Annotated in this window: 101 protein-coding genes and 2 pseudogenes (2 of these 103 running past the window's edge); 51 read left to right on the forward strand and 52 right to left on the reverse strand. The window is 63.3% G+C overall.

Annotated features, from left to right (window positions below; translation table 11 throughout):
* Positions 1-277, reverse strand: partial view of an acyl-CoA thioesterase gene (locus ACNFIC_RS08640; protein WP_138220741.1) — the 5' portion only. Its footprint begins 209 nt before the window's first position; the window shows 277 of its 486 coding nt (coding positions 1-277); it begins with the start codon at positions 275-277; its stop codon lies beyond the left edge, outside the window.
* Between the two features lie 324 nt (positions 278-601).
* Here ACNFIC_RS08640 and ACNFIC_RS08645 point away from each other — a divergent pair, with 324 nt between their 5' ends.
* Positions 602-2,362: a cation:proton antiporter gene (locus ACNFIC_RS08645; protein WP_138220740.1), complete on the forward strand. Its 1,761-nt coding sequence runs from the start codon at positions 602-604 to the stop codon at positions 2,360-2,362.
* Between the two features lie 139 nt (positions 2,363-2,501).
* On the opposite strand, the gene ACNFIC_RS08650 is transcribed toward ACNFIC_RS08645, so the two are convergent.
* The 3 genes from ACNFIC_RS08650 to uvrD form a co-directional block, all read right to left on the reverse strand.
* The gene (locus ACNFIC_RS08650) at positions 2,502-2,909 is read right to left on the reverse strand and encodes an SMI1/KNR4 family protein (RefSeq protein ID WP_138220739.1); all 408 of its coding nucleotides are present in this window, start codon (positions 2,907-2,909) and stop codon (positions 2,502-2,504) included.
* A gap of 114 nt (positions 2,910-3,023) precedes the next feature.
* Positions 3,024-3,875 (reverse strand): Tim44 domain-containing protein, encoded by an 852-nt coding sequence (locus ACNFIC_RS08655; protein WP_138220738.1) that lies wholly within the window; start codon positions 3,873-3,875, stop codon positions 3,024-3,026.
* A 173-nt stretch (positions 3,876-4,048) separates the two neighbouring features.
* Entirely contained in the window at positions 4,049-6,232 is a 2,184-nt protein-coding gene (gene uvrD, locus ACNFIC_RS08660; RefSeq protein ID WP_416780782.1) for a DNA helicase II, read from the reverse strand.
* A gap of 254 nt (positions 6,233-6,486) precedes the next feature.
* Here uvrD and ACNFIC_RS08665 point away from each other — a divergent pair, with 254 nt between their 5' ends.
* Positions 6,487-9,345: a putative bifunctional diguanylate cyclase/phosphodiesterase gene (locus tag ACNFIC_RS08665; protein ID WP_416780981.1), complete on the forward strand. Its 2,859-nt coding sequence runs from the start codon at positions 6,487-6,489 to the stop codon at positions 9,343-9,345.
* 5 nt (positions 9,346-9,350) lie between these two features.
* Here ACNFIC_RS08665 and zwf read toward each other — a convergent pair whose 3' ends face one another.
* Complete coding sequence (gene zwf, locus ACNFIC_RS08670) at positions 9,351-10,793, reverse strand: glucose-6-phosphate dehydrogenase (RefSeq protein ID WP_416780784.1); 1,443 nt, start codon at positions 10,791-10,793, stop codon at positions 9,351-9,353.
* A gap of 103 nt (positions 10,794-10,896) precedes the next feature.
* Between zwf and hexR the strand changes: the two genes are divergently transcribed.
* Both hexR and ACNFIC_RS08680 read left to right on the forward strand, forming a co-directional pair.
* Positions 10,897-11,763, forward strand: a complete 867-nt coding sequence (hexR, locus tag ACNFIC_RS08675) for a transcriptional regulator HexR (protein ID WP_138220734.1) — start codon at positions 10,897-10,899, stop codon at positions 11,761-11,763.
* A gap of 179 nt (positions 11,764-11,942) precedes the next feature.
* Positions 11,943-12,164 carry a PA3496 family putative envelope integrity protein gene (locus tag ACNFIC_RS08680; RefSeq protein ID WP_138220733.1) on the forward strand — a complete coding sequence of 74 codons (222 nt, stop codon included), beginning with the start codon at positions 11,943-11,945 and terminating at the stop codon, positions 12,162-12,164.
* Here the strand turns inward: ACNFIC_RS08680 and ACNFIC_RS08685 are convergent.
* A complete protein-coding gene (locus ACNFIC_RS08685; protein WP_416780982.1) occupies positions 12,106-13,053 on the reverse strand; it encodes a LysR family transcriptional regulator in 948 nt (315 codons plus the stop codon). The two genes, ACNFIC_RS08680 and ACNFIC_RS08685, sit on opposite strands and share 59 nt — an antisense overlap.
* Before the next feature lie 204 nt (positions 13,054-13,257).
* Between ACNFIC_RS08685 and ACNFIC_RS08690 the strand changes: the two genes are divergently transcribed.
* Both ACNFIC_RS08690 and oadA read left to right on the forward strand, forming a co-directional pair.
* Positions 13,258-14,673: an acetyl-CoA carboxylase biotin carboxylase subunit gene (locus tag ACNFIC_RS08690; protein ID WP_138220731.1), complete on the forward strand. Its 1,416-nt coding sequence runs from the start codon at positions 13,258-13,260 to the stop codon at positions 14,671-14,673.
* Positions 14,674-14,771: 98 nt separating this feature from the next.
* Positions 14,772-16,580, forward strand: a complete 1,809-nt coding sequence (gene oadA / locus ACNFIC_RS08695) for a sodium-extruding oxaloacetate decarboxylase subunit alpha (RefSeq protein WP_138220730.1) — start codon at positions 14,772-14,774, stop codon at positions 16,578-16,580.
* Between the two features lie 92 nt (positions 16,581-16,672).
* Here the strand turns inward: oadA and ACNFIC_RS08700 are convergent, their stop codons facing one another.
* The 3 genes from ACNFIC_RS08700 to ACNFIC_RS08710 are packed head-to-tail and all read right to left on the reverse strand — an operon-like array spanning position 16,673 to position 18,443.
* Complete coding sequence (locus tag ACNFIC_RS08700; RefSeq protein ID WP_416780787.1) at positions 16,673-17,347, reverse strand: GNAT family N-acetyltransferase; 675 nt, start codon at positions 17,345-17,347, stop codon at positions 16,673-16,675.
* Between the two features lie 7 nt (positions 17,348-17,354).
* Complete coding sequence (locus ACNFIC_RS08705) at positions 17,355-17,801, reverse strand: GNAT family N-acetyltransferase (protein WP_138220728.1); 447 nt, start codon at positions 17,799-17,801, stop codon at positions 17,355-17,357.
* Between the two features lie 12 nt (positions 17,802-17,813).
* The gene (locus ACNFIC_RS08710; RefSeq protein ID WP_416780789.1) at positions 17,814-18,443 is read right to left on the reverse strand and encodes an FMN-binding negative transcriptional regulator; all 630 of its coding nucleotides are present in this window, start codon (positions 18,441-18,443) and stop codon (positions 17,814-17,816) included.
* A 90-nt stretch (positions 18,444-18,533) separates the two neighbouring features.
* On the opposite strand from ACNFIC_RS08710, the gene ACNFIC_RS08715 reads away from it, so the two are divergent.
* Positions 18,534-20,066, forward strand: a complete 1,533-nt coding sequence (locus tag ACNFIC_RS08715; protein ID WP_416780791.1) for a PLP-dependent aminotransferase family protein — start codon at positions 18,534-18,536, stop codon at positions 20,064-20,066.
* 54 nt (positions 20,067-20,120) lie between these two features.
* Here the strand turns inward: ACNFIC_RS08715 and ACNFIC_RS08720 are convergent, their stop codons facing one another.
* From ACNFIC_RS08720 to aspA, 4 genes are all read right to left on the reverse strand, one after another.
* Positions 20,121-21,224, reverse strand: coding sequence for an extracellular solute-binding protein (locus ACNFIC_RS08720; RefSeq protein ID WP_138220725.1), 1,104 nt, complete (start codon positions 21,222-21,224; stop codon positions 20,121-20,123).
* Positions 21,225-21,226: 2 nt separating this feature from the next.
* A complete protein-coding gene (locus ACNFIC_RS08725) occupies positions 21,227-22,267 on the reverse strand; it encodes a histone deacetylase family protein (RefSeq protein ID WP_138220724.1) in 1,041 nt (346 codons plus the stop codon).
* A 135-nt stretch (positions 22,268-22,402) separates the two neighbouring features.
* Complete coding sequence (locus tag ACNFIC_RS08730) at positions 22,403-23,395, reverse strand: AraC family transcriptional regulator (RefSeq protein ID WP_416780794.1); 993 nt, start codon at positions 23,393-23,395, stop codon at positions 22,403-22,405.
* Between the two features lie 164 nt (positions 23,396-23,559).
* Positions 23,560-24,984, reverse strand: coding sequence for an aspartate ammonia-lyase (gene aspA / locus ACNFIC_RS08735; protein ID WP_138220722.1), 1,425 nt, complete (start codon positions 24,982-24,984; stop codon positions 23,560-23,562).
* A 182-nt stretch (positions 24,985-25,166) separates the two neighbouring features.
* On the opposite strand from aspA, the gene ACNFIC_RS08740 reads away from it, so the two are divergent.
* Positions 25,167-26,084 (forward strand): LysR substrate-binding domain-containing protein, encoded by a 918-nt coding sequence (locus ACNFIC_RS08740; protein WP_416780797.1) that lies wholly within the window; start codon positions 25,167-25,169, stop codon positions 26,082-26,084.
* Here ACNFIC_RS08740 and ACNFIC_RS08745 read toward each other — a convergent pair.
* Positions 26,076-26,702 carry a hypothetical protein gene (locus ACNFIC_RS08745; protein WP_138220720.1) on the reverse strand — a complete coding sequence of 209 codons (627 nt, stop codon included), beginning with the start codon at positions 26,700-26,702 and terminating at the stop codon, positions 26,076-26,078. The genes ACNFIC_RS08740 and ACNFIC_RS08745 overlap by 9 nt on opposite strands.
* Before the next feature lie 267 nt (positions 26,703-26,969).
* Between ACNFIC_RS08745 and purE the strand changes: the two genes are divergently transcribed.
* The 4 genes from purE (at position 26,970) to ACNFIC_RS08765 (ending at position 29,480) form a co-directional block, all read left to right on the forward strand.
* Positions 26,970-27,461 (forward strand): 5-(carboxyamino)imidazole ribonucleotide mutase, encoded by a 492-nt coding sequence (purE, locus tag ACNFIC_RS08750; protein ID WP_038411454.1) that lies wholly within the window; start codon positions 26,970-26,972, stop codon positions 27,459-27,461.
* A 10-nt stretch (positions 27,462-27,471) separates the two neighbouring features.
* Positions 27,472-28,554, forward strand: coding sequence for a 5-(carboxyamino)imidazole ribonucleotide synthase (locus ACNFIC_RS08755; RefSeq protein ID WP_138220719.1), 1,083 nt, complete (start codon positions 27,472-27,474; stop codon positions 28,552-28,554).
* Positions 28,555-28,650: 96 nt separating this feature from the next.
* Positions 28,651-28,896 (forward strand): GlsB/YeaQ/YmgE family stress response membrane protein, encoded by a 246-nt coding sequence (locus tag ACNFIC_RS08760; protein WP_138220718.1) that lies wholly within the window; start codon positions 28,651-28,653, stop codon positions 28,894-28,896.
* A gap of 50 nt (positions 28,897-28,946) precedes the next feature.
* On the forward strand, positions 28,947-29,480 hold the full coding sequence (locus ACNFIC_RS08765) for a DUF3299 domain-containing protein (RefSeq protein ID WP_171030986.1): 534 nt from the start codon (positions 28,947-28,949) through the stop codon (positions 29,478-29,480).
* A gap of 61 nt (positions 29,481-29,541) precedes the next feature.
* On the opposite strand, the gene ACNFIC_RS08770 is transcribed toward ACNFIC_RS08765, so the two are convergent.
* Both ACNFIC_RS08770 and ACNFIC_RS08775 read right to left on the reverse strand, forming a co-directional pair.
* Entirely contained in the window at positions 29,542-30,438 is an 897-nt protein-coding gene (locus ACNFIC_RS08770) for a D-hexose-6-phosphate mutarotase (protein WP_138220716.1), read from the reverse strand.
* Between the two features lie 72 nt (positions 30,439-30,510).
* Complete coding sequence (locus tag ACNFIC_RS08775; RefSeq protein ID WP_003253317.1) at positions 30,511-30,909, reverse strand: acyl-CoA thioesterase; 399 nt, start codon at positions 30,907-30,909, stop codon at positions 30,511-30,513.
* Positions 30,910-31,257: 348 nt separating this feature from the next.
* On the opposite strand from ACNFIC_RS08775, the gene ACNFIC_RS08780 reads away from it, so the two are divergent.
* The 8 genes from ACNFIC_RS08780 (at position 31,258) to ACNFIC_RS08815 (ending at position 41,953) form a co-directional block, all read left to right on the forward strand.
* Entirely contained in the window at positions 31,258-32,547 is a 1,290-nt protein-coding gene (locus tag ACNFIC_RS08780; protein WP_416780801.1) for an MFS transporter, read from the forward strand.
* Positions 32,548-32,825: 278 nt separating this feature from the next.
* Complete coding sequence (locus tag ACNFIC_RS08785; RefSeq protein ID WP_138220714.1) at positions 32,826-33,824, forward strand: phosphate ABC transporter substrate-binding protein PstS; 999 nt, start codon at positions 32,826-32,828, stop codon at positions 33,822-33,824.
* Positions 33,825-33,972: 148 nt separating this feature from the next.
* Positions 33,973-36,261 carry an ABC transporter permease subunit gene (locus ACNFIC_RS08790; protein ID WP_138220713.1) on the forward strand — a complete coding sequence of 763 codons (2,289 nt, stop codon included), beginning with the start codon at positions 33,973-33,975 and terminating at the stop codon, positions 36,259-36,261.
* A gap of 17 nt (positions 36,262-36,278) precedes the next feature.
* The gene (pstA, locus tag ACNFIC_RS08795; RefSeq protein WP_416780804.1) at positions 36,279-37,949 is read left to right on the forward strand and encodes a phosphate ABC transporter permease PstA; all 1,671 of its coding nucleotides are present in this window, start codon (positions 36,279-36,281) and stop codon (positions 37,947-37,949) included.
* Between the two features lie 102 nt (positions 37,950-38,051).
* On the forward strand, positions 38,052-38,885 hold the full coding sequence (gene pstB, locus ACNFIC_RS08800) for a phosphate ABC transporter ATP-binding protein PstB (protein ID WP_138220711.1): 834 nt from the start codon (positions 38,052-38,054) through the stop codon (positions 38,883-38,885).
* 128 nt (positions 38,886-39,013) lie between these two features.
* Positions 39,014-39,784, forward strand: coding sequence for a phosphate signaling complex protein PhoU (gene phoU / locus ACNFIC_RS08805; RefSeq protein ID WP_023630537.1), 771 nt, complete (start codon positions 39,014-39,016; stop codon positions 39,782-39,784).
* Between the two features lie 163 nt (positions 39,785-39,947).
* On the forward strand, positions 39,948-40,853 hold the full coding sequence (locus tag ACNFIC_RS08810) for a response regulator (RefSeq protein ID WP_138220710.1): 906 nt from the start codon (positions 39,948-39,950) through the stop codon (positions 40,851-40,853).
* Positions 40,854-41,053: 200 nt separating this feature from the next.
* The gene (locus ACNFIC_RS08815; RefSeq protein WP_138220709.1) at positions 41,054-41,953 is read left to right on the forward strand and encodes a peptidoglycan DD-metalloendopeptidase family protein; all 900 of its coding nucleotides are present in this window, start codon (positions 41,054-41,056) and stop codon (positions 41,951-41,953) included.
* Positions 41,954-42,179: 226 nt separating this feature from the next.
* Here ACNFIC_RS08815 and ACNFIC_RS08820 read toward each other — a convergent pair whose 3' ends face one another.
* From ACNFIC_RS08820 to phoB, 3 genes are all read right to left on the reverse strand, one after another.
* Positions 42,180-43,520: a hemolysin family protein gene (locus ACNFIC_RS08820; RefSeq protein WP_138220708.1), complete on the reverse strand. Its 1,341-nt coding sequence runs from the start codon at positions 43,518-43,520 to the stop codon at positions 42,180-42,182.
* A gap of 124 nt (positions 43,521-43,644) precedes the next feature.
* Entirely contained in the window at positions 43,645-44,916 is a 1,272-nt protein-coding gene (gene phoR / locus ACNFIC_RS08825; protein WP_416780983.1) for a phosphate regulon sensor histidine kinase PhoR, read from the reverse strand.
* A gap of 180 nt (positions 44,917-45,096) precedes the next feature.
* Positions 45,097-45,786 carry a phosphate regulon transcriptional regulator PhoB gene (gene phoB / locus ACNFIC_RS08830; RefSeq protein ID WP_003253341.1) on the reverse strand — a complete coding sequence of 230 codons (690 nt, stop codon included), beginning with the start codon at positions 45,784-45,786 and terminating at the stop codon, positions 45,097-45,099.
* A 172-nt stretch (positions 45,787-45,958) separates the two neighbouring features.
* Here phoB and ACNFIC_RS08835 point away from each other — a divergent pair, with 172 nt between their 5' ends.
* Positions 45,959-46,327 carry a hypothetical protein gene (locus ACNFIC_RS08835; protein ID WP_138220706.1) on the forward strand — a complete coding sequence of 123 codons (369 nt, stop codon included), beginning with the start codon at positions 45,959-45,961 and terminating at the stop codon, positions 46,325-46,327.
* Between the two features lie 154 nt (positions 46,328-46,481).
* Here the strand turns inward: ACNFIC_RS08835 and ubiA are convergent, their stop codons facing one another.
* Complete coding sequence (gene ubiA / locus ACNFIC_RS08840; protein WP_138220705.1) at positions 46,482-47,372, reverse strand: 4-hydroxybenzoate octaprenyltransferase; 891 nt, start codon at positions 47,370-47,372, stop codon at positions 46,482-46,484.
* Positions 47,372-47,929: a chorismate--pyruvate lyase family protein gene (locus ACNFIC_RS08845; protein WP_138220704.1), complete on the reverse strand. Its 558-nt coding sequence runs from the start codon at positions 47,927-47,929 to the stop codon at positions 47,372-47,374. Before ACNFIC_RS08845 ends, ubiA begins: the two co-directional genes overlap by 1 nt.
* 156 nt (positions 47,930-48,085) lie before the next feature.
* Here ACNFIC_RS08845 and ACNFIC_RS08850 point away from each other — a divergent pair, with 156 nt between their 5' ends.
* The 4 genes from ACNFIC_RS08850 (at position 48,086) to ACNFIC_RS08865 (ending at position 50,430) form a co-directional block, all read left to right on the forward strand.
* Entirely contained in the window at positions 48,086-48,253 is a 168-nt protein-coding gene (locus ACNFIC_RS08850) for a rubredoxin (RefSeq protein ID WP_138220703.1), read from the forward strand.
* A gap of 33 nt (positions 48,254-48,286) precedes the next feature.
* Positions 48,287-49,435, forward strand: coding sequence for an NAD(P)/FAD-dependent oxidoreductase (locus tag ACNFIC_RS08855; RefSeq protein ID WP_416780809.1), 1,149 nt, complete (start codon positions 48,287-48,289; stop codon positions 49,433-49,435).
* A gap of 185 nt (positions 49,436-49,620) precedes the next feature.
* Positions 49,621-49,917, forward strand: coding sequence for an HU family DNA-binding protein (locus ACNFIC_RS08860; protein ID WP_138220701.1), 297 nt, complete (start codon positions 49,621-49,623; stop codon positions 49,915-49,917).
* A 141-nt stretch (positions 49,918-50,058) separates the two neighbouring features.
* The gene (locus tag ACNFIC_RS08865; protein WP_416780811.1) at positions 50,059-50,430 is read left to right on the forward strand and encodes a helicase; all 372 of its coding nucleotides are present in this window, start codon (positions 50,059-50,061) and stop codon (positions 50,428-50,430) included.
* Between the two features lie 123 nt (positions 50,431-50,553).
* On the opposite strand, the gene ACNFIC_RS08870 is transcribed toward ACNFIC_RS08865, so the two are convergent.
* The 6 genes from ACNFIC_RS08870 to exbB form a co-directional block, all read right to left on the reverse strand.
* Entirely contained in the window at positions 50,554-51,957 is a 1,404-nt protein-coding gene (locus ACNFIC_RS08870; RefSeq protein ID WP_138220699.1) for an HDOD domain-containing protein, read from the reverse strand.
* 78 nt (positions 51,958-52,035) lie between these two features.
* Positions 52,036-54,114 carry an ATP-dependent DNA helicase RecG gene (gene recG / locus ACNFIC_RS08875; RefSeq protein WP_416780813.1) on the reverse strand — a complete coding sequence of 693 codons (2,079 nt, stop codon included), beginning with the start codon at positions 54,112-54,114 and terminating at the stop codon, positions 52,036-52,038.
* 3 nt (positions 54,115-54,117) lie between these two features.
* Positions 54,118-55,044, reverse strand: a complete 927-nt coding sequence (locus ACNFIC_RS08880) for a hydrogen peroxide-inducible genes activator (RefSeq protein ID WP_138220697.1) — start codon at positions 55,042-55,044, stop codon at positions 54,118-54,120.
* A 94-nt stretch (positions 55,045-55,138) separates the two neighbouring features.
* Positions 55,139-55,873, reverse strand: coding sequence for an energy transducer TonB (locus ACNFIC_RS08885; RefSeq protein WP_138220696.1), 735 nt, complete (start codon positions 55,871-55,873; stop codon positions 55,139-55,141).
* The gene (exbD, locus tag ACNFIC_RS08890) at positions 55,870-56,298 is read right to left on the reverse strand and encodes a TonB system transport protein ExbD (RefSeq protein ID WP_138220695.1); all 429 of its coding nucleotides are present in this window, start codon (positions 56,296-56,298) and stop codon (positions 55,870-55,872) included. The genes ACNFIC_RS08885 and exbD overlap by 4 nt, the downstream gene beginning before the upstream one ends.
* A gap of 3 nt (positions 56,299-56,301) precedes the next feature.
* Positions 56,302-57,273 carry a tonB-system energizer ExbB gene (exbB, locus tag ACNFIC_RS08895; protein WP_416780816.1) on the reverse strand — a complete coding sequence of 324 codons (972 nt, stop codon included), beginning with the start codon at positions 57,271-57,273 and terminating at the stop codon, positions 56,302-56,304.
* A 190-nt stretch (positions 57,274-57,463) separates the two neighbouring features.
* Between exbB and ACNFIC_RS08900 the strand changes: the two genes are divergently transcribed.
* On the forward strand, positions 57,464-58,321 hold the full coding sequence (locus ACNFIC_RS08900; RefSeq protein WP_138220693.1) for an SDR family oxidoreductase: 858 nt from the start codon (positions 57,464-57,466) through the stop codon (positions 58,319-58,321).
* Positions 58,322-58,384: 63 nt separating this feature from the next.
* Here ACNFIC_RS08900 and ACNFIC_RS08905 read toward each other — a convergent pair whose 3' ends face one another.
* The 6 genes from ACNFIC_RS08905 to ACNFIC_RS08930 all read right to left on the reverse strand — a co-directional run bounded on the left by ACNFIC_RS08905 (position 58,385) and on the right by ACNFIC_RS08930 (position 63,329).
* On the reverse strand, positions 58,385-59,116 hold the full coding sequence (locus ACNFIC_RS08905) for a hypothetical protein (protein WP_138220692.1): 732 nt from the start codon (positions 59,114-59,116) through the stop codon (positions 58,385-58,387).
* Positions 59,117-59,182: 66 nt separating this feature from the next.
* Positions 59,183-59,563 (reverse strand): RidA family protein, encoded by a 381-nt coding sequence (locus tag ACNFIC_RS08910; RefSeq protein WP_138220691.1) that lies wholly within the window; start codon positions 59,561-59,563, stop codon positions 59,183-59,185.
* Positions 59,564-59,587: 24 nt separating this feature from the next.
* On the reverse strand, positions 59,588-61,696 hold the full coding sequence (gene spoT / locus ACNFIC_RS08915) for a bifunctional GTP diphosphokinase/guanosine-3',5'-bis pyrophosphate 3'-pyrophosphohydrolase (RefSeq protein ID WP_138220690.1): 2,109 nt from the start codon (positions 61,694-61,696) through the stop codon (positions 59,588-59,590).
* A gap of 59 nt (positions 61,697-61,755) precedes the next feature.
* Positions 61,756-62,019 carry a DNA-directed RNA polymerase subunit omega gene (gene rpoZ, locus ACNFIC_RS08920; RefSeq protein WP_008091595.1) on the reverse strand — a complete coding sequence of 88 codons (264 nt, stop codon included), beginning with the start codon at positions 62,017-62,019 and terminating at the stop codon, positions 61,756-61,758.
* A 229-nt stretch (positions 62,020-62,248) separates the two neighbouring features.
* Positions 62,249-63,121 (reverse strand): LysR family transcriptional regulator, encoded by an 873-nt coding sequence (locus ACNFIC_RS08925; RefSeq protein ID WP_138220689.1) that lies wholly within the window; start codon positions 63,119-63,121, stop codon positions 62,249-62,251.
* Positions 63,122-63,197: 76 nt separating this feature from the next.
* Positions 63,198-63,329 (reverse strand): hypothetical protein, encoded by a 132-nt coding sequence (locus ACNFIC_RS08930; protein ID WP_276610868.1) that lies wholly within the window; start codon positions 63,327-63,329, stop codon positions 63,198-63,200.
* Between ACNFIC_RS08930 and ACNFIC_RS08935 the strand changes: the two genes are divergently transcribed.
* From ACNFIC_RS08935 to ACNFIC_RS08945, 3 genes are all read left to right on the forward strand, one after another.
* Positions 63,328-64,710: a glutamine synthetase family protein gene (locus ACNFIC_RS08935; protein ID WP_416780821.1), complete on the forward strand. Its 1,383-nt coding sequence runs from the start codon at positions 63,328-63,330 to the stop codon at positions 64,708-64,710. The two genes, ACNFIC_RS08930 and ACNFIC_RS08935, sit on opposite strands and share 2 nt — an antisense overlap.
* Positions 64,711-64,714: 4 nt before the next feature.
* Entirely contained in the window at positions 64,715-65,488 is a 774-nt protein-coding gene (locus tag ACNFIC_RS08940; protein WP_416780823.1) for a gamma-glutamyl-gamma-aminobutyrate hydrolase family protein, read from the forward strand.
* Positions 65,489-65,602: 114 nt separating this feature from the next.
* The gene (locus ACNFIC_RS08945) at positions 65,603-67,141 is read left to right on the forward strand and encodes an APC family permease (protein ID WP_138220686.1); all 1,539 of its coding nucleotides are present in this window, start codon (positions 65,603-65,605) and stop codon (positions 67,139-67,141) included.
* Positions 67,142-67,461: 320 nt separating this feature from the next.
* On the opposite strand, the gene gmk is transcribed toward ACNFIC_RS08945, so the two are convergent.
* Positions 67,462-68,082 carry a guanylate kinase gene (gene gmk / locus ACNFIC_RS08950; protein ID WP_416780825.1) on the reverse strand — a complete coding sequence of 207 codons (621 nt, stop codon included), beginning with the start codon at positions 68,080-68,082 and terminating at the stop codon, positions 67,462-67,464.
* A 12-nt stretch (positions 68,083-68,094) separates the two neighbouring features.
* Positions 68,095-68,958, reverse strand: a complete 864-nt coding sequence (locus ACNFIC_RS08955; RefSeq protein ID WP_138220684.1) for a YicC/YloC family endoribonuclease — start codon at positions 68,956-68,958, stop codon at positions 68,095-68,097.
* 226 nt (positions 68,959-69,184) lie between these two features.
* On the opposite strand from ACNFIC_RS08955, the gene rph reads away from it, so the two are divergent.
* Positions 69,185-69,907, forward strand: coding sequence for a ribonuclease PH (gene rph, locus ACNFIC_RS08960; protein WP_416780828.1), 723 nt, complete (start codon positions 69,185-69,187; stop codon positions 69,905-69,907).
* A 64-nt stretch (positions 69,908-69,971) separates the two neighbouring features.
* Here the strand turns inward: rph and ACNFIC_RS08965 are convergent, their stop codons facing one another.
* Positions 69,972-70,751, reverse strand: a complete 780-nt coding sequence (locus tag ACNFIC_RS08965) for an exodeoxyribonuclease III (protein ID WP_138220682.1) — start codon at positions 70,749-70,751, stop codon at positions 69,972-69,974.
* A gap of 80 nt (positions 70,752-70,831) precedes the next feature.
* On the opposite strand from ACNFIC_RS08965, the gene pyrE reads away from it, so the two are divergent.
* On the forward strand, positions 70,832-71,473 hold the full coding sequence (gene pyrE, locus ACNFIC_RS08970) for an orotate phosphoribosyltransferase (RefSeq protein ID WP_138220681.1): 642 nt from the start codon (positions 70,832-70,834) through the stop codon (positions 71,471-71,473).
* A gap of 167 nt (positions 71,474-71,640) precedes the next feature.
* Here the strand turns inward: pyrE and argB are convergent, their stop codons facing one another.
* The 4 genes and pseudogenes from argB to coaBC form a co-directional block, all read right to left on the reverse strand.
* Positions 71,641-72,546 (reverse strand): acetylglutamate kinase, encoded by a 906-nt coding sequence (gene argB, locus ACNFIC_RS08975; RefSeq protein ID WP_138220680.1) that lies wholly within the window; start codon positions 72,544-72,546, stop codon positions 71,641-71,643.
* A 30-nt stretch (positions 72,547-72,576) separates the two neighbouring features.
* A pseudogene (locus ACNFIC_RS08980) lies at positions 72,577-73,950 on the reverse strand (phosphomannomutase/phosphoglucomutase); the annotation flags it as partial.
* A 137-nt stretch (positions 73,951-74,087) separates the two neighbouring features.
* On the reverse strand, positions 74,088-74,543 hold the full coding sequence (gene dut, locus ACNFIC_RS08985) for a dUTP diphosphatase (protein WP_138220678.1): 456 nt from the start codon (positions 74,541-74,543) through the stop codon (positions 74,088-74,090).
* Positions 74,544-74,548: 5 nt separating this feature from the next.
* Complete coding sequence (gene coaBC, locus ACNFIC_RS08990; protein WP_416780832.1) at positions 74,549-75,760, reverse strand: bifunctional phosphopantothenoylcysteine decarboxylase/phosphopantothenate--cysteine ligase CoaBC; 1,212 nt, start codon at positions 75,758-75,760, stop codon at positions 74,549-74,551.
* 126 nt (positions 75,761-75,886) lie between these two features.
* Between coaBC and radC the strand changes: the two genes are divergently transcribed.
* Positions 75,887-76,567 (forward strand): RadC family protein, encoded by a 681-nt coding sequence (gene radC, locus ACNFIC_RS08995; RefSeq protein WP_138220676.1) that lies wholly within the window; start codon positions 75,887-75,889, stop codon positions 76,565-76,567.
* Positions 76,568-76,636: 69 nt separating this feature from the next.
* Here the strand turns inward: radC and ACNFIC_RS09000 are convergent, their stop codons facing one another.
* The gene (locus ACNFIC_RS09000) at positions 76,637-78,226 is read right to left on the reverse strand and encodes an ABC transporter substrate-binding protein (RefSeq protein WP_138220675.1); all 1,590 of its coding nucleotides are present in this window, start codon (positions 78,224-78,226) and stop codon (positions 76,637-76,639) included.
* Between the two features lie 362 nt (positions 78,227-78,588).
* Here ACNFIC_RS09000 and rpmB point away from each other — a divergent pair, with 362 nt between their 5' ends.
* Together rpmB and rpmG are read left to right on the forward strand one after the other, a co-directional pair.
* The gene (gene rpmB / locus ACNFIC_RS09005; protein WP_054894119.1) at positions 78,589-78,825 is read left to right on the forward strand and encodes a 50S ribosomal protein L28; all 237 of its coding nucleotides are present in this window, start codon (positions 78,589-78,591) and stop codon (positions 78,823-78,825) included.
* Between the two features lie 11 nt (positions 78,826-78,836).
* On the forward strand, positions 78,837-78,992 hold the full coding sequence (gene rpmG / locus ACNFIC_RS09010) for a 50S ribosomal protein L33 (protein WP_003253507.1): 156 nt from the start codon (positions 78,837-78,839) through the stop codon (positions 78,990-78,992).
* Positions 78,993-79,104: 112 nt separating this feature from the next.
* On the opposite strand, the gene ACNFIC_RS09015 is transcribed toward rpmG, so the two are convergent.
* On the reverse strand, positions 79,105-79,464 hold the full coding sequence (locus ACNFIC_RS09015; protein WP_138220674.1) for a cupin domain-containing protein: 360 nt from the start codon (positions 79,462-79,464) through the stop codon (positions 79,105-79,107).
* A 196-nt stretch (positions 79,465-79,660) separates the two neighbouring features.
* On the opposite strand from ACNFIC_RS09015, the gene ACNFIC_RS09020 reads away from it, so the two are divergent.
* A complete protein-coding gene (locus ACNFIC_RS09020) occupies positions 79,661-81,154 on the forward strand; it encodes an aldehyde dehydrogenase (RefSeq protein WP_138220673.1) in 1,494 nt (497 codons plus the stop codon).
* Between the two features lie 126 nt (positions 81,155-81,280).
* Positions 81,281-82,420, forward strand: coding sequence for an MFS transporter (locus tag ACNFIC_RS09025; protein ID WP_416780836.1), 1,140 nt, complete (start codon positions 81,281-81,283; stop codon positions 82,418-82,420).
* 50 nt (positions 82,421-82,470) lie between these two features.
* Here ACNFIC_RS09025 and ACNFIC_RS09030 read toward each other — a convergent pair whose 3' ends face one another.
* Together ACNFIC_RS09030 and ACNFIC_RS09035 are read right to left on the reverse strand one after the other, a co-directional pair.
* Positions 82,471-84,027: a phospholipase D family protein gene (locus ACNFIC_RS09030; protein WP_138220671.1), complete on the reverse strand. Its 1,557-nt coding sequence runs from the start codon at positions 84,025-84,027 to the stop codon at positions 82,471-82,473.
* Between the two features lie 61 nt (positions 84,028-84,088).
* Positions 84,089-85,519: a PLP-dependent aminotransferase family protein gene (locus ACNFIC_RS09035; RefSeq protein ID WP_138220670.1), complete on the reverse strand. Its 1,431-nt coding sequence runs from the start codon at positions 85,517-85,519 to the stop codon at positions 84,089-84,091.
* 177 nt (positions 85,520-85,696) lie between these two features.
* Between ACNFIC_RS09035 and ACNFIC_RS09040 the strand changes: the two genes are divergently transcribed.
* Complete coding sequence (locus tag ACNFIC_RS09040; RefSeq protein ID WP_138220669.1) at positions 85,697-85,927, forward strand: DUF1127 domain-containing protein; 231 nt, start codon at positions 85,697-85,699, stop codon at positions 85,925-85,927.
* Between the two features lie 37 nt (positions 85,928-85,964).
* Here ACNFIC_RS09040 and ACNFIC_RS09045 read toward each other — a convergent pair whose 3' ends face one another.
* Entirely contained in the window at positions 85,965-87,257 is a 1,293-nt protein-coding gene (locus ACNFIC_RS09045) for an NAD(P)/FAD-dependent oxidoreductase (protein WP_138220668.1), read from the reverse strand.
* A gap of 147 nt (positions 87,258-87,404) precedes the next feature.
* Between ACNFIC_RS09045 and ACNFIC_RS09050 the strand changes: the two genes are divergently transcribed.
* A complete protein-coding gene (locus tag ACNFIC_RS09050; protein WP_138220667.1) occupies positions 87,405-87,758 on the forward strand; it encodes a YkgJ family cysteine cluster protein in 354 nt (117 codons plus the stop codon).
* A gap of 4 nt (positions 87,759-87,762) precedes the next feature.
* Here the strand turns inward: ACNFIC_RS09050 and dadR are convergent, their stop codons facing one another.
* Positions 87,763-88,251: a transcriptional regulator DadR gene (gene dadR / locus ACNFIC_RS09055; protein ID WP_003258963.1), complete on the reverse strand. Its 489-nt coding sequence runs from the start codon at positions 88,249-88,251 to the stop codon at positions 87,763-87,765.
* A gap of 155 nt (positions 88,252-88,406) precedes the next feature.
* Between dadR and dadA the strand changes: the two genes are divergently transcribed.
* The 5 genes from dadA to ACNFIC_RS09080 all read left to right on the forward strand — a co-directional run bounded on the left by dadA (position 88,407) and on the right by ACNFIC_RS09080 (position 94,317).
* Positions 88,407-89,708: a D-amino acid dehydrogenase gene (gene dadA / locus ACNFIC_RS09060; RefSeq protein WP_138220666.1), complete on the forward strand. Its 1,302-nt coding sequence runs from the start codon at positions 88,407-88,409 to the stop codon at positions 89,706-89,708.
* 129 nt (positions 89,709-89,837) lie between these two features.
* A complete protein-coding gene (gene alr, locus ACNFIC_RS09065; protein ID WP_416780840.1) occupies positions 89,838-90,911 on the forward strand; it encodes an alanine racemase in 1,074 nt (357 codons plus the stop codon).
* A gap of 108 nt (positions 90,912-91,019) precedes the next feature.
* The gene (locus ACNFIC_RS09070; RefSeq protein WP_039581939.1) at positions 91,020-91,568 is read left to right on the forward strand and encodes a cupin domain-containing protein; all 549 of its coding nucleotides are present in this window, start codon (positions 91,020-91,022) and stop codon (positions 91,566-91,568) included.
* 154 nt (positions 91,569-91,722) lie between these two features.
* Positions 91,723-92,127: a c-type cytochrome gene (locus tag ACNFIC_RS09075; RefSeq protein ID WP_138220810.1), complete on the forward strand. Its 405-nt coding sequence runs from the start codon at positions 91,723-91,725 to the stop codon at positions 92,125-92,127.
* Positions 92,128-92,457: 330 nt separating this feature from the next.
* Positions 92,458-94,317: an acetyl-CoA hydrolase/transferase C-terminal domain-containing protein gene (locus ACNFIC_RS09080; protein ID WP_138220664.1), complete on the forward strand. Its 1,860-nt coding sequence runs from the start codon at positions 92,458-92,460 to the stop codon at positions 94,315-94,317.
* Positions 94,318-94,425: 108 nt separating this feature from the next.
* Here ACNFIC_RS09080 and ACNFIC_RS09085 read toward each other — a convergent pair whose 3' ends face one another.
* Entirely contained in the window at positions 94,426-94,998 is a 573-nt protein-coding gene (locus ACNFIC_RS09085; protein ID WP_138220663.1) for a xanthine phosphoribosyltransferase, read from the reverse strand.
* 63 nt (positions 94,999-95,061) lie between these two features.
* Entirely contained in the window at positions 95,062-97,071 is a 2,010-nt protein-coding gene (gene rep / locus ACNFIC_RS09090) for a DNA helicase Rep (RefSeq protein ID WP_138220662.1), read from the reverse strand.
* A gap of 470 nt (positions 97,072-97,541) precedes the next feature.
* Between rep and ACNFIC_RS09095 the strand changes: the two are divergent.
* Positions 97,542-99,070: pseudogene (locus ACNFIC_RS09095) on the forward strand (putative bifunctional diguanylate cyclase/phosphodiesterase); the annotation flags it as partial.
* Positions 99,071-99,151: 81 nt separating this feature from the next.
* Here ACNFIC_RS09095 and ACNFIC_RS09100 read toward each other — a convergent pair.
* Positions 99,152-100,537: a NorM family multidrug efflux MATE transporter gene (locus ACNFIC_RS09100; protein ID WP_138220660.1), complete on the reverse strand. Its 1,386-nt coding sequence runs from the start codon at positions 100,535-100,537 to the stop codon at positions 99,152-99,154.
* Positions 100,538-100,692: 155 nt separating this feature from the next.
* Between ACNFIC_RS09100 and ACNFIC_RS09105 the strand changes: the two genes are divergently transcribed.
* The gene (locus tag ACNFIC_RS09105) at positions 100,693-101,622 is read left to right on the forward strand and encodes a LysR substrate-binding domain-containing protein (protein WP_416780841.1); all 930 of its coding nucleotides are present in this window, start codon (positions 100,693-100,695) and stop codon (positions 101,620-101,622) included.
* A gap of 181 nt (positions 101,623-101,803) precedes the next feature.
* Entirely contained in the window at positions 101,804-103,711 is a 1,908-nt protein-coding gene (locus ACNFIC_RS09110; RefSeq protein ID WP_138220658.1) for a methyl-accepting chemotaxis protein, read from the forward strand.
* A gap of 218 nt (positions 103,712-103,929) precedes the next feature.
* On the opposite strand, the gene ACNFIC_RS09115 is transcribed toward ACNFIC_RS09110, so the two are convergent.
* Entirely contained in the window at positions 103,930-105,315 is a 1,386-nt protein-coding gene (locus ACNFIC_RS09115) for a VOC family protein (RefSeq protein WP_416780842.1), read from the reverse strand.
* A gap of 112 nt (positions 105,316-105,427) precedes the next feature.
* The gene (locus ACNFIC_RS09120) at positions 105,428-106,318 is read right to left on the reverse strand and encodes a LysR family transcriptional regulator (protein ID WP_138220656.1); all 891 of its coding nucleotides are present in this window, start codon (positions 106,316-106,318) and stop codon (positions 105,428-105,430) included.
* Positions 106,319-106,453: 135 nt separating this feature from the next.
* On the opposite strand from ACNFIC_RS09120, the gene ACNFIC_RS09125 reads away from it, so the two are divergent.
* Entirely contained in the window at positions 106,454-107,944 is a 1,491-nt protein-coding gene (locus ACNFIC_RS09125; protein ID WP_138220655.1) for an aldehyde dehydrogenase family protein, read from the forward strand.
* Between the two features lie 137 nt (positions 107,945-108,081).
* Positions 108,082-109,368 (forward strand): NAD(P)/FAD-dependent oxidoreductase, encoded by a 1,287-nt coding sequence (locus ACNFIC_RS09130; RefSeq protein WP_416780843.1) that lies wholly within the window; start codon positions 108,082-108,084, stop codon positions 109,366-109,368.
* Between the two features lie 75 nt (positions 109,369-109,443).
* Here ACNFIC_RS09130 and ACNFIC_RS09135 read toward each other — a convergent pair whose 3' ends face one another.
* Positions 109,444-110,871, reverse strand: a complete 1,428-nt coding sequence (locus ACNFIC_RS09135; protein ID WP_416780844.1) for a mechanosensitive ion channel domain-containing protein — start codon at positions 110,869-110,871, stop codon at positions 109,444-109,446.
* 276 nt (positions 110,872-111,147) lie between these two features.
* Between ACNFIC_RS09135 and ycaC the strand changes: the two genes are divergently transcribed.
* From ycaC to ACNFIC_RS09150, 3 genes are all read left to right on the forward strand, one after another.
* Positions 111,148-111,777, forward strand: coding sequence for an isochorismate family cysteine hydrolase YcaC (ycaC, locus tag ACNFIC_RS09140; protein WP_416780845.1), 630 nt, complete (start codon positions 111,148-111,150; stop codon positions 111,775-111,777).
* 117 nt (positions 111,778-111,894) lie between these two features.
* Entirely contained in the window at positions 111,895-112,461 is a 567-nt protein-coding gene (locus tag ACNFIC_RS09145) for an antibiotic biosynthesis monooxygenase (RefSeq protein WP_138221877.1), read from the forward strand.
* Between the two features lie 41 nt (positions 112,462-112,502).
* On the forward strand, positions 112,503-113,102 hold the 5' portion of the coding sequence (locus ACNFIC_RS09150) for an alpha/beta fold hydrolase (protein ID WP_138221876.1). 219 nt of this gene lie beyond the right edge of the window; only the first 600 of its 819 coding nucleotides appear in the window; its start codon is at positions 112,503-112,505; its stop codon lies beyond the right edge, outside the window.

Below are 113,102 nucleotides of genomic sequence, written 5' to 3' on the forward strand. Positions count from 1 at the left end.
CGGTCACCACCTTGATGCCTACTTCCATCGACGTATTGCCGGTGTAGTTGACCGAGGCCAGGAATGTCACCAGCTCGCCCACGTGCACGGGCTCGCGGAAGATCACCTGGTCCACCGACAGGGTCACGCAGTAGCTGCCGGCATAGCGGCTCGCGCAAGCGTAGGCAACTTCATCGAGATACTTGAGCAGGGTGCCGCCATGTACGTTGCCAGAGAAGTTGGCCATGTCCGGGGTCATCAGGACAGTCATCGACAACTGGGCGTTTCCAGGTTCCATAGTGAGCTCACGGTGAGGTTGCGCTGAAACGGGGCGGGTATCTGCTGACACTTCTGTTCCCCTCTTTGAGGTTTCCCATCCTGTTACGGGACGTCGCCTGACGCGCCGTCGTCACGCCGATCTTGCCACCAACGGCGCTGGATCTGCCGATCTGTTTCCGCATATTGCACAGGCAATGTGCAGCGAGACGCAATGTTAACCTGACAGCACCCATGCAACGTGGGCTTTTCCACCTATCACTACAGTATGTGTCTGCTTCCAGTTTCAGAGCGATCTGGCAGAGGAGTGGTCGGCCCGTGCATCGAGACAAGGAGTATTCACGCCATGCATGCCATCAGCTTCATCCAGGACCTGGCAGTGATCATGCTGGTCGCCGGGGTGGTGACCATTCTCTTCCATCGTCTCAAGCAGCCAGTGGTGCTGGGCTATATCGTCGCTGGCTTCATCATTGGCCCGCACACCCCACCTTTCGGGCTTATCCATGATGAGGACACGATCAAGACCCTCGCCGAACTGGGCGTGATCTTCCTGATGTTCTGCCTGGGCCTGGAATTCAGCCTGCGCAAGTTGTTCAAGGTGGGCGCCACGGCGTTCATCGCGGCGTTCCTGGAAATCGTCCTGATGATCTGGATCGGCTTCGAGATCGGCCGCTGGTTCGGCTGGAGCACCATGGACTCGCTGTTCCTCGGCGCGATCCTGGCGATCTCTTCGACCACCATCATCGTCAAGGCGCTCAATGACCTGAAGATGAAGAACGAGCGCTTCGCCCAGCTGATCTTCGGGGTATTGATCGTCGAGGACATCCTCGGCATTGGCATCATCGCGCTGCTGTCGGGTATCGCCGTCAGCGGCACGGTGAGTTCGGGTGAAGTGTTCTCCACCGTCGGCAAGCTATCGCTGTTCATGATCGTCGCGCTGGTGATCGGTATTCTGCTGGTGCCACGCTTGTTGGCCTATGTGGCCAAGTTCGAAAGCAACGAGATGCTGCTGATCACCGTGCTGGGGCTGTGCTTCGGTTTCTGCCTGCTGGTGGTCAAGCTCGAGTACAGCATGGTGCTGGGCGCCTTCCTGATCGGCGCGATCATGGCCGAATCTCGCGAGCTGCTGAAGATCGAACGTTTGATCGAGCCGGTTCGCGACCTGTTCAGTGCCATTTTCTTCGTCGCCATCGGCCTGATGATCGACCCTGCGATTCTGATCGAGTATGCCTGGCCGATCATGGTGATCACCCTGGCCGTGGTGCTAGGCAAGATGCTCTCGTGCGGCATGGGCGCGTTCATTGCCGGCAACGATGGACGCACCTCGCTGCGCGTCGGCATGGGGCTTTCACAGATTGGCGAATTTTCGTTCATCATCGCGGCGCTGGGCATGACCTTGCAGGTCACCAGCGACTTCCTCTACCCGGTTGCCGTCGCAGTGTCGGCCATCACCACCTTGTTGACGCCGTACCTGATCCGCGCGGCGGATCCGCTGTCGATTCGCCTAGGTAAGGTCGTCCCTAGTCGTCTGTCCCGGGTACTGTCGTTGTACGGCGAATGGCTGCGCAGCATCCAGCCCCAGGGTGAAGGTGCCATGCTGGCGGCGATGATCCGGCGCATCCTGTTGCAGGTGGGGGTCAATCTCGCGCTGGTGATCGCAATCTTCTTCAGCGGCGGCTACTTTGCCGGGCGCATCGCGGCTTGGCTGAGTGAATGGGTGGTCGACGTCGGCCAGCAGAAGGCGCTGATCTGGGGCGCGGCGCTGCTGCTGTCGCTGCCGTTCCTGATCGCGGCGTACCGCAAGCTCAAGGCACTGTCGATGCTGCTGGCGGAAATGGGCGTCAAGCCGGAGATGGCCGGGCGTCATACCCAGCGTGTGCGCCGGGTGATCGCCGAGGTGATTCCGCTGTTGTCGCTGTTGGTGATCTTCCTGCTGCTGGCGGCGCTGTCGGCGAGCATCTTGCCGACCAGCGAGCTGCTGCTGATCATCGTGGTGGTGGCGGCGGGGGTGGTAGCCCTGCTATGGCGCTGGTTCATCCGCGTGCATACACGCATGCAGATTGCCTTGCTGGAGACGCTGGAGAACCACCGCGATCATTCGCATTGAGCGTAACGAGCGCTTTCTGCGCAAGATTTCATCGTCGTCCGAGGGGATGGAGCGGTAGCGATGTCGCCAGGCGCAGAAAGCCTGGCGATTTTACGCAGTTGGTGGCCATGGGCTACTATTTTATGCGGATAATGCTCATTCAGCTTTCCAGCCAGACGTCCCGGGCCCAGTGCCAAACCGATTCCCAGCTCTCCTCGGTGACGATTTCTTCATCGCCGGACCACAGCACCACGGTGCCGTCTTCTTCCACGCAATAGTAGTCGTCGCCGTCCTGGCAGAGCGGGATGAGGTCGCGCGGTACGCCGGCATCCCAGGCGTTGGCGGCCACGTCTGGCAGGTAGGTATGCGATTGTGGGTCTGTAACGGTCACCGGCTCCAAGCTGCCATAGACGACATCGCTAACAGTGAGCAGGTATTCCTTGAATACGAAAGGAATGTTGATGAACAGCTGTTCTTCGATTTCGACCAGTTGATCTTCATCGGGAAGTTCGAGCGGTACCGGTACCGGCTCGCTTGCTTCTCGGAGTTGTTCGATCACTTCTTCCACGGTTCACGTCCTCTAGCCTTGATGACAACGCTGCGCGTTATACCCTAGTAGCCCGCTCTGGCAAAAGCAAAAACCCCGGGACAGGCCCGGGGTTTTGTGTGCAACGTGCGGCGGTTAACCGTTCTGGCGGATACCGGCCAGCATCCAGGGCTGGTTTTCGCCCTGGGCGCGTTCCATGTGCCAGCTTTCGTTGAACGCTTCGCCTTGGTCGAAACGCGAGGACTTCGACACGCCACGGAAGGTGAGGGTGGCGATGGTCTTGTCGGCGCGATCTTCGACGCCTTCCAGTTGCACATCAAGGTCGTCGATGTAGGTGGACTGGAAGCCATCGCCTTGCTCGGCACGCTCGCGCTTGAGGAACTCAAGCATCTGCGGGGTGACGAATTCGGCGATCTTGTCCATCTCGTTGGCGTCCCAGTGCTGCTGCAGCGACTGGAAGTGCGAACGGGCGGCGGCCAGGAAGCTGGCCTCGTTGAACCAGGCTGGCGCATTGATCACTGGGGCGGCAGCAGGGGCTGCGGAACCACCGAAGATCGACTGCGGTGCGGCCTGAGGCTGCACTTCACGCTGATACGGCGCGTGGCCGGCGGCAGCGACTTGCGGCTGCTGCTGACGACGACGCGCGGCAATGAAGCGGAACACCAGGAAGGCAACCAGGCCCATCAGCAGGAAGTCGAGGATCTGCATACCCTCGAAGCCGTCACCCATGAACATGGAGGCCAGCAGGCCCCCGGCGGCGATACCGGCCAGAGGGCCCAACCAGCGCGAAGCGCCGCTGGCGGCGGCAGGGGCACGGCCCGGAGCGGTCGGGGCGGCAGCTGGCGTGGCCGGTGCGGCCTGGCGGGTTTGGTGGATCGGCGCGGAGCCCGAGCTCTTGCCGCCACCGAAGCGCTTGGCGGCGTTGGCGTCGAGGCTCAGCGTCAGGCTGACGCAGAGCGCCAGAGCGATGCTAAGAAAACGTTGCATAAGTTGGGGGTTCCCATTTTGTGGATTGCACGCGCGCCATGGTGCACATGAAGGGGCAGACATGACCAGCGACAAGATGTTTCGAGCTTTTGCCTAACAGTCGGAAAGTTGGACAGCGGCTGTATGAAGGTTCAACAAAGGCGGCGGGCCCGCTCCAACGGAGCGGGCGCACCTCAGAGGGCTTCGAGCTTGGCGTAACCCAGCATCAGCCACTTGCTGCCTTCGGCGAAGTTCACCTGCACGCGGGCCTGGGCGCCAGAACCCTCGAAGTTGAGGATCACGCCTTCGCCGAACACAGCATGCTGCACGCGCTGGCCGAGGTTGAAGGCCGTCTGCGGAATATTGGCATTGGCGAACAGATTGCTGGCCGGCGCCTTGGCACCGCCGAACGGACGGCTGACGCTATTGGACAGGCGCACTTCCTGCACCAGCCCCGGCGGAATCTCGCGCACGAAGCGCGACACCTTGTTATAGGTCTCGCTGCCATACAGACGGCGGGTTTCGGCATAGGTCATGATCAGCTGGCGCATGGCCCGGGTGATGCCGACGTAGGCCAGGCGACGCTCTTCTTCAAGGCGGCCCGGTTCTTCGAGGCTCATCTTGTGCGGGAACAGGCCCTCTTCCATGCCGACCAGGAATACATAGTGGAACTCGAGACCCTTGGCACTGTGCAGGGTCATGAGCTGGATGCTGTCTTCATGTTCGTCGGCCTGGGTGTCGCCGGCTTCGAGCGAGGCATGACCCAGGAAGGCCGACAACGGCGACAAGTCTTCGTCCTCGTCGGTGGTCTCGAAGTTGCGCGCTGCGCTGACCAGTTCCTCAAGGTTTTCTACGCGTGCCTGGCCTTTCTCGCCCTTTTCTTCCTGGTGATAGATGATCAGCCCGGACTGCTCGATGACCGTCTGGGTCATCAGGTGCAGCGGCATGTCCGCGACTTTCGCCGCGAGGCTCTCGATCAGTTCGATGAACGCGCCCAACGCGCTGGCGGCACGGCCCTTGAGGGCCTTGGCAGCGAGCAACTGGCACATGGCTTCCCACATCGATAGCTGGCTGTGGCGGGCGTGGTCGCGGATCGCCTCGACGGTCTTCTCGCCAATGCCACGAGGCGGCACGTTGATGACCCGTTCGAGCGCTGCGTCGTTGCCGCGGCCTTCGAGCAGGCGCAGGTAGGCCATGGCGTTCTTGATTTCGGCACGTTCGAAGAAGCGCTGGCCGCCATAGATGCGGTATGGAATGCGCTCGCGCAGCAGGGCCTCTTCGAGCACCCGCGACTGGGCGTTGGAGCGGTACAGGATGGCTACTTCGTTACGCGCGTTGCCTTGCTTGATCAGGCTTTCGATGGTCTCGACCACGTAGCGCGCTTCGTCGTGCTCGTTGTAGGCGGCGTAGAGCGTCAGCGGCTCGCCTTCGCCCATGTCGGTCCACAGCTCCTTGCCCAGGCGGCCACTGTTGTTGGCGATCAGGGCGTTGGCGGCCTTTAGGATGCCGCCGGTGGAGCGGTAGTTCTGCTCCAGGCGGATCATCTCTGCGTCGGGGAAGTCGGCGGTGTACTGATGGATGTTCTCGATCTTCGCCCCGCGCCAGCCGTAAATCGACTGGTCGTCGTCACCCACCGCCATGAGGCTGTCGCCCCCGGCGCCGAGCAGGCGCAGCCAGGCGTACTGCACGGCGTTGGTATCCTGGAACTCGTCCACCAGAATATGGCGGAAGCGGCGCTGGTAGTGCTGCAGCAGGCCAGGCTGGTCACGCCACAGGTCGAGTGCACGCAGCAGCAGCTCGGAGAAGTCGATCACCCCGGCGCGCTCGCAGGCCTGCTCGTAGGCGGCGTAGACATCGCGCATGGTGCTCAGGAACAGGTCGCCACTGGCTTGGATATGGCGCGGGCGCAGGCCCTCGTCCTTCTGCCCGTTGATGAACCACTGGGCCTGACGGGCCGGCCATTTCTGCTCATCCAGACCGAGCTCACGCATCACGCGCTTGATCAGGCGCTGTTGGTCGTCGCTGTCGAGAATCTGGAAATTCTGCACCAGCCCCGCTTCCTGCCAGTGTGCGCGCAACAGGCGGTGCGCCAGGCCGTGGAACGTGCCTACCCACATGCCGGCCGGGTTGATGCCCAGCAGTTGCTCGATACGCTGGCGCATCTCGGCGGCGGCCTTGTTGGTGAAGGTCACCGACAAGATCGAGTGCGGCGAGGCCTGTTCGACCTGGATCAGCCAGGCGATACGGTGCACCAGCACGCGGGTCTTGCCCGAGCCAGCGCCGGCCAGCACGAGTTGGCGCCCCACCGGGGCCGCTACGGCCTGGCGTTGAGCGTCGTTGAGGGAGTTCAGCAGGAGGGAGAGGTCATCTGTGTGCATCCAGCCATTCTAGGGCCGTGCGGGGGCAGGGGCAAACGCCCCCTGCGTAAATCATCCGGCGTCGGCTCGACCGTTCATCGGTGTGCCAGCGCGGGCCGCGTGGTTGAGCGGTCGCACTTAGACGGGCGAGACATTTTCGAGATCATGACGTACAGCAGTTTGGTCCGGCGCGACGCTTGTGTATGCTCCCTGCACATTTGCGGTCAGCCATATCAAGAACACAACAAGAAACCAGCCATATGACACAGGATTGCATGGCGGTGGGAGTACCGCCGCAGACGACACGGAGCGTTCGCCGGCGATTCGCCACCGAGCTGTCGATCGAGCGCACCCGCCTGTTGTACCAAGGATCGCTCCTGCCCACGCTGTTCATGCTGCTCAACGGCCTGCTCTGTGCCTGGCTGTTATGGGCCCCTGAGCGCTACCTGCTGGTCAGCGTCTGGGTGGCCTGGTTGCTTGCGCTGGTGGCGCTGCGGGTGATCCAGGTGGCGGCGTTCGAGGCCGCTGCCCCGGCGCGCCAGGCCCAGCCTACTTGGTGGCGGATGTTCCTGGCCGGCTCTGCGTTCAGCGGCCTGACCCTGGCCTGTGCGGCGATCGCGCTGGTGCCTGTGGATAACTTTGTGCAGCAGGCCTGGGTGTTCGGTTTGCTGGGCGCTGCGGCGCTTTCGGCCAGCGTCGCCTATGCGGTCAGCCTGCCGGCGTTTCTCAGCTTTGCCATACCCTGCCTGCTGCCGCCGGTGGCGTACCTGTTCTTCTATGATGCTGGCCAGCAGCGTGGGTGGGGCTGGTTGGGCCTGTTCCTGCTGGGTGCGCTGGTGGTGGTCGCGTGGCAGGTCAATCGGCTGTTCGAGCGCAGCTTGCTGCGGCGTTTCCAGAATCAGTCGCTGATCGAGCACCTGCAGTCCGCCCAGCGTCACGCCGAGGACCTCAACCATCAGCTCAGCGCCGAGGTGCGCCAGCGTCGCCTGGCGGAAGAGGAACTGCGCAAGGCCCAGGCAGGCCTTGAACAGCGCGTGGCCCAGCGCAGTCATGAACTGGACTTGGCCAATCAGGCCCTGAGCAAGAGCGAGCAACGCCTGGCGCTCGCGCTCGATGCCAGCGAGCTGGGCTTGTGGGACTGGAACCTGGCCACCGACGAGGTGCACCACACTCAGCTGCATGCGCTGTTCGGCCTGGATGCCGAGCAGGTTCGCTCGGTACGTGCCGACCTCAAGCCGCGCTTGCACCCAGACGACCTGCCGGTGTTACGCCGGACCCTGGTCGAGCACCTCAAGGGGCGTACCGACGATTATCGGGTGGAGTACCGGGTACGCCATGCCCAGGGCCACTGGTGCTGGATTGAGGACCGCGGCCGGGCGGTGGAGCGTGATGCCGACGGCAAGGTGCTGCGCATGCTTGGCACCCGTTGCGACATCTCCGTGCGCAAGGCGCAGGAGGAGCAGCAACGCTTGGCGGCGACGGTGTTCGAGGCGGCCAGCGAAGGCATCGCGATTCTCGATCCGCAGTACAAGCTGTTGGCGGTCAACCAGACCTTCTGCGACGTGACCGGGTACGTACGCGCCGAGTTGATCGGACGCAACGCGCTGGAGCTGTCGTGCAGCCGCGACGCGCGGCGCCACAGCCATGCCATCGACCAGGCGTTGGAGCAGCAGGGGCGTTGGCAGGGCGAGTTGGTGGAAGCGCGCAAGAACGGCGAGCTTTACCCGCAATGGTTGCAGCTCAACAGCGTGCGCGATGCGCGCGGCGCAATCGCCAGCATTGTCGGCTTCTACACCGACCTGTCGGCCCGCCGCGAGTCGGAGGAGCGGCTGCGCTACCTGGCCCATTACGACGACCTCACCGGCCTCGCCAACCGTGCGCTGTTCCGCCTGCGTCTGCACGAGGGCGCGCAGCGCATGCGTTCGAATGGCCGTAGCCTGGCCTTGCTGCACGTCGACCTGGATCGCTTCAAGTTGCTCAATGAAAGCCTCGGCCATGAGTTGGCCGACCAACTGCTGAAGAAAATGGCCCAGCGCATCGCCAATGCCGTGCCCGAGGCCGACACGGTGGCACGTCTGTCGGGCGATGAGTTCGCGATCCTGTTCGATGGCTACACCAACCTGTCCAGCCTGGTGCGCGTCACCACGCGCCTGCTCGACAAGCTACGTGTGCCGCAACGGCTGGGGGGGCATGAGCTGGTGGTCAGTGCGTCGGTGGGCATCAGTCTGTTGGCTGACGGCAATTTCGATCTCAACGCACTGGTCGGCCAGGCCGACATGGCCAAGCAGCACGCCAAGCATCTGGGGGGGGATAACTTCCAGTTCTACACTGAGAGCCTGCGCGCCAGCACGCTGGAGCGCCTGCAACTGGAAAACCAGTTGCGCAAGGCCATCGACGAGCGCCAGTTGCTGGTCTACTACCAACCCAAGCTGTGCCTGCGGACCGGCCAATTGCACGCCGCCGAGGCTCTGGTGCGTTGGCAGCATCCGACGTGGGGTATGGTGCCGCCCGGCGAGTTCATCGGTCTGGCCGAGGAGACCGGATTGATCGCACCGATGGGTGAGTTCGTCCTGCGCCAGGCGTGCTCGCAGGCCTGTGAATGGCGCCGCCAGGGCATGGAAATTCGGGTGTCGGTCAACCTGTCGGTGTATCAGTTGCGCCAGGGTAAGTTGGTCAGTCTGGTCCGGCAGGTCCTGCAAGAGTCAGGGCTGGCGCCGCACCTGCTGGAATTGGAACTGACCGAGAGCCAGTTGCTGGACAGCGTTGAGCACATCATCGCGGCGTTCGAGCAGTTGCATGCCCTTGGCGTGAAGCTCGCCATCGATGATTTCGGTACGGGGTACTCGTCACTGAGCTATCTCAAGCGCTTCCCGGTGGACTACGTGAAGATCGATCAGGCATTCATTCGCGGCTTGCTCGAAGGCAGCCAGGATGCCGCCATCACCCGGGCGATCATCGCCATGGCCAAGAGCCTGGAACTCAAAGTGGTGGCAGAGGGTGTGGAAACCCCGGAACAACTGGCGTTCTTGCGTGAGCACGGCTGCGACGAGGTGCAAGGCTACCTCATCAGCCGGCCTGTCGACCCTGGTGCCTTCGAGGCGCAGCTCAACCGCCCGCGCACCGATTGGCTCTGAAAAGCCTAGGGGTGCCAGGTCAGGCCATGACGTGCCAGTAGGCTGTTGGCCTGCTCGGGGCCGTTGCTGCCGGCCGGGTAGGGGCGCGGGGCCTGGAAATGTGCTTCCCAGCCCTGCAGGATCGGGTCGATCCAGGCCCAGGCCGCCTCGACCTCGTCGCGGCGCATGAACAGCGTCGAGTCGCCCGCCAGTACATCCAGCAGCAGGCGCTCATAGGCCTCCCAACGACGGGTCTGGGCGAACGCCTGGGCAAGGTTCAGGTCCAGCTCCACCGGAGCCAGGCGCATGCCTTTGCCAGGGCTCTTGGTCATCATGCGCAGGCTGATGCGTTCGTCCGGTTGTAACTGGATGATCAACTGGTTGGCCTGGCCGCCATTGAACAGTTCGTGGGGCACTGGTTTGAACTGGATGACGATCTGTGATGAACGCCGAGCCATGCGCTTGCCGGTGCGTAGGTAGAACGGCACGCCGGCCCAGCGCCAGTTGTCGATGTGCACCTGCATGGCCACGAACGTCTCGGTGTCGCTGTCGTTGTCCACGTCTTTTTCGAAGTAGTACGCCGGCACTTCCTGGCCGCCGATCTTGCCCGCGTGGTACTGGCCGCGCACGGTCGTGTCCTGCACGTCCTGGCCGGTGATGGGTTTGAGCGCCCGCAGAATCTTCACTTTTTCGTCGCGCACCGCCTCGGCCTCGAACTGCGCCGGAGGCTCCATCGCCACCAAGCACAGCAGTTGCAGCAGGTGGTTCTGCAACATGTCGCGCGTGGCGCCCGCACGGTCGTAGTAGGCGCCACGGTTTTCCACGCCGAGCGTCTCGCACACGCTGATCTGCACATGGTCTACCTGGCCGTTGCGCCAGACCGGCTCCAGCAGGGCGTTGGCAAAGCGCAGGGCCATGAGGTTCTGCACGGTTTCCTTGCCCAGGTAGTGGTCGATGCGAAACACCTGGGGCTCCTCGAACACCGCGCCGATCGCCTGGTTGATGGCGGTGGCCGATTCCAGTGAGTGGCCGATGGGCTTCTCCAGCACGATGCGCGCTTCGGCGTCGGCCAGGCCGGCGATGCGCAGGTGGTTGGCGATTGGCACGAACAACTGCGGCGCGGTGGCCAGGTAGTAGATCCGGGTCAGCCCTCCAGGTTCGCCCAGGTAGCGTGCCAGGCGACCGAAGTCGGCGCTTTGCATCGCGTCCATCGGGAAGTAGTCGAGCCGCGCGCAAAAGCGCCGCCAGACGTCCTCGTCGAAATCCTGGCGCGCGATCTGAGCCCGGCAGTGGCGTTCGGCGAGTTTGACGTAGTCGTTGCGCGGCAAGTGCCGCCGAGCCAGGGCGATGATCCGCACGGCGTTGTGCAGACGAGCCTCGCGATACAGGTGATAGAGCGCCGGCAGCAGTTTGTGTAGGGCAAGATCGCCCGTGCCGCCAAAGACCAGGATGTCGCAAGGAATAGTCAAACCGCCACTCTCCACGTTCGTTTAACTGGGCGGGTTGGCAAGCATGTAGTATAACTACAAGAAAGCTACATCCCGGCCAGCCGATCATAACCGAGTCCCGCCCGTGAATCTGTTGCAACATATCGCCCAATCGCGCCACCTGCTGCGCAAATCGGAACTCAAAGTGGCCGACCACGTGCTGCTCGATCCGGCTGCCGTCATGCACAGCTCGATGGCCGATCTGGCGCATAGCGTAGGCATTAGCGAGCCGACCATCGTGCGCTTCTGCCGGGCAATTGGGTGCTCGGGCTTCCAGGACCTCAAGCTCAAGCTGGCGCAAAGCCTGGCGGCGGGCGCCAGTTTTGGTCAGTTCGCGATCCATGAAGACGACTCGGTCGCCGACTACAGCCTGAAGATCTTCGATACGACCCTGCATACCCTGATGGAGGTGCGTGAGCACCTCGATCCGCTCGCGTTGCAGCAGGCGGTGACCGCCATGTCCCAGGCGCAGCGTGTTGAGTTCTACGGCTTTGGCGCTTCCGGTGCCGTGGCTGCCGATGCCCAGCACAAGTTCTTCCGCCTGCTGCTCAGTGCGGCCGCGTATTCCGACCCGCACATGCAGGCCATGTCGGCGGTGACCCTCAAGCCGGGTGACGTGGCCGTGTGCATCTCGCAATCGGGGCGTTCGAAGGACCTGCTGATCTCGGCCAACCTGGTGCGCGAGAGCGGCGCTACGCTGATTACCCTGTGCCCGAGCCAGACCCCGCTGGCCGAGCTGTCGACGGTCAACTTGGCCATCGACGTGCATGAAGACACCGAAATCTACACCCCGCTGACCTCGCGTATTGCCCATCTGGTGGTGATCGACGTGCTGGCCATGGGCGTTGCCATGGCGCGCGGTCCGAGCCTGGTGAATCACCTCAAGAGCGTCAAGCGCAGCTTGCGCAGCCTGCGTTTGTCGCCTAAGTCGATCAAGGCTACAGACGACTGATTTCGGCCTGAACCGCTGCCCTAACGGCCCTGCAATCGTCGCGTGCGCGGGCTTGCCGGAGTGCCGCTAAGAGGCCGGTCCAGACGAACGAAATTTCACCGTTCTGTCACCATTGCACCGTCAAACCGTAAACTCCCATTGCCATCCTGAACTCCCGCATCCTATCTGGGAGACAGGCAATGGCACGCGATCAACAAGACGGTTCGTACCAACCCAACGCCAAGGCTCGCAAGCAGCAGGAAAAGGACCAGCGCCGCATGGAGTTCCGCCGCGCCATCGAAAGCTACTGCGACCAGCGCCAGCTGCTGCGCGAGATCGCCGACTACCCCGACCTGCAAGACATTACGGTGTGGCAGGTATCGGCGGCAACTTCCCCGAGAAACGTTCAACAAGCCCGCTGATCTGCGCACGTTCGCCGCGGATGAACGCCTGGAACGCCAACGCCACCGGCGATTGCCGCTTGCTCTTGGACTGCACCAGGCACCAGCTGCGGTAAAGCGGCAGCTCTTCGACCGGCAGCTCGCGCAGCACGCCCGTGGCCAGTTCCATGTTGACCGCATGGCGCGTCAGCAAGGCGATGCCCAGGCCCGCCACCACGCATTCGCGTTGGGCGTCGTTGGAGGCGACTTCGAGGGTCTGGGTGAAGTGCACGCGCTTGTCCTTGAAGAACTCCTCGCAGGCCTTGCGCGTGCCTGAACCCTGTTCGCGAACCAACAGTGTATGAGGCTCCAGGTCCTGCAGGCGCAGGTGCTCGAGCGTGCACAACGGATGGTCCGGCGGTGCCACCGCAACGATTGGGTTATTCAGAAATGGGAGAAACTCCAGGCCCATGTCTTGAGGCACCATCGACATGATGATCAGGTCGTCACGGTTGTCCGAAAGGCGCCGTATCGCTTGGGCGCGGTTAACCACGGTGAGGGTCAGGTTGACCTCCGGGTGGCGTTGCTTGAAGGCGGCGAACAGGTGTGGCACGAAGTACTTGGCGCTGGATTCGATCGCCAGTTTGAGCTGTCCTTGCAGTGAGCCCTGCATGTCCGACAGCTGCATGTCGAGATTCTCCAGGCGCCCGAAGATGTCGCGGCTGGCGCGTTGCAAGGCTTCGGCGGCTTCGGTCAGGTAGAGCTTCTTGCCGACGTACTCGAACAGGGGCTGGCCCACCAGTTCTTCGAGCTGGCGGATCTGTAGACTAACGGCGGGTTGCGTCAGCGCCATCTCCTCGGCGGCACGGCTGTAGGAGCGCAGATCACACACTTCGTTGAAAATCTGAAGCTGACGTAAAGTCATACGCATCAAAGACTTACGCATATTTTTCCCGCCATTGGCAAAACCTTGTTACCTAACTATAAGCTTTTGCTAATACAGCCTCTAACAAATATTGATTTTTGTTTATCTTCCGTCAGCGCTAGGGTGAATGTGCGACTGGCCAGCAGCGTCTGGTCACGCGCCGACCGGTAGAACCGGGTCGACTGTTCCTACGGCTTTGGGAAGACTCCAGTGATAAAAAAAATCCTGATCGCCAACCGGGGTGAAATCGCAGTTCGCATCGTGCGGGCCTGCGCCGAGATGGGCATTCGCTCTGTCGCGATCTATTCCGACGCCGACCGTCATGCCTTGCACGTCAAGCGCGCCGACGAGGCCTACAGCATCGGTGCCGAGCCACTGGCCGGCTACCTGAACCCGCGCAAGCTGGTGAACCTCGCTGTGGAAACTGGCTGTGACGCCCTGCACCCGGGCTACGGTTTCCTGTCGGAAAACGCCGAACTGGCGGAAATCTGCGCCGAGCGCGGCATCAAGTTCATCGGCCCGGCCGCCGAGGTGATTCGCCGCATGGGCGACAAGACCGAAGCGCGCCGCACCATGATCGCGGCGGGGGTCCCGGTGACACCCGGTACCGAAGGCAACGTGGCCGATATCCATGAAGCCCTGCGCGAAGGCGACCGCATTGGTTACCCGGTCATGCTCAAGGCCACCTCTGGCGGTGGCGGGCGCGGTATCCGCCGTTGCAACAGCCGTGAGGAGCTAGAACAGAATTTCCCTCGCGTCATCTCCGAAGCCACCAAGGCCTTCGGCTCGGCCGAAGTGTTCCTGGAAAAATGTATCGTCAATCCCAAGCACATCGAGGCGCAGATCCTCGGTGACAGCTTTGGCAACGTGGTGCACCTGTTCGAGCGCGATTGTTCGATCCAGCGCCGCAACCAGAAACTCATCGAAATCGCCCCGAGCCCGCAGCTCACGCCCGAGCAGCGTGCCTACATCGGCGACCTGGCCGTGCGTGCGGCCAAGGCGGTGGACTACGAGAATGCCGGTACCGTGGAGTTCCTGCTCGCCGATGGCGAGGTGTACTTCATGGAAATGAACACCCGGGTGCAGGTGGAGCACACCATCACCGAGGAAATCACCGGTATCGACATCGTCCGTGAGCAGATCCGCATCGCCTCGGGCCTGCCGCTGTCGGTCAAGCAGGAAGACATTCAGCACCGTGGTTTCGCGTTGCAGTTTCGTATCAACGCCGAGGACCCGAAGAACAACTTCCTGCCCAGCTTCGGCAAGATCACCCGTTACTACGCCCCCGGCGGTCCGGGCGTGCGCACCGACACGGCCATCTATACCGGCTACACCATTCCACCGTTCTACGACTCCATGTGCCTGAAACTCGTGGTCTGGGCGCTGTCCTGGGAAGAGGCTATGGACCGTGGCCTGCGGGCCCTGGACGACATGCGCGTGCAAGGCGTGAAGACCACCGCCGCGTACTACCAGGAAATCCTGCGCAACCCGGAATTCCGTAGCGGCCAGTTCAACACCAGCTTCGTCGAAAGCCACCCTGAACTGACCAACTATTCGATCAAGCGCAAACCCGAAGAGCTGGCCCTGGCCATCGCCGCCGCCATCGCCGCCCACGCAGGCCTTTGAATGCAGCTGCAAGCGATAAGCGCCAAGCTGCAAGCAAAAGCGGATCGGCTTTTTCTTGCGGCTTGTAGCTTCAAGCTTGCCGCTACGAGGAGATAAGAATGTCCAAGAAAATCTTTGTTACCGACACGATCCTGCGTGACGCCCACCAGTCCCTGCTGGCCACCCGTATGCGCACCGAAGACATGCTGCCGATTTGCGACAAGCTCGACAAAGTCGGCTACTGGTCGCTGGAAGTCTGGGGTGGCGCGACGTTCGACGCCTGCGTGCGCTTCCTCAAGGAAGATCCGTGGGAGCGCCTGCGCAAGCTGCGTGCGGCGCTGCCTAACACCCGTCTGCAGATGCTCCTGCGTGGTCAGAACCTGCTGGGCTACCGTCACTACAGCGACGACGTGGTCAAGGCCTTCGTGGCCAAGGCTGCGGTCAACGGCATCGACGTGTTCCGCATCTTCGACGCCATGAACGACGTGCGTAACCTGCGCGTGGCCATCGAAGCAGTCAAGGCTGCGGGCAAGCATGCCCAGGGCACCATCGCCTACACCGTCAGCCCCGTGCATACCATCGATGCCTTCGTGAAACAGGCCCAGCAGATGGAAGCCATGGGTTGCGATTCGGTGGCGATCAAGGACATGGCCGGTCTGCTCACCCCGTTCGCCGCCGGCGAACTGGTCAAGGCGCTGAAGGCCGAGCAATCGCTGCCGGTGTTCATCCATTCCCACGACACCGCCGGCCTGGCTGCCATGTGCCAGCTCAAGGCCGTGGAAAACGGCGCCGACCACATCGACACCGCCATCTCCAGCTTCGCCTGGGGCACCAGCCACCCAGGCACCGAATCGATGGTTGCCGCGCTCAAGGGCAGCGAGTTCGATACCGGCCTGGACCTTGAACTGCTGCAAGAGATCGGCCTGTACTTCTATGCCGTGCGCAAGAAGTACCACCAGTTCGAGAGCGAGTTCACCGCCGTGGATACCCGCGTGCAGGTCAACCAGGTGCCGGGCGGGATGATTTCCAACCTGGCCAACCAGCTCAAGGAGCAGGGCGCGCTCAACCGCATGAACGAAGTGCTGGCGGAGATCCCACGGGTGCGTGAAGACCTCGGCTTCCCGCCGTTGGTGACGCCAACCTCGCAGATCGTCGGCACCCAGGCGTTCTTCAACGTGCTGGCTGGCGAGCGCTACAAGACCATCACCAACGAGGTGAAGCTGTATCTGCAAGGTGGTTACGGCAAGGCCCCAGGCGTGGTCAACGAGCAGCTGCGCCGCCAGGCCATCGGCAGCGAAGAGGTGATCGACGTACGCCCGGCCGACCTGCTCAAGCCGGAAATGGCCAAGCTGCGCGCCGACATCGGTGCCCTGGCCCGCAGTGAAGAAGATGTGCTGACGTTCGCCATGTTCCCGGACATCGGGCGTAAGTTCCTGGAGGAGCGCGAAGCCGGCACCCTGACCCCAGAAGCGCTGCTGCCGATCCCGGAAGCGGGCGCTGCGGCCACGGTCGGCGGTGAAGGCGTGCCGACCGAGTTCGTCATCGACGTACATGGTGAAACCTACCGCGTCGACATCACTGGTGTAGGCGTCAAGGCCGAGGGCAAGCGTCACTTCTACCTGTCGATCGACGGCATGCCGGAAGAAGTGGTGTTCGAGCCGCTCAACGACTTCGTTGGCGGCGGCGGCAGCAAGCGCAAGCAGGCCAGTGCGCCGGGCCACGTCAGCACCAGCATGCCGGGCAACATCGTCGATGTGCTGGTCAAGGAAGGCGACGTGGTCAAGGCCGGCCAGGCGGTGTTGATCACCGAAGCCATGAAGATGGAGACCGAAGTCCAGGCGGCTATCGCTGGCAAGGTCGTGGCCATTCACGTGGCCAAGGGCGACCGGGTCACCCCGGGCGAGATCCTGATCGAGATCGAGGGCTAAACAGCAAGCCCTCATCTGCAAGCGGTTAACCTCTGGGGAGCGAATGCTCCCCTTTTTTTAAGGAAGCTGCATCTTGAGCGGCAAGGCCGCACCTACCTGGACTTACGACAAGCCTCCAATGTTTGCGCCTGGCCCTCGGGGCGCTGGTTGTCCGCGCTCAGCCAGCGCTCGAAGCCTGCCGCCAGCGCTGGCCATTCAGTGTCGGTGATCGAATACCAGGCGGTATCCCGGTTGCGGTCCTTGACGACCATGTGCTGGCGAAACACCCCTTCGAAGACGAAGCCGAAGCGCTCGGCGGCGCGTTTGGAGCGGGCGTTGGCGTCATTGCATTTCCATTCCAGGCGGCGGTTGCCCAGTTCGAAACCGAGCTTGCCCAGCAAGTACACGGCCTCGGTGCCTTTGGCGGTGCGCTGCATGGCCGCGCCGAAGGCGATATGGCCAATTTCGAAACGGCCTTGCTCGGGTACGATGGACATGTAGCTGAGGATGCCCTGCACCTGGCCGCTGGTGCGGTCGATGACGCTGTAGAACAGCGGGTCACGGCTGGCGGCATTGCCCTGTAGCCAACGGTCGAAGCTGGCACGCTCGTGGAATGGGCCATAGGGCAGGTAGTCCCACAGCACTGGGTCCGAGCCTGGCCCCTGCAACACGTGCCAGAGATCGTCGGCATGCCGAGCGGGGTCGAGTTTTTCCAGGCGGATGAAGCGACCTTCGAGGGGCTCGGCGTTGGGCGTGGCGGCTGGTTTCCAGTTCAATACGTCGGTCATGATCGGCTTACAACCCTTTGCGGAATTGAATGAAGCCCGGCCGTTCGGCGACCTGCTCGTACAGGCCGATGGCGGTGGCGTTGGTTTCGTGGGTCAGCCAGTGCACCTTGATGCAGCCATCGGCCTTGGCCGTGGCGTACACCTGCTCAATCAGTTGGCGACCGATGCCCAGCCCGCGTACTGCGGTGTCCACGTACAGGTCTTGCAAGTAGCAGGAATGCTCAATGCTCCAGTTGGAGCGATGGTAGATGAAGTTGACCATGCCCACCGCCTTGCCATCGACCCAGGCCAGGGTCGAGTGGGTCGGCTCGCTGGGGTCGAGCAGGCGTTTCCAGGTCGTGGCGCTGACCTCTTCAGCCAGTTCGGTCTGGTAGAAACGCAGATAGGCCTGCCAAAGGGGCAGCCAGGCGGCGTGGTCGTCGATGCTAACCGGGCGCAAGGTGACGCGGGTCATGGGCGGTTTCCTTCAGAGGTCGCGCATCTGCGCGGCGAGTTGGTTGTCCAGGTAGTCGGAGCTTGCGCCCAGGCCTTCACGCACGCCAGCGATGTCCTGCGCTGAGCGGTTCTGGCTGAGCTTGCGCGCGCCTTGCAGGCGCGCGATGGGCAGGCGGATGCCGACGATGGCGCGTAGCATGCCGTCGAGGTAGTCAGTGGGTGCATCAGCGACGCGCCAGGGGGTATCGCGGCCCTGCTCATGGCGCTCTGTCAGGCGGCTGACGATGTCCAGCAGCGGCGAGGCCGCGTGGATCACCTCGATGGGCCCATAGGCGTGCACGGCGGTGTAGTTCCAGGTCGGTACGACCTTGGGGTTGTCGGCCTTGCTTGGGTAGTAGCTGGGGCTGACGTAGGCGTCGGCGCCGGGGAACACCAACAGCGCCTGCGCCCCGCGCTCCAGGTCCTGCCACTGACGATTGGCCCGGGCGAGGTGTGCGTAGACGGTGCCGAATGCGCCTTCGTCGGTGACCACCAGCACCGGCAGATGGCTTGCCAGCAAACCCTGTTCGCCGTGGCTGACCAGCATTGCCAGGCGGGTGTCGAGCATGTGCTGATGCAGGCGATTCAGATCGTGTTCCTGATGAGGTTTGCTGTTGTACATGCCGCTGTTCCTTGTGCTGTAGCGGTATCCTAGGCAGGCTATTGGCTCTGTGTAAGAGCCATTAATGACTGTTTTGACAGGTCCAATGCCATGACCGAGCGATCCCATGCACTGCCTTTCGACCCGACCGGCCTGGTGCTCGACCGCCGCCGCGGCCTCAGCCAGCAGCTGTACCAGGCGTTGCGTGCGCGGGTACTGGACGGGCGCCTGGGCAGCGGTACGCGGTTACCCGCGACGCGGGACCTGGCCGCGATCCTGGCGTTGTCGCGCAACAGCGTGGTACGTGCCTATGACCAGTTGTACGCCGAGGGCTACATCGAAAGTCGGGTGGGCGACGGCACCTACGTGAGCCAGCTGCCGAAACTATCCACACAAGTATCCACAGGGTTATCCCTAGGCTTATCAACAGAGTTATCCACATTTCAGGCTTGTGATACTGAGGATTCATCCAGTTCGACAGCCTCCAGCGAGCCCTTGCAACGCCTCAATAAACACCATCTACCGTTGCCACGATCGGGTGCGCCACGGGCTTTTCGGGTGGGCGTGCCGGCGTTCGACCTGTTCCCATTCGAGGCCTGGGCCAAGCTACAAGCGGGTTTCTGGCGAAATCCCGCGCCTTCGCTGCTCGGTTATGGCGACCCCGCCGGAGAGCCGCAACTGCGCGAACTGATCGCGACATACCTACGGCGCTCGCGTGGCCTTTCCTGCACGGCTGAACAAATTGTGATCACCAGTGGCGCGCAACAGGCCATCAGCCTTTGTGCACAGCTGCTGTTGCAGCCAGGTGACGGCGTGGCTGTGGAAAACCCGGGGTATCGCGCCGCTGGCAACGCCTTTGCCTTGGCGGGGGCGCAAGTAAGGGGCGTGGCGGTGGATGGCGAGGGCATGGATTGCGCGCAGCTTGCCGGCTTGAGGGACTGCCGACTGGCCTACGTGACCCCTGCGCATCAATATCCGACTGGGGTGACCATGAGCCTGGCCCGGCGCTTGGCGCTGCTGGCCTGGGCCGAGCGCCAGGATGGCTGGATCATCGAAGATGACTACGACGGCGAGTACCGCTACAGCGGCGCGCCATTGGCGCCACTGGCCGCCCTCGATCGCCAGGGCCGTGTGCTGTACGTCGGCACATTCGGCAAGATCGCCTTTCCCGCGCTGCGCCTGGGTTACCTGGTGCTGCCGCAGCACCTTGCACAGGCGTTTGCCCGTGGCAAGGCGCTGGCGGTAAGGCATTCGGAGGTGAGTACGCAGTGCGTGATGGCGCAGTTCATGGCTCAGGGCCACTTTCAGCGGCATATTCGGCGGATGCGTCGTGCGGCACTGGCTCGGCGCAACGTCTTGCAGGCTGGCTGGCCGCAGGAGGTGGAGGGGCTTGGCAGCATGCCGCAGGTGGCGGCAGGGCTGCATGTGAAAGTGCCTGTGGATAACTTGGCGCGGGAGCAGGACCTGGTGGCGCGCGCCGAAGCGGTTGGCGTGGAGGTCAATCCGCTGAGCAGCTACTGGCTGGAGGACAGCGAAGTGCCTGTGGATGAGCGGGCAGGGCTGGTGCTGGGATTTGCGGCAGTGCCGGAGGGGGAGATCGCCGAGGCCTTGATGAAATTGCGCAAGGCTTGGCGTAACGGATGATACAACTGGCCGCGCGCGGTGGCCGGCATCCCGAACCACCGCGCAGCAAGCGCCTCAGGTCCCGGACTTGATCTTGGTCCAGGCGCGGGTTCGCGCACGCTCGGCATCACGCGGCAAGGGCTTGAGGGTATACAGCTTGGCCATAGCCTCGGGCGTCGGGTACAGGTTGGGGTTGTTACGGATCGCCGGGCTGACCTTGTCGGTGGCGTCCTTGTTCGGGTTCGGGTAGCCGACGAAGTCGCTGATCGGGGCGATCACTTCAGGCCGCAGCAGGTAGTTGATGAAGGCGTGCGCATCCTCGGGGTTGGTGGCGTTCTTCGGAATCGCCAGCATGTCGAACCAGATCGGCGCGCCCTCCTTGGGCAGGCGCATGTCCACCACCACGCCATTGTTGGCCTCGCGTGCGCGGTTGGCCGCTTGGGAGAAGCTGCCCGAATAGCCGACTGCCACGCAGATATCGCCATTGGCAATGTCGGCCATGTACTTGGAGGAGTGGAAGTAGGTGACGTTGGGGCGAATCTTCAGCAACAGGTCCTGGGCCTTCTGGTAATCGGCCGGCTTGCCGCTGTTAGGGTCCAGGCCCAGGTATGCCAGCGCCAGCGGCAGGATCTCCGACGGTGAGTCGAGCAGTGCCACCCCGCATTGCTTGAGCTTGGCGATGTTCTCTTCCTTGAAGATCAGGTCCCAGCTGTCCACGGGGGCATCCTCGCCCAGCGCGGCCTTGACCTTGGCTGGGTTGAAACCGATCAGCACGGTGCCATACATGTAGGGCACGGCGAACTTGTTGCCTGGGTCGTTGGCTTCGATCAGCTTCATCAGCGCTGGATCCAGGTGCTGCCAGTTGGGCAGCTTGCTGCGGTCAAGCGGCTGGAACACTCCGGCTTCGATCTGCTTGGCCAGGAACACGTTGGACGGCACCACCACATCGTAGCCGGAGTTACCGGTCAGCAGCTTGGCCTCCAGTGCCTCGTTGGTGTCAAAGATGTCGTACACCAGCTTCACCCCACTGTCCTTCTGGAAGTCGGTGAGGGTCTGCGGGGTGATGTAGTCGAACCAGTTGTACACCCTCAGGGTGCGCTGGTCGGCATGGGCGTGCAGGGCGCCGGCCAGTAGGCTGGCGGTGACGAGCGGGGCGAGCAGACGCTTGAAGCGGACCATGATCAGGCTCCTGGCAGGGCGCGCTGGAAGCCTTCCAGCACATTGACGGCGTTGATGCCGATTTCTTCCACAGCGTAGCCGCCCTCCATCACGAACAAGGTTGGCTTGCCGAGTTGGGCGATGCGCTGGCCCATTTGTAGATAGTCTGGGCTGTCCAGCTTGAACTGCGAAATTGGATCGTCCTTGAACGTGTCGACCCCCAGCGACACCACCAGTACCTCGGCGTCGTAGTCGGCGATGCGTTGGCAGGCGTCCTCCAGGGCCGCGCTCCAGGCCGCCCAGTCGCTGCCAGCGGGCAGCGGGTAGTTGATGTTGCAGCCTTCGCCCTGGCCTTCGCCGGTTTCGTCGGCGTAACCCAGGAAGAACGGGAATTCGTCCTGCGGGTCGCCGTGGATCGAGGCGAAGAACACATCGTTGCGCGTGTAGAAGATGTCCTGGGTGCCGTTGCCGTGGTGGTAGTCGACATCCAGAATGGCCACCTTGCGCCGGCCTTGGTCGAGGAATGCCTGGGCCGCGATGGCGGCGTTGTTCAGGTAGCAATAGCCTCCCATCACTTCGGCGCCCGCGTGGTGCCCTGGGGGGCGGCACAGGGCGAACGCCGCATGGGCGCCTTGCTGGATCGCGGCCTGGGCGGTGAGGGCCACTTGCGCTGCGCTGTAGGCCGCTTGCCAGGTACCGGCAGTGATCGGGGCGCCGGCATCGAAGCTGTAGTAGCCCAGCTCGCCGTGCAGGCCGGTGGGCTTGATGTGGCGCAGGGTGCGGGCCGGCCAGGTGAACGGCAGCAGGTCGCCATCGTGGCCCAGGGAGGCCCAGCGGGCCCAGGCGCCTTCGAAGAAATTCAGGTAGTCGGCGCTGTGGATGCGCTGGATCGGCGCACGGCCGAAATCGGTCGGTCCCTGGACCGCACCGAGGTTGCGTCGCTTCACTTGCTCAAGTACATGGTCGGCGCGCGAGGGCATTTCGAAGCATGGCATCAACTGGCCGTCGATCAGCTCGCAGCGGCCGTGGTGCAGGCGGTGGTCATCGGAATAGATCGTCAGCATTTGTTGTTCTCCAGTAGGGCTGGCGTGAAGCCAATTCTGCTGGGCGGGCGGCAAACCGGGGGACGGTCCAAACGGCCAAAAGGGGATCGATGTGGCCAAGTCATCCTCGCCGGCCTAGTTGCCGGCAAGTGCCGATCAACCCCGGAAATGACTAGGAGCGACACCGCTCCAGCGCTGAAACGCATGCCTGAAACTGGCGGTTTCGCTGAACCCCAGGGTCTCGGCAATCTGGTAGATCGGCATTTGGTCTTCGGCCAGCAATTGCTTGGCCCGCTCGAAGCGCAATTCGTCCAGCAACTGTTGATAACTGCTGCCCAGTGCCTGCAAGTGTCGGCGTAAGGTACGCGAGGAACAGTTCATCTGCCGCGCCAGCCCCTCCAGCCCCGGCGCTGCGTCCAACTGCTGTTGCAAGCGTTGGCGAATACGCCCCAGCCAAGCCTGGCGCCCGGTGAACTCAAGGTTCAGGCGACGGCAGCGTTCGCCCATTGCCTTGTGGGTGATCGGGTCGGCCAGCGGTAACGGCGTGTCCAGCCAGCGGCGTTCGAAGGCGAAGGCGTTGTCACGTGCCTCGAACCCCAGCGGGCACTGGAATGCACTGGCATAGAGCGTGTGGTAACTGGGGCGTGCATGTTCGAAGCGGGCCGCCAGCAGGGGCAGTGGGCGGCCGAGCAGGTCGTCGCAGATCACCTTGAGCGAGGCCAGGCAAAACTCGGCGTTGAATGCCGCCAGTCCTGGTGCATCGTAGTGTTCGCTGGCGCTGAGCCAGATACGCTGGCCATCATCGACCAGACGCAGTTGGAAGACGGTTCCCAACAGTGCCGGAAATTGCAGCGCCAGGCGCAGGGCGTCACCCAAAGTGGCACTGGAGAGCAGTGCGTAACCGAGCATCCCGTAGCACGACACGTGCATGCGTCGGCCTAACTCCAGGCCGATGTCCTCGCGGCGTGCCACGGCATTGGCGCACACCTGCAACTCTTGCTGGGTGGTGATACGGGCGTCGGCGTGGCCGAGGTCCGCCGCGCCAATGCCGCTGCCGGCGAGCATCTGTTGCGGCGTCACGCCGTCCTCCTCGAACACCTTGAGGATCAGCGAAACGGCATTGAGTGTGGTCAGGTGGCTGTGCAGCATGCTCGGTATCCCGTTGGGCTGAGGGACATTATGGAGCAAGTTGTGTGCCGGGACGTGAGGCGCGCGCGACCATAAAAAAAGGGCCCGCAGCGTGCGCTCGGGCCCTTGAAAGGTTGAGAGGTGTCTAGTCCCTCGACCTGGTGAGACGGTGTGCAGCTATCGGGTTACGCCTTCAGCGGAACCAGACGTGGAGCGATCATGTTTTCCGGGCGCAGGATGTCGTTGAGCATCGCTTCGTCCAGCAGCTGTTCCTCGCGCACCAGTTCCAGCACGCCGCGACCGGTTTCCAGGGCGACGCGGGCGATACGGGTGGCGTTTTCGTAGCCGATGTACGGGTTCAGGGCGGTGACCAGGCCGATCGAGTGCTCGACCAGTTCACGGCAGCGCTGTTCGTTGGCAGTGATGCCGACGATGCAGTGCTCGCGCAGCATGTCCATGGCGCGCTGGAGCAGGCGGATCGAGTCGAAGATCTTGTAGGCGATCAGCGGCTCCATCACGTTCAGCTGCAGTTGGCCACCTTCGGCGGCGACGGTCAGGGCCAGGTCGTTGCCCATGATGGCGAAGGCCACTTGGTTGACGGCCTCCGGGATCACCGGGTTGACCTTGCCTGGCATGATCGAGCTGCCTGGCTGGCGTGCTGGCAGGTTGATCTCGTTGATGCCGGTACGTGGGCCGCTGGACAGCAGGCGCAAGTCGTTGCAAATCTTCGACAGCTTGACCGCAGTGCGCTTGAGCATGCCGGAGAACAGCACGAAGGCGCCCATGTCGGAGGTGGCTTCGATCAGGTCGGCGGCAGGCACCAGCGGCTGGCCGCTGATGGCAGCCAGGCGTTGCACGGCAAGGGTCTGGTAGCCAGGGTCGGCGTTAATGCCGGTGCCGATTGCGGTGCCGCCCAGGTTGATTTCGGTCAGCAGTTCCGGGGCCAGCGAGCGCAGGCGCTGCAGGTCTTCGGTCATGGTCGTGGCGAAGGCACGGAATTCCTGGCCCAGGGTCATCGGTACGGCGTCCTGCAGCTGGGTGCGGCCCATCTTCAGGACGTGGTCGAACTCTTTACCTTTGGCGGCGAAGGCCTGGATCAGGCTGTCGAGGCTGGCCAGCAGGGCGTCGTGGCCCAGCAGCAGACCCAGACGGATCGCGGTCGGGTAGGCGTCGTTGGTCGACTGCGCCATGTTCACGTCGTTGTTCGGGTGCAGGTGCTGGTATTCACCCTTCTGGTGACCCATGACCTCCAGCGCGACGTTGGCGATGACTTCGTTCGCGTTCATGTTGGTGGAGGTGCCGGCACCCCCTTGGATCATGTCCACCACGAACTGGTCATGGAAGTCGCCCTTGATCAGTCGGGCACAGGCGGCGCTGATGGCAGCGTGCTTGGCATCGCTCAGGTGGCCCAGCTCACGGTTGGCGTCGGCAGCAGCCTGTTTGACCATGGCCAGGGCCACGACCAGCTTGGGGTAGTGCGACAGCGGCACACCGGAGAGGTGGAAGTTGTTGGCAGCGCGCAGGGTCTGGATGCCGTAGTAGGCATCGGCAGGGACTTCGAGGGTGCCAAGCAGGTCTTTTTCGACGCGGAACGATGCAGCGGAGGACATGATAGATATCATCTCGATTTTGGCCCGGCACATGCCGGAATGGCGCCAATCCTAGGCCTGAAGCCGATTTTGCGGCCAATGCTGTTGCACGCTAACCTATGCACAAACGGCATACGGTTTGATGTGACGTCAATTGATAAACGAGCGTGTTCCATTTTGGTGCACGCGTTGCGGAGTAATCGATGAACCTCGAAAGCAAATGGCTGGAGGACTTCAGTGCCCTGGCCTCCACCCGCAGTTTTTCCCAGGCCGCCGAGCGCCGTTTCGTCACCCAGCCGGCTTTCAGCAGACGTATCCGCAGCCTGGAGGCAGCCTTGGGGCTGACCCTGGTGAATCGGTCCCGCACGCCCATCGAGCTGACCGAGGCCGGGCAGCTTTTTTTGGTCACTGCGCGTACCGTTGTCGACCAGTTGAGCGAAATTCTCCGCCATTTGCATCATCTTGAAGGTGGTCAAGGCGAGGTCATCCAGGTGGCTGCCGCGCATTCGCTGGCGTCGGGCTTTTTCCCCCGTTGGGTGGCGCAGTTGCGCAACGAGGGTTTGAACATTGCCACGCGCCTGGTGGCGACTAACGTCGGGGATGCCGTGCACGCGTTGCGCGAAGGGGGCTGCGACTTGATGCTGGCCTTCTACGACCCTGATGCGGCCTTGCAGATGGACGCCGAGATCTTCCCGTCGCTGCACATGGGCAACACCGAGATGTTGCCGGTATGCGCGGTGGACGCCGACGGCAAGCCGCTGTTCGACCTCGAAGGCGAGGGCAGTGTGCCGCTGCTAGCGTACAGTGCAGGGGCCTTCCTTGGCCGTTCGGTCAATCTGCTGCTGCGCCAGCGCAACCTGCGCTATACCACGGTGTATGAAACGGCCATGGCCGACAGTCTCAAGAGCATGGCGCTGGAAGGCATGGGTATCGCCTGGGTGCCAAGGCTGTCGATGCGCGGCGAGCTGGAGCGCGGCGAATTGGTGATCTGCGGTCCCAGCCAGTGGCATGTGCCACTGGAAATTCGCTTGTATCGCTGCGCGCTGGTGCGCAAAGCCAACGTCCGCGCGTTGTGGCGCAAGCTCGAATCGGCCGGTTCGCTTGGGGAGCCTTCAGTGTGAGTTGTATTTGAGGTATTCGCTGATGTTGGCGCGATTCTGATCGCTATACCGATAACAGTGGGAACGCGCCGGGATACGCGGATGGGTGTAGGTTTCGCAGATCCACCCGTTGAACTTCAGCTCCGCGTCCTCATGAGTGGCTGAGAGCATATGGCCTATTTCGTGAGCAGGGGCCGAGTAGGTGGCTATCGAGGCTATTGCAGTGGTTCCTTTCATGTAGGCCAGACCTGCCTTGTAGTTCAGGCCGCTGTGATCGTAACTGTCGCGCGTCATCAGCAAGTGCTTGTCCATGAACGAGAAGATCCGATTCGAGATCAAGTCGCCGATCTCGCGGGTGAATGCTTGAAGAATCTCGGTCGATGGAAGGCCGTGGTAGGCAATATCGGTGATTCCGGGTACGTTGCGCCGAAAGATCAGCTCGACTGGATGTTTGGTAAACGTATGCATTTCATCCAGCCAATGCTGGAAATAATCGTGGTGCAGTTGAGCATCGGCTATGTCACTGAGGTCATCGTGCAGGTAGACGGTCACCACCAGCGAACGGGCGGCACTGGCGCTAGGCAGTTGCAGGCACAGCGACAAACCGAACAGGATCGAGAGCAGGTAGTTTTTTTTCATGGTGCCTCCACAGGGCAGGAACAGGGAGGCTCGATATTCATGCGCAGGCCTGGTGCCCGGCAGTCGGAAAACTTGTCCCGCGAGACAGCTTGCCCTTTGATCTGACCTGTGCTTGCAGGGGTGGGCGACGTCGTTGCAAATACGCTACAATCCCCCGCCTTCGGTCGACCTGGCCGATTCAGAATCCGTATGACAAGCCACGCTGGCCCACCTGCGTGGCTTGTTGCTTTTAGCGCGCCAGAAGGCGCTTGCAAGAGAGGCTCGACGATGAGTGCACTGGTTGGCGTGATCATGGGCTCCAAGTCCGATTGGTCCACCCTTAGCCACACCGCCGATATGCTGGAAAAACTCGGCATCCCTTACGAAGTGAAGGTGGTTTCCGCTCACCGCACCCCGGACCTGCTGTTCCAGTACGCCGAGGAGGCCGAAGGCCGTGGCATCGAGGTGATCATCGCCGGTGCCGGTGGCGCTGCCCACCTGCCAGGCATGTGCGCCGCCAAGACCCACCTGCCGGTGCTGGGCGTACCGGTGCAATCGTCCATGCTGTCGGGTGTCGATTCGCTGCTGTCTATCGTGCAGATGCCCGCTGGCGTGCCGGTGGCTACCCTGGCCATTGGCCGTGCGGGTGCGGTCAATGCCGCGCTGCTGTCGGCCAGCATCCTGGGAGCCAAGCATCCACAGTTCCACGCGGCGCTCAAGCAGTTCCGCACGGAGCAGACCGACACCGTGCTGGACAACCCAGATCCGCGCCAGGCTTGAGGCTCACGACATGAAGATCGGTGTAATCGGAGGTGGCCAGCTGGGCCGCATGCTGGCCTTGGCGGGCACCCCGCTGGGCATGAACTTCGCCTTCCTCGACCCGGCCCCGGATGCCTGCGCCGCACCGCTGGGCGAGCACCTGCGCGCCGACTACGGCGACCAGGATCACCTGCGTCAGTTGGCCGACGAAGTCGACCTGGTCACCTTCGAGTTCGAGAGCGTGCCGGCAGAAACGGTCGCCTTCCTCTCGCAGTTCGTGCCGGTCTACCCGAGCGCCGAAGCCCTGCGCATTGCCCGCGACCGCCTGTTCGAAAAGAGCATGTTCCGTGACCTGGGCATTCCGACGCCGGCGTTCGCCGACATCCTTTCCCAGGCCGACCTAGACGCCGCAGTAGCCAGCATCGGTCTGCCGGCCGTCCTCAAGACCCGTACCCTGGGCTACGACGGCAAGGGCCAGAAAGTACTGCGCACGCCTGAAGACGTGGTCGGCACCTTCGCCGAACTGGGTAGCGTGCCGTGCTTGCTGGAAGGCTTCGTGCCGTTCACCGGCGAGGTCTCGCTGGTGGCCGTGCGCGCCCGCGATGGCGAAACCCGCTTCTACCCGCTGGTCCATAACACCCACGACAGCGGCATCCTGCGCCTGTCGGTGGCCAGTGACGCGCACCCGCTGCAAGGCCTGGCCGAAGACTACGTCGGTCGCGTGCTGCAGAAGCTGGACTATGTCGGCGTGATGGCGTTCGAGTTTTTCGAGGTGGACGGTGGCCTGAAGGCCAACGAGATTGCACCGCGAGTGCACAATTCCGGGCACTGGACCATCGAAGGTGCCGAGTGCAGCCAGTTCGAGAACCATCTGCGTGCCGTCGCCGGCCTGCCGCTGGGCTCGACGGCCAAGGTCGGCGAGAGCGCCATGCTCAACTTCATCGGCGAAGTGCCGGCAGTGGACAAGGTCGTGGCCATCGAGGGCTGCCACCTGCACCACTACGGCAAGGCCTTCAAGGCCGGGCGCAAGGTCGGGCATGCCACCCTGCGCTGTCAGGACATGGCCACGCTGAAGGCCAAGATCGTTGACGTAGAGGCGTTGATCGCCGGCTGATCGAACTTCCGGCGGGCTTTGCCCCTCTGAAATGGCAACACGCCAGAGCGCTGTCTAGGCTTTGGCGTGTTCCATCTTCACTTCAGAGGGATAGCCATGGGCATCATTGGAACCATCTTCATCGGCTTGATCGTCGGCCTGCTGGCGCGCTTCCTCAAACCAGGCGACGACAGCATGGGCTGGATCATGACCATCCTCCTCGGCATCGCTGGCTCCCTGGTCGCCACCTATGGCGGGCAAGCGCTGGGTATCTACCAGGCCGGACAGGCAGCAGGCTTTTTCGGGGCCTTGGTAGGCGCCATCGTGTTGCTGGTGATCTACGGCTTCATCAAGAAGAACTGAACACAGGCTAGAATGCCCGGCAATTCAATTTCGAGTTGCCGAGCACTGCCATGCGCGCGTTATTTCTGATCCCACTGTTGTTCGCCAGCACCCTGGCCCACGCCGAACTGCCTGAAACCGACTGGCTGGAACTGATGCCCAAGTCGGACCAGAAAGCCCTCGAGCAAATGCCCGAAATCGACCACAACTCCCCGGAAGCCATGGGTACCTTCACCGCAAAAGGCGGGATGAAGCAGGCCAAGGGCTTGCCTGCGGTGATGTATTCGACCAAGACCGTGGCGGCCATGAATGGCAAGCAGATTCGCCTGGGTGGCTACCCTGTGCCGCTGGAAAACGATGCCAAGGGCAACAGCACGCTGTTCTTCCTCGTACCGTATCCGGGGGCCTGTATCCACGTGCCGCCGCCGCCGCCGAACCAATTGGTGCTGGTGCGCTATCCGAAGGGACTGAAGCTTGACGATATCTACACGCCGCTGTGGGTCACCGGCACGCTGAAGATCGAGAAAGTCAGCAATGACCTGGCCGATGCGGCCTATGCGCTGGATGCGGGGCAGGTGAGGGTTGTTGAAGACGCCGATCTTTGACCGCCCGTACCGGCCTGTTCGCGGGCAAGCCCACGCACAGGCCGCTACCACGAGGCAAGATTCAGAGGGTTTCACAACCGATGCTGAGCCCCAGGGTATGGCTTGCCCCAGGTTTGAGTTCCACCACGTCGTCCCACACATTCGCGGTCTCGATGCACAGCATGCGCTGCCAGCCATCGTCGGCCATGTCCGGCAACGCCTTGGCGCGTTCGGTCCAAGGGTTCCAGATCACCGCCGAGCGTGAGCCGCTGCTGGTCAGGGTGATGCGCCGGTTCCAGTGTGGGTCGATGATGCTCAGGCGCTGCGGGGTGGCCCGGTAGATGCGGTCGGTTTCGCCGCTGAACGTCAGTGCGCCTGATTGCTGGCGCTGTTCCCAGTCGGCCAGGGTTTCGATGTACCCGAGGCCTTCGACCCCCTCGACCTGCGCCTGGCGTACGTCGCTCACCGCAAAGTAGCTGTGCAGAGCCTGGCTGATGGTGACTGGCTGCTGGCCGAGGTTGTGGCTGGTTAGGCTCAGCGCAAGTTCGTCACCCAGCACGATCGTGAGCTTCAGCTCGACGTTGTGCGGCCAGCCCGGCAGATCTCCCTGCGCGCTGGGCAAGGCGAATTCGATGTGCAGCTTCGCGTCCTGTTCCTCGGCCCTCAGCAACTGCCAGTCACGGTTACGCGCAAGGCCATGGGCTGGCGCCTGCTCGGCGTGGTACATGGCCTGTACGCTTTGCGGGTTGCGCTGCAGATTGCCAAACCAGGGCCAGCACACCGGTACACCGGCACGTACCGAGGTGCCCTGGCGGAAGATGGCCTGGTCGCTCAGCCATAACAGCGGTGGCTCGCCCACCCGCTGATAGCTGAGGATCTGCGCGCCCTGCTGGGCGATCAGGAGTTCGGCGTGCGCGCTGCTGATGCGCCAGCAGTTGAGTTCGCCATGTTGCTCGGATTCGACCTTGAAGTTAGCCATTGCGCTCGTCTCATTGAATGCCTGTGGGCCGTTGGACCCGATGACGTGCAATGAGTTTACCGCTCGCCTGGCTCAGCGACGAGGCACCGAGCGGGTGCGGCCGCTGCCGTCGATGGCAACGAATACGAATACCGCTTCGGTCACCTTGCGCCATTCGCTGGACAGCGGATCGTCGCTCCACACTTCTACCATCATCTGGATCGAGCTGCGGCCAATCTCCAGGGTCTGGGTGTAGAACGACAGCTGTGCGCCCACGGCCACCGGCACCAGGAAGGCCATGCGGTCGATGGCCACGGTGGCCACGCGTCCGCCAGCGACACGGCTGGCCATGGCGGTACCTGCCAGGTCCATCTGGGCGACCAGCCAACCGCCGAAGATGTCGCCAAAGCCGTTGGTTTCGCGCGGCAGCGCGGTGATCTGCAAGGCCAGGTCGCCCTGCGGGATAGGATCTTCTTGTTCGAGCTCAATCATGCCGAGGGGCCTCTGACCCGTGACGCTTCGTTGGTGGCGCAATGGTGGACGCCGTGAAAACCCATCAGCCGGACACTGACAACGGTTTGGGCGGCCAAAGGGAGACTCTGCGAAACAGTCTGACAGTAACTGTCTTACGTTTTCGCACAACCTCCCGCAATAAAAGCAACCGTTTCCTACGAGCGGTCAGTATATAGACCCTCACAGCCAGCGACGACCGCGCATTCATGAATATCCGTACGGATTTGGTATGGCTATCGGCAGTGCTGGGCAATTTGTTATCTTCAGCGCCTCCTATATTCCAGAAGCCGCGCGCCAAGCGGCCTGTAGACCAACAAGAGAACGTCGATGACCTCCGTGCCGAGCAGTATCGAGCAGCCGACCCGGCCGCTGACCCGCCGTGACTACAAGACCCTTTCACTGTCCGCCCTGGGTGGTGCGCTGGAGTTCTACGACTTCATCATCTTCGTGTTCTTCGCCACCGTGGTGGGCAAGCTGTTCTTCCCCGCCGATATGCCCGAATGGCTGCGCCTGATGCAGACCTTCGGCATCTTCGCCGCTGGCTACCTGGCGCGCCCCTTGGGCGGTATCGTCATGGCCCACTTCGGCGACCTGCTCGGACGCAAGAAAATGTTCACCCTGAGCATCTTCATGATGGCCCTGCCGACCCTGGTGATGGGCTTGCTGCCGACGTATGCGCAAATCGGCCTGTGGGCGCCGGTCCTGCTGCTGATGATGCGTGTGATCCAGGGCGCGGCGATTGGCGGTGAGGTGCCAGGCGCCTGGGTGTTCGTCTCCGAGCACGTGCCGGCGCGCAACACCGGCTATGCCTGCGGCACCCTGACTGCTGGCCTGACCTCGGGCATCCTGCTCGGCTCGCTGGTGGCCACGCTGATCAATACGCTGTACACCCCCGAACAAGTCGCCGATTACGCCTGGCGTATTCCGTTCCTGATGGGCGGTATCTTCGGCCTGTTTTCGGTGTACCTGCGCCGCTGGCTGCACGAAACCCCGGTGTTCGCCGAAATGCAGGAGCGCAAGGCGTTGGCCGAAGAGCTGCCGCTGCGCGCGGTGCTGCGTGATCACCGTGGTGCGGTGATCCTGTCGATGCTGCTGACCTGGCTGCTGTCGGCCGGCATCGTGGTGGTCATCCTGATGACCCCGGCGCTGCTGCAGAGCCTCTACCACATCAGCCCCACCGACTCGCTCAAGGCCAACAGCCTGGCGATCGTGCTGCTGAGCGTGGGCTGCATCGGCGCCGGCAGCCTAGCCGACCGCTTCGGCGCAGGCCGGGTATTCGTGATCGGCAGCCTGATGCTGCTGGCCAGCTCCTGGGCCTTCTACCACAGCCTGCCGACTCGCCCGGACCTGCTGTTCCCGCTGTACGCCATCACCGGCTTGTGCGTTGGGGTGATCGGCGCAGTGCCGTATGTGATGGTCAAGGCCTTCCCGCCGGTGGTGCGTTTCAGCGGCCTGTCGTTCTCATACAACCTGGCCTACGCGATCTTCGGCGGCCTGACCCCGATGGTGGTCACCGGCCTGCTCAAGGTCAGCCCGATGGCTCCGGCGTATTACGTGGCGTGCTTGTGTGCGGTGGGGCTGTTGATCGGCTGCTACCTGCTCGCCAAGAAGCGCTAGCGACATAGACGCGGGCTTGCCCCGCGACCTTCATCTTCCAGCCGCCGCCGGTTCTGCCTGCGGCGGCTTTTCATTTTCTGACCGACTCGGCCCGCTCTGATTTCCCTGATGTTCAGCACGCCATCCCCGCCTGAAACATGCCGCAAAGGCCATCCCCGATCATCGGTGATGGCCTTTCATCCAATTGTCACATTGAAGTCATATGGTGTTCATGCGGCCTGCAGATACTTGGGCCCGATCCATCACAACCCCTACGATATTCCTGCTAGGAGCAAGGCATGAAACTGAAGCGTTTGATGGCGGCCCTGACCTTTGCCGCCGCTGGCGTCGCTGCCGCCAATGCGGTCGCCGCTGTCGACCCTGCCATCCCGACCTACACCAAGACCACTGGCGTATCGGGCAACCTCTCCAGCGTCGGTTCCGACACCCTCGCGAACCTGATGACTCTGTGGGCTGAGGCCTACAAGAAGGAATATCCGAACGTAAACATCCAGATTCAGGCTGCTGGCTCGTCCACCGCGCCACCCGCCCTGACCGAAGGCACCGCCAACCTGGGCCCGATGAGCCGCAAGATGAAGGACGTCGAGCTGCAGGCCTTCGAGCAGAAGTACGGCTACAAGCCGACCGCCATCCCGGTGGCCGTCGATGCCCTGGCAGTCTTCGTGCACAAGGACAACCCGATCAAAGGCCTGACCATGGCTCAGGTTGACGCCATCTTCTCCTCCACCCGCCTGTGCGGTGGCAAGGCTGACGTCAAGACCTGGGGTGATGTCGGCGTGAAGGGCGACCTGGCAAACAAGCCAATCCAGCTGTTTGGCCGTAACTCGGTATCGGGCACCTACGGCTACTTCAAGGAAGAAGCCCTGTGCAAAGGCGACTTCAAGCCTAACGTCAACGAACAGCCAGGTTCGGCTTCGGTCGTGCAGTCGATCAGCTCCTCGCTGAACGGCATCGGCTACTCGGGTATCGGCTACAAGACCGCTTCGGTCAAGACGGTCGCCCTGGCCAAGAAAGAAGGCGGCGAGTTCATCGAAGACAACGAAGCCAACGCCCTGAACGGCACCTACCCGCTGTCGCGCTTCCTGTACGTCTACGTCAACAAGGCGCCGAACAAGCCGCTGGCCCCGCTGGAAGCTGAGTTCGTCAAGCTGGTCCTGTCGCAAGCTGGCCAGCAGGTTGTCGTGAAAGACGGCTACATCCCGCTGCCTGCCAAAGTGGTCGACAAGACCCTGGCTGACCTGGGCCTGTCCCACGCTGGCAACGTTGCAAAGAAGTAACTAGGCAGTAATCGGAAGAGGCCGGCCGCACATGCACCGGCCTCTTTCCATGAATTCGTCAGTCCGAGGCCAGGGGTCCTGAGCGTCGGGCTTTGTTGCGTCACTGCACTGTCATGTTTTTGTCATACGGGACCGCTAGGGTGTGCGCATGAATGATCTGGCCAACTCCACAATGACCCAAAATTCTCCGCCGGTGCGTATTGATTTCAATACGCCAGAGTTGCAACGCAAGCGCCGCATGCGCGCCCTCAAGGATCGCCTGACCCGCTGGTATGTTCTGGTGGGCGGGCTGGCCGTGCTGGCTGCGATCACGCTGATCTTCTTCTACCTGGCCTACGTGGTGCTGCCGCTGTTCCAGGGCGCCGAATTGACCAGCAAGAAGGCCCTGGAGCCTGCCTGGCTGCAACAGGATGCCGGCAAGCCGCTGATGATCGCCCTTGAAGAGCAGAACCTGGTGGGCATGCGTGTCTCCGACAAGGGCCAGGCTCTGTTCTTCGACACCAAGACCGGCAACGCGCTTAAGCGCGTCGACCTGCCGCTGCCTGCCGGTACCCAGGTCAGTTCCATCAGCACCGACCAGCCGGGCAGCCCGCTGGTGGTTCTGGGGCTGTCCAACGGCCAGGCGATCGTGTTCCATCACACCTACAAGATCACCTACCCGGACAACAAGAAGACCATCGAGGCCGGTATCGACTACCCCTATGGTCAGGACCCGTTCACCCTCGACGATGAAGGCCGCGCGCTGGAGCACGTGAGCGTCAACGTCAATGGTGACACCCTGCTGCTGGCTGGCTCCACCGGTTCGCACCTGCAGGTGGTCCAACTGTCGCGCACCGAGAACATGATGACCGGTGAAGTGACCACCGAGCAGAATCGCATCGAGCTGCCGCAGATGACCGAGGCGGTGAAGAACATCTTCGTCGACCCACGCCAGCAGTGGTTGTACGTGGTCAACGGGCGTGCCACCGCTGACGTGTTCAGCTTGCGCGACAAGAGCCTCAACGGTCGCTACAAGCTGCTCGAAGACGGCAACGCCGAAATCACCGCCACCGCCCAGCTGGTTGGCGGCATCTCGCTGATCTTCGGTGACTCCAAGGGCGGCCTGAGCCAGTGGTTCATGGCGCGTGACCCGGATGGTGAGTCGCGCCTGAAGCTGATCCGCAGTTTCCAGCTGGGCAAGGCCCCGGTGGTGCAGATCGACGCCGAAGAGCGCCGCAAGGGCTTCATCGCCCTGGACAGCGAAGGCAAGCTGGGTGTGTTCCACAGCACCGCGCATCGCACCTTGCTGGTCGAGCCCGTCGCCGAAGGCGCCGGCGTGCTGGCCCTGTCGCCGCGCGCCAACCGCATCTTCATCGAGCAAGGCAGCAAGCTGCTGCCGCTGAGCCTGCGTAACCCGCACCCGGAAATCTCCTTCAGTGCGCTGTGGGGCAAGGTCTGGTACGAGAACTACGACGAGCCCAAGTACGTGTGGCAGTCAACCGCCTCGAACACCGACTTCGAACCCAAGCTGAGCCTTTCGCCGCTGACCTTCGGTACGCTCAAGGCCGCGTTCTACGCGATGATCCTGGCGGCCCCGCTGGCCATCGCCGCCGCCATCTACACCGCTTACTTCATGGCCCCGGGTATGCGCCGCAAGGTCAAGCCGGTGATCGAGCTGATGGAAGCGATGCCGACGGTGATCCTCGGCTTCTTCGCCGGCCTGTTCCTGGCGCCGTACCTTGAAGGCCACCTGCCCGGCGTATTCAGCCTGCTGCTGATCCTGCCGGTGGGCATCCTGGTGGCAGGCTTTGCCTGGAGCCGCCTGCCGGAGTCGATCCGCCTGCGTATTCCGGATGGCTGGGAAGCGGCGATCCTGATCCCGGTGATCCTGGCGATCGGTTGGTTCGCGCTGTCCATGAGCCCGTTCCTCGAAAGTTGGTTCTTCGGCGGCGACATGCGCTTGTGGATCACCAACGACTTAGGCATCACCTACGACCAGCGCAACGCCCTGGTAGTCGGTATCGCCATGGGCTTCGCGGTCATCCCGAACATCTACTCCATCGCCGAAGACGCCGTGTTCAGCGTGCCGCGCAGCCTCACCCTGGGCTCGCTGGCGCTGGGCGCCACGCCTTGGCAGACCCTGACCCGCGTGGTCATCCTCACCGCCAGCCCGGGTATCTTCTCGGCGCTGATGATCGGCATGGGCCGTGCGGTGGGCGAAACCATGATCGTGCTCATGGCCACCGGCAACACCCCGGTGATGGAACTGAACCTGTTCGAGGGCATGCGCACCCTGGCCGCCAACGTGGCCGTGGAAATGCCTGAATCGGAAGTCGGCGGTAGCCACTATCGTGTGCTGTTCCTCGCCGCCCTCGTGCTGCTGATGTTCACCTTCGTGATGAACACCTTGGCCGAGCTGATTCGCCAGCGCCTGCGCAAGAAATACTCGTCGCTTTGATAGAAAGGTAGAGATCCGTGAAAAAGGATTCCCTCAAAGGCTGGTTCAAGAGCGGCGCCCCTGGCGTCTGGATCAGCGGTGGCGCGGTGGCCATGGCGGTCATCATGACCGTTGGCCTGCTGGCGGTGATCGCCGTGCGCGGCCTGGGCCATTTCTGGCCCGCCGATCTGGTCCAGGCCACCTACAAGGTGCCGGGCCAGGCCGATCACATCGTCATCGGTGAAGTGGTACAGAAGGAAGAAGTCCCGCGCGAACGCCTCAAGGGTGCCGGTTTGCCGGTGCCTGACCAAGGCCCGGAGTTCATGACCCGTGAGCTGATCAAGGTGGGTAACCGCGACCTCAACGGCAGCGACTTCACCTGGGTGGTCGGCGAATGGCTGGTGGACCAGCAAAAGCCCGCCGAACTGATCGCCCTGGAGCGCCGCGAGTGGGGCAACTTCTACGGTTTCCTGGTGAGCGTGAAGGAAGACGGTCGTGTGGTCGCCCAGGGCCCTGAGGCCTGGAGCGAGCTGCAAGCCCGTCTCAAGCGCGCCAGCGAGCTTAACGATCAACTGGTCAAGCTTGAGAAGAAAGACATCGGCGCCATCAACCATGGCCTGGAGCGTCTGCGCCTGCACAGCCGCAAGCTGGAACTGGACGGCAAGTTGGACGCCGCCGCCCAGGCCGACATGGATGCCGAGCGCGCCGAGCTGAACAACCGCTACAAGGCCATCGAGGAGCGCCTGACGGGTCTGCACCAAGCCTTCGCCCGCGACAGCCTGGTAGCCCGCGATGCCAATGGCCGGGAAGTCGAGATCAACCTGAGCAAGGTGGTCCACGCGATCCAGCCGAATGCCATGTCCGGCCTGACCAAGATGGGCGCCTATTTCATCAAGGTGTGGGAATTCCTCAGCGATGACCCGCGTGAGGCCAACACCGAGGGCGGGATCTTCCCGGCGATCTTCGGCACCGTGATGATGACCCTGATCATGGCCGTGATCGTCACCCCGTTTGGCGTCCTGGCGGCAGTCTACCTGCGTGAATACGCCAAGCAGGGCCCGGTGACCCGCCTGATCCGTATCGCCGTGAACAACCTGGCCGGTGTTCCGGCGATCGTCTACGGCGTGTTCGGCCTGGGCTTCTTCGTCTATGTGCTGGGGGGCTCGATCGACCGCTTGTTCTTCCCCGAATCGCTGCCGGCACCGACCCTCGGTACGCCTGGCCTGCTGTGGGCCTCGCTGACCCTCGCACTGCTGGCGGTGCCGGTGGTGATCGTGGCCACCGAGGAAGGTCTGGCGCGGATTCCGCGTACCGTGCGCGAAGGCTCGCTTGCCCTGGGGGCGACCAAGGCCGAGACGCTGTGGAAGATCGTCCTGCCAATGGCCAGCCCGGCGATGATGACCGGCATGATCCTCGCCGTGGCTCGCGCCGCGGGCGAAGTGGCGCCGCTGATGCTGGTAGGTGTGGTGAAACTGGCGCCGTCGCTGCCGGTGGATGGCAACTACCCGTACCTGCACCTGGACCAGAAGATCATGCACCTGGGCTTCCACATCTACGACGTCGGCTTCCAGAGCCCCAACGTCGAGGCCGCGCGGCCGCTGGTGTACGCCACCGCGCTGCTGCTGGTGATGGTGATCGCCACCCTCAACCTCTCGGCGGTGTGGATCCGTAACCACCTGCGCGAGAAGTACAAGGCCCTCGACAGCTAATTTAAGCCTTAAGCCACAAGCGGCAAGCTTCAAGCAGATTGCCGCTTTGTCCAAACTTGCAGCTAGCAGCGTGAAGCTTGCAGCTTCAAATGGAGTGAGAACATGCAACACGAAGCTCATACCCACGGCATCGACATGTCGGCCCTGGGCCGCGACAAGCAGAGCCTGCGCCTGGCCGAAGAGACCGTGGCCATCGAAGTCCCTGGTCTGTCCCTGTTCTATGGCGACAAGCAAGCGCTGTTCGACGTCAGCATGAACATCCCCAAGCAGCGCGTGACCGCCTTCATCGGCCCGTCCGGCTGCGGTAAGTCCACGCTGCTGCGGACCTTCAACCGCATGAACGACTTGGTCGACGGCTGCCGTGTGGAAGGTGCCATCAACCTGTACGGCAATAACATCTACCGCAAGGGCGAGGATGTGGCCGAACTGCGTCGCCGGGTGGGCATGGTGTTCCAGAAGCCTAACCCGTTCCCCAAGACCATCTACGAGAACGTGGTCTACGGCCTGCGCATCCAGGGCATCAACAAGAAGCGCACCCTCGACGAAGCAGTGGAGTGGGCGCTCAAGGGCGCGGCGCTGTGGGACGAGGTCAAGGACCGTCTGCACGACTCGGCACTGGGTTTGTCCGGTGGTCAGCAGCAGCGTCTGGTCATCGCCCGTACCATCGCCGTGGAGCCTGAGGTACTGCTGCTCGACGAACCGTGCTCGGCACTGGACCCGATCTCGACCCTGAAGGTCGAGGAACTGATCTATGAGCTCAAGTCCAAGTACACCATCGTCATCGTGACCCACAACATGCAGCAGGCGGCCCGCGTTTCGGACTACACCGCGTTCATGTACATGGGCAAACTGATCGAGTTCGGGGACACCGATACTCTGTTCACCAACCCGGCGAAGAAGCAGACCGAAGACTACATCACCGGTCGCTATGGCTAGGGCGCGGTTGGCGCAGCTGCAAGCTTGAAGCTGCAAGCTGCAAGAAAGAGCGGTTAGCGAAAGCCAGGGAAAGACACGAATCACATGAAGCTTGCAGCTTTCAGCTCGTAGCTTCGCGGAGCGAACGCATGATCAATAAAGAAAGCCTTACCCACCACATTTCCCAGCAGTTCAACGCCGAGCTCGAAGAAGTCCGCAGCCACCTGCTGGCAATGGGCGGCCTGGTCGAGAAGCAGGTCAACGACGCGGTCACCGCGCTGATCGAGGCCGATTCGGGGCTGGCGCAGCAGGTGCGCGAGGTCGATGAGCAGATCAACCAGATGGAGCGCAACATCGACGAGGAATGCGTGCGCATCCTCGCCCGCCGTCAGCCGGCTGCCTCCGACCTGCGCCTGATCATCAGCATTTCCAAGTCGGTGATCGACCTTGAGCGCATCGGTGACGAGTCCACCAAGATCGCCCGCCGTGCCATCCAGCTGTGCGAAGAGGGTGAATCGCCGCGTGGCTACGTCGAGGTGCGTCACATCGGTGACCAGGTGCGCAACATGGTGCGCGACGCGTTGGACGCGTTTGCCCGCTTCGACGCCGACCTGGCCCTGTCGGTGGCCCAGTACGACAAGACTATCGACCGCGAGTACAAGACGGCCCTGCGTGAACTGGTCACCTACATGATGGAAGATCCGCGTTCGATCTCCCGTGTACTGAGCGTGATCTGGGCGCTGCGTTCGCTGGAGCGCATCGGCGACCATGCGCGTAACATCTCGGAGCTGGTGATCTACCTGGTGCGCGGCACCGACGTGCGGCACATGGGCCTCAAGCGCATGAAGGCCGAGGTTCAGGGCGAAGCCTTCGATGAAGGTGAAATCGCTAATGTTCCGGCTGAACCGGACGATAAATAAGATTGCTCCCGAGCATCACGCCCGGCTTTGGCCGGGCGTTTTCGTTTGTGGTCGAGCACCCAGCAGGCACCCGCGAACGATCGTAGAAGTCCCGGCGTGACCAGTGGTTTGGCAAATTGCCATCAGTCGGCGGTATGCTAGTCGGGATTCAAGAGGAGTATCGATGAGTAAAGTCAATGTGCTGGTCGTGGACGATGCGCCGTTCATCCGCGATCTGGTAAGGAAGTGCCTGCGAAATGCCTTCCCAGGCATGGTTATCGAGGATGCGGTCAACGGTCGCAAGGCCATGGCCATGCTCGTCAAGGAACGTTTCGACCTGGTCCTGTGCGACTGGGAGATGCCCGAGATGTCGGGCCTCGAACTGCTGACCTGGTGCCGTCAGCAGGAAGAAATGAAAGCCATGCAGTTCATCATGGTGACCAGCCGTGGTGACAAGGAGAACGTGATCCAGGCGATCCAGGCGGGTGTTTCCGATTTCGTCGGTAAGCCGTTCACCAACGAGCAACTGCTGACCAAGGTGAAGAAATCCCTGACCAAGATCGGCAAGCTCGACACCCTCATGGCCGGTGCGCCGAAGGCCAATTCGGCGTTCGCCAACGACTCGCTCAGTGCGCTGACCGGTGGCCGTACCGAGGCCGCCAAGGTGGCCGCGCCTGCCGCAGCGGCACCTGCGCCGGGCAAGCCACTGATCAATGCACCCACGCCGAAAAGCGCTGCCGCCGCTGCCCAGGCCGGTCGTGGCCAGGGTCAGTTGCGTCTGGCCAGTGGCCCGCAAGCCTGTGTGATCAAGGCCCTGAGCCTCAAAGAAGCCCTGCTGGTGGTGCGTCGTAGCGCCAACCTGCCACAGGTGCTCGAAGGTGCGGTACTGGACCTGGAGCAGGGTGAGAACGCCGAAGTCGCGCGCCTGAATGGTTACCTGCACGCGGTTGCCGCACTCGAGCCCAAGCCTGAAAGCGACTGGCTGCAACTGACCTTCAAGTTCGTCGACCAGGATGCCCAGAAGCTCGACTATCTGTCGCGCCTGATCGCCCGCGGCACTACCCAGAAACACTTCACGCCAGGCGCTTGATCTCGATCATGTGCACCTGGCCCTGTGGGAGCGGGTTCACCCGCGAATGCGATGTGAAGCCCATCGACGCATTCGCGGGTGAACCCGCTCCCACAGGGATGCAGTTCGCAGCGCCATCGGCTCTCCCGACCAACTGCAATTCCTCCTTCAAATCCGGCTGCTAGTCTACGACAGACCCAATCTGTCAAATGGCCATCATCATGCCCGCCGCCCGCCTGCTGCTGTTCTGCGCGTTGCTCACGGCTTCTGCCTCGAGCCTGGGCATCACCCTCTACAAGACCACCGACAACAATGGCGTGGTGTCTTACTCCGACTGGCCGAGTCCGGGGGCCAAGCCGTTCGTGCTCCAGGAGCCGATGGTCGAGCGCATCGACCGCCAAGTGGTGCTCAAGACTGAACCGTTCCCCGGTGGCGTGCGCTTCCTCGCCCGTAATGAGCTGTACGTCCCGATGGAGGTCGAGCTGCGTCTGGATGGTTTGGCCAATGCTTTTGGCGGTAATGCCCCGCGCCTCGTGCGGCGGGTGGTGCCGCCACGTTCGACGCAGGTCCTCAGCGCGATACTCGCCGGGCCAGGGGGAGCGCTGAAGTACAACAGCCGCTTCCAGTACGCCATGGGCGATCCGGTGCAACGCAGCCAGGGCTACCGCTATCCGTTTCCGTGGAAGGGGGGGCCGTTTCGTATCAGTCAGGGACCTAACGGGCGTGTCAGCCATTTCGGGCCCAAGGGCCGCTACGCCATCGATATCGCCATGCCCGAAGGTACGCCGATCATCGCCGCCAGGGGCGGGGTGGTGGTCAAGATCGAGAACGGCCAAAGCGGTCGGGGCTCCAACCCCTCGGGTAACTTCGTGCGTATCCTGCACCCAGACGGCACCATGGGGGTGTATTTGCATCTGATGCGTGGGTCGGTGGTGGTCAGGGAGGGGCAGCAGGTGGCGGTGGGCCAAGCGCTGGCCAAGTCAGGCAATACCGGCAACAGCACCGGGCCGCACCTGCATTTTGTGGTACAGCGCAACGTGGGGATGGGCTTGGAGTCGATCCCGTACCAATTCGATCGGCCGATTGGCGGGATGCCGGATTTCACCGCAGGTAACCCCTGAAGGTCGTTTCACGATCCACTGTAGGAGCGGCCTTGTGCCGCGATGGGCTGCGTAGCAGCCCCAAGTATTGGCAGCCTGCACAATCGCCGGGGCTGCTGCGCAGCCCATCGCGGCACAAGCCCGCTCCCACAGGGTACGCGGAGCGCTTGCGAAATCAGTTCTCTGCGCGACAGCGCAGCCCAAAGGGCTGGGTGATCTCCTACAGGGAAACGTGGCTTCTGACCGATCAATCCAGCTTGAGTACCTTGGCTAGCACGATCTTCGGTCCTTTCATCTTCTTGATGATGATGCGCAGGCCTTCGACTTCCAGCACTTCTTCTTCCTCAGGTACGCGTTTGAGCGTCTCGTAGACCAGCCCGGCGAGGGTTTCCGCCTCGATGTGGTCCAGGTCGATGCCCAGCAGGCGCTCGACCTTGAACAGCGGGGTGTCGCCGCGTACCAGCAGCTTGCCGGGCTGATAGGCGAGGATGCCGCGCTCGGTCTTGCGGTGCTCGTCCTGGATATCACCTACCAGCACTTCCAGCACGTCTTCCATGGTCAGATAGCCGATGACCTTGCCGTCGGCTTCCTCCACCAGTACGAAGTGCGCGCCGCCCTTGCGGAACTGCTCCAGCAATTGGGACAGCGGCATGTGCCGGGACACTCGCTCCAGCGGGCGGGCCATGTCCTGCAGGTCGATGGTTTCGGGCAGGTGGTCCAGCTCGGCTAGCTCCAGCAGTAGGTCCTTGATGTGCAGCAGGCCGGTGAACTCCTCGCGCTCGGCGTCGTACACCGGGTAGCGGCTGAACTTGTGCCGGCGCAACAGCGCGAGGATCTGCTTGAGCGGCGCGTTGGCGTCGATGCACACCATGTCTTCGCGGGAGTTGGCCCAGTCGACCACTTCCAGCTCGCCCATCTCGACCGCCGAGGCCAGTACGCGCATGCCTTGATCGCTTGGGTCCTGGCCACGGCTGGAGTGCAGGATCAGCTTGAGTTCTTCACGGCTGTAGTGGTGCTCATGGTGCGGGCCGGGCTCGCCTTGGCCGGCGATGCGCAGAATGGTGTTGGCGCTGGCATTGAGCAGGTAGATCGCCGGATACATCGCCCAGTAGAACAGGTACAGCGGCACGGCGGTCCATAGCGACAGCAGCTCGGGTTTGCGGATTGCCCAGGATTTGGGCGCCAGCTCGCCGACAACGATGTGCAGGTAGGAGATCACGAAGAACGCGACGAAGAACGAGACAGCCTTGATCAGCTCGGGGCTGTCGACGCCGAAGTAGGCCAGCAGGGGTTCGAGCAGGTGGGCGAAAGCCGGTTCACCTACCCAGCCCAGGCCCAGCGAGGCCAGGGTGATGCCCAGCTGGCACGCCGACAGGTAGGCATCGAGTTGGTTGTGTACCTTGCGCAGGATGCTGCCGCGCCAGCCGTGCAACTCGGCGATGGCTTCGACGCGCGTGGCACGCAGCTTGACCATGGCGAACTCGGCGGCTACGAAGAAGCCGTTGAGCAGCACCAGGAACAAGGCGAAAAGAATCATGCCGAAGTCGGCGAACAACGAGGTGAGGCTGATACCAGGGGAAGGGTCCATGATGGAGTTTTTACAGGGTCCGTCGGTGAAATAAGGGGAAAAAAAGTGCCAGCGATTGCTGGCACAGGGGATCCAATGTAGCGGCTGGGGCCGTAAAAGCAAAGGGGGGCGTGCCCCCGAGGCGTCATACGCGGGTCGTGGCCAACTGTGCGGGCGCAAAATGACAGGTGAAGGTGCTGCCATGCCCGGGCACGCTGCTGATCTCGAGCTTGCCGCGATGGCGCATTAGCACGTGCTTGACGATCGCCAATCCCAGCCCGGTGCCGCCGGTATTGGACGCACGGCTGGAGTCGACCCGGTAGAAGCGCTCGGTCAGGCGTGGCAGATGCTTGGCATCGATGCCGACGCCAGAGTCCTGCACACTCAGGTGGGCGCCCTGTTCATCCGCCCACCAGCGGATGCGGATATTGCCTTCGTCCTGGGTGTACTTGACCGCGTTGAACACCAGGTTGGAAAACGCGCTACGCAGCTCCGATTCGCTGCCTTTCAGGCGGATGCCGGGCGTCGCCTCCAGGGTGATGCGCTGGTTGCGTGGGCCCGACAGCGCCTGGGCGTCGTTCGTGATGGCGCCAAGTAGCGTGTCGACCGCGACCGGTTGGTTATCCGAGGGATAGTCGGTGGCTTCGAGCTTGGCCAGCAGCAGCAGGTCGTTGAGCAGCGTCTGCATGCGCGAGCCTTGCGTGCTCATCTGTTGCAGGGCGCGGCTCCAGCGCGGGTTGACGTCCTCGACGTTGTCCAGCAGGGTTTCGAGGTAGCCGGTGATTACTGTCAGCGGTGTGCGCAGCTCGTGGGAGACGTTGGCGACGAAGTCCTTGCGCATCTGTTCGAGCTGATGAATGCGCGTGACATCGCGCACCAGCATCAAGTGCTCGTTGTTGCCGTAACGGGTCAGGTGCAGTTGGACGCGCAGGCGGTCGTTGATCGGCGATGGGATTTCCAGCGGCTCGGCGTAGTTCTCGGACTCGAAGTACTCCTTGAAGCGCGGGTGGCGCACCAGGTTGGTCACCGGCTGGCCGCCGTCCTGTGGGGTCTTGAAGCCCAGCAGCGTCTCGGCGGCGCGGTTCCACCATTCCAGGTTGCCTTCGCTGTCGAGCATGATCACCGCGTCGCGCAGTGCGGCGGTGGACTCCTGGACCCGGTCGATGACTGCCTGCAGACGGCCTCGCACGCGTTGGTCGCGGCGTTGCAGGTGGTAGATGCTGTCGAACACCTCGCCCCACAGGCCGTAGCCATCGGGGGGAGCTTCGTCGGGCTGGTGGTTGCGCAGCCAGTCGTGCAGACGCAGCAGTTGCTTGAGCGTCCAGCCCAGGTAGAACGCCAGGCCGATGGCCAGGCTCCAGCCATAGTAGCCGCTGATCAGGCCGCCGATCAGGCAGAGGGTGATCAGCAGCAGCATGTGGCGAATCAGGGTCGCGTGCCAGTTCTGGTTCAATTCACAGATCCTTCGGATCAGCTACAAGTCGCAAGCTAGAAGCTGCAAGAAGAAGCGAATCGGTAATGCTTTAAGTCCATTTTCCAGCCTGTCGCTGCCTGCTTCTTCTTGCAGCTTGAGGCCGAAAGTGCGCAGCTGCTTCTCCTAGCTCTTGGTCGAGAAGCGGTAGCCCGTGCCGCGGACGGTTTGTACCAGATTTTCATAGGCCTCACCCAACGCCTTGCGCAGGCGACGGATGTGCACATCGACGGTGCGCTCCTCGACGTAGACGTTGCCGCCCCAGACCTGGTCGAGCAATTGGCCGCGGGTGTAGGCGCGCTCCTGGTGGGTCATGAAGAATTGCAGCAGGCGGTACTCGGTGGGGCCCATCTCGGCTGGCTTGCCATCGATGGTCACGCGATGGCTGATCGGGTCGAGCAGCAGACCGCCCACTTCGATCGGTGCTTCGCTGTCGCTCGGCCCGGTACGGCGCAGCACAGCCTTGAGCCGCGCCACCAGCTCGCGCGGCGAGAACGGCTTGGTGATGTAGTCGTCGGCGCCGACTTCCAGGCCCTGGATCTTGTTGTCCTCTTCGCCCTTGGCGGTGAGCATGATGATCGGGATATCGCCGGTCAGCTCGTCGCGCTTGAGACGGCGGGCCAGCTCGATGCCGGAGGTGCCCGGCAGCATCCAGTCGAGCAGGATCAGGTCGGGTTTGCGGTCGACGATGATGGCGTGGGCCTGCTGAGAGTTTTCCGCCTCCAGGCAGTCATAGCCGGCCATTTCCAATGCAACGGCGATCATCTCGCGGATAGGCGCTTCGTCGTCGACGATCAGAATGTTCCTGCCAACCATGCTCAATTACCTCTCCCGGATACGGTGTCTTGGCCCGCATTAGATAACGGAATTATTGCAGCTGTGTGACAGAGTCGGGGCGGTTCTGGCGACATTGCATGACTCGACTAGGCTTCAAGGGGCCGCCGATGTGGCGTCGCAACCCCTAAAAGCCGAGACAATGGTGATTCCAATGACACGACATACGCTGAGCTGGATGGCCCTTTTCGCAGCACTGGCACTGCCGGGGGTGGCGTCGGCGCATCACGCCATGGAGAAGAATGGGATGTGGGTCGATCACGCCGGCATGACCCTGTATACCTTCGACAAGGATGCCGCTGGCAAGTCCATGTGCAACGGTGAATGCGCCGCCAACTGGCCGCCGCTGATGGTCAAGGATGGCGAAAAGGCCGAAGGCAAGTGGTCGCAAATCAAGCGAGACGACGGCAAGATGCAGTGGGCCTATGACGGTAAGCCGCTGTACACCTTCGTCAAGGACAAGAAAGCCGGAGACATGACCGGCGACGGCATGAAGGACGTGTGGCACGTGGCCAAGCCATGAAAGGCTGAATGATTTGGCGCGGTCTTTGTAGGAGCGGCCTTGTGTCGCGAAAGGGCCGCGTAGCAGCCCCAGGATCTTGGCATCCTGCAGAATCGCCGGGGCTGCTTTGCAGCCCTTTCGCGACACAAGGCCGCTCCTACAGGCCCGTCGACACTCAACGCAGTGCGTAATCCAGCACCACCCCCACGAACACCAGCATCCCCGCCCAGTGGTTGTGCAGGAACGCCTTGAAGCACGATTCACGGTCCAGCTTGCGGGTCGACCAGAACTCCCAGGCGAAGCACGCCGCAGCCCCCAGTATCCCGAGGTAGAACCCACCACCCAGCTCGAAGCGGTTGCCCGCCAGCAGCAGGCAGCCCAGCGACAGCAGTTGCAGGGTAAGGATGATCACCCGGTCGGCCTCACCGAACAGGATGGCGGTGGACTTCACCCCGATCTTCAAGTCGTCGTCGCGGTCGACCATGGCGTAGTAGGTGTCATAGCCCACGGTCCACAGCAAGTTGGCGATGTACAGCAGCCACGCGGCGGCCGGCAGCGATTGCCCGGCCGCAGTGAAGGCCATGGGGATGCCCCACGAGTACGCCGCCCCCAGCACCACCTGCGGGTAATAGGTGTAGCGCTTCATGAACGGGTAGCAGGAGGCCAGGGCCAGCGCGCCGAAGGACAGCCAGACAGTGCTGGCATTGGTGCACAACACCAGCAGGAAGCTCAGCCCCACCAGCACGGCGAACAGTGCCAATGCTTCGCGCGGCTTGACCCGCCCGCTGGCCAAGGGGCGGTCGGCGGTGCGCTTGACGTGGCCGTCCACCTTGCGGTCGGCAAAATCGTTGACGCAGCATCCGGCGGCGCGCATCAGCACCACACCCAGGCCGAAGATCAACACATTGGCCAGGCTTGGCGAGCCGTTGCCGGCGATCCACACCGCCGTCAGCGTCGGCCATAGCAGCAGGTAGATGCCGATCGGGCGGTCCATACGGCTCAGCTGGACGAAGTCCCAGGCCCTTGGGTGCAGGCGATTCAGTGCCTTGAGCAGTTGCAGGTACATTAGCGGTGATCCTCCTTGTCCGCTTGCCACAGCGCTGGCAGGAACACCTCGGCTACCAAGAGGTCGAGCCCTGCGCGTTCGAAGCGCGAGCGGCGTCCCCACAGCCCGGCATGCGCGGCATCCGCCGGTAGCCAGGGCTGTGGATAGCGGCATGCCTCGATGGGATGGCGAATGAACGCCTGGTCGCAGAACAGCAACTCGCCCAGCGAGCGGCTGCCCAGGGTTTCCAGATCGAGGCCGCCACGTTGCAGCACGCTGCGCCCGGCCACGCTGCGGGCGAACACCCAGGGCTGGCCATGACCGCGTAGGTACACCTCACGCACCCAGCCTTCGGCGCCGGGCGCCAGGCCCAGGGCTGTGCATTCATCGTCGCGCAGCGCCTGCCAGCCCTCGAACAGTGGGGTGACGCTGAAATGATCGTGGGAAAGCCGGGTCAGGCGACGGGTGAGGGAGCCTTCGTCGAACAGCCAGTCGAGGGTGTGCGAGTCGAGGTCGTTGGCCAGTCGCGGATAGGCCAGCCACGCCACAGCGGCTGCTTGCGGGGATTCGTACGGCACGTCGGTATGCTTGTTACAGCCAGAGAGGCGGCGAGCTTAGCACGATTGCCCCAAGGGCCTGCATACAGTACAAAGCCCCAACGAGATTGCGCGATGGCCTCGAGTGTTCCTGGGGCCATCAGCTGCGACACCACGCCTGACCGAGGAAGAACCCCCATGAAACAATGGCAATGCGTTGTCTGCGGTTTGATCTACGACGAGGCCAAGGGCTGGCCGGATGACGGCATCGCGCCGGGCACTCGTTGGGAAGATGTACCTGAAGACTGGCTGTGCCCCGACTGCGGCGTGGGCAAGAGCGACTTCGAAATGATCGCGATCGGTTGATCGCACGGCGGCCTTGAACGAGGAAAGCACGACATGACGTCCCCTGTGGTGATCATCGGCACCGGCCTTGCCGGCTACAACCTGGCCCGCGAGTTTCGCAAGCTCGACAGCGAAACACCGCTGCTGCTGATTACCGCCGACGACGGTCGGTCGTATTCCAAGCCCATGCTCTCCACGGGGTTCGCCAAGCACAAGGACGCCGATGGCCTGTGCATGGCCGAACCCGGCGCGATGGCTGAACAGCTCAACGCCCAGATCCGCACCCATACCCGCATCAGCGGCATCGACCCAGGGCACAAGCGCCTATGGATCGGCGAGGAGGCGGTCGAGTACCGCGACTTGGTGCTGGCCTGGGGCGCGCAAAGCGTGCAGGTGCCGATCCAAGGCGATGCCGGTGAGCGTGTGTTCCCGATCAACGACCTCGAGGACTATGCCCGTTTTCGCGCCGCCGCGGCGGGCAAGCAGCGGGTACTGATACTGGGCGCTGGGCTGATCGGCTGCGAGTTCGCCAACGACATGTGCCTGGGCGGCTACCAGTGCGAGGTGGTTGCGCCTTGTGAGCAGGTGATGCCGACCTTGCTGCCCCCGGTGGCGGCCGCCGCTGTGCAGGCAGGCCTGGAGGCGTTGGGTGTGCGTTTTCACCTGGGCCCGGTGCTGACGCGCTTGCAGGAGGCTGGCGCCGCGCTTGAGGCGCATCTGTCCGACGGCCAGGTACTCAGCTGTGACCTGGTGGTGTCGGCCATCGGCTTGCGTCCACGCACGGACCTGGCCGCTGCTGCGGGTTTGCAAGTCAACCGTGGCGTGGTGGTCGACCGCCAGTTGCGCACCTCCCACGCGCACATCTTCGCCCTGGGCGATTGTGCTGAAGTCGAGGGTATCAACCTGCTGTACGTGATGCCGTTGATGGCCTGCGCCCGCGCCCTGGCGCAAACCCTGTGCGGCAAGCCGACCGCCGTGAGCTATGGGCCGATGCCGGTGACCGTGAAGACGCCGGCTTGCCCACTGGTGGTGTCGCCCCCACCACACGGGGTCGAGGGCACCTGGCAGGTGCAGGGCAGCGGTGCCGACCTGAAAGTGCTCTGCCACGGCGCTGATGGCCAATTGCTAGGCTATGCGCTGACAGGCGCAGCGGTGCTCGAAAAACTGGCGCTGAATCGCCAGTTACCCGCGCTAATGGCGTAAATAGCAGGCGTTCTGTCGGATTTATCCTGTTCTGACCGCGACAATGGCCGCAGAGGTACTGGCGCGCCCCTGGAGGGCGTGCCATTCTCACTGGCGTCTACCGCAGCCTAGAGCCTGCGGTGCCTTGAACGCTGCCCCCGGCAGCACGGCATAACAACAAGAAATCCCGTCAAAGAGGCTTCACTATGCGTAAACCAGAACTCGCCGCCGTTATCGCCGAAAAGGCTGATCTGACCAAGGAAAAGGCCAACCAGGTCCTGAACGCGATTCTCGACAGCATTACCGGCGCGCTCGACAAGGACACCGTGACCCTGGTGGGCTTCGGCACCTTCGAGAAGCGTCACCGTGGCGCTCGTACGGGCAAGAATCCGCAAACCGGGGAGCCCGTGAAGATCAAGGCCAGCAACACCGTTGCCTTCAAGCCCGGCAAGAACCTGCGTGACAGCGTCAACGCGCCGGCCAAGCCCGCCAAGAAGAAGTAACCCTCGGCCCCAACGGTCGGTTAAACGGGCGCCAGGAGGCGCCCGTTGCGTTTCTGGGGTGAAAATGAAGCGAACTTGCATAATGAGCCCGCTAAGCGGATAAACTGCGCCACTCAGTCATTTTTCAATCGAGGCGCGTTGATGAAGTTTCGCTTTCTTCTCTGGGCCATGGGGCTGCTGATGGCCAAGGCCAGCCGCAACAACCCGGCATTCCAGCAGCAACTGCAGGACAAGGATCTGGTGTTCCAGATGCAGACCTTGGACGGCAAGGTGGCCCGGCACTTCATCGTCAAGGATCAGCGCATCAGCAGCAAAGGCGGCGTGCATCCGCAGCCGGCGTTCGCCATCGCCTTCAAGGACGCGCCCTATGGCTTCGCCACCTTGCAAGCGCCGAACAAACAGCTGGCGTTCATGCAGGGTATTCAGGAGAAAAGCATCCAGATCAAGGGTAATCCGGCGCTGGTGATCTGGTTCCAGGGCCTGATGAAGTACCTGAAGCCGAAGAAGAAGTAGAAGCGACTCTATCTGAAAACCGGCTCGATCCCTGTAGCAGCGGCCTTGCCGGGGCGCCGGACCGGCCGGAAAGGGCTGCGCAGCAGCCCTAACAGGCTCAAGCCAGGCACAAAGGGATGCCCCTCAGTGCGGGCTCTGGAACTGCAAGGCCAGCTCACGCAGCAGCGCTTCGGCTTCCAGCACCTTGTTCACCACCTCTTCAGCCTTGTCTCGGGTCAGCCCCAGGCGGTCGAGCAGGGCGTCTGGAATCTCGTCCTGCGGGCCTGAGCCAATGCCGCGCGAGCGCAGCAGGCGTACCGACAGGCACACCAGGTTGGGATACGCCGCGTATTCGCCGTCGTAGGACGGATCGTGCTGGAAGCGCAAGGCCGTGGACAGCTCGTCCGGCATGTCCCACAGCTTCATCAGCCACGCGCCGATCTGCTCGCGGCTGATGCCCAGCAGGTGCTGTTCGATATAGCTGTGGCACAGGTGCGGGTTGACCTCCAGATGCCGGCAGATCAGCGAGAAATGCGGCGGGAACACGTGGGCCAACAGCAGGTAGCCAAAATTGTGCAGCAGACCGGCCAGGTAGGTGAGGCCCGCCTCGGGGCGCTCGGCGCGCGGCATGGCGCGAGTCAGGCCTTCGATCACGGCAGCGGTGTAGATCGACTGCTGCCAGTAGGGCGTCACCTGTTGCGGGTGATCCTTGGGCAGGCTCAGGGTCTTGCCCAGGGCCAGGCCCAGGGCGAGGTTGATCACCAGGTCGAAGCCCAGCACACGAACGATGGCATCTTCCACCGAGCGGATCTTGCCGGGCGAGGCGTAGTAGGGCGAAGCCGCCCAGCTGACGACCTGTGCGGCCAGGGCCGGGTCGGTCTCCACCACGCCGGTGATGTCGTCGGTGCTGGCGTTGGGGTCGACGCGTAGCTTGATGATCTTCTGCGCCGTGTCTGCCAGTGGCGGAATTTCGATGGTTTCCTCAAGGCGCTTCTGGATGCGTCGGGCGGTGAAGGCCTGGACCGCCTGCGTGATCTCCTTGGAGTCGTCGCCGGGACGATCGAGGTTGGGACGGATGCTGGTAACCTCCAGCCCAAAGCTGCTGGCGCTGGCCTTGGCGAGCATTTTCTTGAACGCGGTGTGGCCGATTTCCAGCAGCACGCCGGTTTCCCCGGACTGGATCAGTACGGTTTCGTTGTCGAGCAGGCTCTTTTCGTACTGGCATGGCGAGCTGGTCAGCGCCGGAATGGCGGGCAGGGTCTTGAGGTGGTGCTTGTCGAGCATCTGTTTCAGGCGCGCCAGTGGCACGGCAGTGAGCGTGCGACCGGTGAGTTCTTCGAGGCGCTTGAGGTCCAGCAACTGGCTCTGCGGGAACAGCACCATCAGGGCACCGATCTCGTCGTCGAGCAGCACCGCCTGCACCCGTGAAGCCGCCGGCAGTGCGAGATGCTCGGGCACCTCGCGATAGGCGACGCCGATTTTTTCGAGCAACAGCCGGATGACAGACGGTGCGTGTGGGGTTGCGGTGTCCAGGGCAACTTCAGTCATGGTCTGTATCCACTAATTCTTTTAAACGCGAAGTATAACCAGCCTGACCGGCAAGCTGGATCCATAATGGGACGGACGTCACACCTGGCCATATTGCTGCCCATGGCGCAACCACCGGTCGAGTAACGGGCTGACGTGGTCTGGCCAGCGCGCCATCAGCGCCTGAGCGGCATCGCGCACGGCGGGTAGCAGATCAGCGTCGCGCATCAGGTCGGCAACCTTGAACTGTAGTAGGCCGGTCTGTCGGGTCCCGAGCATCTCGCCGGGGCCACGCAATTCGAGGTCTTTCTCGGCAATCACGAAGCCGTCGTTGGTTTCCCGCATGATGCCCAGCCGCTCGCGACCGATCTGCGACAGCGGTGGGTGATACAGCAGGACGCAGTGACTCACCGCGCTGCCCCGGCCAACCCGGCCGCGCAGCTGGTGCAACTGGGCCAGGCCCAGACGCTCGGGGTTCTCGATGATCATCAGGCTGGCGTTGGGTACGTCCACGCCAACTTCGATCACCGTGGTGGCCACCAGCAGTTGCAGGTCGCCGGCCTTGAATTCGGCCATCACCGCGGCCTTTTCAGCAGGCTTCATGCGCCCGTGGATCAGCCCCACGCGCAGCTCGCCCAAGGCGCTGCCCAGCTCCTCGAAGGTGCTTTCAGCCGCTTGGCAGGTGAGTTCTTCGGACTCTTCGATCAGCGTGCACACCCAGTAGGCCTGGCGCCCTTCGGCGCAGGCCGCACGCACCCGCTCGACCACCTCGAAACGGCGGCTGTCGGCCACCAGCACGGTGTTCACCGGGGTGCGGCCAGGGGGCAGTTCGTCGAGGATGGAGGTGTCGAGGTCGGCATAGGCGCTCATGGCCAGGGTACGCGGGATCGGCGTGGCGGTCATGATCAGCTGGTGCGGGCACAGCTGGCCCATCACGCCTTTCTTGCGCAGGGCCAGGCGTTGCTGTACGCCGAAACGGTGCTGTTCGTCGATGATCGCCAAGGCCAGGTGCTTGAACTGCACTTCATCCTGGAACAGCGCATGGGTGCCGACCACCATCGGTGCGCCGCCGGCGATGTGTTCCAGGGCGCTGGCGCGGGCCTTGCCCTTGAGCTTGCCGGCCAGCCAGGCGACTTCGATGCCCAGCGGTTCGAGCCAGCGCTTGAAAGTGAGGTAATGCTGCTCGGCGAGGATTTCTGTGGGCGCCATCAGCGCGACCTGATAGCCGGCCTCCAAGGCCTGTAGCGCGGCCAGCGCGGCGACCACGGTCTTGCCGGCGCCCACATCGCCTTGTACCAGGCGCATCATCGGCGCGGGCTGGCTGAGGTCGTAGGCGATCTCGTTGCCAACGCGCTGTTGGGCGCCGGTCGGGTTGAAGCCAAGGTTGGCCAGGTACTGGGCCGGCAGGCGCGTGGCCTTGGGCAGTACCGGCGCGCGCAGTGCGCGCTGGCTTTCGCGCAGGCGTTGCTGCGACAGCTGGTGGGTCAGCAGTTCCTCGAAGGCCAGGCGATGCTGGGCCCAGTGCTGGCCTTCGGCAAGCTCGTCGAGATCGGCGTCGGCAGGCGGGTTGTGCAGGTAGCGGATGGCATCGCTCAGTGGCGCCAGCTGGTAGTCGCGTGCCAGTTGGTCCGGCAGCCAGTCGGGCAGGCTGCTTGGGCCGAGCATGCCCAGGCTCTGCTGGCACAACAGGCGCAGGCGCTGCTGGGTGAGGCCTTCGGTGCTGGGGTAGATGGGCGTCAGGGTTTGCTCGACCGGCGGTGCTGGCTCATCGCCATTGAGCGCGCGGTACTCGGGGTGGTAGATCTCAAGCCCAGAGGCGCCGGGGCGCGCCTCGCCATAGCAGCGCAGGTGCGTGCCGCGCTTGAGGCCTTCCTTCTGCGCATTGCTGAAGTGGTAGAAGCGCAGGCTTAGCACGCCCGTGCCATCGCCCAGGCGCACCACCAGGCTGCGGCGCTTGCCCATGGTCACGTCAGCGCCGCTGACGACCCCTTCGATCACTGCGTCCTGCCCTGGGCGTAACTGACCGATGGGCACCACGCGGGTGCGGTCTTGATAGCGCAAGGGCAGGTGGAACAGCAGGTCTTGCAGGTTCTCCAGACCCACCTTGGCGAGTTTTTCCGCCATGGCGTCGCCAACGCCCTTGAGCGCGGTGACCGGGACGTTCGACAGCTCGGTCATGGCTCAGGCCGATTGTTCCACAGGCGGCTTGGCCACCGAGCAGAGGCGGATCGAGTCGGCAAGGATCTCGATGGCTTTCGGTCGTGGGAAGCTAGCACGCCAGGCGATGGCGACGGTGCGGAATGGCGCGGGTGCGGTCAGCGGACGCACTTCGATCACGCCCGGCGCATAGTGGTGGCTATGTACCGCCGACAGCGGCAGGATCGAAACCCCAAGCCCCGAGGCGACCATGTGGCGAATGGTTTCCAGCGAACTGGATTCGACCGTGGTGTGCTTGGCGCCTTCGCCCCCTTTGTTCAGGGTCGGGCAGGCTTCCAGGACCTGGTCGCGGAAGCAGTGGCCTTCACCGAGCAGCAGCAGGCTCTTGTCGTTGAGCAGGGCGGTGTCGATGGTCTGCTTCGCGGTCCAGGGGTGGTCGGCTGGCATCAGGGCGCAGAACGGCTCGTCGTACAGCGGCAGGGTCAGCACGTCGGCCTCGTTGAACGGCAAGGCGATGATCACGGCGTCCAGCTCGCCATTGCGCAGTTTTTCGCGCAGCACGTGAGTGAAGTTCTCTTCGATGTACAACGGCATCTGCGGCGCCACGCGGTGCAGTTGCGGAATCAGGTGCGGGAATAGGTAGGGGCCGACGGTGTAGATGGCCCCGACCTTGAGCGGCGCGGTGAGCTGGTTCTTGCCAGCCTGGGCCAATTCACGGATGCCTTGGGCTTGCTCCAGGACCTTTTGTGCCTGGGCGACGATGCTCTCGCCGACCGGGGTCAGGCGCACCGCGCTCTTGCTGCGCTCGAAAATCAATACGCCGAGTTCGTCCTCGAGCTTCTTCACCCCGACCGACAGGGTAGGCTGGCTGACGTGGCAGCGCTCGGCGGCGTGGCCGAAGTGCTGCTCCTGGGCGAGGGTGACGATGTAGCGAAGTTCGGTGAGGGTCATAACGTGCGTCCATGAAGTTGCGGCCCCAGCATAGCGGCTGCAATCGATAGACGCACGTTATCAGACTTGCCGTTGTGTGACAGAAACAAAAAATCTAGCGTCGGTCCAGCGAGTACACGAACGGCGCGACCACTTCGATGGTGCCGTTGTTCAGCAGCTCTGCTGGTGGCTTGGGTACCGTGCCTGCGCGACGGATCATCTCCAGCGTGGCGCGGTCCAGCGCGGCACTGCCCGAGCCCCCTGCCAGCGAGTACGAGACGACCTTGCCTTCGGCGTCGACCACGAAACGCAGGCGGTTGATGCCTTGCAGTCCGCGACGGCGTGCATCCTCGGGGTACTTCTTGTACTTGGCCAGGTGGCGCAACAGGTCGCTCTGCCAGGTGGGCAGGGCATTGCTGTTGGACGCGATGCTCGGCTGCGGCGCGGCCGATTTCTGCGGCGGCGTGGTGCTGGGCGGCGTGTCGGCCACGTCCTGCTCGACCGGCGGTTCATCCTTGGGCGGCTCAGGCTTTTTTTCAGGCTTGGGCGGCTGTGGCTTGGCCTTGGGCTTGGGCGGTTTGGGGATGGCGATCTTCGGTTTCGGGGCTTCCACCAGTTTTGGCAGTGGCGGCTCCTCGACCGGGGTCGGCGGGCGCGGGGCGACCTTCGGCGGCGGCGGTGGTGCGGGCTCGGGCAACGGTGCCAGCTCGACCATCATCGCTGCTGGCGGCAGTTCGATGGCTTGCGGCACCGACCAGTTGAGCGTCAGCAGCACGGCGACCACGTGCACACCCAGCACGAGTGCCAGGCTGCCACCGTAGCGCGCCACGTTTGAGCGCGTTTTCGTCATTTCTTGGCTGCCGTCTCGAGTCCGACCAGACCGACTTTCAGGTAGCCGGCCGCACGCAGGGTGTTCATCACTTCCATCAGGTCGCCATAGTCGACGCCCTTGTCAGCCTGGAAGAAGATGGTGGTTTCCTTGTCACCCTTGGTCTTGGCGTCGAGCAAGGCGCCAATCTGTTCGGGCTGGGCCACTTCATCGTCACCGACGTAGAGCTTCTTGTCGGCTTTTACGCTGACGAACACCGGCTTTTCCGGTCTCGGCGCAGGTTTCGCGGTGGAGGCCGGCAGGTCGACCTTGATGTCGACCGTGGCCAGCGGCGCTGCGACCATGAAGATGATCAGCAGCACCAGCATGACGTCGATGAACGGCGTGACGTTGATTTCGTGGTTTTCGGCGAGGTCGTCGCCACCTTCGTTGAGATGCAGGCCCATGGTTTACCCCACTTTCACCATATGCGGGGCGGCGCGCTCGCTGCCTTGGTGGTCCAGGTCACGGCTGACCAGGAGCAGGACTTGTGCCGACGCATCGGAAACCTGCGCCTTGTAGCCTGCGATGGAGCGGGCGAAGACGTTGTAGATGACCACGGCCGGAATCGCGGCAACCAGGCCCAGTGCGGTGGCCAGCAGGGCTTCGGCGATACCTGGGGCGACTACGGCCAGGTTGGTGGTCTGGGTTTTGGCGATGCCGATGAAGCTGTTCATGATGCCCCATACGGTGCCGAACAGACCGACGAACGGCGCGGTGGAACCGATGGTGGCCAGCACCCCGGTGCCGCTGCTCATGGTGCGACCGCTGGCGTGAACCAGGCGCTCCAGGCGGAAGCTGACGCGCTCCTTGATACCTTCTTTCTCGCGGGCGTTGGCCGACAGGCGCATCTCTTCGAGCGCGTCGTGCACCAAGGTATGGGCGAGGGTGCCTTGTTGTTGGGTAGCTTCGCTGGCTTCCTTGAGGTTTACCGAGCGCTTCAAGGCTACCAGCTCGCCGCGCAGGCGACGCTTGGCGCCCATCAGTTCGAAGCCTTTGGCGATCCAGATGGTCCAAGTGATGATCGACGCGATGGCCAGGCCGATCATCACGGCTTTCACCACGATGTCAGCGTTCTGGTACATGCCCCAGGGGGACAGGTCATGGGCCATGCCCAGCGAGGTGTCCTCGACCGTTGCCTGCACAGCTTCGCCAGCAGTTGCCTGGCCCTGTACTGGAGCGGCTGCATCGGCTGGCGCTGCGAGCGGGGCCTGGCCTTCGGCAGGGGCTGCCGGGGCGCTGGCTGCGGCCGGGGCTGCGGCGTGGTTGGCGGGCTCATCGGCCATAGCCACAGGTGCCAGTACCAGGCTGAACATCAGCGCGGCGATGGCGCGCCAGGCGCGTGACGTGGTTGGCGAAGCGGAAGAGGGAGTACGTGTCATGCTGGCCGGACCTGATGAAGAAGTAGGTGGAGTTCTCCGCGGCCTCGATACAGGCCGAGAACAGACAAGGCCGCCATTATTGCAAGTAATTCTTGTTAACAAAAGTAATGAGATTGCTTTTTTTGTCATTGGTATGGCCGTTGATCGCTTGGCGCTATAGCCTGCGGCTATTAAGAAGAGGAGGAATCGCATGTCAGGTCTTTCAGCTTTGATCGTAGGCTGTGGGGATGTAGGTGGCCGTTTGGCGCGCCAGCTACTGGCCGAGGGATGGCAGGTCAGCGGCCTGCGGCGCTCCGTCCAGCATCTGCCCACAGGCGTGCGACCCATCGCAGCTGACTTGTCCGACCGGCGTATACCTGCCGACTGGCCTGAGCGGGCGCCTGACTACGTGGTGTACTGCGTGGCTGCCAGCCAGCATGACGAGGCCGGTTACCAGGCCGCCTACGTCGAGGGTTTGCGGCATGTGCTGGGTTGGCTCGAACGCAGTGGGCAGTCGCCGCGCCGGTTGTTGTTCGTCTCCAGCAGCAGCGTGTTTGGCCAGAAGCACGGCGAGTGGGTCGATGAGACTTCCGAGGCAACCCCCGAGGGCTATTCCGGCAGGATCATGCTGGCGGCTGAGCGTTTGGCGCTGGACAGTGGCCTGCCTGCGAGCATCGTGCGTCTGACCGGCATCTATGGTCCAGGGCGCGAATGGCTGCTGAGCCAAGTACGTCAGGGCTATCGTGTGGCTGAAGAGCCGCCGCTGTACGGTAATCGCATTCACGCCGAGGACGCTGCCGGCCTGTTGGCCTTTTTGCTCAAGGCCGATGCCGACGGCGTTGCCTTGCAAGAGTGCTACCTCGGTGTCGATGACGACCCGGCGCCGCTGGCGCAGGTGGTGGCGTGGCTACGCGAGTACCTGGGGGTTACCGAGTGGTCGGATGAGCAGCGCGTGCGGCGCACCGGCAGCAAGCGCTGCAGCAATGCGCGGATGCGTGGGCTGGGCTGGGTGCCGCAATACCCTAGTTATAAAGAAGGTTACGCTGCGATCCTGGAGGGGCGTAGCTGAGGTTGTCCGGCTTTGTCGCGGGGCCGGTCGCATCGGTTCATCCATACGACCGGCCGAGCGTCTTCAATCTTTCTCCAGCACCCACTGCCGCGCGCCGGCAGCCAGCTGTGGCATTTCATCGGGCTGCGCGCGGTTCACGGCCTGGAAGATCTCCAGGGTGTCGCCGTCGCGCTTGAAGATCCATGGCGCGCCCAGTTGGTTGCGCTCCAGCCATAGGCTGTCGTTGCCATCACCCATGCTCGCGCAGTCGCCGGCCAGGCACAGGGCGAAGCGGTCCGGGCCCGGCAGGCCGGTGACGACACCGTTGTCGCTGAAGCGCACCCGTGCGCCTTTGCCTGGCCCTTCGGTGATTGTCCAGTCACCGCCCAGGTAGGCGTTGTACAGCGCCTTCTCGAAGCTGCTACCCAGTGCTGCGCTGGCGCTTGCCGGTAGCGTGGCGCGGGTGAAGGTCTGTTGGTGGCCCGAAGGATCGGTGGCTTGCAGTTGATCGCCATCGAGTTTGAGCTGTTCGCTCTGGCCACCTTCGAAGTCTACCTGCCAGTTCTGTTGGTTGGCGGTCAGGCGCCCGTCTACGGCTTCGAAGCCATTGCTGAAGCTGGCTTGCTGGTTCTTGACGTCGACCTTCCATTCGAACACCGGCCCGTGATCGCTCAAGGCCTGGCGCAGGCTGATGCCCTTGGCGGCGGCGTCGATGGCGTCCTGGTTGATCCAGGTGCCGTTGAAGTCTTCGGGTTTATGGCTGGCGCAGCCGCCCAGGAGCAGGGCTGCCAGCACGAGTGACAATGTATGGCGCATGGGAATGACCTTGGTGCGGGAGGCGGCGGAGAGGGGGTGACGGGCAGGCGCCCGTCACCGAAGGCGTCACTCGAGGACCAGGATAGCGTCCATTTCGACTTGAGCACCCTTGGGCAGCGCGGCCACACCGATGGCGGCGCGGGCTGGGTAAGGTTGCTCGAAATAGCGGCCCATCACTTCGTTGACTTTGGCGAAGTGGCTCAAGTCGGTGAGGAAGATGTTCAGCTTGACGATGTCCTTGAACGAGCCGCCAGCGGCTTCGGCTACCGATTTCAGGTTCTCGAACACCTGCACGGTCTGGGCTTCGAAGCCTTCGACCAGTTCCATGGTGTTCGGGTCCAGCGGGATCTGGCCCGACATGTACACCGTATTGCCGGCCTTGATCGCTTGCGAGTAGGTGCCAATAGCGGCAGGGGCCTTGTCGCTGTTGATGACGGTCTTGCTCATGAATGACTCCTTGCGGTGGGCGGACTACGCACGCATCCGGGTGATGCGGACCACGCCGGTCAAGGTGCGCAGTTTCTTGATCACGCGAGCCAGGTGCACGCGGTCGTGCACGCTGACCACCAGTTGGACCACGCTGATACGGCCGTCGCGTTCGTCCATGCTGATCTTCTCGATGTTGCCGTCGGCGGCGTTCACGCTGCTGGCCAGCAGGGCGATCAGGCCGCGCTGGTGTTCCAGCTCGACCCGCAGTTCGACGTTGAACTCGCCAGTGACGTCCTTGGCCCAGGAAAGCTGTAGGCATTTTTCTGGGTTGTGGCGGATTTCACTGATGTTGCGGCAGTCTTCCAGGTGCACGACCATGCCCTTGCCCGCCGACAGGTGGCCGACGATGGGGTCGCCCGGGATCGGGGTGCAGCACTTGGCGTAGCTCAGTACCAGGCCTTCGGTGCCGCGAATCGCCAGCGGCCCTTCCGGCGCTGGCAGTTGCTCGCCTTCGGCTGACAGCAAGCGGCGGGCGACCACATAGGCCATGCGGTTGCCCAGGCCGATGTCTTCGAGCAGGTCCTCGATCAGTTCCAGGCGGTACTCGTCGAGAATCGGCTGGATGCGTTCCGGGGGGATCTTCTCCAGGCTGCTGTCGAAGCCGGTGAGCACTTTGTTCAGCAAGCGCTCGCCCAGGCTGATGGACTCGGACCGACGCTGCTGCTTGAGGGCGTGGCGGATATGCGTGCGCGCTTTGCCGGTGACCACGAAGTTGAGCCATGCCGGGTTTGGCCGGGCCCCGGGGGCGCTGACGATTTCGACCGTGGAGCCGCTTTGCAGCGGTTCGGACAGCGGTGCCAGGCGGCGGTTGATGCGGCAGGCGATGCAGCTGTTGCCGACGTCGGTGTGCACCGCGTAGGCGAAGTCGACAGCGGTGGAGCCTTTGGGCAGCTCCATGATCCGGCCTTTGGGGGTGAAGACGTAGACCTCGTCCGGGAACAGGTCGATCTTCACGCTCTCGATGAATTCCAGCGAGTTACCGGCGCGCTGTTGCAGTTCGAGGATGCCCTTGACCCACTGGCGTGCGCGGGCGTGGCTGCCCTTGGGCTGCTCTTGCTCGTTGGACTTGTACAGCCAGTGCGCGGCGATGCCGTTGTTGGCCATCTCTTCCATTTCGCGGGTGCGGATCTGGATTTCGATGGGTACCCCGTGCATGCCGAACAGCGTGGTGTGCAACGACTGATAGCCGTTGGCCTTGGGGATCGCGATGTAGTCCTTGAAGCGCCCCGGCAGCGGCTTGTACAGGTTGTGCACGGCGCCGAGCACGCGGTAGCAGGTGTCGACCTTGTCGACGACGATGCGGAAGGCGTACACGTCCATGATCTCGGTGAAAGCGCGGCGCTTGCCGCGCATCTTCTTGTAGATGCCATAGAGGTGTTTCTGCCGACCGCTGACCTCGCCTTCGATACCGTCGGCGGCCAGGCAATTAGCCAGCGAGGTCTCGATCTTGGCGACGATCTCCTTGCGGTTGCCGCGCGCGGCCTTGACGGCTCGATGGATCAGCGACGAACGCATCGGGTGCATGGCCTTGAAGCCCAGGTCCTCGAACTCCACGCGTACGGTGTGCATCCCCAGGCGATTGGCGATGGGGGCGTAGATTTCGAGGGTTTCCTTGGCGATGCGTCGGCGTTTTTCGCCGGACAGCACTTCAAGGGTGCGCATGTTGTGCAGGCGGTCGGCGAGCTTGACCAGGATCACGCGGATATCGCGTGCCATGGCCATGGCCATCTTCTGGAAGTTTTCGGCTTGCGCCTCGGCCTTGGTCTCGAAGTTCATCTGGGTCAGTTTGCTGACCCCGTCGACCAGCTCGGCGACGGTTTCGCCGAACTGCTGGCTCAAGGCTTCCTTGGCGATGCCGGTGTCTTCGATGACGTCGTGCAGCATGGCTGCCATCAGGCTCTGATGGTCCATGTGCATGTCGGCGAGGATGCAGGCAACGGCCAGCGGATGCGTGACGTACGGCTCGCCACTGCGGCGGCGTTGCCCGTCGTGCGCCTGTTCGGCGTAGAAGTAGGCGCGGCGGACCAGGTTGACCTGCTCCGGGCCCAGATAGGTCGACAGCCGTTCGGCGAGGGCTTCTATACCCGGCATGGTTTCACCTCTTGCCGTTGAAGAGGACCTTGCGCCGCGCGACGTCGACCGGGCATCAATCAGACAGCCTCGTTGTTCTCGTCCTCGAATGCGGCGAACACCGGATCCTCGGTGACGATCTCTTCGGCGGCGATGAATTCAGGGGTGACGATACCTTCGGCGATTTCGCGCAGGGCAACGACGGTTGGTTTGTCGTTTTCCCATGCAACGCGCGGTTCTTTGCCGCCGGTCGCCAGCTGACGGGCGCGCTTGGTCGAGAGCATGACCAGCTCGAAGCGGTTATCCACGTGTTCCAGGCAGTCTTCAACAGTTACGCGGGCCATGGTCTTCCTCAGTAGCAAATGCGGTGGGCGTGCAGCCCTGTACGGGCAGGCGGACTCGATAGTTTAAAAAATCACCAGCCAATAGGGAAGGACTGTTTTATCAAGTACGTCTCCAGGGTGTACGGCAACCTGCAACGTGAGCGTGGGCTTGCCGCGCAAAACGCCGGAACAGACAGCCTCAGTACATGGGCCTGACGATAACGCCTGGAACCCCGCAAACACAACCACCTCACAGCATCGCGTCACGCAATCGCGGCGTCAGTTCCTCGAACAGTGTCTGTACCGACCGCAAGGCTCGGCAATCGGGCCGGGTCAGCAGCCACAGCTGCGTGTCGCAGCCCGGCAGCGGGCCGCTGAGCGCCTCGACGCCCGGCAGGGCGTGCACCATGTAGTCGGGCAGCGCCGCCACACCGAGACCTGTGCTCACCAGCTGGGCGATGGTCGACATGCCGCTGCACTGGTAGCGCGGCACCAGCCCTGGGTGTTGCTGGTTGCGCCAGACTACGGTGGCGTGGTCCTGCATGGAGTCGTCCGGGGCGATCCACGGCACGCTGGTGGCCGAGGCGTCGAGGCGTTCGCGCAGTTCGGGGCGGCCGCAGATCACATAGCTGGTCGAGCCCAGGCAGCGGCCTACCAAGTGCTCCGGTGGCGTGTTGGTCAGGCGCAGGGCGATGTCTGCGTCGCGCCGGCTGAGGTTGGCGAAGGTGTTGGAGGTGCCCATTTCCAGCGACAGCGCCGGGTAGTTGGGCATGAACTGCGCCAGCGCGGGCAGCAGCAGGCTATGCAGTACGGCTTCGGTGCAGGTCAGGCGTACGGTGCCGCTGACCACTTGTTCGCCGCTGGTCAGGGCGATACGCGCGGCATCCAGGGCCTGCTCGGCGCGTTCGGCCTGCTCGGCCAGGGCCTGGGCGGTGTCGGTGGGCAGGTAGCCCTTGCGGCTCTTGACGAACAACGCGGTGCCCAGCGCCGATTCCAGGCGGCGGATCGAGCGGAACACCGTGGAAACGTCCACTTTGAGCAATTCGGCAGCCTTTGCCAGGGACCGGCCGCGTTCCAGGGCCAGGACCAGTGCAAGGTCCGTATGATTGATCTGATATTGCATCGATGCACGCTCTGCTTGCCGAAATGCCAATGTCTGTTGCGTTGGGGCCATTTTATAGTGAAACGGCCCCCGGGAATCAATCCAGCCGGTCGGCAACCAGCCCCCCACGATGGGCTCGTGAAAACAACAACAGCAGCACCATCGTCGCCTGCCAAGGCGTCATCCGCAGCTCCACATCGCCGCTCCGAATCAAAGGATGTACAGCCATGACGTCGGTCTCCCCGTGCGCCCGTTCTTCCCGCGAGATGAATCAATTCCTGGAAGCCCACCCGGACACGCAGTACGTTGACCTGCTGATCTCCGACATGAACGGTGTAGTGCGCGGCAAGCGCATCGAGCGTGCCAGCCTGCACAAGGTCTACGAGAAAGGCATCAACCTGCCGGCCTCGCTGTTCGCCCTGGACATCAACGGCTCCACCGTCGAGAGTACCGGGCTCGGCCTGGACATCGGCGATGCCGATCGCATCTGCTACCCGATCCCCGGCACCCTGGCCGACGAGCCGTGGCAGAAGCGCCCGACCGCGCAGTTGCTGATGACCATGCACGAGATCGAAGGCCAGCCGTTCTTCGCCGATCCGCGTGAGGTGCTGCGCCAGGTGGTGGACAAGTTCGATGCCCTGGGCCTGGATATCTGCGCCGCGTTCGAGCTGGAGTTCTACCTGATCGACCAGGACAACCTCAACGGCCGTCCGCAGCCGCCGCGCTCGCCGATCTCGGGCAAGCGCCCGCAGTCGACCCAGGTGTACCTGATCGACGACCTCGACGAATACGCCGACTGCCTGCAAGACATGCTCGAAGCCGCCAAGGAGCAAGGCATCCCGGCCGATGCCATCGTCAAGGAAAGCGCCCCGGCGCAGTTCGAGGTGAACCTGCACCATGTCGCCGATCCGCTCAAGGCCTGCGACTACGCCATCCTGCTCAAACGCCTGATCAAGAACATCGCCTACGACCATGAGATGGACACCACCTTCATGGCCAAGCCCTACCCGGGCCAGGCGGGTAACGGACTGCATGTGCACATATCGCTGCTGGACAAGAAAACCGGCAAGAACATCTTCGCTAGCGACGATCCGCTGAAAAGCGACACCCTGCGCCACGCCATCGGCGGTGTGCTGGAAACCATGCCGGCATCCATGGCCTTCCTTTGTCCGAACATCAACTCCTACCGCCGCTTTGGCGCGCAGTTCTATGTGCCCAACGCGCCAAGCTGGGGTCTGGATAATCGCACCGTGGCCTTGCGCGTGCCGACCGACAGCCGCGAGAACGTGCGTATCGAGCATCGCGTGGCGGGCGCCGACGCCAACCCATACCTGATGCTCGCGGCGATCCTCGCCGGCATCCATCATGGCCTGACCCAGAAGATCGAGCCGGGTCAGCCGATCGAAGGCAACTCTTACGAGCAACTGGAGCAGAGCCTGCCGAACAACTTGCGCGACGCGCTGCGTGCGCTGGACGACAGCGAAGTGCTCAACCAATACATCAGCCCGGACTACATCGATATCTTCGTGGCCTGCAAAGAGAGCGAGCTGGCCGAGTTCGAAGTGTCGATCTCCGACCTCGAATACAACTGGTACCTGCACACGGTATAAGCCCATGAGCGCAATTGCGGTCCCCTTGATCGGTGTTAGCGCCTGCCGTCAGCAGGTGGGCAAGAACGCGTCACATACGGTGGGCGACAAGTATGTCGAGGCCGCAGGCTTCGCCGGATTGCCACTGATCCTGCCGGCCCGCGACGGTGGCAGCGACAGCCAGGCGCTGCTGGCCCCGTTGGACGGTATCCTGTTCACCGGCTCGCCTTCCAATGTCGAGCCGCATCATTACAATGGCGCGCCCAGCGCCGAAGGCACCCGCCACGACTTGGCGCGTGACCGCCTGACCTTGCCGTTGCTGCGTGCGGCCATTGCCGCCGGCGTGCCGGTGTTGTGTATCTGCCGGGGCTTCCAGGAACTTAACGTGGCTCTGGGCGGTAGCCTGTACCCGCGTGTGCACGAGCTGCCTGGCTACCTGGACCACCGTGAACCGCCGGACGCCGCGCTTGAGGTGCAATACGGCCCACGGCACCCGGTAGCGGTGGCCTCGGGTGGGTTGTTCGAGCGCTTGGGCTTGCCTGCGCAGTTCGAGGTCAATTCCCTGCACGCGCAGGGCATCGACCGCCTGGCTCCGGGCCTGCGGGTCGAGGCGCGTGCCCCGGATGGTCTGATTGAGGCGGTGTCGATGCCGGATGCGCCGGGCTTCGTGCTTGGCGTGCAGTGGCACCCCGAATGGCGTTTCGCCGACAACCCGGTTTCGCTGCGCCTGTTCGAGGCGTTCCGCGAGGCCTGCATTGCCCATGCTGCACGGGAAGGTAAGCGTCGCAGATCCTGCTGACGTGCGCCGAAGGTCTGGGATGACCGTGCCCCCCACCACGAGCTTTCAATGAGTGAAAGCGGGCCCTCTACGGCGGGCCTGTGAGAACAATTCCAATAGTGACGGCACAGACTCATGAACGATTACACAGACGCCGGCCGCCCACCCGATGCGGCCGACTCGGACACCACTCAGCGCAGCAAAGGTCTGGCCAAGGGCCGGCTGGGGCTGCTGGCCAGCGTGGTGCTTGGCATTTCCACTATCGCGCCGGTCTACACCCTGACCGGTGCACTCGGCCCGACCGTTCGCGAAGTCGGCGCCCATCTGCCTGCGGTATTCATCGTTGGCTTCCTGCCGATGCTGCTGGTGGCGCTGGGTTATCGCGAGTTGAACTCCGCGGAACCTGACAGCGGCACCTCCTTTACTTGGTCGGCCCGTGCCTTCGGTCCGATGATCGGTTGGATCGGCGGCTGGGGGCTGGTGGTCGCCACCACCATCGTGCTGTCGAATCTGGCGGGGGTGGCGGTCGACTTCTTCTACCTGTTCCTCGCCCAGATCACCGGCAACCACGAGCTGGCGGCCCTGGCCGACAACCTGATGGTCAACATCAGCACCTGTTGCGTGTTCATCGCCCTGGCGGTGTGGATCTGCTGCCGGGGCATGGCGACCACCATGACCGTACAGTACGGTCTGGTGGCGTTGCAGCTTCTGGTGCTGATCGGCTTTGCCTTCGCGGCTTTTCGCGAGACCACCGCACCGCCACCGTTGGCCTTCGATCTGGCCTGGTTCAACCCGTTCGGCGTCGAGTCGTTCTCGGCGTTCGCAGCCGGCCTTTCACTGTCGATCTTCATTTTCTGGGGATGGGATGTGTGCCTGACCGTCAGCGAAGAGTCGGTCGGCAGTGATGAGGTGCCAGGCAAGGCTGCCACCTGGACCGTGCTGCTGATTCTCGGCCTGTACCTGGTCACCGCTATTGCGACCTTGCAGTTCGCCGGGATCAGCGAAGAGGGCCTGGGCCTGAACAACCCGCGTATCCAGGAGAATGTCTTCGCCCACCTGGCCGGGCCGGTGATGGGGCCGCTGGCGATCCTGATGTCCATCGCGGTGCTGGCCAGCACGGCAGCGTCGTTGCAGTCGACCTTCGTCTCGCCGGCGCGCACGCTGCTGGCCATGGGGTATTACGGCGCCGTGCCGCAGCGCTTTGCCAAGGTTTGTCCGCGCTCGCAGACGCCGCGCTACGCGACCATTTGCGCCGGGGTTGCCGCAGGGTTGTTCTATGTGACCATGCGTACCCTGAGCGAGAACGTGCTGGCTGACACCATCACCGCGCTGGGGATGATGATCTGCTTCTACTATTCGCTGACCGCGTTCGCCTGCGTGTGGTACTTCCGCCACAGCCTGTTCGACAGCCTGCGCCACTTCTTCATGCGCGGCCTGTGCCCGTTGGTGGGTGGGCTGATCCTGTCGGTGATTTTCGTACGCACGGCCATCGACAGCGCCTCGCCGGACTTTGGCAGTGGCTCGCATGTGGCGGGGCTTGGGCTGGTGTTCGTGATCGCGGTGATCATCTCTGCGTTGGGCATCGTGCTGATGATGCTCTCGCGGCTGCGCCTGCCGGCGTATTTCCTGGGGGCAACGCTGCGTCAGCAGGCCACGATCCAGTTGCAGGAATAATGAGTGGGGCCGCTTTGCGGCCCTTTTCGACCGGTCCGGCGCCCCGGCAAGGCCGCTACGTGCAACGCTGGATTCAGGCTTTGCGCAATCCTGTGGGAGCGGGTTTACCGGAGTGCCGGACCACCGCGAAGAAGGCAGCGCGGTGGATGGCACCGGCTACGCCGGTGTTCGCGGGGCAAGCCCGCTCCCACAGGGTACGCGGAGCGCTTGCGAAATCAGTTCTCTGCGCGACAGCGCAGCCCAAAGGGCTGGGTGATCTCCTACAGGTGCAGCGTTGGATTCAGGCTTTGCACAATCCTGTGGGAGCGGAAAGGGCCTCTTCAGCCGATCAGCTGTTTGAGCAACTCACCATGCCGCGCCTGCTGCTGCTTCAGTCGCAGGCGATTCGAGGTGAACACCGCCTTCATCTCTTCCAGTGCCACGGCGAATTCATCGTTGATGATGAGGTAGTCGTACTCGTCGTAGTGCACCATCTCGCTGACGGCTTCCTTCATGCGTCCGGCGATGATCTCCTCGCTGTCCTGGCCACGGCCGTCCAGGCGTTGGCGCAGGGCTTGCTGGCTCGGTGGCAGGATGAATACCGACACCGCTTCAGGCATCAGCTTGCGTACCTGCTGGGCGCCTTGCCAGTCGATTTCCAGGATCAGGTCATTGCCCTTGTCCAGCACTTGCTGGATCGAGCTGCGCGATGTCCCATAGAAGTTACCGAACACTTCGGCATGCTCCAGGAAGTCGTTCTTGGCGATCAGCGCCTTGAACGTGTCGTGGCTGACGAAGTGGTAGTTCACTCCGTTTTCTTCGCCCGGGCGCTTGTTGCGGGTGGTGTGCGAGACCGAGACGCTGACGCGTGGGTCGTCCTTGATCAGCGCTGTGACCAGGCTGGTCTTGCCAGCGCCAGAGGGGGCCGAGACGATGTAGAGGGTGCCGCTGCTGTGGTTCATGGTGGGGTGGCCTTACTCGATGTTCTGTACTTGTTCACGCATTTGCTCGATCAACACCTTCAGGTTGACCGCCGCTTGCGTGCTGCGTGGGTCGAAGGCCTTGGAGCCCAAGGTGTTGGCTTCGCGGTTGAGTTCCTGCATCAGGAAGTCCAGGCGCCGACCGGCAGCACCGCCGGACTTGAGTACCCGGCGTACTTCACCGACGTGGGTGCTAAGGCGGTCCAGTTCTTCGGCGACGTCGCTTTTCTGGGCCAGCAGCACCATCTCCTGCTCCAGACGTTGCGGGTCGAGTTCGGCCTGCATGTCGCCGAAGCGGTCGAGGATTTTCTGGCGCTGCGCGGCGAGCATCTGCGGCACCAGGGCGCGCAAGGTGGTGACCTCGTGGGCCATGCTGTCCAAGCGTTCGTTGATCAACCTGGCAAGCTCCGCGCCTTCGCGCTGGCGGCCGGCCTTGAGTTCGGTCAGGGCGTGGTCGAACAGGGCAAGGGCTTCGGCGTTGAGGGCCTGCGGGTCGCTGGCGTCGGCCACCAGTACGCCTGGCCAGGCCAGCACCTCCAGGGGGTTGAGCGGTGCTGGCTGCTTGATCAGGCTGGCCACGGTTTCGGCGGCGGCGACCAGCTGCGCGGCGCGCTCGCGATCGACCTGCAACGGCTTGCCGGTGCTGTCTTCGGACAGGCGCAGGGTGCACTCGACCTTGCCGCGTGACAGGCCTTGGCGCAGGCCCTCGCGCACCGCGCCTTCGAGGTCGCGCAGGGCCTCGGGCAGGCGCAGGTGAGGTTCCAGGTAGCGGTGGTTGACCGAGCGCAGTTCCCAGACCAGGGTGCCCTGGCTGCCGGCGCGTTCGGCGCGGGCGAAGGCGGTCATGCTGTGCACCATGGGGAGTACCTCGCGTAATCGGATGAACGGGGGAGCCTGTCGGCTGCAAGGCGCAGGATTGTAGCGCAGTGCGGCCCGGGCGCCCAATCCGCCCATGCTACAGGTGCGGGTCTGTTGGATGGGAAAAGTCGACAGGCTGCGCCGCGCTCGACGATAGGCATGTCTTCGAGAGGCGTCGGGCTCTATAATGCTGGGCAGATTCAAAGTCCCGGTACAGGTATCCCAGATGAAACGTCCAAGTGGTCGCGCCGCCGATCAGCTCCGCTCGATCCGCATTACCCGCAACTACACCAAGCACGCCGAGGGGGCGGTACTGGTCGAGTTCGGTGACACCAAGGTCATCTGCACGGTCAGCGTCGAAAATGGTGTTCCCCGCTTCCTCAAGGGCCAGGGTCAAGGCTGGCTGACGGCTGAATACGGCATGCTGCCGCGCTCCACTGGCGAGCGTAACCAGCGTGAGGCCAGCCGTGGCAAGCAGGGTGGTCGCACCCTGGAAATCCAGCGCCTGATCGGCCGTTCGCTGCGTGCGGCACTCGACATGAGCAAGCTCGGCGATATCACCCTTTACGTCGACTGCGACGTGATCCAGGCCGACGGCGGTACGCGTACCGCGTCGATCACCGGTGCCATGGTCGCCCTGTGCGATGCGCTGACGGTCATCAAGAAGCGTGGCGGCCTGAAGGGCGGCAACCCACTCAAGCACATGATCGCCGCGGTATCGGTGGGCATGTACCAGGGCGAGGCGGTGCTGGACCTCGACTACCTCGAAGACTCCGCTGCCGAGACCGACCTCAACGTGGTCATGACCAGCGCCGGTGGTTTCATCGAAGTACAGGGCACCGCCGAAGGCGCGCCGTTCCAGCCTGAAGACTTCAACGCCATGCTGGCGCTGGCGCAGAAGGGCATGACCGAGATCTTCGAACTGCAACAGGCGGCACTGGCCGACTGATCGCTGTTTCGCAGCCACAAAAAAGCCGACCTTGGAAGGTCGGCTTTTTTGTGGCTGGTGTTCCTCAGATGGTGAGGGTCCAGTCGTAGTCCACGATCAGCGGCGCGTGGCGCGAGAAGCGTGGCTGGCGCGGCAGGCGGGCGTTGCGCACGAAACGGCGCAGGCCTGGCGTCAGGATCTGGTAGTCGAACCGGTAGCCCAGGTTGAGCATCTCGGCCTGTTCGTTATCCGGCCACCAGCTGTACTGGTCGCCCTCACGGCTGACTTCGCGCAGCGCATCGACGTAGCCCATGTCGCCGGTAATAGCGTCCATCCAGGCCCGCTCCGGTGGCAAGAAGCCCACCGACTGCTGGCTGTCGCGCCAGTTCTTGATGTCGAGCTTCTGCTGCGCCACGTAGAACGAGCCGCAATAGATGTACTCACGGCGCTTGCGACGTTGCTTGTCCAGGTACTTGGCGAAGTCGTCCATCAACTTGAATTTCTGGTTCAAGTCTTCATCGCCGTTCATGCCCGAGGGCAGGAGCAGCGTGGCAATACTTACCTTGTCGAAATCTGCTTGCAGGTAACGCCCGTAGCGGTCGGCTGTCTCGATGCCCAGGCCGGTGATGACTGCCTTGGGCTGCATGCGCGAGTAAAGTGCCACGCCACCTTGGGTGGGCACCTCCGCATCGCAGGCGTAAAGGAAATAGCCATCGAGCTGGAAAGCTGGGTCGTCGAGTTCAAAGGCCGAGGCGCGGGTATCCTGAAGACAGATGACGTCGGCATTCTGGGCTTGCAGCCAGCTGAGCAATCCACGCTCGGCCGCAGCCTGAATGCCATTCACGTTCACACTGATGATCCGCATAAATGGCCCCAAAAATCTCGTGCGTGTATGATACCCGAGCTCAACACATTTAGCTAAATCCGTGGTGTCCGGGACCTTTCATGCAGCCGTATCAGCGCGACTTCATCCGTTTTGCCATCGATCGCGGCGTTCTGCGCTTCGGTGAGTTCACCCTGAAATCGGGGCGTACCAGCCCGTACTTCTTCAATGCCGGCCTGTTCAATACAGGGTCTGCGTTGGCACAGCTGGGGCGTTGCTACGCTGCGGCCATCGTCGACAGCAAGATCCCGTTCGACGTGCTGTTCGGCCCAGCCTACAAGGGCATCCCGTTGGCGGCGGCTACCGCGGTGGCCCTGGCTGAGCAGCATCAGCTGGACGTGCCATGGTGCTTCAACCGCAAAGAGGCCAAGGCCCACGGCGAAGGTGGCAGCCTGGTCGGCGCCCCGCTGGCCGGTGACGTGCTGATCATCGACGACGTGATCACCGCCGGTACCGCCATCCGCGAAGTGATGCAGATCATCAATGCCCAGCAGGCCAAGGCCGCTGGCGTATTGATTGCGTTGAACCGCGAAGAGCGCGGCAATGGCGAGCTGTCTGCGATCCAGGAAGTCGAGCGCGACTTCGGTATCCCGGTGGTGAGCATCGTCTCGCTGACGCAAGTGCTGGAGTTCCTGGCCGACGATCCGCAGCTCAAGCAGCACCTGCCAGCGGTCGAGGCATATCGCGCCCAGTACGGGATCTGATGGCGCTTGTGCAATGAAAAAGGCGACCTTCAAGGTCGCCTTTTTCATTGCTGCTGTCTTACTCGGTGTAAGGGTCTTCTAACGCATCACCTTGGCCCGTCACGATCTTTCAGCCGCACAGGGTACGTGCTGCGTTCAAGGCAGACGCCGTACCCGTGGACGCACGATCAGTGACGCTTACGGTTGGTGATCAAGGTGCCCACGCCGCTGTCGGTGAAGATCTCCAGCAGCACGGCGTTCGGTACGCGACCGTCGATGATGTGCGAGCTGTTCACGCCGCCCTGGACTGCCTCCAGTGCGCATTTGATCTTCGGCAGCATGCCGCCGTAGATGGTGCCGTCAGCGATCAGGCTATTGACCTGCTCGGTGGTCAGGCCGGTCAGCACTTGGCCCTGCTTGTCCATCAGGCCGGCGATGTTGGTCAGCAGCATCAGCTTCTCGGCTTTCAGTGCTTCGGCTACCTTGCCTGCGACCAGGTCGGCGTTGATGTTGTACGACTCACCATTGGCGCCCACGCCGATTGGCGCGATCACCGGGATGAAGTCACCTTTGACCAGCATGTTCAGCAAGTCGGTATTGACGCTCTCGACCTCGCCGACATGGCCGATGTCGATGATTTCCGGCTGGGTCATCTCAGGGGTCTGACGGCTGACGGTGAGCTTGCGCGCACGGATCAACTCGGCGTCCTTGCCGGTCAGGCCGATGGCGCTGCCGCCGTGGCGGTTGATCAGGTTGACGATATCCTTGTTGACCTGGCCACCCAGCACCATCTCCACCACGTCCATGGTCGCCGAGTCGGTGACGCGCATGCCGTCGATGAAGTGGCTTTCGATCGACAGACGCTTGAGCAGGTCGCCGATCTGCGGGCCGCCACCGTGCACGACCACCGGGTTGATGCCCACGGCTTTCATCAGCACGATGTCACGGGCAAAGCCGGTCTTGAGCTCTTCGCTCTCCATCGCGTTGCCGCCGTACTTGATCACCAGGGTCTTGCCGACGAAACGGCGGATGTAAGGCAGTGCTTCGGACAAAACCTCGGCTACATGGGAAGCGGCATCGCGATCGAGGGTCATGCAGGGCTCCAGGTAAGGAACGGATAGTCGTCAGAACGGCAGTTGCAGGTTGGGTTGGACCTTGAGCAACTGCGTGCGGAATACAGCCTTGATACGGTCGAGTTCTGCCGCGCTGTCGGCCTCGAAACGCAGCACCAGCACCGGCGTGGTGTTGGAGGCGCGGACCAGGCCCCAGCCGTGTGGGTAGTCGACCCGCACACCGTCGATGGTGGTCAGGTTGGCTTCGCCCCAGTCGGCATCGCGTTGCAGAGCATCAATGATGCTGAATTTACCCTCGTCGGTCACATCAATGTTGATTTCCGGCGTGGAAATGTCGTTCGGGAACGCGGCGAACAGGCTTTCGGCGTCCTGGCTGGCCTTGCTGAGGATCTCCAGCAGACGTGCGGCGCTGTAGATACCGTCGTCGAAACCGTACCAGCGTTCCTTGATGAAGATGTGACCGCTCATCTCGCCGGCGAGCAGCGAGCCGGTCTGCTTCATCTTCTTCTTGATCAACGAGTGGCCGGTCTTCCACATTAGGGCACGACCACCGTGCTGTTCGATCAGCGGGGTCAGGCGGCGGGTGCACTTGACGTCGAAGATGATCTCGGCGCCCGGGTTGCGCGACAGCACGTCCTGGGCGAACAGCATCAGCAGGCGGTCAGGGTAGACGATGCTGCCGGTGTTGGTCACCACGCCCACGCGGTCGCCATCGCCGTCGAAGGCCAGACCAATGTCGGCGCCGGTCGCTTTTACCTGGGCGATCAGGTCCGCCAGGTTTTCGGGCTTACCGGGGTCAGGGTGGTGGTTGGGGAAGTTACCGTCGACCTCGCAGAACAGCGGAATCACGTCGCAGCCGAGGGCTTCTATCAGTTGTGGGGCGATTACCCCGGCGGCGCCGTTGCCGCAATCGACCACCACTTTCAGGCGTTTGCTCAGCTTCACGTCACTGACGATCTGCTTGAAGTAGCGATCGAGGATCTCGACCTTTTCCACGCGGCCTTCGCCACGGGTGAGGTCGTTGGTCTTGAGGCGGGTCAGCAGTGCCTGGATTTGCTCGTTGGCCAGGGTGTCGCCGGCAATGACGATCTTGAAGCCGTTGTAGTCCGACGGGTTATGGCTGCCAGTGAGCATTACCCCCGACTTGCCGGCCAATACGTTGGCGGCATAGTACAGCGCAGGAGTCGGCACCAGGCCGACGTCGCTGACCTGGCAACCGGCGTCGGCCAGCCCCTTGATCAGTTGCTCGACCAGCATCGGGCCGGACAGCCGGCCATCGCGGCCAACCGAAATCTGTGGCTCGCCTTGGGCGAGCGTTTGCGCGCCGATGGCGCGGCCAATCCAGTAGGCGGTCTCGGCGTGCAGGGTCTTGCCCACCACGCCACGGATGTCGTAGGCGCGGAAGATGCTGTCGGGCAGTGCGGGGACCAGTTGGGCCATGTCGTTCATCTCTGGGGACTCCAAGTATTCAAAGGCTTCTGGGCAGGCACAAACTGAACGCTTGGACGGTGGAATGCCCCGAGAGTTCGCCGTCCATGGCGGCAACGGTCGATGCAGGGGGCTCAGCGGGTGCCGGAGTGGCCGAAGCCGCCTGCGCCGCGCTGGGTTTCGTCGAACTGCTCGACGATGTCGAAATGCGCCTGCACCACCGGCACCAGGATCAGCTGCGCGATGCGCTCGCCAACGCTGATGGTGAACGGGGTATCGCCACGGTTCCAGCACGACACCATGAGTTCGCCCTGGTAGTCCGAGTCGATCAGGCCGACCAGGTTGCCCAGCACGATGCCGTGCTTATGGCCCAGGCCCGAGCGCGGCAAAATCATCGCCGCCAGGCCTGGATCGCCAATATAGACGGACAGACCGGTGGGGATCAGCAAGGTCTGGCCGGGCTCGAGGACGGTGTCCTGCTTGAGCAGCGCGCGCAGGTCCAGGCCGGCGGAGCCGGGGGTGGCGTACTGCGGCAAGGGGAATTCAGTGCCCAGGCGTGGGTCGAGGATCTTGGCTTGAAGAGCGTGCATGTAACTTATTGAACCTGATTGAGTCGTTCGGCGATGAAGGCAACCAGCTGGCGGGCGATCTTGCCCTTGCTGGTCTGCGCGAAGAGAGTCTGGTGTTGCTGACGGTCGATCACGGTGAGGGCATTTTCCTCGCTGTTGAAGCCGATGCTGGGGTTGGCCACATCATTGGCGACGATCAGGTCGAGGTTCTTGTCCTTGAGCTTGCGTGTGGCGTAGTCGAGCAGGTGCTCGGTTTCGGCGGCGAAACCTACGCTGAACGGGCGATCGGCCCGGCCGGCAATGGTCGCAAGGATATCGGGATTGCGCACCATCTGCAGCAGCATGCCGTCACCGGTGGTGGGATCTTTCTTGAGTTTTTGTGGGGCGACGACTTCCGGGCGGTAGTCCGCGACAGCGGCCGAGGCGATGAACAGGTCGCAGGGCATGGCGGCTTCGCAGGCTGCGAGCATGTCCCGTGCGCTTACCACGTCGATACGGCTGACCCGGTCGGGGGTTGGCAGGTGCACCGGGCCTGTGACCAGGGTTACCCGAGCCCCGGCTTCGGCGGCCGCTTCGGCCAGGGCGAAGCCCATCCTCCCTGAACTATGGTTGGTGATGTAGCGCACCGGGTCGATGTTTTCTTGCGTCGGGCCGGCGGTGATCAGGACGTGCTTGCCGGTCAGCGCCTCGCGTTTGAAGCTCTCGGCGGCGCACCAGGCAAGGTCGGTGGCTTCGAGCATGCGGCCCAGGCCCACGTCGCCACAGGCCTGGCTGCCCGAGGCAGGGCCGAATACCTGGATGCCACGACGCTTGAGCAGGTCGAGGTTGTCTTGGGTTGCCGGGTCGCGCCACATGGCCTGGTTCATGGCCGGTGCTACGGCGACGGTGGCGTCGGTGGCCAGTACCAGGGTGGTCAGCAAATCGTCGGCCATGCCTTGGGCCAGGCGCGCCATCAGGTCGGCAGTGGCTGGGGCGATGAGCACCAGGTCGGCCCATTTGGCCAGTTCGATATGGCCCATGGCTGCTTCGGCGGCGGGGTCGAGCAGGTCCATGTGGACCGGATGGCCGGACAGCGCCTGCAGCGTGAGCGGCGTGATGAACTCGGCGCCACCACGGGTCATGACCACGCGCACTTGTGCGCCGTGTTCCAGGAGTCGGCGAATCAGTTCGGCGCTCTTGTAGGCGGCAATGCCACCTCCGACGCCGAGAACGATGCGCTTGCGATACAGCCGCTGCATAGGCTTGCCTTTATCCAGTGAAAGCGGGCGGCGACGACCATGGCCTGCGGCAGATCGTCGCATTTTCGAAGCGAACTAGATTAACACAGCGGTCAAATACGCCGCAGTACCACGCAAGGAGTGGGGATGAACATCAGGGAGTGGCCGCGCGAAGAGCGGCCGAGGGAAAAGTTGCTGGCGCGTGGGGCGGGCAGCCTGACCGACGCCGAACTGCTGGCCGTGTTTCTTGGTTCAGGGATCAAAGGCCGTGGTGTGTTGGACTTGGCTCGCGGGCTGTTGCTGAAATTCGGCGGTTTGCGCCAGGTGCTGGAGGCTGACCGGCAGGCGTTCGTTGGCGAGTTGGGACTGGGTCCGGTTCGCTACAGCCAGGTGCAAGCGCTGCTGGAGATCGGCCGCAGGCACCTGGCGATGTCCATCGAGCGCGAGTCGGCCATGGACAGCCCCCATACGGTGCGGCGTTACCTGAAATCCATGTTGCGCCATGAGGCGAGCGAAGTGTTCGGCTGTCTGTTTCTGGATTCCAAGCACCGGCCGTTGGCGTTCGAAATCCTGTTTCGCGGCACGATCGACCGGGCGAGCATCTACCCGCGCGAAGTGGTCCGGCGGGCCTTGCTGCACAACGCGGCGGCGCTGATCCTGTGCCACAACCATCCGTCAGGCCATTGTGAGCCGAGCCAGGACGACGTGCACCTGACGCAGGTGCTCAAGCGCTCGCTGGCGCTGATCGACGTGCGAGTGGTGGATCACGTCATCGTGGGTGATGGTGAGCCTTTGTCGATGGTCGAGCATGGGTGGCTGGCAGGGTAGAACTTCATGGCCTGTGCCGCCCCCTTCGCGGGCTTGCCCGCGAAAAGGCCGGTCCTGCGGTCTACCGACTCAACGGCCCACCGACACCTTGCTCAGATCCAGCCGCCCGAACGGGCTCACGTGATAGCCCTGGACATCCTCGCGCAGCAGCGTCGCGGCAGTCGGGTGCGCCAAAGGCAACCACAGTGCTTGTTGCTGGATCAGCGTCTGCGCCTGCTGGTACAGGCGGCTGCGCACGCTTTGGTCGTTGGTGGTGCGCCCGGCGTTGATCAGTTGATCCAGGCGACTGTCGCAAAAACGCGCGAAGTTGGTGCCCGAAGTCACCGCCGCGCAGGAAAACTGCGGGCTGAGGAAGTTGTCCGGGTCGCCGTTGTCGCCGGCCCAGCCCATGAACAGCAGGTCGTGCTCGCCGGCTTTGGCGCGGCGGATCAGCTCACCCCATTCCAGGGTACGGATTTCGGCCTTGATGCCGATCTTCGCGAGGTCGGCCTGGAGCATCTGCGCCCCCAGGGCCGGGTTGGGGTTGAGCAGGCTGCCCGATGGGCGGGTCCAGATCGTGGTCTGGAAGCCTTCTCCCAGACCGGCCTTGGTCAGTAGCGCCTTGGCTTTGTGCTGGTCCATCGGGTAGCCCGGCAGGTCCTTGGCGTAACTCCAGGTGTTGGGTGGGTAGGGACCGTTGGCGGCAGTCGCGGTATCTTCGAACACGGCCTTCAGGTAGGCCTGCTTGTCGAAGGCCAGATTGATCGCCTGGCGCACCTCGGGCTTGTCCAGCGGCGGGTGCTGGCTGTTGATGGCAACGAACGCGGTCATGAACGCGGGCGCGCTCGCCACCTTGAGGTTACCGTCCTTGCCGGCTTCGGCCACGTCCAGTGGCTTGGGCGACAGCGCCACCTGGCACTCGCCGCGCTTGAGTTTCTGCAAGCGCACGTTGGCGTCGGTGGTGATGGCGAAAATCAACGGATCGACCGAAGGCTTACCGGCGAAATACTCCGGGTTGGCGCGATAGCGCACCACCGCGTCCTTCTGGAAACGCTGGAACACGAACGGACCGGTGCCCACCGGCTGGCTGTTGAGCTTCTCTGGGGTGCCGGCCTTGAGCAGCTTGTCGGCATACTCGGCGGAATAGATCGAGGCGAAGCCCATGCTCAAGGTGGCCAGGAAGGTGGCGTCTGGGTGGGTCAAAGTAAAGCGCACGGTGTACGGCGTGGGTGCGTCGATCGACTTGATCAGGCTGCCCAGTTGCAGCGACTGGGCATGCGGATAACCGCCGGGTGCCGTCTTGTGCCAAGCGTGCGCGGGGTAGAGCATGCGCTGGAAGCTGAACAGCACGTCGTCGGCGTTCAGTTCGCGACTGGGCTTGAAGTAAGGCGTGGTGTGGAACTTCACGTCCTTGCGCAGTTGGAAGTCATAGATCAGTCCGTCGGGCGACACGCTCCAACGCTCGGCCAGGCTGGGCACCACCTTGCCTTGCTCTGCGTCGAACTCCACCAGACGGTTCATCAGCACGTCGGCCGAGGCGTTGGTGGTGGTCAGCGAATTGTACTGGACCACGTCGAAGCCTTCAGGGCTGGCTTCGGTGCAAACCGACAGCGGCGCGGCCTGGGCCAGGCCCGCAGCGCAGAGCGTGGAGAACAATAAAGAAAAGGCGGCAGCACGCATGGTGGCTCCTTGGCTGGTCAATGGCACCCTCTGCCGGTGCAGTCTGGAAATTTCCTACCCTAGTGCGGGTAAGGGCAAATGACCACACCCTTTCGCATTAATTCGGCGACGGGCGGTCGACAGTTCGGCAAGCGAGTCGTTATGCTGCCCCGACGCGCCTGGCCCGACCTGAAGACACATCTTCTGTTGTTGTGCCGGAGTCTTTCTGGTATAAAGCAGCGCTCTTTTCTAGGGGCTCGGCCTGTCGCGAAAGCGGATCCGGTCGATAAGACCCTCGGAAACACGGCGCCTGGCGCCATAGACTGAGAGATTAAGCGGCCAACCCATGCCGGGTTGGGCATGTGGTTTTAGAGGGCTGAGGCATGTCGAGAGTCTGTCAAGTTACTGGTAAGGGTCCAGTAACCGGGAACAACATTTCCCACGCAAACAACAAAACCCGTCGTCGTTTCCTGCCAAACCTGCAGCACCACCGTTTCTGGGTTGAATCCGAGAATCGTTTCGTGCGTCTGCGCGTTTCCGCCAAAGGCATGCGTATCATTGACAAGCGCGGCATCGATGCCGTTCTGGTCGACATCCGCAAAGCTGGCGCCAAGGTTTAAGGGAGAGCATCATGCGTGAATTGATCCGTCTGGTTTCGAGTGCCGGTACCGGCCACTTCTACACCACCGACAAGAACAAGCGCACCACTCCGGACAAGATCGAGATCAAGAAATACGATCCGGTCGTCCGCAAGCACGTGGTGTACAAGGAAGCCAAGATCAAGTAATTGGTCGGCAACCTGAAAAAAACCCGCTTCCTCACGGAAGCGGGTTTTTTTTTACCTGCCAACAGGGATTGGATCAGCTGAAGTGCAGGCCCAGGTGCCGGGAGCTACATAGTTACTTCTGCTCGAACAACACGTAGATCTTGCGGCACGACTCCAGCACCTCCCAGGTGCCCTTGAAGCCCGCCGGGATGACGAAGCGGTCACCGGCGCGCAGGGTCTTGGCATGACCGTCCTGGTCACGCAGTACCGAGACGCCCTGAACGATTTCGCAGTATTCGTGTTCGGTGTAGTTCACCGTCCACTGACCCACTTCGCCTTCCCATACGCCTGCGGCGAACTGTCCGCAGGGGCTGGCGTAATGGTTGTAGACAGCCTGGTCCGGCTCACCTTTGAGGATTTTTTCGGCCGCAGGACGGTAGCGTTCGGCTTCGGTCAGAACCTGGGCGAAGTCGACGATGCTGGCGATGCTCATGGTGGATTTCCTGTTGTTGTTTAATAAAATGCACATCAGTAGGCTTTTAGGCCTTTTGTGTCAAATATATTGATAGTTTCACCGCCCTGGTTTAGGGTGTCGTGTGCCGGTGTACGTTCATCACCCGGCCAGAATTCCTGACAGCGCCCGTGAGTCCTCAGTGCGGTGCTGCACCTTAACAACAGAGGAGTTTCCGATGACCACCCTGACGCGTGCGGACTGGGAACAGCGTGCCCAGCAACTGAAGATCGAAGGCCGTGCCTTCATCAACGGCGAATACACCGATGCCGCATCCGGTGCAACCTTCGACTGCCTGAGCCCGGTGGACGGACGCTTCCTGGCCAAGGTTGCCAGCTGTGACCTGGCCGACGCCAACCGTGCGGTGGAAAATGCCCGTGCGGTGTTCGATTCCGGTGTTTGGTCGCGCCTGGCCCCGGCCAAGCGCAAGGCTACCCTGATTCGCTTTGCCGACCTGTTGCGCAAGCACGTCGAAGAGCTGGCCCTCCTGGAAACCCTGGACATGGGCAAGCCAATCGGCGACTCGTCGAGCATCGACGTGCCGGGTGCTGCCAACGCCATCCACTGGACTGCCGAAGCCATCGACAAGGTCTACGACGAAGTCGCCCCGACTCCGCACGACCAGCTCGGCCTGGTAACCCGCGAGCCGGTAGGCGTGGTGGGTGCCATCGTGCCGTGGAACTTCCCGTTGCTGATGGCCTGTTGGAAGCTCGGCCCGGCCCTGGCCACCGGTAACTCCGTCGTGCTCAAACCGTCGGAAAAGTCGCCGCTGACCGCCATCCGTATCGCTCAACTGGCTGTCGAAGCCGGGCTGCCGAAAGGCGTGCTGAACGTGCTGCCGGGCTACGGCCATACCGTGGGCAAGGCCTTGGCCCTGCACATGGACGTCGACACCCTGGTGTTCACCGGCTCGACCAAGATCGCCAAGCAACTGATGGTCTACGCCGGTGAGTCGAACATGAAGCGTGTCTGGCTGGAGGCTGGCGGCAAGAGCCCGAACATCGTCTTCGCCGACGCCCCGGACCTGCAGGCCGCAGCCGAAGCCGCTGCCAGTGCCATCGCCTTCAACCAGGGGGAGGTCTGCACCGCAGGTTCGCGCCTGCTGGTGGAGCGTTCGATCAAGGATACCTTCCTGCCCATGGTGGTCGAGGCCCTGAAGGCCTGGAAGCCGGGCAACCCACTGGACCCGGCCACCAGCGTCGGCGCCTTGGTGGATACCCAGCAGATGAACACCGTGCTGTCGTACATCGACGCCGGCCATCAGGACGGCGCCAAGTTGTTGGCCGGTGGCAAGCGCATTCTTGAGGAGACCGGTGGCACCTACGTCGAGCCGACCATCTTCGACGGCGTAACCAACGCCATGAAGATCGCCCAGGAAGAAATCTTTGGGCCGGTGCTGTCGGTGATCACTTTCGACACCGCCGAAGAAGCCGTGGCGATTGCCAACGACACCCCTTACGGCCTGGCTGCCGGGATCTGGACTGCGGATATTTCCAAGGCCCACCAGACAGCCCGTGCCGTGCGTGCCGGCAGCGTCTGGGTCAACCAGTACGATGGCGGCGACATGACCGCACCGTTCGGTGGCTTCAAACAGTCGGGCAACGGCCGGGACAAGTCGCTACATGCGCTGGAGAAGTACACCGAGCTGAAGGCGACCTGGATCAAGCTGTAATCCACTCGGTCTAGTTCGCGGGCAAGCCCGCTCTCACAGGATTGCGCAAAGTCTCAAGCTTGCGCTGAACCTGTGGGAGCGGGCTTGCCCGCGAATGGGCCAAAACAGTTTTTCCAGGAGGCATGTATGCGCTGGGGAACCTACTTTGCCGTACTGGCCTCGGTGCTCAGTGTCGGGCTTGCGCTCGGTGTGAGCATGCCGTTGGTGTCCTTGCGCCTGGAAGGCTGGGGCTACGGCGGGTTCGCCATCGGCGTGATGGCCGCGATGCCGGCGATTGGCGTACTGATCGGTGCCAGCCTGGCCAGCCGCCTGGCCGGCTGGGTCGGGGTGCCCATGGCCATGCGCCTGTGCCTGTGGGGTGGGGCGGTGTCGATCGGGTTGGTCGCGCTGCTGCCCAGCTATCCCCTGTGGTTGGCGTTGCGCCTGTTGATCGGCATGTCGCTGACCGTCGTGTTCATCCTCGGCGAAAGCTGGATCAACCAGCTGGTGGTCGAGCACTGGCGCGGTCGGCTGGTCGCCCTGTATGGCAGCAGTTACGCCCTCAGCCAATTGGCCGGACCGCTGGTGCTGGGCGTGCTGGGCTCGGACGATGATTTCGGTTTCTGGGCCGCCACCGGCTTGCTGCTGGTGGCGCCGCTGATTCTGTTGGGGCGGGGCGGGGCACCGACCACCGAGGCCTGCAGCGTGACCTTCGCTGATCTGTTCGGCTTCTGTCGGCGCCTGCCGGTGATCGCCTGGGCTATTGCCTTGTTCGCGGCCTTCGAGGCGATGATCCTCACCCTGCTTCCGGTGTATTGCCTGCAACAAGGTTTCACCACGGAGCTTGCGCTGTTCATGGTCAGCACCGTGGTGGTGGGCGATGCGGTACTGCAATTGCCGATTGGTGCGCTGGCCGACCGTCTGTCGCGACGTGCGTTGTTCAGTGGCTGTGCACTGACCCTGCTGGTGTCCAGCCTGGCGATTCCGCTGTTGCTGCACACCTGGGTGATCTGGCCACTGTGGGTGTTGTTCGGGGCCAGTGCGGGCGGCTTGTTTACCTTGTCGCTGGTGTTGATCGGCGAGCGCTATCGCGACGATGCGCTGGTGCGCGCCAATGCCCATGTGGCGCAGCTGTGGGGCATCGGTTGCCTGCTTGGGCCATTGCTGGCCGGGGCCGGTAGCCAGTGGATCAGCGGGCATGCGTTGCCATTGCTGATGGCGGCGGGGGCGGCCGGTTTGGTGTTGCTGACCCGGCGCAAGGGGGCGTTCGACCCGGCCGCTACGTGAGTCATGGCGAGCGCAGCATGACCGCTCAAGTGATGCAGGTGCGGGGCGCGCTACAACATTTTTTCCAGCCCCACCGCCTTGCTGATCCAGGCATTGAAGCGCCGCCACAGCCCGCCAGGCTCTGTCAGCAGCATGTGCCGTTGACCGTTGTCTTCGGTGACCCACACCATTTTTCCGTCCACCAGCTGCGGCTGGTAGCTCAGCGCTGGCGCCATGCCCTGCAAGGCCAGTTCGCGGGTGTATTCGGCCAGCTCCGGGCTGTCCACCAATACCCCGACTTCGGTATTCCACAGCACTGAACGCGGGTCGAAGTTGAACGAGCCGATGAACGTCTTGTGTCGGTCGAACACCATCGCCTTGCTGTGCAGGCTCGAATCGGAGCTGCCGTGGAAGGTTAGGCCACGTCGGCTGATGCGATCACCCGGCTGGCGTCGCAGTTCATACAGCTGCACGCCATGCTCCAGCAGGGCACGCCGGTAGGGCGCATAGCCCCCATGCACGGCGGGTACATCGGTAGCCTCCAGCGAGTTGGTCAGCAGCTTGACCGAAGTGCCCGAGTCGGCGCGGCTGGTGAGGTAGAGCAAGCCAGGTTGGCCCGGCACGAAGTACGCCGAGACCAGGATCAGTTCGCGGTGCACGCCGTTGAGTTCCGGTGCCAACTGATGGCTCATCAGCAACTGCGGGTCGGGCTCGTTGTCGGCCAGTACCTTGCTCGGCGCGTCCCAGAGCGCCTGGCTGTGAGCCCAGATCAGCTCGTTGCGCCACACATCCAGACGCGGTTGGGTCTGGTAGGCCATCAACCGGTCGTACAGCGCCTTGCGCTCGATGCGCGCCTTGGCCAGCCAGGTTTCCAGACGCTGGCGGCTGGCGTGCAGGTCGGCGGCGTCCGGCTGACGCCACAGGAAGTCGCTGATCGGGCGGCTCAGGGCGCTGTTCCAGTATTGGTCGAAGCTATGTCCCAACTGCTCGGCTACCGGGCCCACGCCAAGCAGGTCAATGTCGGTGAAGTTCAGGTTGGGCTCGGCGTCGAAGTACTCGTCGCCCAGGTTGCGACCGCCGACGATGGCCATGCTGTTGTCCACTAGGAACAACTTGTTGTGCATGCGTCGGTGCTGGCGTGACAGGTTGAACAGCCTGCCAGCGGCACGCGTGAAACCGGTGCTGCGGCCCAGGTGCAGCGGGTTGAACACACGGATCTGGATGTTCGGGTGAGCGGCCAAGGTGCCGATCAGTGTGTCCAGGCCATCGCTGGCGGTATCGTCCAGCAGCACCCGTACGCGCACGCCACGGTCGGCGGCGCGCAGCAGTTCGTGGACCAGCGCGCGGGTGCTGAGGCCGTCGTGGACGATGTAGTACTGCACGTCGATGCTGGCCTGGGCGTTGCGAATCAGTTCGGCACGCGCCCGGAACGCCTCGTTGCTGTTGGGTAGCAGACGAAAGCCCGAGCGACCCTCGTAGGGCGCGGCCTGGCGCAATACCGAGCGGCCAAAGGCCGACTCGCCTGCCGGCAGGGCCTGGCTGACGTCACGGGGCGTACCGACGCTGGCGCAGCCCGACAGGCCGAACAACAGCGCCAGCAGCACAGGCAGAGCGCGCTGGAGTCTCAAGGGTGGGGCATCCTGTGCAACAAGGGACTTATGGGGTTGGACCGTCGCAGGCGGGGCAAAGTTACCCGTCGGTGTGTTCGGCATCCAGTAGACGAAGTGCGGTTTCCCCCACCTTGCGCACGGCAGCCTCGATCTGCGGGGTGGACCGCGCGGCGAAGTTCATGCGCAGACAATTACGGTACTTGCCTGAGGCGGAAAAGATACTGCCGACAGCAATCTGTACACCCTGCTCCAGTAAAGCCCGGTTCAGGCGCAGCGTGTCGAAACTTTCCGGCAATTCCACCCACAGCATGAAGCCGCCCTGGGGCCGGCTGGCGCGCGTGCCGGGCGGAAAGTAGCGGGTTACCCAGTCGCTCATCTGGTCGCGGCTGCGCTGATATTGGCTGCGCATGCGCCGCAGGTGGGGCTGGTAGTGGCCGTCGGCGATGAAGTCGGCAATCGCCAGTTGCGGCTGGCAGGCCGTGCTGCCGGTACTGATGTACTTCATGTGCAGCACCCGCTCCAGATAGCGCCCCGGCGCGACCCAGCCGATCCGCAGGCCCGGTGCGAGGGTCTTGGAGAACGAACTGCACAGCAGCACGCGGCCATCGTCGTCGAATGACTTGACGGTGCGCGGGCGCGGGTAGGTGTAGGCCAGGTCGCCGTACACGTCGTCCTCCAGAATCGCCACGTCGTAGCGTTGGGCGAGGGTCAGCAGGGCCTTCTTGCGGGCCTCGGGCATGATGTAGCCGAGTGGGTTGTTGCAGTTGGGGGTGATCTGGATGAGCTTGATCGGCCACTGCTCCAGGGCCAACTCCAGGGCTTCCAGGCTGATACCGGTGATGGGGTCGGTGGGAATCTCCAACGCTTTCATGCCCAGGCCCTTGAGCGTCTGCATGGCGCCGTGGAAGCTCGGCGAGTCCACCGCGACGATATCGCCGGGGCCGCACACCGCGCGGATGCTGCACGACAATGCCTCGTGGCAGCCGGTGGTCACCACCAGATCAGCCGGCCCCAGGCGGCAGCCGGAGTCGAGCATCAGCCGGGCAATCTGTTCGCGCAACTGTGCGTTGCCGTGGATGTTGTCGTAATACAGGCCAGGCATGTCCATGCGTCGGCTGATCTGCGCCAGGCTGCGCAGCAGCGGCTTGAGGGTCGGGCTGTCGACATCGGGCATGCCTCGACCGAGTTGGATCACGTCAGGGCGCGGTGTACTGCGCACAAGCTCCAGCACTTGCTCCCACTGGGAGATATCCACAGGCCGCTGGGCCGGGCGGCTGATATCCGGCAGCGCCGGAAGGTGGCGGTCTTCGGCGACGAAATACCCGGATTTGGGGCGCGGCGAGACCAGGCCGTTGTCTTCCAGCAGACGATAAGCCTGCTGCACGGTACTCAGGCTGACGCCGTGTTCCACGCTCAAGGCGCGCACTGATGGCAGGCGCTGGCCGGGTCGATACAGGCCCTGCTCGATGCGCGAGCCGAGCAGTTCTGCCAGGTTGAGGTAAAGCGTCACGGCATACTCCGGCTTTTTTTGGGGGATGGACCAATACAGATCGTAGGAAAATACTCCATTCAGCCGTGGTATCGCCAATTCTGTATGAGAATAATAAACGGCTGTTGGATCTGTATCGTTCACTGCCTGCGCGGGCAAGCTATCCACACGCTATCGATTGAGTGGGAGAGCACGGTGATGGGGGGTATGAGCGATGTCCGCGTGCAGCTGCTGGCCAAAGAAATGGAGGCCGAGCAACGCACTCGGGTCTACGATCCGTTCGCAGACCTGGGGCGCTGGGGTCTGATGTTGCATCGCTGGCGGACCCGCCGGGCGCTGCTGGAGATGGACGCGCGGCAGTTGCGCGATATTGGCCTGAGCTGGGAGCAGGCGCGGGAGGAGGGCTGCAAGCCGTTCTGGCGGGAATGATTGTAGGAGCGCCCCGGCAAGGCCGCTCCTGCAGGGGTCAGACCAGTTCCTTGAGCCGATACCACAGCATTCCCAGTGCCAGCAGCGGCGAGCGCAGCAGCTTGCCGCCAGGGAAGGTGGTGTGCGGGACCTTGGCAAACAGGTCGAAGCGCCCACCGTGTTGCCCGCAGATAGCCTCGCCGAGTAGTCGCCCGGCGAGGTGCGTGGCGTTGAGGCCATGGCCGGAATAGGCCTGGGCGTAGTACACGTTCGGCTGGCTGGCCAGGCGGCCGATCTGTGGCAGGCGGTTGGCGCCAATACCGATCATGCCACCCCATTGGTAGTCGATGCGCACATCGGCCAGGTGCGGGAAGACCTTGAGCATCTTCGGCCGCATGTAGGCGGCAATGTCCTTCGGGTCGCGCCCGGAGTAGTGGCAGGCACCGCCGAACAGCAGGCGATGGTCTGCCGACAGCCGGTAGTAATCCAGCGCCACCCGCTGGTCGCAGACCGCCATGTTCTGCGGCAGCAACTGGCGCGCACGTTCTTCGCCCAACGGCTCGGTGGCGATGATGTAGCTGCCGGCGGGCAGCACCTTGCCGCCCAGTTCGCGGTTGAGATCGTTGTGGTAGGCGTTGCAGCACAGCACCAGGGTGTTGGCGCGTACCTGGCCCTGGGCGGTGTGCACTTTTACCTGCGGGCCATAGTCGATACGGGTGACTTGCGACTGTTCGAACAGGCGCACGCCCAGCCGGGCAGCTGCAGCGGCTTCGCCAAGGGCCAGGTTGAGCGGATGCAGGTGCCCCGAGCCCATGTCGATCAGACCGCCTGCGTAGCGGTCGGAGCCCACCACGCTGTAGATGTCGTCCTTGGCCACCAGGCGCAAGTCGTGCCGGTAACCGAGGCTGCGCAGGGTCTCTGCCTCCTCGGCGAAGCCTTGCAGTTGCTCCGGCTTGTTGGCTAGGTCGCAGTAACCCCACGTCAGGTCGCAGGCGATGGCATGCCGTGCGACCCGCTCACGCACGATTTCCACAGCTTCCAGCCCCATCAGCTTGAGGCTGCGCACGCCGTCCTCGCCTATCACTGGCAGGAACTGCTCCAGGCCATGGCCAACGCCGCGGATCAGTTGCCCACCGTTGCGCCCGCTGGCGCCCCAGCCCAGCTTGCGCGCTTCGAGCAGGATCACCGACAGGCCGCGTTCGGCCAGCTCGATGGCGGTATTGAGCCCCGAGTAGCCACCACCGACGATGCACACGTCAGCGCTGTGCTCGCCTTGCAGGAACGCGTGGTCCGGGTGTGGCGCGCTGCTGGCGGCGTAGTAGGAGGCGGCGTGCTGCGCGCTGTGGATCATAGGACGGCCATGGAAAGTAAGAAGAGGAGCGAGGATAAGCTGTGCTCTTGCAGGGCGGCAACCCGCTTACCGGGGGCGTGTCCGCTCAGCGGGTTGAGCGGCGAATGAGACTATAATTCGGATCATTTCCTTGCCTTGTATCCCGCCATGTCCTGCAATCGCCACAAGATCCACTTCCTGCGCGAACTCATTCCCTCTTTCGAGTGCGTGCCTGGTTGCCACGACTGCTGCGGCCCGGTCACCACCTCGGCCGAGGAAATGGCGCGCTTGCCACGCAAGACCCAGCAGGAGCAGGAGGCGGCCCTGGAACGTCTGGACTGCGTGCATCTGGGGCCGAACGGCTGCACGGTCTACGAGGAGCGGCCGATGATCTGCCGCCTGTTCGGCACCACCCCGCGCCTGGCCTGCCCACGCGGCAAGGGCCCGGTGCAGCCGATCGACCCGGCGGCCGAGCAACTGGTGCATCAGTTCATCGCCAGCACCCGGCAGGTGCTGGTCTGAACAATCAGTCCGGGATCGGCAGGCAGAGGCTCTCCTTGACCTCTTCCATCACGATGTAGCTCTTCGATTCGCGCACGTGCGGCAGCTTGAGCAGGATGTCGCCCAAAAGCTTGCGGTACGAAGCCATCTCCGAAATGCGCGCTTTCACCAGGTAGTCGAAATCGCCCGATACCAGGTGGCACTCCAGCACATGCGGCAGCTTGAGCACGGCGCGGCGAAATTCCTCGAAGGTGTCGCCAGACTTGTAGTCCAGGCTGATCTCGACGAACACCAGCAGGCTGCCTTTGAGGTGCTGCGGATTCAGGCGGGCGTTATAGCCCATGATGATCCCTTCGCGCTCCAGACGACGTACACGCTCGGTGCATGGTGTGGTGGACAGCCCGACTTTCTCACCCAGTTCAGTGAACGAGATGCGGCCGTCATTCTGCAGGATCCGCAGGATATTGCGGTCGATCTTGTCCAGTTCACGCTTGCTCTGGTGCTGGGTTCTCATAGGGGATGCCGCTCCGTAAAAGGCGTTTTTGCCGAGAATTCTCGCCAAATATAGGCGTTTATATAGTGAATTGCACTGGCCTTGAATTTTTATACTGCGCGCATCTCTGCTCTATCAACAACACAACGCGGCGTGCTGCGTGCGAGGAATAAACGATGCGAGTTCTGGTACTTGGTAGCGGTGTGATTGGTACCGCCAGCGCCTACTACCTGGCCCGGCAAGGTTTCGATGTGACCGTGGTCGATCGTCAGCCGGCGGTAGCCATGGAAACCAGCTTTGCCAACGCCGGCCAGATCTCGCCTGGCTATGCTTCGCCGTGGGCCGCTCCAGGTGTGCCGCTCAAAGCCATCAAGTGGCTGCTCGAACGCCACGCCCCCTTGGCGATCAAGCTCACCGGCGACGTCGATCAATACCTGTGGATGGCGCAGATGCTGCGCAACTGCACCGCCAGCCGCTATGCGGTGAACAAGGAGCGCATGGTGCGTCTGTCCGAGTACAGCCGCGACTGCCTCGACGAGCTGCGCGCCGAAACCGGCATCGCCTACGAGGCTCGTACACTGGGCACCACCCAGCTGTTCCGCACCCAGGCCCAAGTGGATGCCGCAGCCAAGGATATCGCCGTGCTCGAGCAGTCCGGTGTGCCTTACGAGTTGCTCGACCGTGACGCCATTGCCCGTGTGGAGCCCGCCCTGGCCGGGGTCAAGGGTATTCTCGCCGGTGCCCTGCGCCTGCCTAACGACCAGACTGGCGACTGCCAGCTGTTCACCACCAAACTGGCAGAGCTGGCCCTCAAGGAAGGCGTTGAGTTTCGCTTTGGCCAGGACATCCAGCATCTGGAGTTCGCCGGTGATCGGATCAGTGGCGTGTGGATTGATGGCAAGCTGGAAACCGCCGACCGCTACGTACTGGCCTTGGGCAGCTATTCGCCACAAATGCTCAAGCCGCTGGGCATCAAGGCGCCGGTCTACCCGCTCAAGGGCTATTCGCTGACCGTGCCAATCACCAACGCCGACATGGCGCCGACCTCGACCATTCTCGATGAAACCTACAAGGTCGCGATCACCCGCTTCGACAACCGTATTCGTGTAGGCGGCATGGCGGAGATCGCCGGATTCGACCTGTCGTTGAACCCACGTCGGCGCGAAACGCTGGAGATGATCGTCAACGACCTTTATCCTCGCGGCGGCGACCTGAGCCAGGCCAGTTTCTGGACCGGCCTGCGACCGGCTACCCCGGACGGTACTCCGATCGTCGGTGCCACCCGCTACCGCAACCTGTTCCTCAACACCGGTCACGGCACCCTGGGCTGGACCATGGCGTGCGGCTCCGGTCGTCTGCTGGCTGACCTGATCGCGCGCAAGAAGCCGCAGATCAGTGCCGAAGGCCTGGATATTTCCCGCTACGGCAATCAACGGGAAGTGGCCAAGCCAGGTCATACGGCGCCTGCCCACCAGTAACCAGGCACCTGTACCGGCCTCTTCGCGGCTAAAGCTGCTCCCACAGGAAACGCGATCCCTGTGGAAGCGGCTTCAGCCGCGAAGAAGCAAACGCTGTTTTCACCCTGAACCACCAGAAGGCATGCCGTCATGCGCCCCGCCCGCGCCCTGATCGACCTCCAGGCCCTGCGCCACAACTACCGTCTCGCCCGTGAACTGACCGGTGCCAAAGCCCTCGCCGTGGTCAAGGCCGACGCCTATGGCCATGGTGCCGTGCGCTGCGCCCTGGCCCTGGAAACCGCAGCCGACGGTTTTGCGGTGGCCTGCATCGAAGAAGCGCTTGAGCTGCGCGCGGCCGGGATCAAAGCCCCGGTACTGTTGCTCGAAGGCTTCTTCGAGGCCAGCGAACTGGCGCTGATCGCCGAGCACGACCTGTGGTGCGTGGTGCATTCGCTGTGGCAACTCGAAGCCATCGAGAAGACCGCCGTGCACCAGCCACTGACGCTATGGCTGAAGATGGACACCGGTATGCACCGGGTCGGTATCCACCCCAAGGACTACCACGATGCGTATCAACGTCTGCTGGCCAGTGGCAAGGTCTCGCGTATCGTACTGATGAGCCACTTTGCGCGTGCCGACGAGCTTGACGCCGAGGCCACTGCCCAGCAGGTCGCGGTATTCGAGGCTGCGCGCCAGGGCCTGGCGGCCGAGTGCAGCCTGCGCAACTCGCCGGCGGTGCTGGGTTGGCCGACCATCAAGAGCGACTGGGTGCGTCCGGGGATCATGCTGTACGGCGCCAGCCCCTTCGAGGTGGAACAGGCTGCGGCCAGTCGCCTGCAACCGGTGATGACCCTGCAATCGCGCATCATCAGCGTGCGCGAACTGCCGGCCGGCGAGCCAGTGGGTTACGGCGCGACGTTCATCAGCCAACGCCCGACGCGGGTAGGCGTGGTCGCGATGGGTTACGCCGATGGCTACCCACGCCACGCCCCCACCGGCACCTCCATCGTGGTGGCCGGCAAGCGCACCCAGCTGATCGGCAGGGTATCGATGGACATGCTCTGCGTCGATCTCACCGAAGTGCCCGAGGCCACCGTCGGCAGTCCGGTCGAGCTGTGGGGCAAACAGGTGCTGGCCAGTGATGTGGCGACGCAGGCCGGTACGATTGCGTACCAGATCTTCTGCAACCTCAAGCGCGTGCCACGGGACTATATCGGCGAATAACGGGCTGAAGCGGACAGGCTGTGGGGCAGTGTGTTGTAAATACTGAACGGCGTTGCCATCATATCGTTCACACTTTCCCCACCTCGACCGTTTCAGGAGGCTCCCGCTTTGGACGTCGGTGAACGACTGCAAGCCATCCGTAAGCTCAAGGGCCTGTCCCAGCGCGAACTCGCCAAGCGCGCCGGGGTGACCAACAGCACCATCTCGATGATCGAGAAGAACAGCGTGAGCCCTTCGATCAGCTCCCTGCGCAAGGTGCTCAGCGGCATCCCCATGTCCATGGTCGAGTTCTTCTCGGTGGAACTGGCGCCGGAAAGCCCCACGCAGATCGTCTACAAGGCCCACGAGCTGATCGACATTTCCGACGGCGCGGTGACCATGAAGCTGGTCGGCAAGTCGCATCCCAACCGCGCCATCGCCTTTCTCAACGAGGTGTATCCGCCCGGTGCCGATACCGGTGAAGAGATGCTCACCCACGACGGTGAAGAGACCGGCATCTTGCTCGAAGGCCGCCTTGAGCTGGTGGTGGGCACCGAGACGTTCCTGCTCGAAGCCGGCGACAGCTACTACTTCGAAAGTACCCGCCCGCATCGCTTTCGCAACCCTTTCGACGAGCCAGCACGGCTGATCAGCGCGGCGACACCGTCGAACTTTTGATCCAGCGCAGTGCAATGACGCGTCAATACCCATTCTCGAAGTGGGGTCGTTTCACGCCTTCCGGGTAGCCGCTATACTTTTCAACGCTCGCAATTCCGTGGCCGCGGGCGTGATTAGCCACCATGAGGGTGTTCGCGTGAACCAAATCAAGAAGATGCTGGCCGTACCAGCAGCCGTAGTCGCCCTATGGGCAATGAGCGCAACCGCAGCGACCAATGATGACATCGCCAAGCGCCTGGAACCGGTCGGCCAGGTGTGTGTCCAGGGCCAGGAATGCAAGGGCATGGAAGTGGCGGCCTCCGCAGGCGGCGGTGGCGCCAAGACGCCCGACGAAATCATTGCCAAGCACTGCAACGCCTGCCATGGCAGCGGCCTGCTGGGCGCGCCGAAGATCGGCGACACCGCAGCCTGGAAAGAACGCGCCGACCATCAGGGCGGCCTGGACGGTATCCTGGCCAAGGCCATTACCGGCATCAACGCCATGCCACCCAAGGGCACCTGCGCGGATTGCTCGGATGACGACCTCAAAGGCGCAATCAAGAAAATGTCGGGGCTGTGAGCCACGCCTGAATTACCCAGGGCCCGCCTTTGATGGCGGGCTTTGTTTTTGGGTAGCCTGTTCGGACCTCTTCGCGGGTAAATCGGGGCGCCGAAACGCCGCTCCCACAGGGTACGCGGCGCGCTTGCGAAATCAGTTCTCTGCGCGACAGCGCAGCCCAAAGGGCTGGGTAATCTCCCACAGGGACTTCGCAGGGCTGAAACCTGTGCTGAACCTGTGGGAGCGGCGGTTCGGCGCCCCGATTTACCCGCGAAAGGGCCGGCCCAGGCAACCAACCCGCCTGACCCCATGTCCAACCCCCTGAACCCACGGACGACTCAGGAGGTCCCCATGCACCTCTGCTCCATCGACTTGGCCGTCGAGCAGGCCTTGGCCCGCCTGCCTGCGCACATCCACATGGGCCTGCCCTTGGGCCTGGGCAAACCCAATGCGTTCGTCAACGCCCTCTACGCACGCATCCGCGAGTTGCCCGACCGCCGGTTGACGATCTATACCGCGTTGTCCCTCGGCCGCCCAGCTTTGGGCGATGGCTTGCAGCGGCGTTTCCTGGAGCCCTTCGTCGAGCGCGTGTACGCCGACTACGAAGAGCTCACCTACGTCACCGACCTGCTGCACGACCGCCTGCCGGCCAACGTCCGCGTCGAGCAGTTCTTCATGCAGCCCGGCAGCCTACTGCACAGCCACGCTGCGCAGCAGGACTACGTCAGCAGTAACTACAGCCACGCCGCGCGCGACATCAATGCCAAGGGCCTGAACCTGGTCGCCCAGCTGGTGGCCGCCGATCCGCAGCGCCCCAACCACCTGAGCCTGGCCTGCAACCCCGACATCACCCTCGACCTGCTGCCAATGATCGAAAAGCGCCGCGCGGCGGGCGAAACCATCTTGCTGCTTGGCCAGGTGCACAGCGAACTGCCCTACATGCCGGGGGATTCGGAGCTGGCGCTGGATGACTTCGACCTGTTGATCGATCAACCCGAACAGCGCCGGTTGTTTTCCACCCCGAACCTGCCGGTGTCGACCCAGGATCACTGCATCGGCCTGCACGCCAGCACCCTGGTACGCGACGGCGGCACTCTGCAGATCGGCATCGGCGCCATGGGCGATGCCGTGGCGGCGGCGCTGCTGGCGCGCCAGGCTGACAATGCCGGCTACCGGGCGCTGCTCGACGAACTGGACGTTGACCCGTGGCAGGCGCTGATCGAGCGCGAGGGCGGGCTGGATACGTTCGCTCAAGGGCTGTACGGCTGTAGCGAGATGTTCGTCAACGGCCTGCTGGCGCTGGCCGAAGCCGGCGTGGTGCGGCGCCCGGCAGACGAGCAGGGGGTGGTGGTGCATGGTGGCTTCTTCCTGGGCCCACGGGCGTTCTACCAGCGCCTGCGCGAGATGCCGTTCGAGCAGCGCGCGCAGTTCGCCATGACCCGCATCAGCTTCATCAACGAGCTGTACGGGCAGGAGGAATTGAAACGCCGCCAGCGCCGCGACGCGCGTTTCGTCAACACGGTATTTGGCATGACCCTGCTCGGTGCGGGTGTCGCAGACCAGCTGGAAGATGGCCGGGTGCTCAGCGGTGTGGGCGGGCAGTACAACTTCGTTGCCCAGGGGCATGCGCTGGAAGGCGGACGCTCGGTATTGCTGCTGCGCAGTTGGCGCGAGGCCGCAGGCCTGGTGACGTCCAACCTGTTCTGGCGCTACGGCCACTGCACCATCCCGCGTCATCTGCGCGATATCGTCATCACCGAATACGGCATCGCCGATCTGCGCGGGCAGACTGACAGCGAGTGCATCGCCCGCTTGCTGGCGATCTGCGATTCACGCTTTCAGGGCGAACTCATGGAAAAAGCCAAGGCGGCGGGCAAGCTGGCCGAGGATTTCGAGCTGGATGAGCGCTACACCGACAACACCCCAGAGCGGCTGGAGGCGATACGTGCGCGGCATGCCCGGTTGTTCCCGGAGTATCCGCTGGGCAGTGACTTCACGGTTGAGGAGCGCGACTTGCTGCGCGCGCTGAACTGGCTGAAGAGCAAGTTCAAGCTGAGCGAGGTGCTGGAGTTGGGCAAGGCGGCGTTGGACGCGCCGGCGCCCGAGGCCTATGCCGCGCAGTTGGCGCGCATGGGGCTGGGGCAGCCGCAGGGGCTGAAGGAAGAACTGTACCAGCGCTTGCTGCTGGCGGGGCTTGAGGCTACTCGGTGACACAGGGATTCACGGGACCCTGTGGGAGCGGGTTTACCCGCGAATGCGATGGTGAATTCGATATCGCATTCGCGGGCAAGCCCGCTCTCACAGGATAGGTGCGTGGCCTTACTCGATGAAGGTCACCACACCGCCTTCCAGCGACTTCACCCGGGCCAGCGACTCAACGCGATAGCCCTGGCTGTCCAGCTCGGCACGGCCGCCCTGGAACGACTTCTCGATGACGATACCCAGGCCTGCCACGGTGGCGCCGGCCTGCTTGATGATCGAGATCAGCGCCTGCGATGCCTTGCCGTTGGCCAGGAAGTCGTCGATCACCAGTACGCGGTCGCTGCTGTTGAGGTGACGCGGCGAGACCGCCACGGTGTTCTCGGTCTGCTTGGTGAAGGAATACACCGAAGCGCTCAGCAGATTCTCGGTCAGGGTCAGCGACTGGTGCTTGCGGGCGAAGATCACCGGCACACCGAGCTTCAGGCCGGTCATGACCGCCGGAGCGATACCGGAGGCTTCGATGGTGACGATCTTGGTCACGCCGGAGTCCGCGAACAGGCGGGCGAACTCGTCACCGATCAGTTGCATCAGCGCAGGGTCGATCTGATGGTTGAGAAACGCATCGACTTTGAGAACCTGATCGGAAAGCACGATGCCTTCTTCGCGAATCTTCTGCTGCAGTGCTTCCACTGTGTATCTCCGATGTAACAAGCATGGCCGCTGAATGCGGCAAGGTTAAAGAGTAAGGGTTGATCAGCGTTTGAGCATCGCCCGGATGTCGGCCAGCGCGTTGTTGCCACGGGCGGCCTTGACCTCCACCGGTGCGTCATCCAGGCCTTCCCAGGCGAGGTCGTCCGGCGGCAATTCGTCGAGGAAGCGGCTGGGGGTGCAGTCGATGATTTCGCCGTACTGCTTGCGCTTTGCGGCAAAGGTGAAGGCCAGGGTCTGGCGTGCGCGGGTGATGCCCACGTAGGCCAGGCGGCGTTCTTCCTCGATGGTGTCGGCCTCGATGCTCGAGCGGTGGGGGAGGATCTCCTCCTCCATGCCCATGATGAACACGTAGGGGAATTCCAGGCCCTTGGAGGCATGCAGGGTCATCATCTGCACGCCTTCGGCGTTCTCTTCCTCTTCCTGCTGGCGCTCGAGCATGTCGCGCAACACCAGCTTGCCGATGGCGTCCTCGATGGTCATGTCACCCTCTTCATCTTTTTCGAGGGTGTTCTTCAGCGCCTCGACCAGGAACCAGACGTTGCTGATGCGGAACTCCGCCGCCTTGTCGCTGGCGGTCTGCTGGCGGATCCAGTTCTCGTAGTCGATGTCGCGGATCATCTCGTGCAGCGCGGCGATCGGGTCTTCCAGGGCGACTTTGTGGCGCACCCCGTCCAGCCAGTGCTTGAAGCGTTGCAGGCGCTCGGTGTAGCGGGCGTCGAGGTGCTCGCCCAGGCCCAGCTCGTCGCTGGCGGCGTACATCGAGATACCGCGCTCGGTGGAATAGTTACCGAGCTTTTCCAGGGTGGTCGAGCCGATCTCGCGGCGCGGCACGTTGATCACCCGCAGATAGGCGTTGTCGTCGTCCGGGTTCACCAACAGGCGCAGGTAGGCCATTAGGTCCTTGACCTCCTGGCGCCCGAAGAAGCTGTTGCCGCCCGACAGGCGATACGGCACCTGATGGTGTTGCAGCTTCAGCTCGATCAGTTTGGCCTGGTAGTTGCCCCGGTAGAGGATGGCGAAGTCGCTGTACGGCCGGTTGGTGCGCAGGTGCAGGGTGAGGATTTCCATGGCCACGCGTTCGGCTTCGGCTTCCTCGTTCTTGCAGCGGATCACGCGGATCTCGTCGCCCACGCCCATTTCGCTCCACAGTTGCTTTTCGAAGGCGTGGGGGTTGTTGGCGATCAGCACGTTGGCGCAGCGCAGGATGCGGCTGGTGGAGCGGTAGTTCTGCTCCAGCATGACGATTTTCAAGGACGGGTAGTCTTCCTTGAGCAGCATCAAGTTCTCGGGGCGCGCACCGCGCCAGGCGTAGATCGACTGGTCGTCGTCGCCCACCACGGTGAACTGGTTGCGCATGCCGATCAGCATCTTCACCAGCAGGTACTGGCTGGCGTTGGTGTCCTGGTATTCGTCCACCAGCAAATAGCGTACGCGGTTCTGCCAGCGTTCGAGCACGTCGGGGTGTTCCTGGAACAGCTTGACCGGTTGCAGGATCAGGTCGTCGAAGTCCACCGCGTTGAACGCCTTGAGCGTGCGCTGGTAGTGGGTGTAGACGATGGCAGCGGTCTGCTCGCGTGGGTTGCGGGCTTTTTCCAGGGCCTCGGGTGGCAGGATCAGGTCGTTCTTCCAGGCACCGATCATATTCTTGATCTCGTCGATGCCGTCGTCGCCGGAGTATTCCTTCTGCATGATGTCCGACAGCAACGCCTTGATATCGGACTCATCGAAGATCGAGAAACCTGGCTTGTAGCCCAGTCGCTCATGCTCCCGGCGGATGATGTTCAGCCCCAGGTTGTGGAAGGTACACACCGTCAGGCCGCGGCCTTCACCCGGACGCAGCAGGGTGGCGACCCGCTCCTTCATCTCGCGCGCCGCCTTGTTGGTGAAGGTCATGGCGACGATGTACTGGGCACGAATGCCGCAGTTCTGGATGAGGTGGGCAATCTTGCGCGTGATCACGCTGGTCTTGCCGGAGCCGGCACCGGCGAGCACCAAAAGAGGGCCGCCGACGTAGTCACGGGCTTCCTGTTGCCGGGGGTTGAGTCGGGACATGCTAGAAACCGGGGGTCACCAGAAAATAGCCGCGCATTCTAGCAGGCATGGGCCGGTTATGGCGTGACCGTCTGACGCGAGAGTCAACGTTTTGCACGAATCCTGCCTGACGCCTGGCAGGCTTGCGCCCAAACGCCGAAATCCCGTTTGCCGGTTGCGTCGGTTTCGCGCAGGATGCACGTCAAAATACGTCGGGTACAGGCCAGAGATGGGCCATGACTAAAAGTGAAAATCATTTTCACTTGTGCGGTAGGATAGACCGCGTCCCTCGTTCTACCGTCCATGTCTAAGGAGCCTGCTTGTCCACGCCCGCCGACCCCCTGCGTTTGCTGCTGTTGGCCGATGAGCCTGAGTGGGCCGCGAGCCTGCGCGAGTGCCTGCAGCCGATGGCTGGCAGCGTGGTGCTACTGACCGCGCCGAACTGGGCTGCGGTGGACAGCCTGTTCGCCAATGACCGCCAGGCCGTGGTGCTGTCCACGCCTGCACTGCAACCCGCGCCGGGGCGCTGCGAGTTGCCGACTATCCTGCTGCTGGAGCACGAGCCCGGCACCGCGCCGGTTGGTGTCAGCGACTGGCTGGTGCGGGCGCAACTGAGCAGCGACACCCTGCGCCGCTCCCTGCGCCATGTACGCGAGCGCGGTGTGCTGGTGGCCACGTTGCAGCGCCTGGCCGAGCAAGATCCGCTCACCGGCATCGCCAACCGCCAGGGTTTCCACGCTTTGCTGACGGCGCGCCTGGCCGAGAACGAAGGTCGCGGCCTGGCCCTCGGCCACCTCGATCTGGACAACTTCCGTCACGTCAATGACGCCCTCGGTCATCAGGGCGGCGATCGCCTGATCTTGCAAGTGGTGGCACGCTTGCAGAAGCAGCTGGAGGCTGGCGATCAGTTGGCGCGCCTGGGCAGCGACGAGTTCGCCTTGCTGATCGACACCCGGCGTGACGCCAATCGTGCCGAGTGGCTGGCCGAGCGCATCGTCGAGGCCCTGGCCGAACCCTACTGGATCGACGGCGAGAGCTTGCTGCTCGGTTGCAGCCTGGGGCTGGCCCACGCTCGCGCCCAGGCCGGTGCCGACCCACTGATGTGGCATGCGCACATTGCCATGCGCCAGGCCAAGGGTAGCCAGGGCTGCACCTTCCACGTGTTCAACGAGCGCATCAACCGTAACGCACGCAGCCTCGCCGACCTGGAAAGCGAGCTGCGCCGCGCCCTGCGCCGTGATGAGCTGGAACTGCACTACCAGCCACGCCTGAACCTCGCCGATGGCCAGATCGTCGGCCTGGAGGCGCTGGTGCGCTGGAACCACCCCGAACGTGGCTTGCTGCCGCCCAGCGAGTTCGTGCCGCTGGCCGAGCAGAGCGGGCTGATCGTGCCGTTGGGCTACTGGGTGATCTGCCGCGCGTTGCGCGACATGCAGTCGCTGCGCGAGCATGGCCTGGCCCCCCTGCACATGGCGGTGAACCTGAGCTTCCGCCAGTTCCAGGACAGCCAGTTGCTGGCCACCCTGAGCCGGTTGATCATCGAGCACGAGGTAGATGCGCGCTGGCTGGAGTTCGAACTGACCGAAACCGCCGTGATGCGCCGCAACGAAGTGGTGCGCCAGACCATGGACGCCCTGGGGCGGCTGGGCGTGCGCTTCTCGCTAGACGACTTCGGCACCGGATTTTCCTCGTTCGTGCACCTGAACAGCTTGCCGATCACCTTGCTCAAGGTCGACCGCAGCTTCGTCGCCGGCATGGAGCAGCGCGAAGAAAACCGCAAGCTGGTGCATGCGATGATCAACCTGGCCCACAACCTCAACCTGGAAGTGGTGGCAGAAGGGGTCGAGAGCGATGAGCAGATGGCTTTGCTGCATGCTTTCGGCTGTGACCAGGTGCAGGGCTTCCTAGTCAGCCGGCCGCTACCGGTGGCTGAGTTGATCGAGTACCTGTTGCAGGCCCCAAAGCCAAAGCTAGCGGACGTCCTGTAGGAGCGGCCTTGTGTCGCGAATGGGGCGCGTAGCGGCCCCAGGATATCAGTCCCATGCACGATCGTCGGGGCCGCTTCGCAGCCCATTCGCGACACAAGGCCGCTCCTACAGGGTTACGTGGTGACGGCGGCTTCGATGCCGCCTGCCTTGCCGATCATGCGCTTCATCCGCCACTCGAAGGCAAAGGTCAGCGCTACCGATGCACACGCCAGCCCCAACGCCAGTCCCCACCAGATGCCCTGCGCCCCACCGCCTAGATTGAACGCGAACAGCCATGCAGCCGGCGCGCCCACCAGCCAATAGCACACCGCGCCGATCAGGAAGGTCGTGCGTGCATCCTTGAGCCCGCGGATAGAGCCCATGGCGATGGTCTGCACGCCATCGAACAGCTCGAACCAGGCCGCTACCATCAACAGTTGCACCGCCAGCTGGAAGATCGCCGCGAAGGCCGGATCATGCCGGTCCACCAGCAACGCCACCAGTGGCTCGGGCAGCAGTAGGAACAGCGCTGCGAAGCCCAGCATCAGCGTGGCGCCAAAGCTGATCCCCACCCGTCCGGCGCTGCGCGCTGCCAGCAGGTTGCCCGCGCCGTAGTACAGCCCGACGCGCATCGTCACCGCGTAGGAAAGCCCGGTCGGCACCATGAACGCAGTGGAGACGATCTGCAGGGCGATCTGGTGCGCGGCAAGCTCGGTGCTGCCCAGCACGCCCATGCACAGCGCGGCGAAGGCGAACAGGCCGACCTCGACCATATAGGTTCCGCCGATCGGTAGCCCCAGACGCCACAGTTCACGTAGCGCCGGCAGCGAGGGCCGCGACAGGCCCTTGCGCAGCGGGTAGTCGGTGTAGGCCGGGTGCCAGCGGATGTACAGCGCCAAGGCGATGGCCATGCCCATCGAGACCACGGCGGTGACCAGCCCGATGCCCAGCAGTCCCAGGCTGGGTAGGCCAAACAAGCCTTCGATCAGCGCATGGTTGAGCACGTAGTTGAGCACCGTACCCACCAGGCTGATGACCATTACTGGTGTCGAGCGCCCCAGGGCGCTGGTGAAGCCGCGCAGGGCCATGAAGGTCAGGTAGCCGGGCAGGGCCAGCGGCAGCAGGGTGAGGAACTGCATGGCCGAGTCGACGTTCTCGGGCTTTTGCCCGAACAGCAGCAAGGCGGGCTTGAGATTCCACAGCACCAGCGCTGCCGCCAAGGCCAGGCCCCAGGCCAGCCACAGGCCGTTCTGCGCCAGGCGCGTGGCGCCGACGGTGTCGTTGGCGCCCTTGCGGATCGCCACCAGTGTGCCGACCGCCGCGATGATACCCAGGCAGAAGATCGACACGAACGAATAGCTGGCCGCACCCAACCCCCCCCCGGCAAGGGCCTGGGGGCTGATGCGGGCCATCATCAAGGTGTCGGTGAGCACCATCAGCATGTGCGCCAACTGCGAGGCGATCAGCGGCCCGGCCAGGCGCAGCAAAGCCTTGAGTTCGGTAGTAGGCGCAACGTGCATGGAGGCGATCCTTGTGCAGGGTACTGAGGGCGAGCGCTCGATTCTGAGGCCTCGGTCAACTTTGCACAAAAGGATAAAAGCGATCACTCACATGAGTTTGACTCATGCCTGTATGCTCTGATCTACCTCCTTGGCCCCCGCATCATAGGTAACTCATGTCTCGCCAGCTTCCCCCGCTCTATGCGTTGCGCGCATTCGAAGCCGCTGCCCGGCTGAGCTCTTTCACTCGCGCCGGCGACGAGCTGTCGATCACCCAGAGCGCGGTCAGCCGACATATCCGCACCCTGGAGGAGCACTTCGCCTGCAAGCTGTTCGTGCGCAACGGCCGTAGCCTGCAACTCACCGAGGCCGCACGTATGCTGTTGCCGGGTGTGCGCGACGGCTTCGCCGCGCTGGAGCGGGCGTGCGAAGCATTGCGCGGCGAAGACGACATCTTGCGTATGAAGGCGCCCTCGACGTTGACCATGCGCTGGCTGCTCGCCCGCCTGAGCCGCTTTCGGCATCTGCAGCCGGGCAACGAAGTGCAACTGACCAGCGCCTGGATGGACGTCGACCATGTCGACTTCAACCAGGAACCTTTCGATTGCGCGGTGTTACTCAGCGACGGCGTGTTTCCGGCTGATTGGGAGGTGCGTCGTTTGTTCGCCGAGTTGCTGATCCCGGTGGGCGCGCCTGACCTGCTGGACGATGCGCCTTGGGATGCGCGGCGCCTGGCGGCTGTCGAGCTGCTACATCCTACCCCCGACAAGCGCGACTGGCGTGCCTGGCTGGCGCGCATGGGGCTGCTGGACGCCGTGTCGCTCAAGGGGGGGCAGGTGTTCGATACCTTGGAGCTGGGCATGATCGCCGCCGCTCGGGGATATGGCATTTCCATGGGCGACCTGCTGATGGTGGCCGAGGATGTTGCCCAGCGCCGGCTGAGCTTGCCCTGGCCAACGGCGGTGCCCAGTGGTCTGGACTACTACCTGGTCTGGCCGCGCACCCGACCTGGTGGGGAGCGGCTGGGACGCTTGAGTCTGTTCTTGCAGCAAGAGGCGGCGGCGGTGGATTTACCCGCTGTGCAGGTGTTGTCGGCGCAGGCCTGATAGCGTTGACGCTGCCGCACGTCGCAAAGGTTTGCGAATACCCTCGTCCGACGCTCAAGTATTCATTTGCGCCGCCGATTCACTAGCACAAGCATCCCCGAAGAGGATGCGATTTCCCGTCGATAATCCGCGGGCGGTCAGTGTGATCAGGATGATCCCGGCCTTCTGCCAGGAGCTTTCCATGTCTCAACCGCGTGCCCGAATCGCCTCGCAGCTCGGGATCGCCCTCGCCGTCGTGCTGGCGCTGGTGATTTCCGGCAGTACCTTGTTCGCCCTGCGTTCGCTGGATGACGCCAACCTCGCCACTCGCCAGAAACACCTGGGCAGTGAGGCGCGGTTGCTGGCCGACCAGCTCGACACCTTCCACGGTTCGCTCAAGGACAACACCCAGCGCCTGAGCGGCTTGTTCGAGCGCCGTTTCGCCACGGGCCTGTCCTTGCACGCGGACGAAACGGTCAATGTGGCCGGCACCGCGACGCCCGCGCTCTACCTGGGCGAGCACCTGCTGAACAACGATTTCCAGCAGGTCGACGAATTCCAGCAGATGACCGCCGGTGTCGCCACGGTGTTCGTGCGCAGCGGCGATGACTTCGTGCGCATCAGCACCAGCCTGACCAAGCAGGATGGCAGCCGCGCCATTGGCACCCAGCTCGATCGCCAGCACCCGGCCTACGGCAAGTTGATGGCCGGGCAGACCTACGTCGGTCGGGCCGTCTTGTTCGAACGCAACTACATGACCCGCTACGTACCGGTGCGTGATGCTGCGGGCCGCGTGATCGCGGTACTGTTTGTCGGTTTCGACTACACCGATGCGCAGAACACCCAGTTTGCCAACCTCAAACGTTTCCGCATCGGCCAGACCGGCTCTTTGGCGATCCGTGACGAAAAGGACCAATGGTTGGTGGCACCCGCCAATGCCGACCAGGACCTGTTCAGCGTCAGCGCGCCGTTCGCCGAGGGCCCGTGGACCGTGGTGGCCAGCATGCCGAAGGCGGAAATTCGCGAAGTGACTTGGAGCGTGGGCTTGCGCCTGGCCATCGGCAGCCTGCTGGCGATGCTGCTGGCCGTGGCCGCCACGCATTGGTTGCTGCGGCGCAAGCTGCGTCCGCTGGGCGACCTGGTGCGTCAGGCCGAGGCCTTGGGAGCTGGCGACCTGAACGCTCGCCTGAACGTCACCAGCCATGACGAGATCGGCCAACTGGCGCGCAGTTTCAACACGATGGGCGATGCGCTGTCGACCATGGTCGAGCACATTCGCAGCGCCTCCGAGCAGGTCAGCGGTCGTGCGCGCTCGTTGGCCGGATTGTCTTCGGGGGCGTGCGAAGGCATGGAGCAGCAGTCAGGCGAGATCACCAGCATGGCCGGCGCGGTGGAGGAGTTCAGCGCCACTTCGATGAACATCGCCGACAATATGGCCGGAACCGAGCGCATGGCTCGCGACAACGCCCAGCAGACCCGCATCGGGCGCAGCGCCATGGACGAGGCTTCGGCCTCGCTCAAGCAGATCGCCGAAGCGCTGGGCGGCACCGCCACGGTAATGGATACCCTCGGTGCACGTTCCCAGGAAATCGGCGGAATTGTCGGTACGATCACCGCCATTGCCGAGCAAACCAACTTATTGGCACTCAACGCGGCCATCGAGGCGGCGCGCGCCGGTGAGCAGGGGCGTGGGTTTGCCGTGGTTGCCGATGAGGTCCGTGGACTGGCGGCGCGCACCCGCCAGGCCACCGATGAAATCTCGGGCATGATCGCCAGCATTCAGCAGCAGACCGGCCATGCCATCAGCACCCTGGAGCAGGGCAACAAGCTGATGCAGGAAGGCTTGGTGCGTAACGACAAAGTGGCCGAGGCACTGGCGCGCATCGACGAGCAGAGCCGCACCGCAGGCGAGCAGTTCGCCGTCATCAGCACTGCCACCCAAGAGCAGAGCAGCACCGCGACGGTGCTCAGTCGCAACTTGCAGAGCATCGCCCACGCCAACAGTGAACAACGCGATGTGGCCAACGAGCTGGCCAATACCGCGCGTGAGCTGGAAGGGCTGGCGGGGCAGTTGCGCCAGGAAGTGGATCGGTTCCGGGTGGGGCGTTAAGGGCTGAGGCTGTTGTTAGTTGTACTGGTCTATTCGCGGGCAAGCCCGCTCCCACAGGGACCGCACATTCCTCAGGTTGGGCGAAATCCTGTGGGAGATCACCCAGCCCTTTGGGCTGCGCTGTCGCGCAGAGAACTGATTTCGCAAGCGCGCCGCGTACCCTGTGGGAGCGGGCTTGCCCGCGAATAGGCCGGCACAGCCCCCGTCGCTCATGAGCCTTAAATCGCCCCCAAACCCAACGCCTGCGCACACGCCTGCTTCGAGCGCTGCTCGCTCTGCGCATACAACGCCAGCTCATCCTGCACCGTGAGCCCAAGCGCCGCTTCGAAAGCCTCGCGGTTGGCGTTGCTGCCGTACTCGGCCTGTCCCTCGTCGCCCAGGTTGGACTGGAAGATTCCCGCCGCGCTGACCGGCAGGAAGTCTTCGTACACCAACGCCTCGTAATGCACGTGTCCGGCATCGATCAGCCCTTGCAGGCTGCTGGGGCGATCTGCCTGGCCACGGGCGGCCAGGCCTTTTTCGGTGGCGAAGTAACGGAAGTAGGCCAGTTCTTGTTCGCGCATCTGCGCCAGGTCATCGGGGAATGCTTCGAATTGCGCGGCGAGCAGTGTGCTGTAGCGCTCGGCGTTCGCCTCCGTCGGCGCTCCACCCAAGGCTGCGCGGGTGGCATCGAGCAGGCGGTCGTACAGCAGGCGGCCCTTGGGCGTCAGCGCCGCCCCGCGTTGTTCGATTTCGCCGAAGCGTGCGGTGTGGCTGCCTTGCGCATCACTGAAGGCGACGTTCTCCTGCAACGCCTTGAAGCTGGTCTGGCGCAGCAAGATGGCGTGACGGCGGGTGGGCGGGCCTTCGACCACGGCCTTGGGCGGGATACCCTTGGCTGGCATCCCGCGCTGGATCGCATCGATGTCCAAGGTGCGCGGGGTGAGGTGGTTGATGTGCGGTCCCTTGAACGCGACCACGTCGGCGATCAGGCGATGCTGGTCGTGCAATTGCTGGTACTGCTCGGCGCTCACCGTGGCGTCCTGGTGCCAGCGGAAGGTGTGCAAGGCCTCCTGCACGAAGGTTGTCGCGTCGCTGGCGGTCAGGCCGCCGTCGCGCTCGCTCTGGGCGATCAGTTCCAGCACCCGTGGGGTGAAAATCTGGCGCTGCGCCAGAATGCCCTGGGCCAGTTCGCGCAGTTGGGGGTTGTCGATCAGTTCCAGGCGCAGCAACGAGGTGAACACGCGGAACGGGCTGATGTGCAGCGACTGCTCGTGCACCGCGCGGAACGCGGTGGAGTGCACCGGCACGCCAGCTGAGCTGAGGTCGTAATAGCCGACCGGCTGCATGCCCATCACCGCGAACAGGCGGGCGATGGTGGCCAGCTCCTGGGCCGTACCGACACGGATGGCGCCGTGGCGCTCATGGTCGAGGCGTTCGATCTCGCCGGTCCAGCGCAACGCCTGGGCAACCTCGGGCTGCTGCTGCATCACCTGCTGGTTGATTTCGCTCACCAGCTCAAGCAGCGTGCCGTACAGGGGCACTTCCTGTTTGTACATGAGCGACATGGCGGCAGAGAACTGCGCGCGGATGCTGTCGGGGCTGACGAAATCGAGGGCGGGCATCGCAAGCTTCCTGGTTGGTTTTGGATCGTTACATGAAAGCTGGGAATGCACTTTGCTCACAAGCGAAAAAAAGTGGGTCATTCATTCCTTTTTTGATCGATCTTGCGGGCCCTCACGCGGGCAGTTGTTCCTTGACCCAGTCCACCAACGCCCGCACCTTCGGCACTTCTGCCGCATGCTCTGCATAGGCCAGGTAATGCGCGCCACTGCTCGGCATCGCATGCTCCCAGGCCACTACCAGGCTGCCCTCGGCCAGTTCCTTGGCTACCAGGTAGCGTGGCACCAGCGCCACCCCGCAGCCGGTCTGCGCCGCACTCAGCGCCATATAAAACGTGTCGAAGCGCGGCCCGTGGTAGCTGTTGTCGGTGTGTAGCCCTTGGTCGAGGAACCACTCGTGCCAGGCTTCCGGCCGCGAGGTGCTTTGCAGCAGCACCTGTTCGGCCACCTCGGCGGCCCCGGTGAGACGGCGGCCTTGCAGCAGCTCCGGGGCGCACACCGGCAGCACCTCCTCACCGAACAGCGCCACGCAGGTAGCCCCCGGCCAGGTGCCCTGGCCGTAGAAGAACACCACGTCGGCCGAGCCTTGCAGCAAGGCGAATGGCTCCATTTCGTTGCGGATATCCAGGTGGATGTTCGGGTGGCGCTTGCCGAAGCCCTTGAGGTGCGGAATCAACCAGCGCACGCCGAAACTCGGTTGAGTGGCTACTTTCAAGACTTCGGTCTGGGCGCCGTAAGTGAGGACGTAGCGGCTCGACATGTCGACCTGGGTAAGGATCTTGTTGACCTCGGCCAGGTACAAGGCTCCGGCAGGCGTCAGTTGCAGGCGCCGGCGAATGCGCAGGAACAGGTGATGGCGCAGCATCTCCTCCAGCTGCGCCACCTGCTTGCTCACCGCGCTCTGGGTCAGGTGCAGCTCTTCAGCGGCACGGGTGAAGCTCAAATGGCGGGCTGCGGCCTCGAAGCACTGCAGGGCGGTCATGGAGGGCACCAGGCGTTTGGACATAAGAGATCTCTGTGAGCAAGTCATTACCTGGTGGAATGATATGCGGAATAAAGGTCGTTTGTTGCACCTGTGTAATCGGATTAATACTGACCCACGTCATTTTCCAACCCTTCACGCGATGAAAGGAGAAGCACAATGGTTGCTGCATTGCTCGAGCGCCTTGGCGTTGCCGCCGCGGCTCACACCCAGGGCGACTACCCTGTCCATACCCCGATCGACGGCAGCCAGATCGCCTCGGTGAAACTGCTCGGCAAGGCCGAGACCATTACCTGCATCGACCAGGCGCAGCAGGCCTTCGAGGCCTGGCGCAGCGTGCCGGCCCCGCGCCGTGGCGAATTGGTGCGTCTGTTCGGTGAAGTGCTGCGTGAACACAAGGCCGACCTCGGCGAGCTGGTGTCGATCGAAGCCGGCAAGATCACCCAGGAAGGTCTGGGCGAAGTGCAAGAAATGATCGACATCTGCGACTTCGCCGTCGGCCTGTCGCGCCAGCTATACGGCCTGACCATCGCCTCCGAGCGTCCAGGCCACCACATGCGTGAAACCTGGCATCCGCTGGGCGTGGTCGGGGTGATCAGTGCCTTCAACTTCCCGGTGGCGGTGTGGGCGTGGAACACTGCGCTGGCCCTGGTGGCGGGTAACTCGGTGGTGTGGAAGCCGTCCGAGAAGACGCCGCTTACCGCCCTGGCGTGTCAGGCACTGTTCGAGAAAGCCCTGAAAGCCTTCGGTGATGCACCTGCCGGGCTGAGCCAACTGGTCATCGGTGGCCGTGAAGCCGGTGAAGCCCTGGTGGATGATCCGCGCGTGCCGCTGGTCAGCGCCACTGGCAGCACCCGCATGGGCCGTGAAGTGGGTCCGCGTGTGGCCGCGCGTTTCGGTCGCAGCATTTTGGAACTGGGCGGCAACAACGCCATGATCCTGGCTCCGAGCGCCGACCTGGACCTGGCCGTGCGCGGCATCCTGTTCTCGGCGGTCGGGACCGCTGGCCAGCGTTGCACCACCCTGCGTCGCCTGATCGTGCACCGCTCGATCAAGGATGAAGTGGTTGCCCGTGTCAAAGCCGCCTATGGCAAGGTGCGTATCGGCGATCCACGCAAGGACAACCTGGTTGGCCCGCTTATCGACAAGCTGTCGTTCGATGCCATGCAGGGTGCGCTGGCCAAGGCGCGTGACGAAGGCGGTCAGGTGTTCGGTGGCGAGCGTCAGTTGGTCGAGCAGTATCCGAACGCCTACTACGTGTCCCCGGCCATCGCCGAAATGCCAGCACAGAGCGACGTGGTGCGCCACGAAACCTTCGCCCCGATCCTCTACGTGCTGGCTTACGATGACTTCGAAGAGGCCCTGCGCCTGAACAACGAAGTGCCGCAAGGCCTGTCGTCGTGCATTTTCACCACCGACATCCGCGAGGCCGAGCGTTTCCAGAGCGCCTCGGGCAGCGACTGCGGCATCGCCAACGTCAACATTGGCACCAGCGGAGCCGAGATCGGCGGGGCGTTCGGTGGCGAGAAGGAAACGGGCGGTGGCCGTGAGTCGGGTTCGGACGCATGGAAAGGCTACATGCGCCGGCAAACCAACACCGTGAACTACTCGCGCGAGTTGCCGCTGGCGCAGGGCATCGTGTTCGATTGATGGATCGCAGGCGGGGGCGTTGCCCCCGTTTCGCGGCACAAGGCCGCTCCTACAGATTGCTCGCAATTTCCTGTAGGCCTTGTGCCGCGATTGGGCCGCATAGCGGCCCCAACAAGAACAATCGCTGGAGCCGGGCCATGTCCGAACTGCGTCAAGAATGTCTGTGGGAACACGTCACCCAGCCGAGCGTCGCCGCCCAGGCCCTGGCCGGTGAGTACAAGGCCGATGTCTGCGTGATCGGCGGTGGTATCACCGGCCTTTCGGCGGCGATCCACCTGCTCGAACAGGGCAAGTCGGTGATTTTGTTGGAAGCCTGGAAGATCGGCCATGGTGGTTCGGGGCGCAACGTCGGCTTGGTCAACGCAGGCACCTGGATCCGCCCCGACGACGTCGAGGCCACCCTCGGCCAGCAGCAAGGCAGCCGCCTGAACAAGGTGCTTGGCCAAGCACCGGGCGAGGTGTTCGCGCTGATCGAACGGCTAGGCATCGACTGCCAGGCACAACACAAAGGCACCCTACACATGGCGCACAACGCCACGGGCATCGCCGACCTTGAAGCCCGCCACCAGCAATGGTCGCGCCGTGGCGCCGACGTCGAGCTGCTGACCGGTGCGCGCTGCCAGGAATACTGCGGTACCCAAAAGATTTCCGCCGCGCTGCTTGACCGCCGCGCGGGCACCATCAACCCCATGGGCTACACCCAAGGGCTGGCCGCTGCCGTGACCCGGCTAGGCGGCAAGCTGTTCCAGCAATCGGTGGTCGAAGGCCTCGAGCGTGACGGCGACGCCTGGCGGGTGAAGACCGCCGCTGGCGCGGTGCGTGCCGACAAGGTGGTGATCTCTACCGGGGCCTACACCGAAGGCGACTGGAGCAGCCTGCAAAAGCATTTCTTCCGCGGCTACTACTACCAGGTCGCCTCCAAACCCCTGCACGGCGCCGCTGCCGACAAAGTGCTCGCGCATGGCCAGGGTTCGTGGGACACCCGCACCGTGCTCAGCAGTATCCGCCGTGACGACCAGGGCCGCCTGTTGCTCGGCAGCCTCGGGCGAGTCGATAACAAGCCGGCGTGGTTCGTGCGCAGCTGGGCTGACCGTATCCAACGCCACTACTACCCCGAGTTGGGCAAGGTCGAGTGGGAGATGCACTGGACCGGCTGCATCGACTTTACCCCCGACCATCTGATGCGTCTGTTCGAGCCCGCCCCGGGGCTGGTGGCGGTGACCGGCTACAACGGCCGGGGCAATACCACTGGCACGGTGATTGGCCGGGCGTTTGCCGAGTTCTTGCTCAAGGACGACCCAGACAGCCTGCCGCTGCCGTTCTCGCCGATGAAGCCGGTGAGTGCACCGACCCTGCGCACGGCGTTCTACGAGTCGGGGTTCTCGCTGTATCACGCAGGGCAGTGCCTGCGCGTCGTTCTGTAACCGCATTGGCGCGGTCTGTGGAGCGGCCTTGCCGGTCCGGTGTCCCGGCAAGGCCGCTCACAGGGCGTTGGCTGGCTACTTGTGCAACCAGCTCAGGAAGCCACCCTTCTTCACTTGCGCGGGCTTTTGCAGCAATAGCGACGCGCGGCTTTGCTGGCGGAAGCGTTGCAGCTTCACCAACGCCGTCTGCACGTCGCCGCGTTGCTCCAGGCAACTGCGTACCTGCTCCTTCTCGATGCGGTACAGCAGGCAACTGGTGAGGGTACGAAACTCCACCAGAGATTGGTCTTCGTCCACCAGCCCCTCGATCCCCAGCACCTCGCCGGGCCCCATGCGCCCGGCCTCCAGCAGCGTGTCGCCGTTACGCACCGAGGCCTGGACCACACCGCTGCCGATCACCAGCAAGTGCTCGGCGTTGTCGCCGATACCGAGGATCACCTGGTCGGCCAGGTACTCCACTGCCGTCATGCGCTGGCTCAGGGCGTCGCGCTCTTCACTGCTGAGCGAGCGGAATACCCGCACGTCGTCGAGCAGCTCGCGCTGGCGGCTGCGTGGCGGCAGGCCAAGGTCGACGTTCCACATCACCCCACTGGCTTCCAGGTGACGGTGGGCCAGGTCGAACAGCTGGTTGCGCACCTCGGTCTTGCGCGCCGCATCGGCGACGAAGCCGCTGGCCTCGTACTCTACCGACTCCAGCGTCGAGGCCTTGACCGAGACCTTCGGTGCGGGTGAGGCGAGCAGCGCGCTGGTGCCTTGCAGGGCCTTTTCCAGGGCATCGAATACCCGCTTGGGCCGCACCTTGGCCGGCACCACCACGCTGATGGCCACGCCGTGGCGGTCGGCCGGGCGGCTGTGGTTGAGCAGGCGCGCCTTGGCCGCCACCGAGTTGGGGATCACCGCCAGGCTGCCGGTACCGGTAATCAGGCGTGTGGCGCGCCAGTCGATATCCACCACCTTGCCTTCGGTGCCGTCGATGGAGATCGAATCACCGATCTGATAGGGCCGTGTGGTGTTGAGCACGATGCCGCTAAACACATCGCTCAGGGTGCTTTGCAGCGCCAGGCCGATGACGATGGCCATCACCCCCGAGGTGGCCAGCAGGCCCTTGACCGGCAACTGCATCACATAGGCCGCTGCGGCGACTACGGCGGCAAGGAAAATCAGCGCGCCGAGCACATCTTGCAGCAGGCGCCCGCCGTGGCTGCCTCGAGCGACCAGCAGCAGGCCGAACACCACAGTCACCGTGCGCGCGGCAAACAGCCACCAGGCGATCTCCAGCACCGTGGCCATCAGGTTGCGCGCCACGTCGTCGGCCCACGGCGGTGGTTGCAATGGGCTCATGCCAGCAGCCAGCAGCACAGCGCTGAACAACAGGAAGATCACCAACCGCGTGGCGATGCGCCAGGCGCGCCTTTGGAGTGGGATCAGTTGCCATAGCAACAGGTCGAGCAGGAGCAGGAAAAAGCCGAGCAGCAACGGGTAGGACTGGATGAGCGCCAGCATGGAAGTCTCGGGGTGAGGGGAGGGCTGGTGGGTAGTAATAGAGCAGGTTGAGGGGGCAGGCAATCAGTTCTAGCGCTTTGCGCAGGATCCCACGCCCCCTGTGGGAGCGGGCTTGCCCGCGAAGAAGCCAGCACCGATCCAGCGTTCACAAAATAGAACGCTAAAGCCAATTTTCGCAGTCTACCGCTTCAAAGGTGATGAATCTAATCTTTGCTCATCAACGCGAAACACCGAACTCACAGCAAAGAACTTCAAAACCCTTTAGGAGCTACGACCATGACCCAATTCAAATACAACCGCCTGAACAAAGACGACGCCGCCGTTCTGCTGGTCGACCACCAGGCAGGCCTGCTGTCCCTGGTGCGCGACATCGAGCCGGATCGCTTCAAGAACAACGTGCTGGCCCTGGCTGACCTGGCCAAGTTCTTCAACCTGCCGACCATCCTCACCACCAGCTTCGAGCAAGGCCCGAACGGCCCGCTGGTGCCAGAGCTGAAGGCGCTGTTCCCGGACGCCCCGTACATCGCCCGCCCAGGCCAGATCAACGCCTGGGACAACGAAGACTTCGTCAAGGCAGTCAAGGCCACCGGCAAGAAGCAACTGATCATTGCCGGCGTGGTGACTGAAGTGTGCGTAGCCTTCCCGGCGCTGTCGGCCCTGGAAGAAGAGTTCGACGTGTTCGTGGTGACCGACGCCTCCGGCACCTTCAACGAAATGACCCGCGACGCCGCCCACGACCGCATGAGCCAGGCCGGTGCGCAACTGATGACCTGGTTCGGCGTGGCCTGTGAGCTGCACCGTGACTGGCGCAACGACATCGAAGGCCTGGCGGCGCTGTGCTCCAACCACATCCCCGACTACCGCAACCTGATGACCAGCTACAACGCCCTGACCGCCGCCAAGTAAGCCCCACTGCCCGGGCACCGTCAGTCGGTGCCCGGCACCCGGCAGCACACCCATTCAATCCTTCGCCCGTCTGCCGTTGCACAGTGGATGCGGGCAAGCTCATCCCAAGGAACACCGATGAACACCGCAACCGAAGCCAACCGCAACGTCGTTACGCTGGTGGTCCAGCACAAGGTTCGTGCCCAGTCCCTGAGCGACTACGAGGCCTGGCTCAAGCGTACCGTCAGCGCCGCGCGCCATCAGCCCGGGCACCTGGACGTCAACGTGATCCGCCCGGACGAGGGCGGGTGCCACTTCACCACCGTGGTGCGCTTCGCCGACGCATCCTTGCTGCAAGCCTGGGTCAATTCTGCCGAGCGCCAGGCCTTGGTCGAGCAGGTGCTGCCATTGCTTGAGGACGGTGACCATACCCAGGTACACGATGACCCGGAGTTCTGGTTCACCCCGCCAAGCGGCAGCGTCCCACAACCGCCACGTTGGAAACAGGCCCTGCTGACCTACCTGGTGATCTGCCCGATGACCATGATCATTCCGCAACTGCTGGCGCCGTTGTTCGCGCGCTACCCGCACCTGGGCGGCCCGATCACCGGCAACCTGATCGTCAACCTGTTTGTCATCCTGCCCGTGGTGTTCTACATCATGCCTTGGGTAACCCGCCGCTGTGCCAACTGGCTGCGCGGCTGAACGTTCCACGCACTCTCGATCACTTCTCAGGAGATACCGATATGAGCACGCTCGTCACCCGTGATGGCACCTCGATCTACTACAAGGACTGGGGCAGCGGCAAACCGGTCCTGTTCAGCCACGGCTGGCCGCTGGACGCCGACATGTGGGATTCGCAGATGGAGTACCTGGCCAGCCGCGGCTATCGCACCATCGCCTTTGACCGTCGGGGCTTCGGCCGTTCGAGCCAGCCGTGGAGCGGCTACGACTACGACACCTTTGCCGATGACATCGCCCAGTTGATTGAGCACCTGGACCTGCGCGAAGTCACCCTGGTGGGCTTCTCGATGGGCGGTGGTGATGTCAGCCGCTACATTGCCAAGCATGGCAGCGCACGGGTTGCAGGCCTGGTGTTGTTGGGCGCGGTGACCCCGGTGTTCGGCAAGCGTGCCGACAACCCGGACGGTGTCGATACCTCGGTGTTCGAGGGCATCCAGGCCGGGCTGCGCGCCGACCGGGCGCAGTTCATCGCAGACTTCGCCACGCCGTTCTACGGCATCAACCATGGCCAGCAGGTATCCCAGGGCGTGCAGACGCAGACCCTGAACATCGCGCTCATGGCCTCGATCAAAGGCACCCTGGATTGCGTATCCGCGTTCAGC

This window comes from Pseudomonas sp. NY15463 (assembly GCF_048068415.1).
Lineage (GTDB): Bacteria > Pseudomonadota > Gammaproteobacteria > Pseudomonadales > Pseudomonadaceae > Aquipseudomonas > Aquipseudomonas mosselii_C.

Bases quoted from the DNA above. Each gene is read 5' to 3' on its own strand.
- ACNFIC_RS09040 (WP_138220669.1), top strand. From the start codon at position 85,697: ATGGGGGGTATGAGCGATGTCCGCGTGCAGCTGCTGGCCAAAGAAATG.
- recG (WP_416780813.1), bottom strand. From the start codon at position 54,114: ATGACCGAGCTGTCGAACGTCCCGGTCACCGCGCTCAAGGGCGTTGGC.
- ACNFIC_RS08790 (WP_138220713.1), top strand. From the start codon at position 33,973: ATGAATGATCTGGCCAACTCCACAATGACCCAAAATTCTCCGCCGGTG.
- purE (WP_038411454.1), top strand. From the start codon at position 26,970: ATGAGTGCACTGGTTGGCGTGATCATGGGCTCCAAGTCCGATTGGTCC.
- ACNFIC_RS08860 (WP_138220701.1), top strand. From the start codon at position 49,621: ATGCGTAAACCAGAACTCGCCGCCGTTATCGCCGAAAAGGCTGATCTG.
- ACNFIC_RS08655 (WP_138220738.1), bottom strand. From the start codon at position 3,875: ATGCAACGTTTTCTTAGCATCGCTCTGGCGCTCTGCGTCAGCCTGACG.
- ACNFIC_RS08820 (WP_138220708.1), bottom strand. From the start codon at position 43,520: ATGGACCCTTCCCCTGGTATCAGCCTCACCTCGTTGTTCGCCGACTTC.
- ACNFIC_RS08940 (WP_416780823.1), top strand. From the start codon at position 64,715: ATGAGCGCAATTGCGGTCCCCTTGATCGGTGTTAGCGCCTGCCGTCAG.
- ACNFIC_RS09075 (WP_138220810.1), top strand. From the start codon at position 91,723: ATGCTGGCCGTACCAGCAGCCGTAGTCGCCCTATGGGCAATGAGCGCA.
- ACNFIC_RS08885 (WP_138220696.1), bottom strand. From the start codon at position 55,873: ATGACGAAAACGCGCTCAAACGTGGCGCGCTACGGTGGCAGCCTGGCA.
- radC (WP_138220676.1), top strand. From the start codon at position 75,887: ATGAACATCAGGGAGTGGCCGCGCGAAGAGCGGCCGAGGGAAAAGTTG.
- ACNFIC_RS08680 (WP_138220733.1), top strand. From the start codon at position 11,943: ATGGCACGCGATCAACAAGACGGTTCGTACCAACCCAACGCCAAGGCT.
- pstB (WP_138220711.1), top strand. From the start codon at position 38,052: ATGCAACACGAAGCTCATACCCACGGCATCGACATGTCGGCCCTGGGC.
- ACNFIC_RS09130 (WP_416780843.1), top strand. From the start codon at position 108,082: ATGTCCGAACTGCGTCAAGAATGTCTGTGGGAACACGTCACCCAGCCG.
- ACNFIC_RS08835 (WP_138220706.1), top strand. From the start codon at position 45,959: ATGACACGACATACGCTGAGCTGGATGGCCCTTTTCGCAGCACTGGCA.
- ACNFIC_RS08945 (WP_138220686.1), top strand. From the start codon at position 65,603: ATGAACGATTACACAGACGCCGGCCGCCCACCCGATGCGGCCGACTCG.
- pyrE (WP_138220681.1), top strand. From the start codon at position 70,832: ATGCAGCCGTATCAGCGCGACTTCATCCGTTTTGCCATCGATCGCGGC.
- ACNFIC_RS08815 (WP_138220709.1), top strand. From the start codon at position 41,054: ATGCCCGCCGCCCGCCTGCTGCTGTTCTGCGCGTTGCTCACGGCTTCT.
- ACNFIC_RS08645 (WP_138220740.1), top strand. From the start codon at position 602: ATGCATGCCATCAGCTTCATCCAGGACCTGGCAGTGATCATGCTGGTC.
- ACNFIC_RS09080 (WP_138220664.1), top strand. From the start codon at position 92,458: ATGCACCTCTGCTCCATCGACTTGGCCGTCGAGCAGGCCTTGGCCCGC.
- ACNFIC_RS08855 (WP_416780809.1), top strand. From the start codon at position 48,287: ATGACGTCCCCTGTGGTGATCATCGGCACCGGCCTTGCCGGCTACAAC.
- ACNFIC_RS08725 (WP_138220724.1), bottom strand. From the start codon at position 22,267: ATGCTGACGATCTATTCCGATGACCACCGCCTGCACCACGGCCGCTGC.
- ACNFIC_RS09115 (WP_416780842.1), bottom strand. From the start codon at position 105,315: ATGCCCGCCCTCGATTTCGTCAGCCCCGACAGCATCCGCGCGCAGTTC.
- ACNFIC_RS08730 (WP_416780794.1), bottom strand. From the start codon at position 23,395: ATGCTGCACAGCCACCTGACCACACTCAATGCCGTTTCGCTGATCCTC.
- oadA (WP_138220730.1), top strand. From the start codon at position 14,772: ATGTCCAAGAAAATCTTTGTTACCGACACGATCCTGCGTGACGCCCAC.
- ACNFIC_RS08965 (WP_138220682.1), bottom strand. From the start codon at position 70,751: ATGCGGATCATCAGTGTGAACGTGAATGGCATTCAGGCTGCGGCCGAG.
- ACNFIC_RS08955 (WP_138220684.1), bottom strand. From the start codon at position 68,958: ATGGTGCACAGCATGACCGCCTTCGCCCGCGCCGAACGCGCCGGCAGC.
- ACNFIC_RS08870 (WP_138220699.1), bottom strand. From the start codon at position 51,957: ATGACTGAAGTTGCCCTGGACACCGCAACCCCACACGCACCGTCTGTC.
- ACNFIC_RS09100 (WP_138220660.1), bottom strand. From the start codon at position 100,537: ATGCACGTTGCGCCTACTACCGAACTCAAGGCTTTGCTGCGCCTGGCC.
- rpoZ (WP_008091595.1), bottom strand. From the start codon at position 62,019: ATGGCCCGCGTAACTGTTGAAGACTGCCTGGAACACGTGGATAACCGC.
- ACNFIC_RS08705 (WP_138220728.1), bottom strand. From the start codon at position 17,801: ATGACCCGCGTCACCTTGCGCCCGGTTAGCATCGACGACCACGCCGCC.
- ACNFIC_RS09110 (WP_138220658.1), top strand. From the start codon at position 101,804: ATGTCTCAACCGCGTGCCCGAATCGCCTCGCAGCTCGGGATCGCCCTC.
- ACNFIC_RS09000 (WP_138220675.1), bottom strand. From the start codon at position 78,226: ATGCGTGCTGCCGCCTTTTCTTTATTGTTCTCCACGCTCTGCGCTGCG.
- ACNFIC_RS09020 (WP_138220673.1), top strand. From the start codon at position 79,661: ATGACCACCCTGACGCGTGCGGACTGGGAACAGCGTGCCCAGCAACTG.
- ACNFIC_RS08665 (WP_416780981.1), top strand. From the start codon at position 6,487: ATGGCGGTGGGAGTACCGCCGCAGACGACACGGAGCGTTCGCCGGCGA.
- ACNFIC_RS09135 (WP_416780844.1), bottom strand. From the start codon at position 110,871: ATGCTGGCGCTCATCCAGTCCTACCCGTTGCTGCTCGGCTTTTTCCTG.
- dut (WP_138220678.1), bottom strand. From the start codon at position 74,543: ATGCACGCTCTTCAAGCCAAGATCCTCGACCCACGCCTGGGCACTGAA.
- ACNFIC_RS08935 (WP_416780821.1), top strand. From the start codon at position 63,328: ATGACGTCGGTCTCCCCGTGCGCCCGTTCTTCCCGCGAGATGAATCAA.
- ycaC (WP_416780845.1), top strand. From the start codon at position 111,148: ATGACCCAATTCAAATACAACCGCCTGAACAAAGACGACGCCGCCGTT.
- ACNFIC_RS09105 (WP_416780841.1), top strand. From the start codon at position 100,693: ATGTCTCGCCAGCTTCCCCCGCTCTATGCGTTGCGCGCATTCGAAGCC.
- gmk (WP_416780825.1), bottom strand. From the start codon at position 68,082: ATGAACCACAGCAGCGGCACCCTCTACATCGTCTCGGCCCCCTCTGGC.
- rph (WP_416780828.1), top strand. From the start codon at position 69,185: ATGAAACGTCCAAGTGGTCGCGCCGCCGATCAGCTCCGCTCGATCCGC.
- ubiA (WP_138220705.1), bottom strand. From the start codon at position 47,372: ATGTACCTGCAACTGCTCAAGGCACTGAATCGCCTGCACCCAAGGGCC.
- spoT (WP_138220690.1), bottom strand. From the start codon at position 61,696: ATGCCGGGTATAGAAGCCCTCGCCGAACGGCTGTCGACCTATCTGGGC.
- phoU (WP_023630537.1), top strand. From the start codon at position 39,014: ATGATCAATAAAGAAAGCCTTACCCACCACATTTCCCAGCAGTTCAAC.
- dadA (WP_138220666.1), top strand. From the start codon at position 88,407: ATGCGAGTTCTGGTACTTGGTAGCGGTGTGATTGGTACCGCCAGCGCC.
- rpmG (WP_003253507.1), top strand. From the start codon at position 78,837: ATGCGTGAATTGATCCGTCTGGTTTCGAGTGCCGGTACCGGCCACTTC.
- ACNFIC_RS08905 (WP_138220692.1), bottom strand. From the start codon at position 59,116: ATGCGCCATACATTGTCACTCGTGCTGGCAGCCCTGCTCCTGGGCGGC.
- ACNFIC_RS09045 (WP_138220668.1), bottom strand. From the start codon at position 87,257: ATGATCCACAGCGCGCAGCACGCCGCCTCCTACTACGCCGCCAGCAGC.
- ACNFIC_RS08930 (WP_276610868.1), bottom strand. From the start codon at position 63,329: ATGGCTGTACATCCTTTGATTCGGAGCGGCGATGTGGAGCTGCGGATG.
- aspA (WP_138220722.1), bottom strand. From the start codon at position 24,984: ATGTCCTCCGCTGCATCGTTCCGCGTCGAAAAAGACCTGCTTGGCACC.
- ACNFIC_RS08760 (WP_138220718.1), top strand. From the start codon at position 28,651: ATGGGCATCATTGGAACCATCTTCATCGGCTTGATCGTCGGCCTGCTG.
- ACNFIC_RS08715 (WP_416780791.1), top strand. From the start codon at position 18,534: ATGACCGAGCGATCCCATGCACTGCCTTTCGACCCGACCGGCCTGGTG.
- coaBC (WP_416780832.1), bottom strand. From the start codon at position 75,760: ATGCAGCGGCTGTATCGCAAGCGCATCGTTCTCGGCGTCGGAGGTGGC.
- phoB (WP_003253341.1), bottom strand. From the start codon at position 45,786: ATGGTTGGCAGGAACATTCTGATCGTCGACGACGAAGCGCCTATCCGC.
- rpmB (WP_054894119.1), top strand. From the start codon at position 78,589: ATGTCGAGAGTCTGTCAAGTTACTGGTAAGGGTCCAGTAACCGGGAAC.
- ACNFIC_RS08755 (WP_138220719.1), top strand. From the start codon at position 27,472: ATGAAGATCGGTGTAATCGGAGGTGGCCAGCTGGGCCGCATGCTGGCC.
- exbD (WP_138220695.1), bottom strand. From the start codon at position 56,298: ATGGGCCTGCATCTCAACGAAGGTGGCGACGACCTCGCCGAAAACCAC.
- rep (WP_138220662.1), bottom strand. From the start codon at position 97,071: ATGTCCCGACTCAACCCCCGGCAACAGGAAGCCCGTGACTACGTCGGC.
- ACNFIC_RS08775 (WP_003253317.1), bottom strand. From the start codon at position 30,909: ATGATTGAGCTCGAACAAGAAGATCCTATCCCGCAGGGCGACCTGGCC.
- ACNFIC_RS08810 (WP_138220710.1), top strand. From the start codon at position 39,948: ATGAGTAAAGTCAATGTGCTGGTCGTGGACGATGCGCCGTTCATCCGC.
- exbB (WP_416780816.1), bottom strand. From the start codon at position 57,273: ATGACACGTACTCCCTCTTCCGCTTCGCCAACCACGTCACGCGCCTGG.
- ACNFIC_RS08700 (WP_416780787.1), bottom strand. From the start codon at position 17,347: ATGACCGACGTATTGAACTGGAAACCAGCCGCCACGCCCAACGCCGAG.
- ACNFIC_RS08780 (WP_416780801.1), top strand. From the start codon at position 31,258: ATGACCTCCGTGCCGAGCAGTATCGAGCAGCCGACCCGGCCGCTGACC.
- ACNFIC_RS08720 (WP_138220725.1), bottom strand. From the start codon at position 21,224: ATGGTCCGCTTCAAGCGTCTGCTCGCCCCGCTCGTCACCGCCAGCCTA.
- ACNFIC_RS08910 (WP_138220691.1), bottom strand. From the start codon at position 59,563: ATGAGCAAGACCGTCATCAACAGCGACAAGGCCCCTGCCGCTATTGGC.
- ACNFIC_RS09145 (WP_138221877.1), top strand. From the start codon at position 111,895: ATGAACACCGCAACCGAAGCCAACCGCAACGTCGTTACGCTGGTGGTC.
- ACNFIC_RS08685 (WP_416780982.1), bottom strand. From the start codon at position 13,053: ATGCGTATGACTTTACGTCAGCTTCAGATTTTCAACGAAGTGTGTGAT.
- ACNFIC_RS08925 (WP_138220689.1), bottom strand. From the start codon at position 63,121: ATGCAATATCAGATCAATCATACGGACCTTGCACTGGTCCTGGCCCTG.
- ACNFIC_RS09050 (WP_138220667.1), top strand. From the start codon at position 87,405: ATGTCCTGCAATCGCCACAAGATCCACTTCCTGCGCGAACTCATTCCC.
- ACNFIC_RS09015 (WP_138220674.1), bottom strand. From the start codon at position 79,464: ATGAGCATCGCCAGCATCGTCGACTTCGCCCAGGTTCTGACCGAAGCC.
- ACNFIC_RS08865 (WP_416780811.1), top strand. From the start codon at position 50,059: ATGAAGTTTCGCTTTCTTCTCTGGGCCATGGGGCTGCTGATGGCCAAG.
- ACNFIC_RS08710 (WP_416780789.1), bottom strand. From the start codon at position 18,443: ATGTACAACAGCAAACCTCATCAGGAACACGATCTGAATCGCCTGCAT.
- argB (WP_138220680.1), bottom strand. From the start codon at position 72,546: ATGACCCTCGATCGCGATGCCGCTTCCCATGTAGCCGAGGTTTTGTCC.
- ACNFIC_RS08770 (WP_138220716.1), bottom strand. From the start codon at position 30,438: ATGGCTAACTTCAAGGTCGAATCCGAGCAACATGGCGAACTCAACTGC.
- ACNFIC_RS08900 (WP_138220693.1), top strand. From the start codon at position 57,464: ATGTCAGGTCTTTCAGCTTTGATCGTAGGCTGTGGGGATGTAGGTGGC.
- uvrD (WP_416780782.1), bottom strand. From the start codon at position 6,232: ATGCACACAGATGACCTCTCCCTCCTGCTGAACTCCCTCAACGACGCT.
- ACNFIC_RS08850 (WP_138220703.1), top strand. From the start codon at position 48,086: ATGAAACAATGGCAATGCGTTGTCTGCGGTTTGATCTACGACGAGGCC.
- ACNFIC_RS08785 (WP_138220714.1), top strand. From the start codon at position 32,826: ATGAAACTGAAGCGTTTGATGGCGGCCCTGACCTTTGCCGCCGCTGGC.
- ACNFIC_RS08880 (WP_138220697.1), bottom strand. From the start codon at position 55,044: ATGACCCTCACCGAACTTCGCTACATCGTCACCCTCGCCCAGGAGCAG.
- ACNFIC_RS09125 (WP_138220655.1), top strand. From the start codon at position 106,454: ATGGTTGCTGCATTGCTCGAGCGCCTTGGCGTTGCCGCCGCGGCTCAC.
- ACNFIC_RS09025 (WP_416780836.1), top strand. From the start codon at position 81,281: ATGCGCTGGGGAACCTACTTTGCCGTACTGGCCTCGGTGCTCAGTGTC.
- ACNFIC_RS08745 (WP_138220720.1), bottom strand. From the start codon at position 26,702: ATGAAAAAAAACTACCTGCTCTCGATCCTGTTCGGTTTGTCGCTGTGC.
- dadR (WP_003258963.1), bottom strand. From the start codon at position 88,251: ATGAGAACCCAGCACCAGAGCAAGCGTGAACTGGACAAGATCGACCGC.
- ACNFIC_RS08740 (WP_416780797.1), top strand. From the start codon at position 25,167: ATGAACCTCGAAAGCAAATGGCTGGAGGACTTCAGTGCCCTGGCCTCC.
- ACNFIC_RS08765 (WP_171030986.1), top strand. From the start codon at position 28,947: ATGCGCGCGTTATTTCTGATCCCACTGTTGTTCGCCAGCACCCTGGCC.
- alr (WP_416780840.1), top strand. From the start codon at position 89,838: ATGCGCCCCGCCCGCGCCCTGATCGACCTCCAGGCCCTGCGCCACAAC.
- phoR (WP_416780983.1), bottom strand. From the start codon at position 44,916: ATGCTGCTGCTGATCACCCTCTGCCTGATCGGCGGCCTGATCAGCGGC.
- ACNFIC_RS09120 (WP_138220656.1), bottom strand. From the start codon at position 106,318: ATGTCCAAACGCCTGGTGCCCTCCATGACCGCCCTGCAGTGCTTCGAG.